This is a genomic window from Pseudomonas sp. CCC4.1 (assembly GCF_035019225.1).
In the GTDB taxonomy this organism is placed as follows: Bacteria; Pseudomonadota; Gammaproteobacteria; order Pseudomonadales; family Pseudomonadaceae; genus Aquipseudomonas; species Aquipseudomonas bubulae.
Genome location: NZ_JASJWL010000003.1, coordinates 1 through 112951, shown reverse-complemented (window position 1 = coordinate 112951; position 112951 = coordinate 1). Strand labels below are relative to the sequence as shown.

Annotated in this window: 107 protein-coding genes and 4 pseudogenes (1 of these 111 cut by a window edge); 54 read left to right on the top strand and 57 right to left on the bottom strand. The window is 59.2% G+C overall.

Annotation, left to right across the window (positions count from 1 at the left end; genetic code table 11):
* Window positions 1–776, top strand: the 3' portion of a protein-coding gene (locus tag QN377_RS02465; protein WP_095017872.1) for an NAD-dependent epimerase/dehydratase family protein. Its footprint begins 82 nt before the window's first position; 776 of the gene's 858 nt are visible here — the last part of the coding sequence; its start codon lies beyond the left edge, outside the window; its stop codon occupies window positions 774–776.
* A 33-nt stretch (window positions 777–809) separates the two neighbouring features.
* Here the strand turns inward: QN377_RS02465 and QN377_RS02460 are convergent, their stop codons facing one another.
* From QN377_RS02460 to QN377_RS02435, 6 genes are all read right to left on the bottom strand, one after another.
* Window positions 810–1574 carry a hypothetical protein gene (locus tag QN377_RS02460; RefSeq protein WP_095017871.1) on the bottom strand — a complete coding sequence of 255 codons (765 nt, stop codon included), beginning with the start codon at window positions 1572–1574 and terminating at the stop codon, window positions 810–812.
* 67 nt (window positions 1575–1641) lie between these two features.
* Window positions 1642–2022, bottom strand: coding sequence for a RidA family protein (locus QN377_RS02455; protein WP_016782709.1), 381 nt, complete (start codon window positions 2020–2022; stop codon window positions 1642–1644).
* 24 nt (window positions 2023–2046) lie between these two features.
* Window positions 2047–4152, bottom strand: a complete 2106-nt coding sequence (spoT, locus tag QN377_RS02450) for a bifunctional GTP diphosphokinase/guanosine-3',5'-bis pyrophosphate 3'-pyrophosphohydrolase (protein WP_016782708.1) — start codon at window positions 4150–4152, stop codon at window positions 2047–2049.
* Between the two features lie 60 nt (window positions 4153–4212).
* Window positions 4213–4476 carry a DNA-directed RNA polymerase subunit omega gene (rpoZ, locus tag QN377_RS02445; RefSeq protein ID WP_016782707.1) on the bottom strand — a complete coding sequence of 88 codons (264 nt, stop codon included), beginning with the start codon at window positions 4474–4476 and terminating at the stop codon, window positions 4213–4215.
* Window positions 4477–4643: 167 nt separating this feature from the next.
* Window positions 4644–5264: a guanylate kinase gene (gene gmk, locus QN377_RS02440; RefSeq protein WP_016782706.1), complete on the bottom strand. Its 621-nt coding sequence runs from the start codon at window positions 5262–5264 to the stop codon at window positions 4644–4646.
* Window positions 5265–5277: 13 nt separating this feature from the next.
* The gene (locus tag QN377_RS02435) at window positions 5278–6141 is read right to left on the bottom strand and encodes a YicC/YloC family endoribonuclease (RefSeq protein WP_095017870.1); all 864 of its coding nucleotides are present in this window, start codon (window positions 6139–6141) and stop codon (window positions 5278–5280) included.
* A 206-nt stretch (window positions 6142–6347) separates the two neighbouring features.
* On the opposite strand from QN377_RS02435, the gene rph reads away from it, so the two are divergent.
* From rph to QN377_RS02420, 3 genes are all read left to right on the top strand, one after another.
* Window positions 6348–7070, top strand: coding sequence for a ribonuclease PH (gene rph / locus QN377_RS02430; RefSeq protein ID WP_016782701.1), 723 nt, complete (start codon window positions 6348–6350; stop codon window positions 7068–7070).
* A 49-nt stretch (window positions 7071–7119) separates the two neighbouring features.
* The gene (locus tag QN377_RS02425) at window positions 7120–7488 is read left to right on the top strand and encodes a DUF4870 domain-containing protein (RefSeq protein ID WP_094999718.1); all 369 of its coding nucleotides are present in this window, start codon (window positions 7120–7122) and stop codon (window positions 7486–7488) included.
* Between the two features lie 638 nt (window positions 7489–8126).
* Window positions 8127–9401 carry a hypothetical protein gene (locus QN377_RS02420; protein WP_141232503.1) on the top strand — a complete coding sequence of 425 codons (1275 nt, stop codon included), beginning with the start codon at window positions 8127–8129 and terminating at the stop codon, window positions 9399–9401.
* A gap of 76 nt (window positions 9402–9477) precedes the next feature.
* On the opposite strand, the gene QN377_RS02415 is transcribed toward QN377_RS02420, so the two are convergent.
* Window positions 9478–10257: an exodeoxyribonuclease III gene (locus tag QN377_RS02415; RefSeq protein WP_016782698.1), complete on the bottom strand. Its 780-nt coding sequence runs from the start codon at window positions 10255–10257 to the stop codon at window positions 9478–9480.
* Between the two features lie 83 nt (window positions 10258–10340).
* Here QN377_RS02415 and pyrE point away from each other — a divergent pair, with 83 nt between their 5' ends.
* Window positions 10341–10982 carry an orotate phosphoribosyltransferase gene (gene pyrE / locus QN377_RS02410; protein WP_094999720.1) on the top strand — a complete coding sequence of 214 codons (642 nt, stop codon included), beginning with the start codon at window positions 10341–10343 and terminating at the stop codon, window positions 10980–10982.
* Between the two features lie 62 nt (window positions 10983–11044).
* Here pyrE and argB read toward each other — a convergent pair whose 3' ends face one another.
* The 4 genes and pseudogenes from argB to coaBC all read right to left on the bottom strand — a co-directional run bounded on the left by argB (window position 11045) and on the right by coaBC (window position 15122).
* Window positions 11045–11950 carry an acetylglutamate kinase gene (argB, locus tag QN377_RS02405; protein ID WP_016782696.1) on the bottom strand — a complete coding sequence of 302 codons (906 nt, stop codon included), beginning with the start codon at window positions 11948–11950 and terminating at the stop codon, window positions 11045–11047.
* A gap of 25 nt (window positions 11951–11975) precedes the next feature.
* Window positions 11976–13397 (bottom strand): annotated as a pseudogene (locus QN377_RS02400) (phosphomannomutase/phosphoglucomutase); the annotation flags it as partial.
* Window positions 13398–13452: 55 nt separating this feature from the next.
* Window positions 13453–13908, bottom strand: a complete 456-nt coding sequence (gene dut, locus QN377_RS02395; protein ID WP_016782694.1) for a dUTP diphosphatase — start codon at window positions 13906–13908, stop codon at window positions 13453–13455.
* A 5-nt stretch (window positions 13909–13913) separates the two neighbouring features.
* The gene (gene coaBC / locus QN377_RS02390; RefSeq protein ID WP_094999723.1) at window positions 13914–15122 is read right to left on the bottom strand and encodes a bifunctional phosphopantothenoylcysteine decarboxylase/phosphopantothenate--cysteine ligase CoaBC; all 1209 of its coding nucleotides are present in this window, start codon (window positions 15120–15122) and stop codon (window positions 13914–13916) included.
* 122 nt (window positions 15123–15244) lie between these two features.
* Between coaBC and radC the strand changes: the two genes are divergently transcribed.
* Window positions 15245–15919, top strand: a complete 675-nt coding sequence (gene radC, locus QN377_RS02385; protein WP_322213849.1) for a RadC family protein — start codon at window positions 15245–15247, stop codon at window positions 15917–15919.
* Window positions 15920–15922: 3 nt separating this feature from the next.
* Here the strand turns inward: radC and QN377_RS02380 are convergent, their stop codons facing one another.
* The gene (locus QN377_RS02380) at window positions 15923–17509 is read right to left on the bottom strand and encodes an ABC transporter substrate-binding protein (protein ID WP_094999725.1); all 1587 of its coding nucleotides are present in this window, start codon (window positions 17507–17509) and stop codon (window positions 15923–15925) included.
* Window positions 17510–18021: 512 nt separating this feature from the next.
* Here QN377_RS02380 and rpmB point away from each other — a divergent pair.
* Both rpmB and rpmG read left to right on the top strand, forming a co-directional pair.
* On the top strand, window positions 18022–18255 hold the full coding sequence (gene rpmB / locus QN377_RS02375; RefSeq protein ID WP_019410280.1) for a 50S ribosomal protein L28: 234 nt from the start codon (window positions 18022–18024) through the stop codon (window positions 18253–18255).
* Window positions 18256–18266: 11 nt separating this feature from the next.
* The gene (gene rpmG / locus QN377_RS02370; RefSeq protein ID WP_003437824.1) at window positions 18267–18422 is read left to right on the top strand and encodes a 50S ribosomal protein L33; all 156 of its coding nucleotides are present in this window, start codon (window positions 18267–18269) and stop codon (window positions 18420–18422) included.
* Between the two features lie 70 nt (window positions 18423–18492).
* On the opposite strand, the gene QN377_RS02365 is transcribed toward rpmG, so the two are convergent.
* Both QN377_RS02365 and QN377_RS02360 read right to left on the bottom strand, forming a co-directional pair.
* Window positions 18493–18786 carry an I78 family peptidase inhibitor gene (locus QN377_RS02365; protein ID WP_094999726.1) on the bottom strand — a complete coding sequence of 98 codons (294 nt, stop codon included), beginning with the start codon at window positions 18784–18786 and terminating at the stop codon, window positions 18493–18495.
* Window positions 18787–18997: 211 nt separating this feature from the next.
* A complete protein-coding gene (locus QN377_RS02360; protein ID WP_094999727.1) occupies window positions 18998–19360 on the bottom strand; it encodes a cupin domain-containing protein in 363 nt (120 codons plus the stop codon).
* Between the two features lie 169 nt (window positions 19361–19529).
* Here QN377_RS02360 and QN377_RS02355 point away from each other — a divergent pair, with 169 nt between their 5' ends.
* Window positions 19530–21023: an aldehyde dehydrogenase gene (locus QN377_RS02355; RefSeq protein WP_094999728.1), complete on the top strand. Its 1494-nt coding sequence runs from the start codon at window positions 19530–19532 to the stop codon at window positions 21021–21023.
* Between the two features lie 246 nt (window positions 21024–21269).
* Here QN377_RS02355 and QN377_RS02350 read toward each other — a convergent pair whose 3' ends face one another.
* Together QN377_RS02350 and QN377_RS02345 are read right to left on the bottom strand one after the other, a co-directional pair.
* On the bottom strand, window positions 21270–22820 hold the full coding sequence (locus tag QN377_RS02350; protein ID WP_095017866.1) for a phospholipase D family protein: 1551 nt from the start codon (window positions 22818–22820) through the stop codon (window positions 21270–21272).
* A 32-nt stretch (window positions 22821–22852) separates the two neighbouring features.
* A complete protein-coding gene (locus QN377_RS02345) occupies window positions 22853–24274 on the bottom strand; it encodes a PLP-dependent aminotransferase family protein (RefSeq protein WP_094999730.1) in 1422 nt (473 codons plus the stop codon).
* A 169-nt stretch (window positions 24275–24443) separates the two neighbouring features.
* Between QN377_RS02345 and QN377_RS02340 the strand changes: the two genes are divergently transcribed.
* A complete protein-coding gene (locus tag QN377_RS02340; RefSeq protein WP_094999731.1) occupies window positions 24444–24677 on the top strand; it encodes a DUF1127 domain-containing protein in 234 nt (77 codons plus the stop codon).
* A gap of 31 nt (window positions 24678–24708) precedes the next feature.
* Here the strand turns inward: QN377_RS02340 and QN377_RS02335 are convergent, their stop codons facing one another.
* Window positions 24709–26010, bottom strand: a complete 1302-nt coding sequence (locus QN377_RS02335; RefSeq protein ID WP_095017864.1) for an NAD(P)/FAD-dependent oxidoreductase — start codon at window positions 26008–26010, stop codon at window positions 24709–24711.
* A 147-nt stretch (window positions 26011–26157) separates the two neighbouring features.
* On the opposite strand from QN377_RS02335, the gene QN377_RS02330 reads away from it, so the two are divergent.
* Complete coding sequence (locus QN377_RS02330; protein ID WP_003437837.1) at window positions 26158–26511, top strand: YkgJ family cysteine cluster protein; 354 nt, start codon at window positions 26158–26160, stop codon at window positions 26509–26511.
* A gap of 90 nt (window positions 26512–26601) precedes the next feature.
* Here the strand turns inward: QN377_RS02330 and QN377_RS02325 are convergent, their stop codons facing one another.
* A complete protein-coding gene (locus tag QN377_RS02325; protein WP_016782681.1) occupies window positions 26602–27090 on the bottom strand; it encodes an Lrp/AsnC ligand binding domain-containing protein in 489 nt (162 codons plus the stop codon).
* Window positions 27091–27245: 155 nt separating this feature from the next.
* Here QN377_RS02325 and dadA point away from each other — a divergent pair, with 155 nt between their 5' ends.
* The 6 genes from dadA (at window position 27246) to QN377_RS02295 (ending at window position 33360) form a co-directional block, all read left to right on the top strand.
* Complete coding sequence (gene dadA, locus QN377_RS02320) at window positions 27246–28547, top strand: D-amino acid dehydrogenase (protein ID WP_095017863.1); 1302 nt, start codon at window positions 27246–27248, stop codon at window positions 28545–28547.
* Window positions 28519–28872, top strand: coding sequence for a RidA family protein (locus QN377_RS02315; protein ID WP_094999733.1), 354 nt, complete (start codon window positions 28519–28521; stop codon window positions 28870–28872). Before dadA ends, QN377_RS02315 begins: the two co-directional genes overlap by 29 nt.
* Window positions 28873–28972: 100 nt before the next feature.
* The gene (alr, locus tag QN377_RS02310; RefSeq protein WP_094999734.1) at window positions 28973–30046 is read left to right on the top strand and encodes an alanine racemase; all 1074 of its coding nucleotides are present in this window, start codon (window positions 28973–28975) and stop codon (window positions 30044–30046) included.
* Between the two features lie 127 nt (window positions 30047–30173).
* Complete coding sequence (locus QN377_RS02305) at window positions 30174–30722, top strand: cupin domain-containing protein (RefSeq protein WP_016782677.1); 549 nt, start codon at window positions 30174–30176, stop codon at window positions 30720–30722.
* Between the two features lie 180 nt (window positions 30723–30902).
* The gene (locus tag QN377_RS02300) at window positions 30903–31316 is read left to right on the top strand and encodes a c-type cytochrome (protein WP_094999735.1); all 414 of its coding nucleotides are present in this window, start codon (window positions 30903–30905) and stop codon (window positions 31314–31316) included.
* 115 nt (window positions 31317–31431) lie between these two features.
* Window positions 31432–33360, top strand: a complete 1929-nt coding sequence (locus QN377_RS02295; RefSeq protein WP_094999736.1) for an acetyl-CoA hydrolase/transferase C-terminal domain-containing protein — start codon at window positions 31432–31434, stop codon at window positions 33358–33360.
* Between the two features lie 82 nt (window positions 33361–33442).
* Here the strand turns inward: QN377_RS02295 and QN377_RS02290 are convergent, their stop codons facing one another.
* Both QN377_RS02290 and rep read right to left on the bottom strand, forming a co-directional pair.
* The gene (locus tag QN377_RS02290; protein ID WP_016782674.1) at window positions 33443–34015 is read right to left on the bottom strand and encodes a xanthine phosphoribosyltransferase; all 573 of its coding nucleotides are present in this window, start codon (window positions 34013–34015) and stop codon (window positions 33443–33445) included.
* A gap of 56 nt (window positions 34016–34071) precedes the next feature.
* Window positions 34072–36081, bottom strand: a complete 2010-nt coding sequence (gene rep / locus QN377_RS02285) for a DNA helicase Rep (RefSeq protein ID WP_016782673.1) — start codon at window positions 36079–36081, stop codon at window positions 34072–34074.
* 261 nt (window positions 36082–36342) lie between these two features.
* Between rep and QN377_RS02280 the strand changes: the two genes are divergently transcribed.
* Entirely contained in the window at window positions 36343–38010 is a 1668-nt protein-coding gene (locus tag QN377_RS02280) for a bifunctional diguanylate cyclase/phosphodiesterase (RefSeq protein ID WP_322213848.1), read from the top strand.
* A 45-nt stretch (window positions 38011–38055) separates the two neighbouring features.
* Here QN377_RS02280 and QN377_RS02275 read toward each other — a convergent pair whose 3' ends face one another.
* On the bottom strand, window positions 38056–39453 hold the full coding sequence (locus QN377_RS02275) for a NorM family multidrug efflux MATE transporter (protein WP_095017862.1): 1398 nt from the start codon (window positions 39451–39453) through the stop codon (window positions 38056–38058).
* Between the two features lie 153 nt (window positions 39454–39606).
* Here QN377_RS02275 and QN377_RS02270 point away from each other — a divergent pair, with 153 nt between their 5' ends.
* Window positions 39607–40527 (top strand): LysR substrate-binding domain-containing protein, encoded by a 921-nt coding sequence (locus QN377_RS02270; protein ID WP_094999739.1) that lies wholly within the window; start codon window positions 39607–39609, stop codon window positions 40525–40527.
* 9 nt (window positions 40528–40536) lie between these two features.
* On the opposite strand, the pseudogene QN377_RS02265 reads toward QN377_RS02270, so the two are convergent.
* Window positions 40537–42030: pseudogene (locus QN377_RS02265) on the bottom strand (YifB family Mg chelatase-like AAA ATPase).
* 175 nt (window positions 42031–42205) lie between these two features.
* Between QN377_RS02265 and QN377_RS02260 the strand changes: the two are divergent.
* The gene (locus QN377_RS02260; RefSeq protein ID WP_095017857.1) at window positions 42206–42484 is read left to right on the top strand and encodes a type II toxin-antitoxin system RelE/ParE family toxin; all 279 of its coding nucleotides are present in this window, start codon (window positions 42206–42208) and stop codon (window positions 42482–42484) included.
* A 7-nt stretch (window positions 42485–42491) separates the two neighbouring features.
* Complete coding sequence (locus QN377_RS02255; protein ID WP_094999741.1) at window positions 42492–42797, top strand: HigA family addiction module antitoxin; 306 nt, start codon at window positions 42492–42494, stop codon at window positions 42795–42797.
* Window position 42798: 1 nt separating this feature from the next.
* Here the strand turns inward: QN377_RS02255 and QN377_RS02250 are convergent, their stop codons facing one another.
* Both QN377_RS02250 and QN377_RS02245 read right to left on the bottom strand, forming a co-directional pair.
* Window positions 42799–43227, bottom strand: a complete 429-nt coding sequence (locus QN377_RS02250) for a bleomycin resistance protein (protein ID WP_095017856.1) — start codon at window positions 43225–43227, stop codon at window positions 42799–42801.
* Window positions 43228–43273: 46 nt separating this feature from the next.
* Window positions 43274–43534 (bottom strand): accessory factor UbiK family protein, encoded by a 261-nt coding sequence (locus tag QN377_RS02245; protein ID WP_094999743.1) that lies wholly within the window; start codon window positions 43532–43534, stop codon window positions 43274–43276.
* 416 nt (window positions 43535–43950) lie between these two features.
* Between QN377_RS02245 and glnK the strand changes: the two genes are divergently transcribed.
* The 3 genes from glnK (at window position 43951) to sutA (ending at window position 46469) form a co-directional block, all read left to right on the top strand.
* Window positions 43951–44289, top strand: a complete 339-nt coding sequence (gene glnK / locus QN377_RS02240; RefSeq protein WP_002555808.1) for a P-II family nitrogen regulator — start codon at window positions 43951–43953, stop codon at window positions 44287–44289.
* Window positions 44290–44322: 33 nt separating this feature from the next.
* The gene (locus tag QN377_RS02235; RefSeq protein WP_322213847.1) at window positions 44323–45660 is read left to right on the top strand and encodes an ammonium transporter; all 1338 of its coding nucleotides are present in this window, start codon (window positions 44323–44325) and stop codon (window positions 45658–45660) included.
* A 482-nt stretch (window positions 45661–46142) separates the two neighbouring features.
* Window positions 46143–46469 (top strand): transcriptional regulator SutA, encoded by a 327-nt coding sequence (gene sutA, locus QN377_RS02230; RefSeq protein ID WP_094999745.1) that lies wholly within the window; start codon window positions 46143–46145, stop codon window positions 46467–46469.
* Window positions 46470–46637: 168 nt separating this feature from the next.
* Here sutA and QN377_RS02225 read toward each other — a convergent pair whose 3' ends face one another.
* Genes QN377_RS02225 through lptM form a run of 6 tightly spaced genes read right to left on the bottom strand, consistent with a single transcriptional unit; the run spans window position 46638 to window position 51195 of the window.
* On the bottom strand, window positions 46638–47324 hold the full coding sequence (locus QN377_RS02225) for an HAD family hydrolase (RefSeq protein ID WP_094999746.1): 687 nt from the start codon (window positions 47322–47324) through the stop codon (window positions 46638–46640).
* Window positions 47321–48217, bottom strand: coding sequence for a tyrosine recombinase XerC (gene xerC, locus QN377_RS02220; RefSeq protein ID WP_094999747.1), 897 nt, complete (start codon window positions 48215–48217; stop codon window positions 47321–47323). The genes QN377_RS02225 and xerC overlap by 4 nt, the downstream gene beginning before the upstream one ends.
* On the bottom strand, window positions 48218–48934 hold the full coding sequence (locus QN377_RS02215) for a DUF484 family protein (RefSeq protein WP_095017855.1): 717 nt from the start codon (window positions 48932–48934) through the stop codon (window positions 48218–48220).
* 13 nt (window positions 48935–48947) lie between these two features.
* Window positions 48948–49778: a diaminopimelate epimerase gene (dapF, locus tag QN377_RS02210; RefSeq protein ID WP_094999749.1), complete on the bottom strand. Its 831-nt coding sequence runs from the start codon at window positions 49776–49778 to the stop codon at window positions 48948–48950.
* A gap of 4 nt (window positions 49779–49782) precedes the next feature.
* Window positions 49783–51030, bottom strand: coding sequence for a diaminopimelate decarboxylase (gene lysA, locus QN377_RS02205; protein WP_095017854.1), 1248 nt, complete (start codon window positions 51028–51030; stop codon window positions 49783–49785).
* A 9-nt stretch (window positions 51031–51039) separates the two neighbouring features.
* Window positions 51040–51195: an LPS translocon maturation chaperone LptM gene (lptM, locus tag QN377_RS02200; RefSeq protein WP_019828266.1), complete on the bottom strand. Its 156-nt coding sequence runs from the start codon at window positions 51193–51195 to the stop codon at window positions 51040–51042.
* Between the two features lie 203 nt (window positions 51196–51398).
* Between lptM and cyaY the strand changes: the two genes are divergently transcribed.
* From cyaY to rnk, 3 genes are all read left to right on the top strand, one after another.
* Window positions 51399–51731 (top strand): iron donor protein CyaY, encoded by a 333-nt coding sequence (cyaY, locus tag QN377_RS02195; protein WP_094999751.1) that lies wholly within the window; start codon window positions 51399–51401, stop codon window positions 51729–51731.
* On the top strand, window positions 51728–51946 hold the full coding sequence (locus tag QN377_RS02190; RefSeq protein WP_153326713.1) for a DUF1289 domain-containing protein: 219 nt from the start codon (window positions 51728–51730) through the stop codon (window positions 51944–51946). Before cyaY ends, QN377_RS02190 begins: the two co-directional genes overlap by 4 nt.
* A 292-nt stretch (window positions 51947–52238) precedes the next feature.
* The gene (gene rnk, locus QN377_RS02185; protein ID WP_019828269.1) at window positions 52239–52652 is read left to right on the top strand and encodes a nucleoside diphosphate kinase regulator; all 414 of its coding nucleotides are present in this window, start codon (window positions 52239–52241) and stop codon (window positions 52650–52652) included.
* Between the two features lie 23 nt (window positions 52653–52675).
* Here rnk and QN377_RS02180 read toward each other — a convergent pair.
* Window positions 52676–53917 (bottom strand): annotated as a pseudogene (locus tag QN377_RS02180) (class I adenylate cyclase); the annotation flags it as partial.
* A 36-nt stretch (window positions 53918–53953) separates the two neighbouring features.
* Complete coding sequence (locus QN377_RS02175; protein ID WP_094999754.1) at window positions 53954–54202, bottom strand: TIGR02647 family protein; 249 nt, start codon at window positions 54200–54202, stop codon at window positions 53954–53956.
* Between the two features lie 431 nt (window positions 54203–54633).
* Here QN377_RS02175 and oscA point away from each other — a divergent pair, with 431 nt between their 5' ends.
* From oscA to QN377_RS02150, 5 genes are all read left to right on the top strand, one after another.
* Window positions 54634–54816 carry a sulfur starvation response protein OscA gene (oscA, locus tag QN377_RS02170; protein WP_016782652.1) on the top strand — a complete coding sequence of 61 codons (183 nt, stop codon included), beginning with the start codon at window positions 54634–54636 and terminating at the stop codon, window positions 54814–54816.
* A gap of 65 nt (window positions 54817–54881) precedes the next feature.
* Complete coding sequence (locus tag QN377_RS02165; RefSeq protein ID WP_095017852.1) at window positions 54882–55895, top strand: sulfate ABC transporter substrate-binding protein; 1014 nt, start codon at window positions 54882–54884, stop codon at window positions 55893–55895.
* A gap of 90 nt (window positions 55896–55985) precedes the next feature.
* Window positions 55986–56804, top strand: a complete 819-nt coding sequence (gene cysT / locus QN377_RS02160; RefSeq protein WP_095017851.1) for a sulfate ABC transporter permease subunit CysT — start codon at window positions 55986–55988, stop codon at window positions 56802–56804.
* A gap of 13 nt (window positions 56805–56817) precedes the next feature.
* The gene (cysW, locus tag QN377_RS02155) at window positions 56818–57690 is read left to right on the top strand and encodes a sulfate ABC transporter permease subunit CysW (protein ID WP_094999757.1); all 873 of its coding nucleotides are present in this window, start codon (window positions 56818–56820) and stop codon (window positions 57688–57690) included.
* A gap of 3 nt (window positions 57691–57693) precedes the next feature.
* Window positions 57694–58674, top strand: coding sequence for a sulfate/molybdate ABC transporter ATP-binding protein (locus tag QN377_RS02150; RefSeq protein WP_094999758.1), 981 nt, complete (start codon window positions 57694–57696; stop codon window positions 58672–58674).
* A 126-nt stretch (window positions 58675–58800) separates the two neighbouring features.
* Here the strand turns inward: QN377_RS02150 and QN377_RS02145 are convergent, their stop codons facing one another.
* Both QN377_RS02145 and prlC read right to left on the bottom strand, forming a co-directional pair.
* Complete coding sequence (locus QN377_RS02145) at window positions 58801–59079, bottom strand: YheV family putative zinc ribbon protein (protein ID WP_094999759.1); 279 nt, start codon at window positions 59077–59079, stop codon at window positions 58801–58803.
* Window positions 59076–61154, bottom strand: a complete 2079-nt coding sequence (gene prlC, locus QN377_RS02140) for an oligopeptidase A (RefSeq protein WP_153326711.1) — start codon at window positions 61152–61154, stop codon at window positions 59076–59078. The genes QN377_RS02145 and prlC overlap by 4 nt, the downstream gene beginning before the upstream one ends.
* Before the next feature lie 75 nt (window positions 61155–61229).
* Here prlC and QN377_RS02135 point away from each other — a divergent pair, with 75 nt between their 5' ends.
* Both QN377_RS02135 and QN377_RS02130 read left to right on the top strand, forming a co-directional pair.
* Window positions 61230–61778, top strand: a complete 549-nt coding sequence (locus tag QN377_RS02135) for a gamma carbonic anhydrase family protein (RefSeq protein WP_095017850.1) — start codon at window positions 61230–61232, stop codon at window positions 61776–61778.
* Between the two features lie 22 nt (window positions 61779–61800).
* Window positions 61801–62448 (top strand): HAD family hydrolase, encoded by a 648-nt coding sequence (locus tag QN377_RS02130; RefSeq protein WP_094999761.1) that lies wholly within the window; start codon window positions 61801–61803, stop codon window positions 62446–62448.
* 100 nt (window positions 62449–62548) lie between these two features.
* Here QN377_RS02130 and QN377_RS02125 read toward each other — a convergent pair whose 3' ends face one another.
* Window positions 62549–63028, bottom strand: a complete 480-nt coding sequence (locus QN377_RS02125; protein ID WP_094999762.1) for a DUF962 domain-containing protein — start codon at window positions 63026–63028, stop codon at window positions 62549–62551.
* 121 nt (window positions 63029–63149) lie between these two features.
* Between QN377_RS02125 and QN377_RS02120 the strand changes: the two genes are divergently transcribed.
* The 3 genes from QN377_RS02120 (at window position 63150) to QN377_RS02110 (ending at window position 65684) form a co-directional block, all read left to right on the top strand.
* On the top strand, window positions 63150–63731 hold the full coding sequence (locus QN377_RS02120; protein ID WP_094999763.1) for an alpha/beta hydrolase: 582 nt from the start codon (window positions 63150–63152) through the stop codon (window positions 63729–63731).
* Between the two features lie 49 nt (window positions 63732–63780).
* The gene (locus QN377_RS02115; RefSeq protein WP_094999764.1) at window positions 63781–64677 is read left to right on the top strand and encodes a sigma 54-interacting transcriptional regulator; all 897 of its coding nucleotides are present in this window, start codon (window positions 63781–63783) and stop codon (window positions 64675–64677) included.
* 224 nt (window positions 64678–64901) lie between these two features.
* Window positions 64902–65684, top strand: coding sequence for a MetQ/NlpA family ABC transporter substrate-binding protein (locus QN377_RS02110; protein WP_095017848.1), 783 nt, complete (start codon window positions 64902–64904; stop codon window positions 65682–65684).
* Window positions 65685–65735: 51 nt separating this feature from the next.
* On the opposite strand, the gene QN377_RS02105 is transcribed toward QN377_RS02110, so the two are convergent.
* Window positions 65736–66899, bottom strand: a complete 1164-nt coding sequence (locus QN377_RS02105; protein WP_095017847.1) for an AAA family ATPase — start codon at window positions 66897–66899, stop codon at window positions 65736–65738.
* A gap of 117 nt (window positions 66900–67016) precedes the next feature.
* Between QN377_RS02105 and QN377_RS02100 the strand changes: the two genes are divergently transcribed.
* The 3 genes from QN377_RS02100 to QN377_RS02090 are packed head-to-tail and all read left to right on the top strand — an operon-like array spanning window position 67017 to window position 72231.
* Entirely contained in the window at window positions 67017–68108 is a 1092-nt protein-coding gene (locus QN377_RS02100; RefSeq protein WP_095017846.1) for an efflux RND transporter periplasmic adaptor subunit, read from the top strand.
* Window positions 68105–69172: an efflux RND transporter periplasmic adaptor subunit gene (locus QN377_RS02095; protein WP_095017845.1), complete on the top strand. Its 1068-nt coding sequence runs from the start codon at window positions 68105–68107 to the stop codon at window positions 69170–69172. Before QN377_RS02100 ends, QN377_RS02095 begins: the two co-directional genes overlap by 4 nt.
* Window positions 69169–72231: an efflux RND transporter permease subunit gene (locus tag QN377_RS02090; RefSeq protein WP_094999769.1), complete on the top strand. Its 3063-nt coding sequence runs from the start codon at window positions 69169–69171 to the stop codon at window positions 72229–72231. The genes QN377_RS02095 and QN377_RS02090 overlap by 4 nt, the downstream gene beginning before the upstream one ends.
* Window positions 72232–72460: 229 nt before the next feature.
* Here the strand turns inward: QN377_RS02090 and QN377_RS02085 are convergent, their stop codons facing one another.
* From QN377_RS02085 to cadR, 6 genes are all read right to left on the bottom strand, one after another.
* The gene (locus QN377_RS02085; protein ID WP_094999770.1) at window positions 72461–73087 is read right to left on the bottom strand and encodes an ABC-type transport auxiliary lipoprotein family protein; all 627 of its coding nucleotides are present in this window, start codon (window positions 73085–73087) and stop codon (window positions 72461–72463) included.
* Entirely contained in the window at window positions 73084–74022 is a 939-nt protein-coding gene (locus QN377_RS02080) for an MlaD family protein (RefSeq protein ID WP_094999771.1), read from the bottom strand. The genes QN377_RS02085 and QN377_RS02080 overlap by 4 nt, the downstream gene beginning before the upstream one ends.
* A 1-nt stretch (window position 74023) precedes the next feature.
* Window positions 74024–74815 carry an ABC transporter ATP-binding protein gene (locus QN377_RS02075; RefSeq protein ID WP_153326752.1) on the bottom strand — a complete coding sequence of 264 codons (792 nt, stop codon included), beginning with the start codon at window positions 74813–74815 and terminating at the stop codon, window positions 74024–74026.
* An 8-nt stretch (window positions 74816–74823) separates the two neighbouring features.
* Window positions 74824–75954 (bottom strand): ABC transporter permease, encoded by a 1131-nt coding sequence (locus QN377_RS02070; protein WP_094999773.1) that lies wholly within the window; start codon window positions 75952–75954, stop codon window positions 74824–74826.
* Between the two features lie 79 nt (window positions 75955–76033).
* Complete coding sequence (locus QN377_RS02065; protein ID WP_094999774.1) at window positions 76034–77074, bottom strand: DUF5924 family protein; 1041 nt, start codon at window positions 77072–77074, stop codon at window positions 76034–76036.
* Between the two features lie 105 nt (window positions 77075–77179).
* Complete coding sequence (gene cadR / locus QN377_RS02060) at window positions 77180–77629, bottom strand: Cd(II)/Pb(II)-responsive transcriptional regulator (RefSeq protein WP_094999775.1); 450 nt, start codon at window positions 77627–77629, stop codon at window positions 77180–77182.
* Window positions 77630–77715: 86 nt separating this feature from the next.
* Between cadR and QN377_RS02055 the strand changes: the two genes are divergently transcribed.
* The 7 genes from QN377_RS02055 to QN377_RS02025 all read left to right on the top strand — a co-directional run bounded on the left by QN377_RS02055 (window position 77716) and on the right by QN377_RS02025 (window position 86780).
* Window positions 77716–79989 carry a heavy metal translocating P-type ATPase gene (locus QN377_RS02055; protein WP_322213846.1) on the top strand — a complete coding sequence of 758 codons (2274 nt, stop codon included), beginning with the start codon at window positions 77716–77718 and terminating at the stop codon, window positions 79987–79989.
* A gap of 16 nt (window positions 79990–80005) precedes the next feature.
* On the top strand, window positions 80006–80869 hold the full coding sequence (locus QN377_RS02050; RefSeq protein ID WP_095017842.1) for a LysR family transcriptional regulator: 864 nt from the start codon (window positions 80006–80008) through the stop codon (window positions 80867–80869).
* Window positions 80870–81092: 223 nt separating this feature from the next.
* Window positions 81093–82169, top strand: coding sequence for a putative 2-aminoethylphosphonate ABC transporter ATP-binding protein (locus tag QN377_RS02045; RefSeq protein WP_095026828.1), 1077 nt, complete (start codon window positions 81093–81095; stop codon window positions 82167–82169).
* Window position 82170: 1 nt separating this feature from the next.
* A complete protein-coding gene (locus QN377_RS02040) occupies window positions 82171–83895 on the top strand; it encodes a putative 2-aminoethylphosphonate ABC transporter permease subunit (protein ID WP_095017840.1) in 1725 nt (574 codons plus the stop codon).
* A gap of 38 nt (window positions 83896–83933) precedes the next feature.
* Entirely contained in the window at window positions 83934–84956 is a 1023-nt protein-coding gene (locus tag QN377_RS02035) for a putative 2-aminoethylphosphonate ABC transporter substrate-binding protein (protein ID WP_094999977.1), read from the top strand.
* Window positions 84957–85095: 139 nt separating this feature from the next.
* Window positions 85096–86223: a TIGR03364 family FAD-dependent oxidoreductase gene (locus tag QN377_RS02030; RefSeq protein ID WP_322213845.1), complete on the top strand. Its 1128-nt coding sequence runs from the start codon at window positions 85096–85098 to the stop codon at window positions 86221–86223.
* Window positions 86223–86780, top strand: coding sequence for a phosphonate degradation HD-domain oxygenase (locus QN377_RS02025; protein ID WP_322213844.1), 558 nt, complete (start codon window positions 86223–86225; stop codon window positions 86778–86780). Before QN377_RS02030 ends, QN377_RS02025 begins: the two co-directional genes overlap by 1 nt.
* Window positions 86781–86884: 104 nt before the next feature.
* Here the strand turns inward: QN377_RS02025 and QN377_RS02020 are convergent, their stop codons facing one another.
* Both QN377_RS02020 and QN377_RS02015 read right to left on the bottom strand, forming a co-directional pair.
* Window positions 86885–88249, bottom strand: coding sequence for a GTPase/DUF3482 domain-containing protein (locus QN377_RS02020; RefSeq protein ID WP_094999781.1), 1365 nt, complete (start codon window positions 88247–88249; stop codon window positions 86885–86887).
* Window positions 88242–89624, bottom strand: coding sequence for a DUF2868 domain-containing protein (locus QN377_RS02015; RefSeq protein ID WP_133144082.1), 1383 nt, complete (start codon window positions 89622–89624; stop codon window positions 88242–88244). Before QN377_RS02015 ends, QN377_RS02020 begins: the two co-directional genes overlap by 8 nt.
* Before the next feature lie 90 nt (window positions 89625–89714).
* On the opposite strand from QN377_RS02015, the gene QN377_RS02010 reads away from it, so the two are divergent.
* Window positions 89715–90227 (top strand): dihydrofolate reductase, encoded by a 513-nt coding sequence (locus QN377_RS02010; RefSeq protein WP_094999782.1) that lies wholly within the window; start codon window positions 89715–89717, stop codon window positions 90225–90227.
* A gap of 121 nt (window positions 90228–90348) precedes the next feature.
* Here QN377_RS02010 and QN377_RS02005 read toward each other — a convergent pair whose 3' ends face one another.
* Window positions 90349–91740 (bottom strand): L-cystine transporter, encoded by a 1392-nt coding sequence (locus tag QN377_RS02005; RefSeq protein ID WP_083369724.1) that lies wholly within the window; start codon window positions 91738–91740, stop codon window positions 90349–90351.
* Window positions 91741–91959: 219 nt separating this feature from the next.
* Between QN377_RS02005 and QN377_RS02000 the strand changes: the two genes are divergently transcribed.
* Window positions 91960–93015 (top strand): phosphorylcholine phosphatase, encoded by a 1056-nt coding sequence (locus QN377_RS02000; protein ID WP_095017836.1) that lies wholly within the window; start codon window positions 91960–91962, stop codon window positions 93013–93015.
* Between the two features lie 210 nt (window positions 93016–93225).
* On the opposite strand, the gene ilvD is transcribed toward QN377_RS02000, so the two are convergent.
* A complete protein-coding gene (gene ilvD, locus QN377_RS01995) occupies window positions 93226–95073 on the bottom strand; it encodes a dihydroxy-acid dehydratase (RefSeq protein WP_094999784.1) in 1848 nt (615 codons plus the stop codon).
* Between the two features lie 381 nt (window positions 95074–95454).
* On the opposite strand from ilvD, the gene QN377_RS01990 reads away from it, so the two are divergent.
* Entirely contained in the window at window positions 95455–97146 is a 1692-nt protein-coding gene (locus tag QN377_RS01990; protein ID WP_095017835.1) for a DUF4153 domain-containing protein, read from the top strand.
* Window positions 97147–97313: 167 nt separating this feature from the next.
* On the opposite strand, the gene QN377_RS01985 is transcribed toward QN377_RS01990, so the two are convergent.
* A complete protein-coding gene (locus QN377_RS01985) occupies window positions 97314–98510 on the bottom strand; it encodes a class I SAM-dependent rRNA methyltransferase (RefSeq protein ID WP_094999786.1) in 1197 nt (398 codons plus the stop codon).
* A 150-nt stretch (window positions 98511–98660) separates the two neighbouring features.
* On the opposite strand from QN377_RS01985, the gene mutM reads away from it, so the two are divergent.
* Window positions 98661–99473, top strand: coding sequence for a bifunctional DNA-formamidopyrimidine glycosylase/DNA-(apurinic or apyrimidinic site) lyase (gene mutM, locus QN377_RS01980; RefSeq protein ID WP_095017834.1), 813 nt, complete (start codon window positions 98661–98663; stop codon window positions 99471–99473).
* Window positions 99474–99603: 130 nt separating this feature from the next.
* Here the strand turns inward: mutM and QN377_RS01975 are convergent, their stop codons facing one another.
* The 3 genes from QN377_RS01975 to QN377_RS01965 form a co-directional block, all read right to left on the bottom strand.
* Entirely contained in the window at window positions 99604–99855 is a 252-nt protein-coding gene (locus QN377_RS01975) for a YfhL family 4Fe-4S dicluster ferredoxin (protein WP_016782613.1), read from the bottom strand.
* 99 nt (window positions 99856–99954) lie between these two features.
* Window positions 99955–100437 carry a pantetheine-phosphate adenylyltransferase gene (gene coaD / locus QN377_RS01970; RefSeq protein ID WP_004419754.1) on the bottom strand — a complete coding sequence of 161 codons (483 nt, stop codon included), beginning with the start codon at window positions 100435–100437 and terminating at the stop codon, window positions 99955–99957.
* Between the two features lie 171 nt (window positions 100438–100608).
* Window positions 100609–102039 (bottom strand): coniferyl aldehyde dehydrogenase, encoded by a 1431-nt coding sequence (locus QN377_RS01965; protein WP_094999787.1) that lies wholly within the window; start codon window positions 102037–102039, stop codon window positions 100609–100611.
* 158 nt (window positions 102040–102197) lie between these two features.
* Between QN377_RS01965 and QN377_RS01960 the strand changes: the two genes are divergently transcribed.
* Window positions 102198–102866 (top strand): TetR/AcrR family transcriptional regulator, encoded by a 669-nt coding sequence (locus QN377_RS01960; protein ID WP_094999788.1) that lies wholly within the window; start codon window positions 102198–102200, stop codon window positions 102864–102866.
* Between the two features lie 30 nt (window positions 102867–102896).
* Window positions 102897–103751 (top strand): sulfurtransferase, encoded by an 855-nt coding sequence (locus QN377_RS01955; protein WP_095017833.1) that lies wholly within the window; start codon window positions 102897–102899, stop codon window positions 103749–103751.
* Between the two features lie 10 nt (window positions 103752–103761).
* Here QN377_RS01955 and QN377_RS01950 read toward each other — a convergent pair whose 3' ends face one another.
* The 7 genes from QN377_RS01950 to QN377_RS01920 form a co-directional block, all read right to left on the bottom strand.
* The gene (locus QN377_RS01950) at window positions 103762–104598 is read right to left on the bottom strand and encodes an AraC family transcriptional regulator (RefSeq protein WP_095017832.1); all 837 of its coding nucleotides are present in this window, start codon (window positions 104596–104598) and stop codon (window positions 103762–103764) included.
* Window positions 104598–105641: a hydrolase gene (locus tag QN377_RS01945; protein ID WP_095017831.1), complete on the bottom strand. Its 1044-nt coding sequence runs from the start codon at window positions 105639–105641 to the stop codon at window positions 104598–104600. Before QN377_RS01945 ends, QN377_RS01950 begins: the two co-directional genes overlap by 1 nt.
* A 76-nt stretch (window positions 105642–105717) precedes the next feature.
* Window positions 105718–107172, bottom strand: a complete 1455-nt coding sequence (locus QN377_RS01940; RefSeq protein ID WP_170943682.1) for a M16 family metallopeptidase — start codon at window positions 107170–107172, stop codon at window positions 105718–105720.
* Entirely contained in the window at window positions 107165–108511 is a 1347-nt protein-coding gene (locus QN377_RS01935) for a M16 family metallopeptidase (protein WP_094999793.1), read from the bottom strand. The genes QN377_RS01940 and QN377_RS01935 overlap by 8 nt, the downstream gene beginning before the upstream one ends.
* Window positions 108512–108705: 194 nt before the next feature.
* Entirely contained in the window at window positions 108706–109302 is a 597-nt protein-coding gene (gene rsmD / locus QN377_RS01930; protein WP_094999794.1) for a 16S rRNA (guanine(966)-N(2))-methyltransferase RsmD, read from the bottom strand.
* Window positions 109302–110792, bottom strand: coding sequence for a M16 family metallopeptidase (locus tag QN377_RS01925; protein WP_095020482.1), 1491 nt, complete (start codon window positions 110790–110792; stop codon window positions 109302–109304). Before QN377_RS01925 ends, rsmD begins: the two co-directional genes overlap by 1 nt.
* The gene (locus tag QN377_RS01920) at window positions 110785–112137 is read right to left on the bottom strand and encodes a M16 family metallopeptidase (protein WP_094999796.1); all 1353 of its coding nucleotides are present in this window, start codon (window positions 112135–112137) and stop codon (window positions 110785–110787) included. Before QN377_RS01920 ends, QN377_RS01925 begins: the two co-directional genes overlap by 8 nt.
* A gap of 356 nt (window positions 112138–112493) precedes the next feature.
* Between QN377_RS01920 and QN377_RS01915 the strand changes: the two are divergent.
* Window positions 112494–112951, top strand: a pseudogene (locus QN377_RS01915) (signal recognition particle-docking protein FtsY); the annotation flags it as partial.

Below are 112951 nucleotides of genomic sequence, written 5' to 3'. Positions count from 1 at the left end.
AGGTCTACGGCCTGCGCCGCTCCATTGACCGTTTACCCACGGGCGTTATCGGTGTGGAGGGCGATTTGTTCAGCGAGCAATGCCCGACGCAATGGCCAACCGGGCAAATTGACTACGTGGTGTACAGCGCGGCGGCGACCGAACATGACGAAGCGGGCTATCAGGCGGCATATGTAGACGGCCTGAAAAACACCCTGAGTTGGCTGGAGCAGCATGGTCAGCGACCCAAGCGTCTGCTGTTTGTATCCAGCAGTGGCGTTTACGCCCAGAAAGACGGGGAATGGATCGACGAAACATCGCCCGCCCTGAGCACCAACTACTCTGGCCGGATCATCCTGGATGCCGAGCGGGTGGCGCTGGAGAGTGGCATCGCTGCCAGCGCGGTACGCCTGACCGGGATCTACGGGCCGGGTCGTGAATGGCTGCTGGGGCAAGTGCGCAAAGGCTATCGCGTGGCGGTTGAGCCACCGCTGTATGGCAACCGTATCCATGCCGATGATGCTGCGGGGCTGCTGGCCTTTCTGCTGGAGGCTGATCGTCAGGGCAAGGCGCTGGATGACTGCTATATAGGTGTGGATAACGCACCGGCGCCACTGGCAGAAGTGGTGGGCTGGTTGCGCGAGCGTTTGGGCATTACCGAATGGGCCGCCGAAGCGAGCGTGCGCCGCGCAGGCAGCAAGCGCTGCAGCAATGCCCGCGCCAAGGCGCTTGGCTGGGAGCCGCGCTATTCGAATTATCGCGAGGGCTATGCTGCGATTTTGGGGGAGCAGGCCTGAGAGTTGTCTTGTGGGAGCGGGCGTTTGGTTGGCTTACAGCTTCTCCAGCGCCCACTCACGCTTGCCCGGGTAGAACTGGGGCATTTCGTCGGGCGCTGAGACGTCCACCGCCTCGAAGATTTCAAGTGTGCGGCCTTTGCGCACAAAAATATGCGCTGCGCCCATTTCCCCCTGCTGAAGCCAGAGGCTGTCCAAACCGCCGCTCATAGTGGCGCAGTCACCTCCCAGGCACAGCTCATAGCCATTGATGCCAGGCAATCCACTGACTTGCCCCTTGGGCGAGAATGTCACCTTGGCACCCTGACCTGCACCACTCAGTACGCGCCATTCGCCCCCAAGATAGGCTGACTTGAGTGCCTGCTCAAAATGCACCGATTTGAACAAATCTGCATTTGTGCCCCGGGAAACTTCACCGACATCACTTTGAGCTGGACGTACGAACGCCTGCCGCGGAAAGAATTCAGTCGCTGACTGTATTAATTCAGAGCCTTCGAGCTTCAGGTCAGTATTCTCACCGCCATAGAAATTGACCTTCCACGACGCGCTGCCATCAGGCACCAGCGTACCCTCGTCCCGCTCAAAGCTGCTTCGCCAGGTGGCCTTGGCGTTTTTGGCGTCGATGCTCCATTCCAGGGTTGGCCCTGACGACGACAAGGCGTCAAGCAGGCCGCCACCCTTGGCCGCTTCATCTATTGCTGCCTGATTTATCCAGATGCCACTGATATCACGGGGGGCGGGTTCGCTGGCACAACCACCCAAAACAATGGAGAGCAGTGACAACACTAGCGCTTTGCGCATGGTGGAATCCTTTTGAAGCCGGGAAGAGCGGGGGGTGGCGCAGCATGAAGACGCTGCGCCGAGGGCGTTACTCAATAACCAGAATAGCGTCCATTTCTACCTGCGAGCCCTTTGGCAGTGCAGCAACGCCAATGGCGGCGCGAGCCGGATAGGGTTGTTCGAAGTAGGTGCCCATGATCTCGTTGACCTTGGCGAAGTGGCTCAGGTCAGTCAGGAAGATGTTCAGCTTGACGATGTCCTTGAACGAACCGCCTGCGGCTTCAGCGACCGACTTCAGGTTTTCGAAAACCTGGATGGTCTGGGCTTCAAAGCCTTCAACCAGTTCCATGGTTTTTGGGTCCAGCGGGATTTGACCGGACATGTAGACAGTATTGCCAGCTTTGATCGCCTGAGAATAAGTACCGATTGCAGCAGGTGCCTTGTCGCTGGTGATAACAGTCTTGGACATGGGTGACTCCTTGTAATTAGATGGCTACGCACGCATGCGAGTGATGCGGATAACCCCGGTAAGGGCGCGCAGTTTTTTGATCACGCGGGCCAGGTGTACACGGTCGTGTACGCTGACCACCAGTTGGACCACGCTGATGCGACCATCGCGTTCGTCCATGCTGATCTTTTCGATATTGCCGTCGGCAGCGTTGACGCTGCTGGCCAGCAGCGCAATCAGGCCGCGCTGGTGTTCCAGTTCGACGCGCAATTCAACGTTGAACTCGCCGGTAACGTCCTTGGCCCACGACAGCTGAATGCACTTTTCGGGGTTGTGGCGGATTTCACTGATATTGCGGCAGTTGTCCAGGTGCACGACCATGCCTTTGCCTGCGGACAAATGGCCAACGATCGGATCCCCCGGGATCGGCGTACAGCATTTGGCGTAGCTGAGCACCAGGCCTTCGGTGCCGCGAATCGCCAGCGGGCCTTCCGGGCTCGGCAATGCTTCGCCTTCGCCCAGCAGGCGTCGGGCCACCACGTAGGCCATGCGATTGCCGAGGCCGATATCTTCGAGCAGGTCTTCGATCTGCTCCAGGCGGTACTCCTGGAGCATGGCCTGAACGCGTTCGGCCGGGATCTTGTCCAGCGCGCTGTTGAAGCCGTTAAGCACCTTGTTGAGCAGGCGTTCGCCCAGGTTGACCGACTCGGAACGGCGTTGCAGCTTGAGCGCATGGCGAATATGGGTACGCGCCTTGCCGGTGACCACAAAGTTAAGCCAGGCCGGGTTGGGGCGGGCGCCGGGAGCGCTGACGATCTCGACCGTGGAGCCGCTTTGCAGCGGCTCGGACAGCGGTGCGAGACGCCGGTTGATGCGACAGGCGATGCAGCTGTTGCCCACGTCGGTGTGCACCGCGTAGGCAAAGTCGACGGCCGTGGAGCCTTTGGGCAGCTCCATGATCCGTCCTTTGGGCGTAAACACGTAGACCTCGTCCGGGAACAGGTCGATCTTCACGCTTTCGATAAATTCGAGGGAGTTGCCGGCGCGTTGCTGCATTTCCAGCACGCCCTTGACCCATTGCCGCGCCCGGGCGTGGGTGCCCGTGTGCTGCTCGTCGCCACTGGACTTGTAAAGCCAGTGGGCGGCGATGCCGTTGTTGGCCATTTCTTCCATTTCACGGGTACGGATCTGGATCTCGATCGGTACGCCATGCATGCCAAACAGCGTGGTATGCAACGACTGGTAGCCGTTGGCCTTGGGAATGGCGATGTAGTCCTTGAACCGGCCCGGCAGGGGCTTGTACAAATTATGTACAGCGCCCAGCACGCGGTAGCAGGTGTCGACCTTGTCGACGATGATCCGGAATGCGTAAACATCCATGATCTCGTTAAAAGCCCGGCGTTTGCCGCGCATCTTCTTGTAGATGCCGTAGATATGCTTTTGACGACCGCTGACTTCGCCCTGAATGCCATCGATGGCCAGGCAGTGGCTGAGCGATTCTTCAATTTTGTTGACGATTTCCTTGCGATTGCCCCGGGCGCGTTTGACCGCCTGATAAATGCGCGCGGAGCGCATCGGGTACATCGCCTTGAAACCGAGGTCTTCGAATTCGATACGAATGCTGTGCATGCCCAGCCGATTGGCGATGGGTGCGTAGATTTCCAGGGTTTCCTTGGCAATCCGTCGGCGTTTTTCGCCGGACAGCACTTCGAGGGTGCGCATGTTGTGCAGACGGTCAGCCAGCTTCACCAGGATCACGCGGATATCGCGTGCCATGGCCATGGCCATCTTCTGGAAGTTTTCAGCCTGGGCTTCGGCCTTGGTTTCGAAGTTCATCTGAGTCAGCTTGCTGACTCCATCGACCAGGTCGGCCACGGTTTCGCCGAACTGCGCTACCAGCGCTTCCTTGGCAATACCGGTGTCTTCAATCACGTCATGCAGCATGGCCGCCATCAGGCTCTGATGGTCCATATGCATGTCGGCAAGGATATTTGCCACTGCCAGCGGGTGCGTGACATAAGGCTCGCCGCTGCGTCGGCGTTGGCCGTCGTGGGCTTGTTCTGCGTAGAAGTACGCCCGGCGGACCAGATTGACCTGGTCCGGGCCGAGGTACGCCGACAAGCGATCGGCGAGGGCGTCTATGCTCGGCATGAGGAAACCTCCTGCCAAAACTTTTTACCCTTCGCCGTGCTACGTCGACCGGGCATAGGCTTAGTTCGCCTCGTTGGACTCGTCCTCGAACGCTGCGAACAGCGGTTCGTCTTCGACGATTTCAGCGTTGGCGATAAACTCGTAGCTCATCAGGCCTTCTGCGATTTCGCGCAGGGCAACAACGGTAGGCTTGTCGTTTTCCCACTGCACCAGAGGCTCTTTACCGCCGGTGGCCAGTTGACGGGCACGCTTGGTAGAGAGCATGACCAGCTCAAAGCGGTTATCCACGTGTTCTAGACAGTCTTCAACGGTTACGCGGGCCATGGTCTTCCTCGTAGCAAATGCAATATGCGCGCTGCCCGGATGGGCGAGCGGACTGAACAGTTTAAAAAATCACCAGCCATTAGGGAAGCGCTGATTTTTCCGTCACTGCTCCTAAACCTCTGTAAGCGCCAATGTAAAGCCCTTACAGGGGTTTTGGGAAGTGTTCATTAACCGAGCAGTTCGGCCAGTAATTTGCCAAAACGCTGTTGCTGGCGTTTTTGCTGAAGGCGATTGGCACGGAAAATGGCCTTCAAGTCTTCAAGTGCCAGGGCAAAATCGTCGTTGATGATCAGGTAGTCATAGTCCACATAGTGGCTCATTTCACTCACGGCTTCGCGCATGCGTGCGTCAATGATTTCGTCGCTGTCCTGGCCGCGGTTGTCCAGACGCTGACGCAAGGCTTCCTGGCTTGGCGGCAGGATAAAGATCGAGCGCGCCTGCGGCATCAGCTTGCGCACTTGCTCTGCACCTTGCCAGTCGATTTCCAGAATCAGGTCGTGGCCTTCATCCAGGGTCTGCTGCAGGTGGCTTTGCGAAGTGCCGTAAAGGTTGCCGAACACTTCGGCACGTTCCAGGAAGTCACCGTGCTCGATCATTTTCACGAACTCTTCGCGCTCGACAAAATGATAGTTCACGCCATTCACTTCACCTGGGCGCATGGCACGGGTGGTGTGCGAGACCGATACCCGGATCTGCGGCTCAACGTCGATCAATGCCTTGACCAGGCTGGTCTTGCCTGCGCCCGAAGGAGCAGAAACGATATAAAGGGTGCCAGTGCTGTGGGTCATGTCAGGGTGTGCCTTACTCAATATTCTGTACTTGTTCACGCATCTGCTCGATCAACACCTTGAGGTTGACCGCCGCTTGGGTGCTGCGTGGATCGAATGCCTTGGAGCCCAGGGTATTGGCCTCGCGATTCAGTTCTTGCATCAGGAAGTCCAGGCGTCGCCCGGCAGCACCCCCCGACTTGAGTACGCGGCGTACTTCAAGAATATGGGTGCTCAGGCGGTCCAGCTCTTCGGCCACGTCGCTTTTTTGCGCGAGCAGAACCATTTCCTGTTCAAGGCGCTGGGGGTCAAGCTCGGCCTTCATGTCGGCAAAGCGATCGAGGACCTTTTGACGCTGGGTGGCGAGCATTTGCGGTACCAGCTCGCGCAGGGTTTCGACATCGCTTTCGATGGCGGTCAAGCGATCGCTGATCAGGCGGGCCAGTTCCGCGCCTTCGCGCTCACGGCCGTTTTTCAGTTCTTGCAGGCCTTGCTTGAACAGCGCCAGGGCCTGGGTGTTCAAGGCTTGCGGGTCGCTGGCATCGGCTACCAGAACACCGGGCCAGGCCAGGACTTCCAGCGGGTTAAGCGCGGCAGGCTGCTTGATCAGGCTGGCGATGGTCTCGGCGGCGGCCACCAGCTGGGCGGCACGCTCGCGGTCAACCTGCAGCGGCTTGCCGGTGGTTTCTTCAGTGAAACGCAAAGTGCATTCCAGCTTGCCCCGGGAGATGCCCTGGCGCAGCGCTTCACGCACCGCGCCCTCGAGGTCACGGAAAGATTCAGGCAGACGCAGGTGCGGCTCCAGGTAGCGGCTGTTGACCGAACGCAGCTCCCAACTCAGGGTGCCCTGAGTGCCGGCGCTTTCGACGCGGGCAAAGGCGGTCATGCTGTGCACCATGGACGGTACCTCGCGATTGGATGAGTTAAGCCTGGCGGCAGGTTAGACGACAGATTGTAACGCAGTGCGGGCAACTGCCCCAAATGGCGTCGGTCGTAAATACATCCAATCTTCGTTCCCCGCCAGGGTTCACAGACGCGCCCTGCGCAGCCATGGCCTTTCCTTTATAATGCTCGGCAGTTTTCCGTCCCGTACAGGTATCCCACATGAAACGTCCAAGTGGTCGCGTTGCCGATCAGCTCCGCCCGATCCGCATCACCCGCAACTACACCAAACACGCAGAGGGTTCTGTACTGGTCGAGTTCGGTGACACCAAAGTCATCTGCACCGTCAGCGTCGAGAATGGCGTACCGCGGTTCCTCAAAGGCCAGGGCCAGGGCTGGCTGACTGCCGAATACGGCATGCTGCCACGCGCCACCGGCGACCGTAACCAGCGCGAAGCCAGCCGCGGCAAGCAAGGCGGGCGCACCCTGGAAATCCAGCGCCTGATCGGCCGCTCCCTGCGTGCTGCACTGGATATGTCCAAACTGGGCGATATCACTTTGTACGTCGACTGCGACGTAATCCAGGCTGACGGCGGCACCCGCACTGCCTCGATCACCGGCGCCATGGTTGCTCTGGTCGACGCCCTGAAGATCATCAAGAAGCGTGGCGGCCTCAAAGGCGGCGACCCGATCAAGCAGATGATCGCGGCGGTATCGGTGGGCATGTACCAGGGCGTACCGGTACTTGACCTGGACTATCCTGAAGATTCGGCAGCCGAAACCGACCTCAACGTGGTGATGACCAGCAGCGGCGGTTTCATCGAAGTTCAGGGCACCGCCGAAGGCGCACCGTTCCAGCCTGAAGAGCTGAACGCCATGCTGGCACTGGCACAAAAAGGCATGAACGAAATTTTTGCCCTGCAACAAGCGGCATTGGCCGACTAAATTGCCGGATTGACTGTCAAAGCCTTCAAACGACCAACCGGAGAACGTGATGAGTGAGCTGGATCTTTCAACACCCAAACCGGGCCGCGACGCCCGGAAATGGGCGATGTTCTGTCATTTTTCGGCGTTCCTCGGGATGTGGTTTCCGTTTGGCAGCCTGATCGGCCCGCTGATCCTCTGGCAGGTAAAGCGCGAGAGCGACCCGTTTATTGACGACCAGGGCAAGGAAGCACTGAACTTCCAGATCACCGTGGCGATTGCTTCGGCCATTTGCTATGTGCTGATGTTCGTGCTGATCGGCTTTGCGCTGCTGGGCCTGGTACTGATTGGCGCGGTAGTGCTGGTGGTGATTGCAGGGGTCAAGGCCAATGACGGGGTGGTGTACCGTTATCCCTTCACCTGGCGGCCGATCAAGTAAGGTTTCAGTCAGCAACTCAGGCACCTTGTAGAAAAGCCCACCTCGGTGGGCTTTTCTACGCTTGCTGATTGCGGGAGCCAAAACAACAGGTGAGTGGACGTCAGTACGATGCTTTGTTTATCCAGGCATTCGTTTAACGACAACTACTTACTTATGCGCGCTAAATAAACCATGCCTTTAAGAGAGCCTCATTTTAAAGCGCACCGTTATTTATCGCGCCATGTTAGTGCAATGGCCATCTGTGAATACCGAATTTAAAAAAAGACCAAGTGGCACTTGAAAATATTCTATTGACTATTTGTTTTTGCTCGTCTAGTTTTTATGTCGACTGCTTGATCAGTCTTCGCCACTATCTTTAAGGATAAAGATATTATGAAAACTGCCGTGATGAACTCTCAAAAAGGTGCTGCACCCCATTGCTCTGGCGGCAGTGGACACCGATAGAAGCAGAGATAGCGATCCAGTATTATAAAAACTTTTGTTTCTCAATAAAAATACCAAACAATGTATCCCGTCCTGCCACCCGCGCTGGAAGTGGATGAAATCTGGCATCATCTTATCTTGGATATGCGAACTTATAGGGATGCCTGTTAGCCTATATTTGGGCATTACATGATAACCCTATGGGAACGTCGAACGTGAAGTTGACCTATGAGCAAAATCTAAAGGAAAACTTATGGAATTTTATTGTCAGTCGACTCTTTCCATTTTTTGGCATTTCCATCGCTGCGGCGCTGCTCGCGCACAAGAATATTGCCGATCTTCCTGTGTTCGCCTATGTCCTGGCGATCTTTTCAGTTATATCTACCCTTTTCTACATGCCGCTGGCGGCCATTGGCAATATCGTTCATCATCAAAAAAATGCGCTCACTCCCCAGGCAATCTTTGAGAGCGGACTGTCGATAGCGGTTTTATTCGCTGCCATTGCGTTTGCCGCAGCCCTTGCCGTATTCGCTTACCTCCCCTCCATCCGTTTTTTGGACAGCCTTGACAGGGATAAACTTTTTTACCTGTCTCTTATTTATATTCCGGCCATCCCTTTGCTGGTAATCAATACCTTCACCCATCTTTTCCACGAAGCCTCTGGACACTCCTTGCCGTGTGCAACCGTAAAGAAGTGGTGCACGTGTGCAGGCTGCGCATTCCTGATGTTTTGTTTTGTTTTTTGCAGCAAGCACGACTTTGTTTTCTTGGCTGTTGGCTACTTCTTGATTGTCGAAACAGCCCTCTTCATCTCCCTGGCCTGCCTCTCTATGCGGCTCGGATACCGGCACATCCTCGTCAAGCCAAAAATACTGGCAGACGTCGTTTCAATGGGCTTTCCTATTGCCGCCGGGGTAGCGGGGCAAAAATTGTACTTTTACCTGCTTAACGGAAAACTGCTGTCGCTGAATGAAAGCCTGGTTGCCGATCTTTCGATCTGTATGTCTATTATCGGATTTCTCAGCATTCCGGTCATAGCGTTCGCTCAGCTTCATAGCGTCTATACCAGCCAGCATATCGTGGATGCGGACAAGATCTACCCGCGCGGACAACTAGCCGCCGCCGTGCTCATGGCCGTGATTGCAGGGGGTTTTTATGCGCTGGGAAGCGGTTTGTTTTTTATCTTTGGCGACCGCTCGCTGACGTTTACCAGTGAAGGATTTGTGGCGATATGCATGTCGGTATTGAGCTCGCTTTACTTCTCGCTCACGGCAAGCCACTTGCGGGCAATGCGAGACACCCTGATCCCTCAAGTACTGATCAATACCTTTATGCTTGCAGGGTTTATCCCGGTCATTTACCTGTATGACTTTAATAGCCCTTCAATCTATCTATTCGTCGTACTGCAGGCTGTTGTCACTTTTATTGCCGCTGTGCTTTTACAGTACCGGATACGCACCTTGCATAAACGAACGCCCAGTTTCGCCTGAAAGTGCCTCGGATACAAAAAAGGCCCCCGCCCTTGATAACAGAGCGGGAGCCTTTTTCTGGATCTGCGATCAACACTTAGATAGTCAGTGTCCAGTCGTAGTCCACGATCAATGGCGCGTGCTGCGAGAAGCGTGGCTGACGCGGCATGCGAGCGCTTCGTACAAAGCGGCGCAAGCCCGGTGTCAGCAGCTGGTAGTCAAAACGCCAGCCCAGATTCAGCATCTCGGCCTGTTCGTTATCCGGCCACCAGCTGTACTGGTCACCTTCACGACTGACTTCACGCAGGGCATCGACATATCCCATGTTGCCGACAATCTCATCCATCCAGGCCCGTTCAGGCGCCAGGAAGCCGGGCGATTGCTGGCTGTCGCGCCAGTTTTTAATGTCGAGTTTCTGCTGCGCCACATACAGCGAGCCGCAGTAGATGTACTCACGACGCTTGCGACGCTGCTTATCCAGGTAGCGGGCAAAGTCGTCCATTAGCTTGAATTTTTGATTCAAGTCTTCATCGCCGTTCTGCCCCGAAGGGAGCAGCAAGGTCGCGATGCTGACCTTATCGAAATCGGCTTGCAGGTAGCGCCCGTAGCGATCGGCCGTCTCGAAGCCAAGCCCGGTGATGACTGCTTTCGGCTGTAGCCGCGAGTACAAAGCCACGCCACCTTGGGCGGGGACTTCGGCGTCACAGGCATAAAGAAAGTAGCCATCGAGCTGGTAGGCTGGATCGTCCAGTTCAAAGGCGGAGGCACGGGTGTCCTGCAGGCAGATAACGTCGGCATTCTGAGCTTGCAGCCAACTGAGCAAACCGCGCTCGACTGCCGTCTGAATACCATTGACGTTCACACTGATGATCCGCATAAATGGCCCCAAAAATCACGTGCGTGTATGATACACGCCGTCTTACTAATTAGCTAAATCCGTGGTATCTGGGGACTTTTTTCATGCAAGCGTATCAGCGCGATTTCATCCGCTTTGCCATCGATCGTGGCGTTTTGCGCTTCGGTGAGTTCACCCTGAAGTCGGGCCGTACCAGCCCTTACTTCTTCAATGCCGGGCTGTTCAACACCGGCTCTGCACTGGCCCAGCTGGGGCGCTTCTATGCTGCCGCCATCGTTGACAGCGGTATTTCCTTCGACGTGCTGTTTGGTCCGGCCTATAAGGGCATCCCCCTGGCGGCGACCACTGCCGTAGCGCTTGCCGAGCACCACGACCGTGATCTGCCGTGGTGCTTCAACCGCAAGGAAGCCAAGGCTCATGGCGAAGGCGGTAGCCTGGTTGGCTCGCCGCTTGAAGGCGATATCCTGATCATCGACGACGTGATCACGGCCGGTACCGCTATCCGTGAAGTGATGCAAATCATCCAGGCCCAGGGCGCCAAGGCGGCCGGCGTGATGATTGCCCTCAACCGTCAGGAGCGCGGCAATGGCGAGCTGTCGGCGATCCAGGAAGTCGAGCGCGACTTCGGTATTCCGGTGATCAGCATCGTTTCGTTGAACCAGGTTTTGCAGTTCCTGGCCGAAGACGAAACCCTCAAGCAATACCTGCCAGCCGTTGAAGCGTACCGGGCGCAGTACGGGATTTAATCCCCTCGCCCATCAAAAAGCCCCGCCCGGATCACTCCGGGCGGGGCTTTTTTTGGTTCTGCTTAAGCCGGTTTGCTGTTGGTAATCAGCGTACCCACACCGGTATCGGTGAAGATTTCCAGCAGTACGGCATTCGGCACGCGACCGTCGACGATATGCGCCGTGGTCACGCCACCTTGCACGGCTTCCAGCGCGCAGCGGATTTTTGGCAGCATGCCACCATAAATGGTGCCGTCGGCGATCAGGTCATCCACCTGAGCGGTAGTCAGGCCGGTCAGCACCTTGCCTTCCTTGTCCATCAAGCCGGCGATGTTGGTCAGCAGCATCAGTTTCTCGGCCTTGAGGGCTTCGGCAACCTTGCCCGCCACCAGGTCGGCGTTGATGTTGTAGGATTCGCCATTGGCGCCCACACCGATTGGCGCGATAACCGGGATGAAATCACCCTTGGTCAGCATATGCAGCAGGTCGGTATTGATGTCGATGACCTCGCCCACATGACCGAAGTCGATGATTTCCGGCTTGGTCATTTCCGGCGTCTGACGGGTCACGACCATCTTTTTGGCGCGAATCAGCGTCGCGTCCTTACCGGTCAGACCGATGGCACTGCCGCCGTGGCGGTTGATCAGGTTGACGATTTCCTTGTTCACATGGCCGCCCAGCACCATTTCCACCACATCCATGGTTTGCGAGTCGGTCACGCGCATGCCGTCGATAAAATGGCTCTCGATGGATAAACGCTTGAGCAGATCACCGATTTGCGGGCCGCCACCGTGGACCACGACCGGGTTGATACCCACGGCCTTCATCAGCACGATGTCACGGGCAAAGCCGGTTTTCAGGTCATCGTTCTCCATAGCGTTGCCGCCGTACTTGATCACCAGCGTCTTGCCGACGTAACGGCGAATGTAGGGCAGCGCTTCGGACAAAACCTTGGCGACGTTGGAGGCGGCATCACGTTCGAGGGTCATTCAGGGCTCCGGTAGAACAAGTCGATCAAAACGGTAGTTGGAGATCAGGTGCCACACGCTTCAATTGAGCGTGAAAGACATCCTTGATGCGTTGCAGTTCGGCCTCTGTTTCGGCCTCGAATCGCAGCACCAGCACCGGCGTGGTGTTGGAGGCGCGAACCAGGCCCCAGCCATGAGGGTAGTCAACCCGCACACCATCAATGGACGTCAACTCGGCGGCCTCGCCCCATTGAGCATCGTGCAGAGCCTCAATGATGCTGAATTTGCTCTCGTCCGTCACATCGATATTGATTTCAGGCGTAGAAATATCGTTCGGGAAGGTCTCAAACAGCTCTTCAGCGGTTGCCTGACGCTTGCTGAGGATCTCCAGCAGGCGCGCAGCGCTGTAGATACCGTCGTCAAAACCGAACCAGCGCTCTTTGAAAAAGATATGCCCGCTCATTTCGCCAGCCAGCAGGGCGCCGGTTTCTTTCATTTTCTTTTTGATCAGGGAGTGACCGGTTTTCCACATCAGCGGGCGGCCGCCACAGGCTTCAATCCAGGGTGCCAGTCGACGTGTGCACTTCACGTCGAAAATGACCTCGGCTGCCGGGTTACGCTCCAGGACATCCTGGGCAAACAACATCAGCAAACGGTCCGGGAACACCATGGTGCCGGTGTTGGTCACCACGCCCACGCGATCGCCATCACCATCGAAGGCCAGGCCTACATCGGCATTGCTTTCCTTGACCTTGGCAATCAGGTCCACGAGGTTTTCCGGCTTGCCCGGGTCAGGGTGATGGTTGGGGAAGTTGCCATCCACCTCACAGAACAACGGGATTACTTCACAACCCAACGCTTCAATCAGTTGCGGTGCAATCACGCCAGCAGCGCCGTTGCCGCAATCGACCACTACCTTCAAGGGCTTGGCCAGCTTGATGTCACGGGTAATCACTTCGGCGTAGCGCGACAAGATGTCAACGCGTTCAATGCTGCCTTCGCCCCAGGTCAAATCGTTGGTTTTCAGGCGTGTATGCAATGCCTGAATTTGTTCGTTGGCCAGCGTATCGCCCGCGATCACGATTTTAAAACCGTTGTAGTTGGACGGGTTGTGGCTGCCTGTGAGCATGACCCCCGACTTGCCTGCCAATACGTTAGCCGCGTAATACAGGGCGGGTGTCGGCACCAGCCCCACATCACTGACCTGGCAGCCACTGTCCGCCACACCCTGGATCAGGCGTTCGACCAGCTCAGGGCCCGACAAGCGCCCATCCCGACCTACCGACACATGGGGCTCACCCTTGGCCAGGCTCTCGGCGCCAATGGCGCGGCCTATCCAGTACGCGGTTTCAGCCGTCAAGGTTTCCGGCACCACGCCACGAATATCGTAGGCGCGAAAAATGCTGTCAGGGAATTTCGGTGCGACCGAAGCTGAGCTACTCATTGTAGGGGGAGACTCCATGTTCAGAGGGGTTCGGGAATGCGTGAAAGGCCAGGCAGGACGCCTGGCCTTGAAATACAAATCAGAGCTTGCCGGAGTGGCCAAAACCGCCAGCGCCACGCTGGCTTTCGTCGAACTCTTCGACCAGCTCAAAGTGCGCCTGCACTACCGGCACCAGCACCAGTTGAGCGATACGCTCGCCGATGGTGATGTTGAAGGCGGTCTGGCCACGGTTCCAGCACGACACCATCAGTTCGCCTTGATAGTCAGAGTCGATAAGGCCGACCAGGTTCCCCAGTACGATACCGTGCTTATGGCCCAGGCCCGAGCGCGGCAGGATCAGGGCGGCAAGGCCCGGGTCGCCGATGTACACCGACAGGCCGGTGGGGATCAGCAGGGTCTGGCCCGGCTCCAGAACGGTGTCTTCTTTAAGCATGGCGCGCAGGTCCAGGCCGGCAGAGCCAGGAGTGGCGTACTGCGGCAGCGGGAATTCGTTACCAATGCGAGGGTCGAGGATTTTGGCTTGCAAAGCGTGCATACGAGTTAAACCTGGTTCAGACGTTCGGCGATAAAAGTGACCAGCTGGCGGGCAATCTTGCCCTTGCTGGTCTGGGCAAATACGGTGGCGTGCAGTTCGCGATCAATCACGCTGCAGGCGTTCTCTTCGCTGTTGAAGCCGATGCTGGGGTTAGCCACATCATTGGCGACAATCAGGTCGAGGTTTTTGTCTTTGAGCTTGCGCGCAGCGTAATCGAGCAAGTTCTCGGTTTCTGCGGCAAAGCCGACACTGAAAGGGCGATCAGGGCGTGAAGCGATAGTGGCCAGAATGTCTGGATTGCGCACCATTTGCAGCAACAGGCCGTCACCCTTGGTAGGGTCTTTCTTTAGTTTTTGCGGGGCAATGACTTCTGGGCGGTAGTCTGCAACAGCAGCAGACGCTATAAACACGTCACAGGGGATCGCCGCCTCACAGGCTGCGAGCATGTCACGGGCACTGACCACGTCGATACGGGTCACGCGATCCGGGGTCGGCAGGTGTACCGGGCCGGTAATCAGGGTCACACGGGCGCCGGCTTCCACTGCTGCTTCAGCTAGGGCGAAGCCCATTTTTCCGGAGCTGTGGTTGGTGATGTAGCGCACCGGGTCGATGTTTTCCTGGGTAGGGCCTGCGGTGATCAGCACGTGCTTGCCGGTTAGCACCTGACGCTGAAAACACTCGGCGGCGCAGCTCACCAGATCATCCGCTTCGAGCATGCGGCCAAAGCCCACGTCGCCACAGGCCTGGCTTCCGGAGGCCGGGCCAAACACGCGCAGGCCGCGGCTTTCGAGCAACCGGGTATTGGCCTGGGTGGCCGGGTCGCGCCACATGGCCTGGTTCATCGCCGGAGCGATGGCAACCGTGGCATCCGTGGCGAGCACCAGGGTGGTCAGCAGGTCATTGGCCAGGCCTTGGGCAAGGCGGGCAATCAGGTCAGCGGTTGCAGGTGCAATCAGTACCAGGTCGGCCCACTTGGCCAGCTCGATATGCCCCATGGCTGCTTCAGCCGCAGGGTCGAGCAAATCCAGATGAACGGGGTGCCCGGACAACGCCTGCATGGTCAGAGGCGTGATGAATTCGCTGCCGCCACGGGTCATGACAACCCTTACTTCCGCGCCTTGGTCCAGTAGACGGCGAACCAGCTCTGCACTCTTGTAAGCCGCGATGCCGCCGCCGACGCCCAAAACAATGCGTTTTCGATACAGCCGCTGCATAGGCCTGCCTTTTAGTTCGATGATGACTGCGCAGAAAATGGCCAAATGCCGCGCAAAAATGATGGGCTAAGATAACACAGCGCCTGCCAGGGAACAGCGGCGCCCATTTACAAGGAGGTGTTATGAGCATTCGAGATTGGCCTGCGGCGGAGCGCCCGCGGGAGAAGCTTTTGCAACACGGATCAGGCAGTCTTTCAGACGCCGAACTGCTGGCAATCTTCTTGCGCACCGGGGTTTCGGGCAAAAGTGCAGTCGATCTGGCGCGCCATCTGCTCAGCGAGTTTGGCAGCCTGCGGGCCTTGCTCGAAGCCGATCTGCGCGCATTCTGTCTCCCGCTCGGGCTGGGCCCGGCCAAGTTCAGCCAGTTGCAGGCCGTACTCGAAATGAGCCGCCGCCACCTGGCCGAACGCTTGCGCCGCGACAGCGCGCTGGAGAGCCCGCAAGTCGTTCGGGATTATCTCAAGTCATTGCTGCGCCATGAGCCACACGAAGTCTTCGGCTGCCTGTTTCTGGACTCCAGGCACCGCATGCTGGCCTTCGAGGTGCTGTTCAGGGGCTCGATAGACAGCGCCAGTGTCTACCCGCGCCAGGTGGTCAAGCGTGCCCTGGCGCACAATGCGGCAGCGGTGATTTTCTGCCACAACCATCCCTCGGGCATCAGCGACCCCAGCCAGGCTGACCGCACGTTGACCAAGCGCCTGATCCAGGCGCTGGATCTGATCGAAGTGCGGGTGCTGGATCATTTTATAGTCGGTGACGGCCAGCCGCTTTCAATGGTCGAGCGCGGCTGGATGTAAGGCTCAGGGCTTAACGCTGACTGTTGAAAAGTCTTGGCGCCCAAACGGACTCACCTGATATCCCTGTACGTCTTTACGGGTCAGTGCGTAGGCCGTTGGATGGGCCAGCGGTAGCCACAGCGCCTGTTGCTGGATCTGCGCTTGCGCCTTTTGATACAAAGCACTGCGTTTGTCCTGATCGGTCAGGGTCTTGCCCTGGCTGATCAAACCGTCCAGCGCCTTGTCGCAATAACGCGCAAAGTTGGTTCCGGATTTCACTGCAGCACAGGAAAACTGCGGCGTGAGGAAGTTGTCCGGGTCACCGTTATCGCCTGCCCAGCCCATAAACAGCAGGTCATGCTCGCCAGCCTTGGCGCGACGGATCAACTCGCCCCATTCGATCACGCGGATATCGGCCTGCACACCCACCTTGGCCAGGTCGGCTTGCAGCAACTGCGCGCCAAGGCTCGGGTTGGGATTGAGCACGCTGCCTGTCGGGCGCGTCCAGATCGTGGTTTTGAAGCCGTCTTTCAGACCCGCCCTGGCCAGTAATTCACGGGCTTTTTGCGGATTGTGGGCATAGCCCGGCAAGTCTTTGGCATAACTCCAGGTGGTCGCCGGGTAAATACCGTTGGCCGCTTGGGCGCTGTTTTCAAACACGGCCTTGAGATAAGTGTCCTTGTCGAAAGCCAGATTGATGGCCTGACGTACCTCGGGTTTATCCAGCGGTGGATGCTGGCTATTGATGGCCACAAACGCGGTCATGAAGGCCGGGGTCTGCGCTACAGCCAGCGCTGGATCCTTGGCGGCAGCTGCGACGTCCAGCGGCTTGGGCGAGAGAGCAATCTGGCATTCATTGCGACGCAATTTTTGCAGCCGCACGTTGGCGTCCGGGGTGATGGCAAAAATCAGCCCGTCAACGGCTGGCTTGCCGGCAAAGTAGTCCGGGTTGGCCTTGTAGCGCACCACCGCGTCTTTCTGGAAACGGTTGAATACAAAAGGCCCGGTACCTATCGGCTGGCTGTTCATCAGCTCCGGTGTGCCTGCTTTCATCAGCTTGTCGGCATATTCGGCCGAGTAGATCGAGGCAAAGCCCATGCTCAGCGCTGGCAAAAAGGTCGAATCAGGGCGACTCAGGGTGAAGCGCACGGTCAGCGGATCCGGAGTTTCAATTTTTTTGATCAGCTCAGGCAACTGCAAGGATTGCGCGTGGGGAAAACCGCTTTGCGCCACCTTGTGCCATGGGTTGGCAGGGTCAAGCATGCGTTCGAAGCTGAAACGCACGTCATCGGCATTCAACTCACGGCTGGGGGAAAAATAAGGCGTGCTGTGGAACTTGATCCCGGGGCGCAGCTTGAAATCGTACACAAGACCATCAGGGGACACTGACCAGCTTTGCGCCAGCGAAGGCACCAGCTTCGCGGCTTTAGCGTCAAAGTCCAGCAGGCGGTTCATCAGCACGTCTGCCGAGGCATTGGTGGTACTGAGCGAGTTGTACTGCACAACGTCGAACCCTTCAGGGCTGGCCTCGGTGCAAACGCTCAAGGTGGCCGCGTGTACGAGCGGGCTCAGGCAAAAGGTGAGCAAAAAGGGGACGGCAGCGAGGCGCATGATCTGTTTCCTGTACAAGTCGATAAGGCCCATCTGCAAGTGCAGTCTGGAAAAGTCTTACCCTAGTGTTCTGGTACTCAAATGACCACTTTTTAATGGCATTCGACATCCTGTAGTCGCTGTCGCAGGCCGGGAAAGGGCTTCCAGGGCCTTGAGCAAGCGTGAAAAGGCGACCACTACGTGCTCGATCGCAGCCTTCGGCAGCGGCTACGAGCGGGCACCAGCCCCCGAAACCTTTCACCCAGCGACGAGCGGTAAAACGCCACAAGGCATAGACGCCGCGCGGATTGGCGTTAAAATGGCGGCTTCATTAATTACACCAAATCACACTGCTTGTTGTTGCTCTTTAGTCTTTCTGGTATAAAGCAGCGCTCTTTTCTAGGGGCCCGGTTCCTGCGTTTGTAGGTGTAGCCGGTAAGACCCTTAAAGAAACGCGGCGCCTGGCGCCATGACTGAGAGATTAAGCGGCCAACCCATGCCGGGTTGGGCATGTGGTTTTAGAGGGCTGAGGCATGTCGAGAGTCTGTCAAGTTACCGGTAAGGGTCCGGTGACTGGGAATAACATTTCCCACGCAAATAACAAAACCCGTCGTCGTTTCCTGCCGAACCTGCAGCATCACCGCTTCTGGGTTGAAGAAGAGAAACGTTTCGTACGTCTGCGCGTATCTGCTAAAGGCATGCGTATCATCGACAAGCGTGGCATCACTGTCGTGCTGGCCGAAATCCGCCGTGCTGGCAAGATCTAAGGGAGCTAATCATGCGTGAATTGATCCGTTTGGTGTCGAGCGCTGGTACAGGCCATTTCTACACCACTGATAAGAACAAGCGCACCACTCCGGACAAAATCGAAATCAAAAAATTCGATCCGCGGGTTCGCAAGCACGTGATCTACAAAGAAGCCAAAATCAAGTAATTGGTTTTTCTTCTTACGAAAAAGGCCCATATCTCACGATACGGGCCTTTTTTGTGCGCGTTTGTCAGCCCTAGCCGCACATATAGCTCTGCATAAGGTTGTTTTCGTCGACGACCACGCGAAGGCGGTCTGCGTTGTGCTCTCGGGTGTAGCCTATGCCCGGCCTCTCGACACGCAACTCGGTTGCCCCGGACTCCCGGCGCAGCATCTCCAGCAAAGCAGGCGTCGCCTCAGGCGCAACCAGAAAATTGATCGCAACCGTTTTGCACTTGCCGTCCTCCTCAGCCATCGCGGGCATGGAGCAAAACCCCAGCAGGACGCTGGTGGTCAACAACAGGCGTTTCAAAGTATTCAGACTGGACATGGGTCTTCCCTGTTTTCAGATAAATGAAATAACGCTGCGGGCCTGCTCATTCCTTAAGTGCCCGGCGTTCTCTCAAGACTGGCTCACATTGACGCGAAGGGCGCTGGCGACGTATTTCTGAATTTGTAGCCTGTAGCCCTGGAGGGCAGGCATAAAAAAGCCCCGCCATCAAAGCGTGGCAGGGCTTGTTGAAGGCTCTGGATCAGCTGTCTCAGGCCTTGCTCTCAAAGACTACGTAAATTTTCCGACAGGGCTCCAGCACTTCCCATGTCCCTTTGAATCCCGCGGGGATGACAAAGCGATCGCCGGCGCGCAGGGTCTTGGCGTTACCTTCATGGTCACGCAAAACGGAAACGCCCTGCACGATCTCGCAGTATTCGTGCTCGGTGTAATTGACGGTCCACTGGCCCACAGCTCCTTCCCACACCCCGGCGTTCATTTGCCCACAGGGGCTGTCGTAGTGGTTGTGGATAACTTGCTCAGGGTTGCCTTTAAGCACCTTTTCCGGGGCCGGGCTAAAACGTTCAGCCTGGGTATTGGCAGTGCTGAAGTCGACTACGCTTGCGATGCTCATCTTTGTTATCCCCCCGAAATTGCGGCATGTGTGGTCAGCAAAATTAAAGTCTATGTTTATTAAAACGAACAAGCCATGGTGTTTACGCCACCTGTGTCAAATATATTGAAAGTTCCAGGGCCACTGGTTTAGGGTGGCGCTTCCATTTCAACAAGAGGAGGACACTCGAATGACCACCCTGACGCGTGCTGACTGGGAACAACGGGCTCAACAGCTGAAAATCGAAGGTCGCGCCTTCATCAACGGTGAATACACCGATGCGGTCTCCAATGAAACGTTCGAGTGTCTGAGCCCGGTCGATGGCCGTTTGCTGGGTAAGGTTGCCAGCTGCGACAGCGCTGACGCCCAGCGCGCCGTGGAAGTGGCCCGCAAGACGTTCGAGTCCGGCGTCTGGTCCCGCCTGGCTCCGGCCAAGCGCAAAGCCGCAATGATCCGCTTTGCCGGCCTGCTCAAGCAAAACGCTGAAGAACTGGCCCTGCTTGAAACCCTGGACATGGGCAAGCCGATCAGTGACTCCCTGCACATCGATGTGCCCGGTGCTGCCGGCGCGCTGAGCTGGAGCGGCGAGGCCATCGACAAGATCTACGACGAAGTCGCCGCCACCCCGCACGACCAACTGGGCTTGGTAACCCGTGAGCCGGTGGGCGTTGTCGCTGCCATTGTGCCGTGGAACTTCCCGCTGATGATGGCCTGCTGGAAACTGGGCCCGGCCCTGTCGACCGGTAACTCGGTCATCCTCAAGCCGTCCGAAAAGTCCCCTCTGACGGCTATCCGTATCGCTGCGCTGGCCGTTGAAGCCGGCATTCCAGCGGGCGTCTTCAACGTGCTGCCAGGCTACGGCCACACGGTCGGCAAGGCGCTGGCCCTGCATATGGACGTCGATACGCTGGTGTTTACCGGTTCGACCAAAATCGCCAAGCAGCTGATGATCTACGCTGGCGAGTCCAACATGAAGCGCATCTGGCTTGAGGCCGGTGGCAAGAGCCCGAACATCGTTTTCGCTGATGCGCCGGATCTGCAAGCGGCTGCCGAAGCCGCTGCCAGCGCCATTGCCTTTAACCAGGGTGAAGTTTGCACCGCGGGTTCGCGCCTGCTGGTGGAGCGCTCGATCAAGGACAAGTTCCTGCCGCTGGTGATCGACGCCCTCAAGGGCTGGAAGCCCGGCAACCCGCTGGACCCGGAAACCACCGTGGGCGCGCTGGTGGATACCCAGCAAATGAACACCGTGCTGTCGTACATCAAGTCCGGCCATAGCGAAGGCGCAAAACTGGTAGCAGGCGGTAATCAAATTCTGCAAGAAACCGGCGGCACCTACGTTGAACCGACCATTTTCGACGGCGTCAGCAATGCGATGAAAATCGCCCAGGAAGAAATCTTCGGCCCGGTATTGTCGGTTATCACCTTCGACAGTGCCGAAGAGGCCATCAAGATTGCCAACGACACGCCATACGGCCTGGCGGCAGCCGTCTGGACGGCCGATATCTCCAAGGCTCACCTGACCGCCAAGGCCCTGCGCGCCGGTAGCGTATGGGTCAACCAATACGATGGCGGCGACATGACCGCGCCGTTTGGTGGCTTCAAACAGTCGGGCAACGGCCGTGACAAGTCTCTGCACGCGTTTGATAAATACACCGAGCTGAAGTCCACCTGGATCAAGCTGTAATCCTCTAAACGCAACACCCTGTGGGAGCGGGCTTGCCCGCGATGACAGCACCGGGTCTGATTGACAGACCGCGGTGCCTTCATCGCGAGCAAGCCCGCTCCCACAATGGTTTTTACACCACATAATTGGAGCACAGACATGCGTTGGGCGACTTGTTTCGCCGTGCTGGTCGCATACGTCTATAGAATCGCCGTCGATCAGCTCCCTCTCCCTCCGGGAGAGGGTTGGGGAGAGGGCAGCCGCCAATCAGAGCATTTTTTCCAGCCCCACACTTTTGCTGAACCAGGCATTGAGCCGGCGCCACCAGTTGCCCGGTTCATGATGCAAAGTGTGCAACTGGCCATTGTCTTCGGTCACCCAGACCATCTTGCCCTGCTCCAGTTTCGGCTCATAACTCAAGGCCGGGGCCATGCCCTGCAACGCCAGTTTGCGGGCCTCGGCGGCCAGCTCGGGGCTGTCCACCAGCACGCCGACTTCGGTGTTCCACAAGCCTGAACGCGGATCGAAATTGAATGAACCGATAAAGGATTTTTGCCGATCAAAGATCATCGCCTTGCTGTGCAGGCTCGAATCCGAACTCATCCCGGGCTTGAACCAGTGCGGGCCACTGCCACCGCTGCTGCCCGGCTGGCGGCGCAATTCGAAGAGTTTGACCCCATGCTCCAGCAGCGCCTTGCGATAGGGTGCATAACCGCCATGCACCACGGGCACGTCTGTAGCCTCCAGGGAGTTGGTCAATAAACGTACATCGACCCCGGCATCGGCGCGGCCCGTCAGGTACACCAGCCCGGTTTCACCCGGCACAAAGTAGGCTGAAACCAGAATCAGCTCCTGATTAACGCCTACCAGCTCCGGCGCCAGTTGTGTGGTCAGCAGTAGATGCGGGTCAGGCTCATCCCGGGCCAGCACCTTGCTCGGAGCATCCCACAGCGCCTGATTCCAGGCCCAGATCAGCTCCTTGCGCCACACGTCGAGCTGCGGGCGGGTTTCGTATGAGGCCAGCTCCTGATAGAGCGCCGGGTTGCGTTGCTGCGCACGCTTGAGCGAGGTCTCCAGTTGTTTGCGTGCCTTGCCCAGCTCCTGCTCAGAGAGTTGCGAGGAGACAAAATCACCAATCGGCTGGCTCAGGGCACTGTTCCAGTACTGATCGAAGCTGTGCCCCAACTGCTCGGCCACCGGGCCGACGCCAAGCAGGTCGATATCGGTAAAATTCAGCTCCGGCTTGGCATCGAAGTACTCATCGCCCAGATTGCGCCCGCCCACGATCGCCGCACTGTTATCGGCCAGCCAGAGTTTGTTGTGCATGCGCCGGTGCTGGCGCGAGAGGTTGAACAGCCGTCCCATCGCTCGGGTTACACCCGTTCCACGGCCCAGTTGCAGGGGGTTGAACAGGCGAATCTGGATATTGGGATGAGCGGCGAGGGTGGCCAGGATATCGTCCAGGCCATCACTGGCGGTGTCATCGAGCAGGATGCGCACACGCACGCCGCGATCTGCGGCCTTGAGCAATTCGTCAATCAGCATGCGCGTACTCAAGCCGTCGTGGACGATGTAGTACTGCAGGTCGAGGCTGGTTTGCGCGTTGCGAATCAACTCGGCCCGGGCCCTGAAGGCTTCGCCGCTGTTGGGCAGCAGCCTGAACCCCGAGCGACCTTGATACGGCGCGGCCTGGGCCTGGATCGAGCGGCCAAAGGCCGAGTCTGCGGCGGGTAACGCCTGGGTGGGTTCACGGGGTACGTCCAACGTGGCACAGCCTCCCAGCAAGACGACTAAAAACAATGCGCAAAGTGATTTCAACGGGTAAAGCCTCGGGCCAGACGTCACTGGAGTTAAACGGTATCTGCCAGCAGTTTACTGGCTGCCATACCCACTTTGCGCACCGCTTCTTCGATCTGCGGCGTAGGCTTTGCAGCGTAGTTCATGCGCAAGCAATTACGGTACTTGCCCGAAGCCGAAAAAATACTGCCCACCGCGATCTGCACGCCCTGGTCCAGCAACATGCGGTTGAGGCGCAGGCTGTCGAAGCCGTCAGGCAGCTCAAGCCACAGCATAAAGCTGCCCTGGGGCCTGCTGGCACGGGTGCCGGGCGGAAAGTAGCGGCTGATCCAGCCCAGCATCAGGTCGCGATTGCGCTGGTATTGGCTGCGCATTTTGCGCAGGTGCGGCTCGAAATGACCGTTTTTCAGGAAGTCGGCAACCGCCAGTTGCGGCTGCGGTGCGCAAGAGCCGGTGCTGATGTATTTCATGTGCAGCACCCGCTCCAGATAACGCCCCGGCGCCACCCAGCCAACGCGCAAGCCGGGGGCCAGGGTTTTGGAGAATGAACTGCACAGCAGGACACGACCGTCATCGTCGAAGGACTTGATGGTTCGCGGGCGAGGGTAGGTGTAGGCCAGTTCGCCGTACACATCGTCTTCTATGATCGCCACATCAAAACGCTGGGCCAGGGTCACCAGCGCCCGCTTGCGGGCTTCGGGCATGATGTAGCCCAGTGGGTTGTTGCAACTGGGGGTGAGCTGGATAGCCTTGATCGGCCACTGCTCCAGGGCCAGTTCCAGGGCTTCGAGGCTGATGCCGGTCAGCGGATCGGTAGGGATCTCCAGGGCCTTCATCCCCAGGCCCTTGAGGGTTTGCATGGCGCCATGAAAGCTTGGCGAGTCGACCGCGACGATATCCCCCGGTTCGCACACGGCTCGAATACTGCACGACAAGGCCTCATGGCAGCCGGTGGTGATTACCAGATCTTCTGCGCCCAACTGGCAGCCTGAATCGAGCAACAACCGCGCCACCTGCTCGCGCAGGCCGAGTACCCCGTAGACGTTGTCGTAATACAGACCGGGCAAGTCCAGGCGCCGGCTGATCTGCGCCAGGCTGCGCAACAGCGGCTTGATGGTTGGCGTGGTGACGTCCGGCATGCCGCGCCCCAACTGGATCACGTCCTTTTGCGGCACTGAGCGAACCAGTTCCAGCACTTGCTCCCACTGTGAAATTTCCACGGGTCGCTGGGCAGGTTTACCCATGCCCGGCAGGGCGGGCAGCTCACGCTCCATCGGCACGAAGTACCCGGACTTGGGCCGCGGCGACGCCAGGCCATTGTCCTCCAGCAAGCGATACGCCTGCTGCACCGTACTCAGGCTCACACCATGCTCGGCGCTTAGCGCCCGCACCGACGGCAAACGGTCGCCAGGGCGATAAAAGCCCTGCTCGATGCGCGTACCGAGCAGGTCGGCGAGGTTGACATAAAGGGTCATGGCAGAACTCCCGAAGGGTGGGCCAGTACAGATGGGGCGTAAACCAAGGATTCAGCGCCTGAAATGGCAGATCTGTATGTATTTAAAAAGACTTTGCTGAATCTGTCATGGTTTCCAGCGCACGGCCATCATGCTGACTCATGGCAATCGAGTCAAAAGGAGCTGTCTGATGAATGGTTTGAGCGATGTGCGCCTGACGCTGCACAGCCAACAATTACTGGCTGAGCATGAAGCCCGTCAAGTCACCAGCACCCCGGCCGGTCTTGGGGTGTGGGGGCTGTTCTGCCACCGTGCTCGCAGTCGCCGGATGCTGCTGAACCTGGACGAACAGCAGCTGCGCGATGTGGGGTTGACCCGCGAAATGGCCCGGCAGGAAGGCTGCAAGCCATTTTGGCGTTCGTAACCAAACCTGCGGCAGCGGCTACAGGTTTGAATCAGCGCAGCTCTTTTAACCGGTGCCACAGCATCCCCAGCGCCAGCAATGGCGAACGCAGGTATTTGCCACCCGGGAAGGTGATATGCGGGACCTTGGCAAACAGATCAAAACCGTCACTGTGCTGGCCACTGATAGCTTCGGCCAGCAACTTGCCCGCCAGGTGGGTTGCGTTAACCCCGTGCCCTGAATACGCCTGGGCGTAATACACATTGGGATGCTCTTGCAGGCGGCCGATCTGCGGCAGGCGGTTGGCACCAATGCCGATCATGCCGCCCCACTGGTAGTCGATTTTCACGTCTTTAAGATGCGGGAACACCTCGAGCATTTTAGGACGCATGTACGCGGCAATATCCTGCGGATCCCGCCCAGAATAATGACAGGCCCCACCGAATAACAGACGCCGATCTGCCGAAAGACGGTAGTAGTCCAGCGCCACGCGCTGGTCGCACACGGCCATGTTCTGTGGCAGCAAGGCGTGAGCCCGGGCCTCGCTCAACGGCTCGGTGGCAATGATGTAGCTGCCCGCAGGCAGCACTTTGCCGCTTAGTTGCGGGTTGAGGTCCTTGAGATAGGCGTTGCAGCCCAGTACCAGACTTTGGGCCCGCACTGAGCCCTGGGCCGTGTGCACCCGTACTTCAGGGCCATAATCGATGCGGGTTACTGCGGAGTTTTCAAACAGCTTTACACCCAGTTGCGCAGCGGCCGCTGCTTCGCCCAGCGCCAGATTCAGCGGGTGCAAATGACCCGAGCCCATATCGACAAAGCCGCCGACATACCGGTCCGAACCCACCACGCTGTGCACTTCGTTGGCCTGCAACAGACGGGTTTCATGGCGATAACCCAGATCGCGCAGCTCCTGGGCCTCTTCAGCAAAACCTTCAAGGTCACGGGGTTTGTTGGCCAGGTCGCAATAGCCCCAGGTCAGGTCACAGGCAATATTGAAACGCTCGACGCGCTGGCGCACGATTTCCACCGCCTCCAGCCCCATCAGCTTCATTTGCCGCACACCGTCCTTGCCGATGACGCCTTCAAACTGCTCAACACCATGGCCGACCCCGCGAATCAGTTGCCCGCCATTGCGCCCGCTGGCGCCCCAACCGATCTTGTGCGCTTCCAGCAAGACCACGCTCATGCCGCGCTCGGCCAGCTCCAGCGCCGTATTCAGGCCGGAAAAGCCACCGCCCACCACACACACATCCGCCACCAGCTCGCCCTGCAACACCGGATGATCGGGTTGTGGCAGGCTGCTGGCGGCGTAATAAGAAGCGGTGTGCTGGCTGCGCTGAACAGGGGCGTTCATGTGCGTAATCCTGATTATTGATGTTTGGAAAATTTGACGGAGCATAAGCCGTGCCATTCCCGTGGGGCAAGAACAGCCGAATGGCCCTGTCTAGGGCAGGGGTTTTCAGGCAGACTCTGCGGCCTTTTCTCAATCGGTACGTTCTGGATGAGCTGTAACAGTCACAAGATCCGCTTTCTCAGGCAGCAAATCCCCTCGTTCGAATGCGTGCCGGGTTGCCATGACTGCTGCGGGCCTGTGACCACTTCATCCGAAGAAATGGCCCGCTTGCCGCGCAAGACGGCTGCCGAACAAGAAGCAGCAATGGATGAGCTGAACTGTGTGCATCTGGGGCCCAATGGCTGCACGGTGTATGAAGAGCGGCCATTGATCTGTCGGTTGTTTGGCACTACCCCCACCTTGCCGTGCCCCAACGGTCGACGCCCGGTAGAGATGATTCACCCCAGCGCAGAGAAGCTGGTGCATGAGTACATCGCCAGTACGCGGCAGGTGCTGGTCTAGATCAAGAGCCCCCTCACCCTGACCCTCTCCCGGAGGGAGAGGGGACTAAAGGCAAAAGCCGGTCTGCGCAGCCCCTCTAAGGGAAAGCCGTCAATCTGCAATCGGCAGATTCAGGCTCTCTTTGACTTCTTCCATCACGATATAGCTTTTGGACTCACGCACGTGGGGCAGCTTGAGCAAGATGTCACCCAGCAGCTTGCGGTAAGAAGCCATCTCGCTGATCCGCGCCTTCACCAGATAGTCGAAGTCCCCCGACACCAGATGACACTCCAGCACATGGGGCAACTTCAACACGGCGCGTCGGAATTCATCAAAGGTATCGCCTGATTTGTAGTCCAGGCTGATTTCCACAAATACCAGCAGGCTGCCCTGTAGATGTTGCGGGTTCAGCCGGGCGTTGTAGCCCATGATGATCCCTTCACGTTCCAGCCTGCGCACTCGTTCGGTACAGGGAGTGGTCGACAACCCAACCTTCTCTCCCAGCTCGGTAAACGAGATGCGGCCATCGACCTGGAGGATGCGCAAAATGTTGCGATCTATCTTGTCCAATTCACGCTTTGTTTGATGATTTGTACGCATAGGAGATTCTCCTCCGTGAAAAGGGTTATGCCCGAGAATTGTCGCCAAATATAGCTTCTTATACAGTGAATACCACTGCTCAATGCTTCATATACTGCGCTCATCTTTGCATCGAACAATAAACGTCTGCGGCTGGCCGCGATGAGGGAATGAATATGCGAGTTATGGTATTGGGTGGCGGCGTTATTGGTACTGCCAGCGCCTATTATCTGGCCCGAGCCGGTTTTGATGTGGTTGTCGTGGACCGTCAGCCAGCCGTTGCAATGGAAACCAGCTTTGCCAACGCGGGCCAGGTGTCCCCGGGCTACGCTTCGCCGTGGGCCGCACCGGGCGTGCCGCTCAAGGCGATCAAGTGGTTGCTCGAACGCCACGCACCTCTGGCAATCAAGGCCACGACCAGCGTTGATCAGTACCTGTGGATGGCACAGATGCTGCGCAACTGCACCGCCAGCCGCTATGCCGTGAACAAGGAGCGCATGGTTCGCCTGTCCGAGTACAGCCGTGACTGCCTCGACGAACTGCGCGCCGAAACGGGTATTGCCTACGAAGCCCGTAACCTCGGCACCACACAACTGTTCCGCACTCAGGCCCAGCTCGATGGCGCCGCCAAGGACATCGCGGTCCTGAAAGAATCCGGTGTACCGTTCGAACTGCTCGACCGTGCCGGTATTGCCCGGGTTGAGCCCGCACTGGCCAGCGTGACCGACATTTTGGCCGGCGCCCTGCGCCTGCCCAATGACCAGACTGGCGACTGTCAGATGTTTACCACCCGCTTGGCTGAAATGGCCAAAAACCTGGGTGTTGAGTTCCGCTTCGGCCAGGATATCCAGCGTCTGGACTACGCAGGTGATCGCATCAATGGCGTGATGATCGACGGCAAACTCGAAACCGCCGACCGTTACGTTCTGGCACTGGGCAGCTACTCGCCGCAAATGCTCAAGCCACTGGGCATCAAGGCGCCGGTTTACCCGCTCAAGGGCTACTCGCTGACCATTCCGATTACCAATTCGGACATGGCACCGACCTCGACCATTCTCGATGAGACCTACAAGGTCGCGATCACCCGTTTCGACAACCGCATTCGCGTTGGCGGCATGGCTGAAATCGCCGGTTTTGACCTGTCGCTGAACCCGCGCCGACGCGAAACCCTGGAGATGATCGTCAACGACCTTTATCCTCAGGGCGGTGATCTGAGCCAGGCCAGTTTCTGGACCGGCCTGCGCCCGACCACCCCGGACGGCACGCCGATTGTGGGCGCAACCCCGTTCAAAAACCTGTTCCTGAACACCGGGCATGGCACACTGGGTTGGACCATGGCCTGCGGTTCCGGTCGTTTCCTCGCGGACGTAATGGCCAAAAAGACCCCGCAAATCAGCGCCGAAGGCCTTGATATTTCCCGCTACGGCAACCACCAGGAGACTGCAAAACATGGCAATCCAGCGCCAGCTCACCAATGAACGCATGAGCCAGATCGTTACCCATAACGGCACTGTCTACCTGTCCGGGCAAGTCGGCGACGACATGAACGCCGGGGTCGAGCAACAGACCCGTGAAACACTGGCCAATATCGAGCATTTGCTGGACCTGGCGGGCTCCGATAAAAGCCGTATCCTGTCGGTCACTATTTACCTCAAAGACATCGATGCCGACTTTGCCGGCATGAACAGCGTCTGGGACCAATGGCTGCCCAAGGGTGTAGCGCCGGCCCGCGCAACTGTCGAGGCCAAGCTGTGCGAGCCCGAAATCCTGGTTGAACTGTCTGTTGTGGCAGCATTGCCGTAAGTTTTTTGATCACGTAACAGTCCCTCTTGCGGTGCAGCACGCAGTTCACGCTGCGGGTGTGCACCGTTTTTTATTCTTTTGCCGTTAGAAGCCCGCCGCCATGCGCCCAGCCCGTGCCCTGATCGACCTCCAAGCCCTGCGTCACAATTACCAACTGGCCCGTGAAGTCACGGGGGCCAAGGCCCTTGCTGTGATCAAGGCCGATGCCTACGGCCACGGTGCCGTGCGCTGCGCCCAGGCTCTTGAGGCCGAGGCTGACGGTTTTGCCGTGGCCTGTATTGAAGAAGCACTGGAACTGCGCGCCGCCGGTATTCGCGCGCCAATCCTGCTGCTGGAAGGTTTTTTTGAAGCGGATGAACTGCCACTGATCGTCGAACATGACTTTTGGTGTGTGGTGCATTCGCTGTGGCAGCTTGATGCCATCGAGCAGGCCCGACTCGCCAAACCCATCCATGTGTGGCTGAAACTGGACAGTGGCATGCACCGCGTTGGCTTGCACCCCAACGATTACAAGGCCGCTTACCAGCGTCTGCAGGCCAGTGCCAATGTGGCGAAAATCGTGCTGATGAGCCATTTTGCCCGCGCCGATGAGCTCGATTGCACCCGAAGCGTAGAGCAGGTTGCTGTGTTCCTCGGCGCTCGCGCCGATTTGACGGCAGAAATCAGTTTGCGCAACTCGCCGGCCGTACTCGGCTGGCCACGCGTGCCAAGTGACTGGGTACGCCCGGGCTTGATGTTGTATGGCAGCTCGCCATTTGACGAGCCACAGGCCACTGCCTCTCGCTTGCAACCGGTGATGACCCTGGAGTCCAAAGTGATCTGCGTGCGCGAACTGCCCGCCGGTGAGCCAGTGGGCTATGGTGCCAGGTTCATCACCCCAAAACCCATGCGAATCGGCGTGGTGGCCATGGGTTATGCCGACGGCTACCCGCGCCAGGCACCCACCGGTACCCCCGTATTTGTGGACGGTGTGCGCAGCCAGTTGCTGGGTCGTGTGTCGATGGACATGCTGTGCATCGACCTCACCGATGTGCCGCAAGCGGGCCTGGGTTCGACGGTCGAGTTGTGGGGTAAAAACATTCTCGCCAGCGAAGTGGCCACTGCAGCAGATACCATTCCTTACCAGATTTTCTGCAACCTCAAACGCGTTCCACGGCTCTATTCCGGTAACTGATGGGTTGTATCCAATATGCGGGGGCGAATGGGCGTCCGGGTTTGAAGTCGAAGTGTTGTAAATACTGAACGCTATCGCCATGATGGCGGCTTCTCGACCCGAATCTGACCCCCAGGAGGCTCCCGCATTGGACGTCGGTGAACGACTGCAATCCATCCGCAAACTCAAAGGCCTGTCGCAGCGTGAACTCGCCAAGCGCGCGGGCGTCACCAACAGCACCATTTCGATGATCGAAAAGAACAGCGTGAGCCCGTCCATAAGCTCCCTGCGAAAAGTGCTGAGTGGCATCCCCATGTCCATGGTCGAGTTTTTTTCCGAAGAAATCCTTCAAGAAAACCCAACTCAAATTGTCTACAAAGCCAATGAGCTGATCGACATTTCCGACGGTGCGGTGACCATGAAACTGGTGGGCAAGGCACATCCGAGCCGGGCCATTGCCTTTCTCAACGAGATTTATCCACCGGGTGCCGATACCGGGGACGAAATGCTGACTCATGAAGGCGAAGAAACCGGGATTTTGGTGGAAGGTCGCCTAGAGTTAACCGTGGGTCTTGAGACCTTCGTGCTGGAAGCCGGTGACAGCTATTATTTCGAAAGCTCCAAACCACACCGCTTTCGTAATCCGTTCGACGTCGCGGCGCGACTAATCAGCGCAGCCACCCCGGCGAATTTCTAAGAACAGAGGCGCCCTGTCTGCTTGCAGAGGCACCCGTAGATGCATTTCGCCAGCTCTATTCCCCCTTTGTCTTTAGGGTTGTTTCAGAGAGGCGGGCTAACCGTTATACTTTCGCCGCCCGCGAAACCGTGGTTGTGGGCGTGAATAGCCACCATTGAGGGTGAACGCGTGAACCTAATTATGAAAATGCTGGCCGTACCAGCAGCAGTAGTGGCCCTATGGGCAGTCAACGCTCAGGCAGCAACGAACGATGACATCGCAAAACGTCTTGAGCCAGTGGGTAAGGTCTGTGTTCAAGGGCAAGAATGCAAAGGGATGGACGTAGCAGCCTCGGTGGGCGGCGGCGGTGGCATGACCCCCGACGACATCATTGCCAAGCACTGCAGTGCTTGCCACGGCACCGGCTTGTTGGGCGCACCGAAAATCGGTGACACCGCGGCCTGGAAAGAGCGCGCCGATCATCAGGGCGGCCTTGATGGCATCCTGGCCAAAGCCATCACCGGTATCAACGCCATGCCGCCAAAAGGCACTTGCATGACCTGTACCGATGAAGAGCTAAAAGGCGCCATCGAGAAAATGTCCGGTTTGAAATAACCCGACCTTCTCTGAAAAAGCCGCTGATGGGCGGCTTTTTTGTGCCCGAAATTTGAGCTCGTCCGCGTCCTCTGCGCTATCACGTCTATATTCAAGACTGGATAAGGAGGATCAGATGGTGCAGTCCTGTTCGATCGAGCGCGCAGTCGATGATGTGCTGGCGCGATTACCGATGCATATTCACCTTGGCCTGCCGCTGGGCCTGGGCAAGGCCAACCGCTTCGTCAATGCGCTGTATCAGCGGATCAGGCAGCTGCCCGAACGCCAACTGACGATCTATACCGCTTTGAGTCTGGGCCGCCCCCCACTTGGGGACGGACTGCAACGGTTGTTTCTGGAGCCTTTTGTCGAGCGGGTATTTGGCGATTACATTGAGCTGGATTACCTGGCCGACCTGCTTCACAACAGCATGCCCACCAACATCCACGTCGAGCAGTTCTTTTTGCAGCCGGGCAGTTTGCTCAACAGCCCGCCTGCCCAGCAGGATTACGTCAGCAGCAATTACAGTCACGCGGCCCGCGACATCAATGCCAGCGGCCTGAACCTGGTGGCCCAACTGGTTGCTCGACACCCCGAGGATGCAGCGCGTCTGAGCTTGAGCTGCAACCCGGATATCACCCTCGATTTGTTGCCCATGATTGCCAAGCGGCGTGCGGCGGGGGAGACCATTCTGATACTGGGCCAGGTACATGGTGACCTGCCTTATATGCCCGGCGACTCGGAGCTGAGTATCGACGATTTTGATCTGTTGATTGACGAAGATGAGCACACTACGTTGTTTTCAACGCCCAGCATGCCGGTCAATCTGCAAGACCATATGATCGGCCTGCATGCCAGCACCCTGATACGCGACGGCGGCACCCTGCAGATCGGCATTGGCTCGATGGGTGATGCCCTGAGTGCAGCCCTGCTCGCACGCCAGGGTGATAACGAGGGCTACCGCGACCTGCTCGACGCTATCGATATCACCCAGTGGCGCACGCTGATCGAGCAACAAGGTGGCGTCGAGCCATTTGCCCGGGGCCTGTATGGTTGCAGCGAGATGTTTGTCCACGGCCTGATGGTGCTGGCCGATGCCGGGATTGTGCGACGCAAGGTCTACCCCGATGCCGACAGGCAAGCCCAGGCCAATGCGGGCACCCTGGATGAAAGCTTGCAGGGTGACGGGGTCAGCATCCACGGCGGTTTTATCCTCGGCCCCCGCGATTTTTACCAGCGGCTAAGGGAGTTGCCCCACAGCAAGCGCCTTGAATTCAATATGACCGCCATCAGCTATATCAACGAATTATACGGCCAGGAAGAGTTGAAACGCCTGCAACGGCGTGATGCGCGCTTCGTCAACAGCGCATTCACCGTGACCTTGCTCGGTGCCGCCGTGGCTGATCAGCTCGAAGACGGCCGGGTGCTGAGCGGGGTCGGCGGGCAATACAACTTTGTTGCCCAGGGCCATGCCCTGCATGACGCACGCTCGGTGATCATGTTGCGCAGCTGGCGAGAGTCGGGCGGTGACGTAAGTTCCAATATTGTCTGGGAATACGGTCACTGCACCATCCCGCGGCATTTGCGCGACATTGTGGTCACCGAATACGGGATTGCTGATTTGCGCGGCAAAACCGACAGCAAAGTCATCGAGGCGCTGCTCAACATCACCGACTCGCGCTTCCAGACCGAACTGACCACCCAGGCACAACTGATGGGCAAGCTGCCCAAGGACTTTCGCCTTGATCCACGTTTTGCCGACAACAGCCCGCAGCGTTTGCAGGAGATCGCCGATCGGCACCCGCATTTGTTCCCGGAATACCCGCTGGGCAGTGATTTCAGCGCGCAGGAGCAAGACCTGCTGCGAGCGTTGAACTGGCTTAAAAGCAAATTCAAGCTCACGCAGATGTACCAACTGGGCAAGGCTACGCTGGACGCGCCTTCGCCCCAGGCATTCCCCGAACACCTGGAGCGCATGCAGCTCGCACAACCCGACGGGTTGCGCGATGAGCTGTACCAGCGTTTGCTGCTGGCAGGGCTGCAGGCAACCGCGAAAAGCAATTGACGCGCCTTTCGTAGCAGCTGCCGCCAGGCTGCGTTCGGCGGCGCAGCCTTCGTGCCTCGGCAGCTGCTACGGACTGAAAGGGTTACTCGATAAAGGTCACTTTACCGCCCGCCAGGGATTTGACCCGGGCCAGGGATTCAACGCGGTAGCCCTGTGCATCCAGCTCGGCACGGCCGCCCTGGAACGACTTCTCGATCACGATGCCCAGACCGGCCACGGTGGCGCCAGCTTGCTTGATGATCGAAATCAGCGCTTGCGAGGCCTTGCCATTGGCCAGGAAGTCGTCGATCACCAGCACGCGGTCGCTGCTTTGCAGGTGGCGCGGGGAAATCGCAACGGTGCTTTCAGTCTGCTTGGTGAACGAATACACCGTGGCCGACAGCAGGTTTTCAGTCAGGGTCAGGGACTGGTGCTTACGCGCAAAAATCACAGGTACACCCAAGTTCAAGCCAGTCATCACAGCAGGGGCGATACCCGATGCTTCGATAGTGACGATCTTGGTGATGCCCGAATCCTTGAACAAACGCGCGAACTCGTCGCCGATTTCCTTCATCAGCTGAGGATCGATCTGATGGTTCAAAAAGGCGTCGACTTTCAAAACCTGATCGGAAAGCACGATGCCTTCTTCGCGAATTTTCTTGTGCAGTGCTTCCAACGTAACGTCCTCAAATAGCGCTTTTGCGCTGAAGGTAGAGTAAAAAATAGTCGATTTTAGCGTTTTAGCATCGCGCGTATATCAGCCAGTGCTGTATTGCCGCGAACCGCTTTAACTTCGGTGGGGGTGTCATCGTTGCCTTCCCAGGCCAGATCGTCCGGGGGTAACTCATCGAGGAAACGGCTCGGCGCACAGTCAATGATCTCGCCGTACTGTTTACGCTTGGCGGCAAAGGTGAATGCCAGCGTCTCACGGGCACGGGTAATGCCCACATAGGCCAGGCGCCGTTCTTCTTCAATGGTGTCTGCTTCAATGCTGGAGCGGTGCGGGAGGATTTCTTCTTCCATGCCCATGATGAACACGTAGGGAAATTCCAGACCCTTGGAGGCGTGCAAGGTCATCATCTGCACGCCTTCGGCACCGTCTTCCTCTTCCTGCTGGCGCTCGAGCATGTCGCGCAGCACCAGTTTGCCGATGGCTTCCTCGATGGTCATGGCGCCGTCTTCGTCTTTTTCGAGGGTGTTTTTCAACGCCTCGACCAAAAACCAGACATTGGACATGCGGTAGTCCGCCGCCTTGTCGCTGGAGCTGTTGGTGCGCAGCCAGTTTTCGTAGTCGATGTCCATGATCATGCTGCGCAGCGCTGCAATCGGGTCTTCGCCCGAGCAATGCTCACGTACACGGTCCATAAAGCGCTTGAAACGTACCAGGCGGTCAGTGAAGCGTGCGTCCAGATGTTCGCCCAGGCCGATTTCATCGGTGGCGGCATACATCGAGATTTTTCTCTCGGTCGCGTAGTTACCCAGCTTTTCCAGGGTAGTCGAACCGATCTCGCGACGCGGGACGTTGATTACGCGCAGGAAGGCGTTATCGTCATCCGGGTTTACGATCAGGCGGAAGTAAGCCATCAGGTCTTTAACTTCCTGACGTCCGAAGAAGCTGTTGCCGCCCGACAAACGGTACGGGATCTGATGGTGCTGCAGCTTCAATTCGATCAGTTTGGCTTGATAGTTCCCGCGGTACAGGATCGCGAAGTCGCTGTACGGTCGATCGGTGCGCAGGTGCAGGGTGAGGATTTCGACGGCCACTCGCTCGGCTTCGGCGTCTTCGTTGCGGCAGCGGATCACCCGCACTTCGTCGCCGTGGCCCATCTCGCTCCACAACTGCTTTTCAAACTCGTGCGGGTTGTTGGCAATCAGGATATTGGCGCAGCGCAGAATACGGCTGGTGGAGCGGTAGTTTTGCTCCAGCATCACCACTTTCAAGGACGGGTAATCATCCTTGAGCAGCATCAGGTTTTCCGGGCGAGCGCCGCGCCAGGCGTAGATCGACTGGTCGTCGTCACCTACCACGGTGAACTGGTTGCGCTTGCCGATCAGGTATTTAACCAGCAGATACTGACTGGCGTTGGTGTCCTGATATTCGTCCACCAGCAGGTAACGCACCTTGTTCTGCCACTTTTCCAGAATGTCGGCATGTTCTTCGAACAGCTTGACCGGCAGCAGGATCAGGTCGTCAAAGTCCACCGCGTTGTAGGCCTTGAGCGTGCGCTGGTAGTGGGTGTAGACGATGGCTGCGGTCTGCTCCTTGGGGTTGCGCGCGTTTTCCAGAGCCTGGGGCGGCAGGATCAGGTCGTTTTTCCACGAGCCGATCATGTTCTTGATTTCGTCGACCCCGTCGTCGCCCGAATATTCCTTTTGCATGATGTCGGCCATCAGCGCCTTGACGTCAGCCTCGTCAAAGATCGAGAAGCCGGGCTTATAGCCCAGCCGCGCGTGCTCCTTGCGGATGATGTTGAGGCCCAGGTTGTGGAACGTGCACACCGTCAAGCCGCGGCCTTCACCCTTTTTAAGCAGGGTGCCGACACGCTCTTTCATCTCGCGGGCGGCTTTGTTGGTAAAGGTCATGGCGACGATGTATTGGGCACGGATGCCACAGTTCTGGATCAGGTGCGCGATTTTGCGGGTAATCACGCTGGTTTTGCCGGAGCCTGCGCCGGCGAGCACCAATAGAGGGCCGCCGACGTAGCTCACGGCTTCTTGCTGCCGGGGATTGAGTCGGGACATGACGAGATCAGGGGTCGTTTGTAAAAAGGGCGGGCATTTTAACAGGCTGAGCAAATATTGCTGCCTCTGTGCGACGGTGTGACATGCCACATCCTTTAAATTTACTGCTTTTGTTACTTTCGCACAGGATGTAAAGAGTATTTCCAGCTACCGTAGGGTTAATGCAGCAAATAAGTATTTGATAACCAGTGTCATTGCCATTGGTTGCCGGCACGTCATAATGCCCACTGCCCGAATTTTTGCAGAGTCTAGGGAGCTAGCTTGTCTACGCCTGTCGAACCCTTGCGTTTGCTGCTATTGGCCGAAGAGCCATCTTGGGCAGCGTTGTTGCGCGAGTGTCTGGCGCCAATGGGAAGTGCGGCCGTCCTGATATGCGCGCCGAGCTGGGAGTCTGTCAGCCATCTGTTCGAAAACGATCGCAATGCGCTGCTCCTGACGACCCCGGCCCTGCAGCCCCCAGCGGGCCGCTGCCGCCTGCCCACGGTTTTGCTGCTCGACAGCGAGCCTGATAGCGCTCCAGCGGGCGTCAGCGACTGGCTGGTCGGCGCCAGCCTGACGGGCGATGTACTGCGCCGCTGTCTGCGCCATGTGCGTGAACGCGGCCTGCTGGAACACACCTTGCAGCGCCTCGCCGAAGAGGATCCACTGACCGGCATTGCCAACAGGCAAGGCTTCCAGACCCTGCTGGCCGTGCGTCTGGCCGAAAGTGACGGCCGTGGCATTGCCTTGGGCCATCTGGACCTGGACAACTTTCGTCACGCCAACGATGCATTGGACCATCAGGCTGGCGACCGCCTGATCCTGCAAGTAGTGGCGCGCCTCAAAAGCCAGCTTGAAGCGGGTGACCAACTGGCCCGTCTTGGCAGTGATGAATTCGCCCTGTTGATCAATACCCATCGCGCGCCCGAGCGTGCCGAATGGATGGCCGAGCGCATTACCGAGGTGATGGCCGAGCCCTACTGGGTCGACGGCGAAAGCCTGTTGATCGGCTGCAGCCTGGGTATTGCCCATGCCCGCGCCAACGCCGGGGCCGACCCGTTGATGTGGCACGCGCACATTGCCATGCAACAGGCCAAAAGCACCCAGGGCTGTACCTTCCACGTATTCAACGAGCGTATCAATCGCAATGCCCGCAGCCTGGCCGACCTCGAAAGCGAGTTGCGCCGGGCGTTGCGCCGTGACGAACTGGAACTGCATTACCAGCCGCGCCTGGATCTTGGCACGGGGCAGATCGTCGGGCTGGAAGCGCTGGTGCGCTGGCGCCATGCCGAGCGTGGCCTGTTGGCTCCGAGTGAGTTCGTGCCTTTGGCCGAGCAAAGCGGGCTGATTGTGCCGCTGGGGTACTGGGTTATCTCCCGTGCCCTGCGGGATATGCAGGCGTTGCGCGAACGCGGGCTTGAGCCGCTGCACATGGCGGTCAACCTGTCGTTTCGCCAGTTTCAGGACAGCCAGTTGCTTTCGACCCTCAGCCGCCTGATCAGCGAACGCGGCGTAGAAGCACAGTGGCTGGAGTTCGAGCTGACCGAAACGGCCGTGATGCGGCGCAGTGATCTGGTCAAACAGACCATGGATGCCCTGGGCCGACTGGGTGTGCGTTTTTCGCTGGATGATTTCGGTACGGGTTTTTCATCGTTTGTGCACCTCAATAGCCTGCCGATTACGCTGCTCAAGATCGACAAAAGCTTTGTGGGCGGCATGGAAAGCCGCGAAGAGAACCGCAAACTGGTCCACGCCATGATCAACCTGGCCCACAACCTGAAACTGGAAGTGGTTGCCGAAGGCGTCGAAACTCCCGAACAGCTTGCTCTTTTGCGTGATTTTGGCTGCGATCAGGTGCAGGGCTACTTCATCAGCAAGCCGCTGCCGCTGGCCGAACTGGTGGAGTATTTGACGTTTGGGGCCGGGCAGCAGGTGCCAATTGCGCTCTAGGGCTTAAGAAAAACTTCCGTAGCAGCCTCGTTCCTTCGGCAGCTGCTACACAGCTACGCCCGCCATTTTCGCCGCCTTGCGCTCCAGCTTGAGCATGCGCCGTACCTTCCACTCGAACGCCAGGGTCAAGCTGATCGCTGCACAGGCCAGGCCCGTCGCCAGCCCCCACCAGACACCTGCCGGGCCCCAACCGAAGGTAAAGGCCAGCATCCAGGCCATTGGCGCGCCAATCACCCAATAGCAGAACAGCCCCACCAGAAAGGTGGTCTTGGCATCCTTGAGCCCGCGAATCGCGCCCATGGCGATGGTTTGTGCGCCATCAAACAGCTCAAACCATGCCGCTACCGCCAGCAGGCTGACGGCCAGCTCAAATACCGGACGGAATGCAGGGTCGTTGTAATCGAGGAACAACCCCACCAGATCCCTTGGCCAAAACCAGAACACCACGGAAAACCCGAGCATCACACATGCACCAAAACCGATACCGACCCGTCCTGCCAGCCGCGCCCGCTGCAAGTCACCACCACCATAGTGCTGGCCAATACGCATGGTGATCGCATACGACATGCCTGCAGGTACCATAAATGCCACCGATACGATTTGCAGTGCGATCTGGTGCGCTGCCAGCTGTGTGCTGCCCATGGTGCCCATGCACAGTGCTGCGAAGGCAAACAAACCGACTTCCACGGCATAGGTCCCGCCAATCGGCAGGCCGAGCCGCCACAGTTCCCGCAGATAAGTCAGATTGATCCGCGACAGACCCTTGCTGATTGGGTACGCGTTGTAGGCCGGATGCCGATGGATATGCCAGGCCAACCCCAGCGCCATGCAGGTCGCCACAATCGCCGTGACCAGGCCGATACCCATCAAGCCCAGTTTTGGCAGGCCGAACATGCCGGTAATCAGCGCGTAATTGAGCACAAAGTTGGCCACGGTACCGATCAGGCTGATCACCATCACCGGTGTGGCCCGGCCCATTGCACTGGTAAAGCCGCGCAGGGCCATAAAAGTCATATAGCCGGGCAGGGCAAACGGTAGCAGCAGCAGAAACTGGCCAGCCGCCTCAACGTTGGTGGGCGTCTGGCCAAACAGCAACAACAGCGGTTTGATATTCCACAGCATTACCGCGCCGCCCAACGCCAGTGCCCAGGCGAGCCACAACCCGGCCTGAGTCAGGCGGGTCGCCCCTTCGATATCCCCTGCACCTTGGCGAATCGACACCAGCGTGCCCACGGCAGCGATGACGCCAATGCAGAAAATCGACACGAATGAGTAGCTGGCCGCTCCCAGGCTCCCGCCAGCCAGAGCCTCCGGGCTCAAGCGCGCCATCATCAGGGTATCGGTGAGTACCATCAGCATGTGAGCCAGCTGCGAAGCGATCAGCGGCCCGGCCAACCTCATAATGGCCGAGAGTTCGATACGTGCAGGATGCTGTTTGGTCATTGTAGAAATTTCTATAGGTGCGTTGAAAGGCTTGATTCTCGGCGCGTTGAGTGTTTTAAGCAAAGGGATAAAAACGATCATTGGCATGACTTAAACTCATGGTTGAACTTGCCTTCTGTGCCATCACCTTTTTGAACTATAGGAATATGAGTAATGGCTCGTAGCCTTCCTCCGCTTTACGCCTTGCGCGCCTTTGAGGCTGCAGCTCGCCATAGTTCATTCACCCGGGCGGGCGAAGAGTTGTCCATTACCCAGAGCGCTGTCAGTCGCCATATCAAAACCCTGGAAGCGCATTTCGCCTGCCGGTTATTTCAGCGCAGCGGGCGCAGCCTGCAACTCACCGAAGCCGCGCGTTTGCTGCTGCCGGGAGTGCGCGAAGGCTTTGCCGCCCTGGAGCGCGCCTGTACGACCTTGCGCGCCGAAGATGACATCTTGCGCATGAAAGCCCCCTCGACCCTGACCATGCGCTGGTTATTGGCCCGCCTGAGCCGCTTTCGCCACTTGCAGAGCGGCAATGAGGTGCAACTGACCAGTGCCTGGATGGACATTGACCACGTGGATTTCAATCACGAGCCATTCGACTGTGCTGTGCTGTTGAGCAACGGCCACTTTCCGCCTGACTGGGAGGCCACGCTGCTGTTCCCGGAGATGCTGATCCCGGTCGGTGCGCCCGCCATTCAGGGCGACGCGCCATGGGACGTCACACGCCTGGCGAGCACTGAGCTGCTGCACCCTACGCCTGACCGCCGCGACTGGCGGCGTTGGCTCGACTGCATGGGCCTGGGCGGGCAAGTGTCACTCAAGGGCGGGCAAGTTTTCGACACCCTGGAGCTGGGCATGATTGCCGCCGCCCGGGGCTACGGCATTTCCATGGGGGATTTGTTGATGGTGGCCGAAGACGTTGCCCAGGGGCGCCTGAGCCTGCCGTTCCCTGCTGCCGTGGCCAGCGGCGATAATTACTATCTGGTTTGGCCCAAGACCCGTCCCGGGGGCGAGCGTTTGCGTCGGCTCAGCGACTTTTTGCAGCAGGAAGTCGCCGCCATGGTGTTGCCAACCGTTGAGCAGTTGCACTGACCGCCATAATCAGCCACTGAATGGCCGATATTGCAACGCCTCTGCGAGATGCTTGCGCTCTATATTGTGTACCTGCTCCAGGTCCGCCAGGGTCCTTGCCACTTTCAGCAGTCGGTGCGCCGCTCGCAGTGACAAGGTCATGCGCTCGCAAGCCGCCTCCAGCCAGCTGTTATCCATATCGCTCAAGCGGCATTGGGTTCGCACGCCCGGCAGATCGAGAAAGGCATTGGCGCAGCCCTGACGTTGCAGTTGGCGCTCACGCGCCGCAGCCACAAGCCCGGCGGCGTTGGCCGTGGTGTCACCTGAGGCAAGCGGCGGGTTGAGAGTGGTGGTCTCGCGGGCTACGGTCAGGTGCAGGTCGATGCGATCGAGCAACGGGCCGGAAAGTTTGTTGCGATAGCGCTGGATTTGCTCCGGTGTACAGCGGCAGCGGCCAGTGGGTTCGCCAAGATATCCACAGGGGCAGGGATTCATCGCCGCAACCAGTTGGAAGCGCGCCGGAAAACGCATGCGATCTTTCGCCCGTGCAATCACGATAAAGCCGCTTTCCATGGGCTCTCGCAAGACTTCCAGAACCTTGCGATCAAACTCGGGAAGCTCATCCAGAAACAATACGCCGTGATGGGCCAGGGTTATTTCCCCGGGCCGCGGTTTGGAGCCGCCGCCCACCAGCGCCGGCCCCGAGGCCGAATGATGAGGTTGGCGAAACGGTCGCTGTGGCCAGCAGTTCAATGGCACTTGGCTGGCCACTGACTGAATGGCGGCCACTTCCAGCGCCTCTTGTTCATTGAGCGGTGGCAACAAGCCGGGCAGGCGGCTAGCCAGCAAGGTTTTACCCGTGCCCGGCGGCCCGGTAAACAGCAGGTTGTGACTGCCAGCAGCAGCGACCAGCAATGCCCGTTTGGCCGAAAGCTGCCCTTGGACATCGCTCAGGTCGGGATAGGGTTTGCTGATATGCAGCAAGCCGCTGGGGATATAGGGCTATATCACCTCCCGACCTGCGAAATGGGCCACCAACTGCAACAAGTGCTCGGCCGCAATTACTGTCAGCCCGCAGGCCAGGCAGGCTTCTTCGGCATTGGCCTGCGGTACCACCAGCGCCCGGCCTGCGGCCCTTGCTGCCAGGGCGGCAGGCAATATGCCCTGCACTGGCCTGATTGCGCCCGATAGCGCCAGTTCGCCCAAACACTCCACCTGCTCCAGCGCCACAGCCGGCAGTTGCCCGCTGGCCGCCAAAATGCCCAGGGCAATGGCCACATCAAAACGCCCGCCGTCCTTGGGCAGGTCGGCGGGCGCGAGGTTGAGGGTGATACGCCGGGCCGGGAAATCCAGGGTGGAGTTGATGATTGCGCTGCGTACCCGGTCTTTACTTTCCTTGACCGCTGTTTCGGGCAAACCAACCAGCGTCAACGCAGGCAACCCATTGGCCAGATGCGCCTCGACCGTAACGGCAGGCGCCTCGACGCCCACCTGGGCGCGGCTGTAAACAATCGCCAGAGCCATGACTCATTCCTTGAGTTCGCAAAAAAACCATGGTGCGCGAATCTCAAGCCAGGGGCAGGCATGGAATGGATACGGGATGTTAACGGGTATGGGAGCACGGCCAATGAACTGCCAAAGTGCGGTGGCGAAAAAATTAAAAGACCCTAATATTAATCAATAACGTTATTCATTAATAATGCTTGTAAGTTTTAAATGCAACAGAACTGAAAGTCTGTATCGAAATGGCAAGACGCGCTTATGGTCAGACATTCTCAATGTCATTGAACGAAAATTAACCATGCTGGACGCTGCAAGCGTGCTGACAGATCTAGCGTCACCACCTGGCAACCGGCTCGAGGCTCTCAGCGGTACACGCAAGGGCCAGCACAGCATCCGCATCAACGCACAATGGCGAATCTGCTTCGTCTGGGGCGCCAATGGCCCTGAAGCAGTAGAAATAGCTGATTACCAATGAGGTCATCATGATCAAAAATGGCATGCGCCCGGTTCACCCGGGTGAAGTTCTCAAGGAAGAATACCTTGAGCCCCTGAGCCTCTCGTCTGCTGCTTTGGCCAGGGCGCTGGGGGTGTCCGCGCCGACGGTCAACGATATCGTGCTGCAGCGCCGTGGCGTCAGTGCCGATATGGCACTGCGCCTGTCAATTTGCCTGGCAACCACCCCGGAGTTCTGGCTTAACCTGCAAACCACTTACGACCTGCGCACGGCAGAAATCGACCGCGGTGCAGCGATTCGCGAACAGGTGCAACCCATTCACCACTGCGCCTGACTCACTGCTCCAGCGCTCGGGTCCCCAGATCCTCGGCAAAGCGCAACAAATAGCCATCGGGGTCGAGCACCAAAAAGTTGCACTCGCCAAACAGCACTTCATTGCTGCGGTACCAGCGTTCTTCCAGGGGTTTGCGCAGGGTGTGGCCAGCGGCTTGCAGGCGCTCGATCAGGCAATCGGCATCCGGGCATTTGATCGACAGGTTCATGCCCCGGCCGAACGGCTGCTCCAGCGGGCCGACCCGCCAGGAAGACTCTTCGAGGTCGTCCTGTTCCAGCATCAACTGGCTGCCATGGAATGACAGAAACGCAAAAAGATGCTCGGGCCGTTGGTACTCGATCTTGAAACCGAGCACTTCACAGTAAAAATGCAGACTGCGCGAAAGGTCCGAGACGATCATCTCGGGCACTAGCGGGTTCATCACCAGCATATAAAAACATCCTTGTTAATACAGGCGAATGCACCGCCTTTGAGCATTATTCGCTCGGCGGCAACAGCCTTGCTTCCATTTCGGCCACTTTGGCCTCCAGGCTTTCGAGGCGAGCACGGGTGCGCGCCAAAACCACCATCTGGCTGTCGAACTCTTCGCGGCTCACCAGATCAAGCTTGCTGAAACCGCTTTGCAGCAAGGCTTTGAACTGGCTTTCGATTTCATTGCGCGGCAGCGCGGTTTCGCCACTGAACAAGCGGGAGGCGTGGCCGCCAAGGGCGTCGAGAAAATCTTTGGGCGCGAGCATGGATAAGGTCCTTAAAACTGATGGTGACGAGTGTATCACGGGGTGTAGGCCCCCATTGGCGGGGGCTTTCTGCACATTTTTCGCGCACCACCCCCGCAAGCTTCGCACCATCTTCGAGCACAAATACCCCGAGAAATCAGGCCAAAAGCCATCAACTTCCTCTAAATCGCTGTAATTATTGATTTTTCCAGACATGGCAAGGTTTCTGCTAAGACCAACATGACTCATGCACTGATGCAGTAGCTGTGACGAAGGCAGTGCGGCAGGTGGTTCAAGGAGTGTTTTCGTCACCAGCGATTTACACACGTTGTACAGCCTGAAGAAGGCTGACGATGCGTTACAAAGCCAGACACTGCGCTTAGACTTGAGCCGGGTTTGTTTTCCTGGGGCAAGTCCACCAATTCGGGAGAAGTTTCATGAAGCTAGTCACCGCCATTATCAAGCCGTTCAAGTTGGATGACGTGCGCGAGTCGCTGTCTGAGATCGGCGTACAAGGCATTACCGTTACTGAGGTCAAAGGCTTCGGCCGTCAGAAGGGCCATACCGAGCTGTATCGCGGTGCGGAATATGTGGTCGATTTTCTGCCAAAGGTGAAGATTGATGTCGCCATTGACGACAAGGATCTTGATCGGGTTATCGAGGCGATCACCAAGGCTGCCAACACCGGCAAGATTGGTGACGGCAAGATTTTCGTAGTCAATCTGGAACAGGCTATTCGCATCCGTACCGGCGAAACCGATACCGACGCAATCTAAGCCGCCAAACCCAACGCCCCAGGAGAAAACACTATGACTCTGCGTAAAATCGCAGGGCTCGGAGCCCTGTTGTCCGTCGTAATGCCTGGCCTGGCCATGGCGGAAGACGGAGTGGCTGCTCCAGTCCTCAACTCCGGCGACACCGCCTGGATGCTGACTGCTACAGCCTTGGTGCTGTTTATGACCATTCCCGGCCTGGCGCTGTTCTACGGCGGCATGGTGCGCTCCAAAAACATTCTTTCCGTGATGATGCAGTGCTTCGCCATTACCGGTCTGATCAGCATTCTGTGGGTCATTTACGGCTACAGCATCACGTTCGACACCACGGGCATGGAGCAGGGCGTCACCAACTTCAATTCCTTTATCGGCGGGTTTGGCAAAGCATTCCTGGCGGGTGTAACGCCTGAAAGCCTGACCTCATCCACCGCGCTGTTCCCGGAAGCCGTGTTCATCACCTTCCAGATGACCTTCGCCATCATCACCCCGGCGCTGATCGTCGGTGCCTTTGCAGAGCGCATGAAATTCTCCGCCATGCTGATCTTCATGGGCGTGTGGTTCACCCTGGTGTATGCACCGATTGCGCACATGGTGTGGAGCGGCAACGGCGGCCTGCTGTGGGACTGGGGCGTACTCGACTTTGCGGGCGGTACCGTGGTGCATATCAACGCCGGTATCGCCGGCCTGGTAGCGTGCATCGTGCTCGGCAAGCGCAAAGGCTACCCAAGCACCCCGATGGCGCCACACAACCTGGGTTACACCCTGGTGGGCGCTGCCATGCTGTGGATCGGCTGGTTCGGCTTCAACGCAGGCTCTGCAGCGGCCGCCAACGGTACTGCCGGCATGGCCATGCTGGTGACCCAGATCGCCACCGCAGCCGCAGCCCTGGGCTGGATGTTTGCCGAGTGGATTACCCATGGCAAACCTAGCGCACTGGGCATCGCCTCGGGCGTGGTAGCAGGCCTGGTGGCAATCACCCCGGCTGCCGGCACCGTAGGCCCGATGGGCTCGGTGGTGATCGGCTTGTCGGCTGGCGTGATCTGCTTCTTCTGCGCCACCAGCCTCAAGCGCAAGCTGGGCTACGATGACTCGCTGGATGCGTTCGGTGTGCACGGTATCGGCGGTATCGTCGGTGCAATCCTCACTGGCGTGTTTGCAGCCCCGGCACTGGGCGGCTTCGGCACCGTGACCGACATCGCAGCGCAAGTCTGGATCCAGTTCAAGGGCGTAGCCTTCACTGTGGTCTACACCGCGATCGTCACCTTCATCATCCTCAAGGTACTGGATGCCGTGATGGGGCTGCGCGTGACAGAAGAGGAAGAGGCTGTGGGCCTCGACCTGGCTCAGCACAACGAGCGTGGTTACAACCTGTAAGGTTCCCTCTATAAAAAAACCCGGCGTGCCGGGTTTTTTTTTGCCGGTAATAAGGCGATATTCGGTGCTATGAAATGATTTCCCCTACAGGTTATTGGGGTTGCGAAGTTCTACGCTTGTTTATGCGACCCGTGCTTGCGACACAACTCGACTATTAGCCGCTTTGCTTTTTTCTTCAGCACGCTAGAATGCGCGCCGAGGGCAGAAAACAATGCTCGAGTACGACGAAGGCGAGGATGATCTCCCGACGCTTTCAAGGCCCGTGATCCGTGTGCTGGAGCATTCGGCACAGGGCGCCTGGCGAGGTGTTAATTCAGGCGGATGCCGTAATGATGGTGGTATTCGCCAAACCCTCTTCACCTTACAACGATGAAGAGGCGTAAGCCGCGGTTTGCCCAAGGCTACTTTTTCACCAGCGGTGGTCGACAGTCGCCACAGCTGGTCTATAACTAATCTGCTATACGTATGTCATGGGGTAGAACATGAGCGACGACGATCTGGAAAACGATGACCTCGAAGTAGGCGAAGACGACGATACCGAAGAGGGCCTGGAAACGGCCGCCGAGGATGTTGCAGACGACGATGGTGGCGATGATGCGCCGGCCCCTGCGGCCAAAGGCAAGTCAAAGGCCGCTGTGTCGGTTGATGACCTGCCGAGCGTAGAAGCCAAAAACAAGGAGCGTGATGCTCTGGCCCGCGCCATGGAAGAGTTTTTGTCCAAGGGCGGCAAGGTGCAGGAAGTTGAGGCCAATGTGGTGGCTGACCCGCCCAAAAAGCCTGACAACAAGTACGGCAGCCGTCCTATCTAAGGATAAGGACCGCTTGCATGCTTGAAGAAAAAACCCGCCGTCGCTGCGGGTTTTTTTGTGGGTGTTGGAAAACTTCACATCCCTGTGGCGCGGGCTTATCGTGATTGCAACATTCCGGTTTGTCTGGCGACCGCGGTGCCTGCATCGCGAGCAAGCCCGCTCCCACAGTTACAAGTGTTTCAACACCAGCGGCAACTCGCTCAAACAGCCAATTTCCGCATCGGGAGCCTTGTCCCCGTCCCAGTGCTTGCCGCCGGGGTTGAACCACACTGCACGCAGGCCTGCCAATTGCGCTCCGGCAATATCGTCACCGGGGTGATCGCCCACATGCACCGCCGCCCCTGCTGCCACGCCACCGCGCGCCAGCGCTTCGTGAAACAGGCGCGCGTCCGGTTTGGCAATGCCAATGTCTTCAGCGCACAACACAAACTTGAAGTGATGGCCCAAACCTATTCTTCGCACATCGGCGTTACCGTTGGTCACCACACCCAGGGCGTAATCCCGTGCCAGCACCATCAGGGTCGGCTCGGCCTGGGGGAATACGTCCAGGGCGTGACGCGCCTCAATAAACACCTCAAAGGCATCATCGGCCAAAGACGCAGCGTTGGCGTAACCCGCACCGTGCAGCGCATGAAACAGAATGCGCCGACGCAGGGCACTGATCCGGTGCTTGAGCTGCGGCTCCTCGCTCAATACCCGCTCGCGAATCGCCTGGAAATGCCCGGCCTCAACAGCGCCCAATTTTGGTGCGTTATCCGTCAGCCAGTTACGCAACACGGCTTCAGCGCTGACGATCACCGGGGCGGTGTCCCACAGAGTGTCGTCGAGGTCGAAGGTAATCAGCTCAATCGTCATTCACTGTCCTTACTGCGTTTGGCCCTTGGATGGGCGCTGTCGTAGACCGATGCCAGATGCTGGAAATCCAGATGAGTATAAATTTGCGTGGTTTTGATGTCCGCATGCCCGAGCAACTCTTGCACGGCACGCAAGTCCTGGGAGGACTCCAGCAGATGGCTGGCAAATGAATGGCGCAGCATGTGCGGGTGCAGATTCTGTCCCAGCTCACGCTCACCGGCAGCCTTGACCCGCATTTGAATTGCCCTTGGCCCAAGGCGCGTACCACGCTGGCTGACGAATACGGCGTCGTCCTTGGGGTTGGCCAGCAACCGCACTGCCAGCCAGGCCTGAAGCGCCTCCCGGGCCTTCTTGCCGACGGGCAGCACGCGGGTCTTGCTGCCTTTGCCGAGCACTTCGACCAGCCCGTCAGCCAGATCCAGCTGTTCCAGATTTAGCCCGGTCAGCTCCGACAAGCGCAGGCCCGACGAGTAAAACAGCTCCAGAATGGCCTGATCGCGTTGGGCCAGAAAATCGTCCTCGACACCACCCTCCAGCAATTGCAGGGCGCGATCGGTATCCAGGGTCTTGGGCAGGCGACGTTCGCCTTTTGGCGGGGCCAGGCCGTTTGCCGGATCGTGGTCGCACAGGCCTTCTCGATTGAGGTAGTGATAAAGCCCGCGTACCGCCGACAGCAGACGGGCAATACTGCGCGAGGACTGCCCTTGCTGATGCAGACGCGACACCAGTTGGCGCATGCGCTGGATATCCAGTGCCGCCCAGCTGGGGATTGATTCCTTGGCGCAAAACGCCAGCACCTTGTTCAGGTCGCGGCGGTAGGCCTCAAGCGTATGGGGGGACACCTGGCGCTCACTGCGCAGGTGAATGCAGTAAGCGTCCAGTTGCCGTTCCATCTAGCGCACCGAGCGCAGCGCGTTGGTAAAGCGCGGCAGCACCCGGCCCAGCACTTCGGCGATATAGCCGAGGAACAGCGTGCCCACCGAGCTTTTATAGTGCTGCGGATCGCGACTGGCAATCGCCAGTACACCGTGCAACCCCAGATGATTAAGGGCTACCACGGCCGTGGAACCGATTTGCTTGCGCTGCTCTTCGCCAAACAGGAAGTCCAGCTCGTGCTCGCGCAAGCTGCCGCTGACGGTCTTGCCTTCAGTCAACAAGCCACCCAGCGCCCGTTGCGCATCGGCGCTGCTGACCCAACGGCCGACCGGCATCGGGTTGTCACCAAACAGCACCAGGCTGACAAAGGGCACCTGGAAGTCCTGGCGCAGGCTGTCTTCGACGGCAATCACCAGCTCTTCGAGGCTGGTGGCGTCCATCAGGGCCAGGTTCAGGCGACGGGTTTTTTCGAACAGACGGTCGTTGTCACGGGCCACGTCCATCAGTTGCGACAAGCGATGACGCATCTCGATATTGCGACTGCGCAGCAGCTCCAGTTGACGTTCCACCAGCGAAATGGTGTCGCCACGCTGATGCGGAATGCGCAGCGACAGCAACAGCTCTTCGCGCTGGCTGAAGAAATCCGGATGCTCCTGCAGATACGCTACAACCGTTGCGGCTTGCGAGTTATCCACAGGGACGTCGAGTGCTGCTGGCTGCGTCTTGTCGGTCATCGGTTGCGCTCGCTCATAAACGGACTTGTCCTTCGTAAACACGCATGGCCGGGCCGGTCATGATCACAGAGTGGCCAGGGCCTGCCCATTCGATGGACAACCGGCCACCAGGCAGATCGAGGATCAGCGGTGAGTCCATCCAGCCCTGGCTGATGGCTGCCACGGCCGCTGCACAGGCGCCGGTGCCGCAGGCCTGGGTTTCCCCGGCGCCGCGTTCCCAGACGCGCAGTTGCCCGCGCTGACGATCTATCACGTGCAGAAAACCGACATTGACCCGTGCGGGAAAGCGCGGATGGTGTTCAATTTTGGGGCCCAGTTCATGCACCGGTGCAGCGTTGATATCGTCTACGCGCAGCACCGCATGGGGGTTGCCCATCGAAACGGCAGCCAACTCGACGGTCTGGCCATCGACATCCAGCTCATAGCTCAACGCCTGGGCGTCGGCCACAAACGGGATATCTGCCGGAACCAGGCGCGGCGGCCCCATGTCGACGCTGATTTGCCCATCGCTGCGCACGTTCAGTTCGATAATGCCGCTCTTGGTTTCGACCTTGATCTGGCGCTTGGTGGTCAGGCGCTTGTCGAGCACGAAGCGCGCAAAGCAGCGCGCCCCGTTGCCGCATTGCTCCACTTCGGAACCGTCGGAGTTGAAGATCCGGTAACGGAAGTCCACCTCCGGGTTACTCGGTGCTTCAACGATCAATAGCTGATCAAAGCCGACACCCGTGTGCCTGTCACCCCATTGCTTGGCATGCTTGGGCAGGATGTGCGCGTGCTGGCTGACCAGGTCGAGAACCATGAAATCATTGCCCAGGCCGTGCATTTTGGTAAAACGCAGCAACATGGGTTTACTCCGGCAGCAGGCTTTCGCCAGCAAACAACTCGGCAACAGTCTCGCGACGACGCACTTCAAACGCCTGATCGCCATCCACCAGTACTTCGGCGGCGCGGCCACGGGTGTTGTAGTTCGAGCTCATGACAAAACCATAGGCACCGGCCGAATGCACGGCCAGCAAATCACCTTCGGCCAGCGCCAGCTGGCGGTCCTTGGCCAGGAAGTCACCGGTTTCGCAGATCGGGCCGACGATGTCGTAGGCGCGGGCTTCGCTGTCACGCGGGCGAACTGCAGTCACGTCCATCCAGGCCTGGTACAGGGCCGGGCGGATCAGATCGTTCATCGCCGCATCGACGATGGCGAAATCCTTGTGCTCGGTGTGCTTGAGGTACTCGACCTGAGTCAGCAGCACGCCAGCATTGGCCACGATGTAACGACCCGGCTCGAACACCAGCGCCAGGTCACGCCCGTCGAGGCGCTCACGCACGGCCTTGATGTAATCACCGGCCAGTGGCGGCTCTTCATCGCGGTAACGCACGCCCAGGCCGCCACCGAGGTCGATATGGCGCAGGTAGATGCCGCAATCGCCCAGTCGGTCGATCAGTGCCAGCAGGCGGTCGAGAGCGTCGATGAACGGTTCGAGGGTGGTCAGTTGGGAGCCGATATGGCAATCGACACCGACCACTTCCAGGTTCGACAATTGAGCGGCACGGATGTAGACATCTTCGGCGTCAGCGATGGCGATGCCGAACTTGTTTTCTTTCAGACCGGTGGAGATGTACGGGTGGGTTCCCGCATCGACGTCCGGGTTGACCCGCAGCGAAATCGGGGCGCGAACGCCCATTTCGGCGGCCACCACCTGCAAGCGCTCAAGCTCTTCGGTGGACTCGACGTTGAAGCAGTGCACGCCCACTTCCAGAGCGCGACGCATGTCATCGCGGGTTTTGCCGACACCGGAAAACACGATCTTGTCAGCCGTGCCGCCAGCGGCCAGAACACGCTCCAGCTCGCCACGGGACACGATGTCAAAACCGGCGCCCAGACGCGCCAGGACATTGAGCACGCCCAGGTTGGAGTTGGCCTTGACCGCGAAGCACACCAGGTGCGGCATGCCGTTCAGGGCATCGGCGAAAGCGTTGTACTGCGCCTCGATGTGTGCCCGGGAATAAACATACGTCGGCGTGCCAAAACGCTCGGCAATGGCCGTCAGCGCAACACCTTCGGCGAACAGCTCGCCGTCCCGGTAATTAAAAGCGTCCATGGTGTTCCCTTATTGGTGCTTGTGCGATTGCGATTGCGACGACTTCGCTTGGTCTTCAGGGGATTTGCTGTCATCGGGAAGATACAGCGGTCCTTTTTGACCACAGGCAGAAACAAGGCAGGCGACCGCGACGAGCGCAGCAATAGAAGAGATCAGGCGCTTCATGGCGAAATCCTTTGAAAAGCATTAATTGCGCCCGAGTATACCGAGCACCCACCAGCTTGCCTATGCAGCAGAGCGGCCGAGCGTTACGTCCTGTGTGGATGATCAGTGGTCGCGGGCAGATGGCTGTTATGGGGTTTGCAATCGGCCTGGAGCGCCCGTATCTTGCGAGCTCCGAGCATGACTAGATATTACGAGGTTCCACCATGAGTTTGACTGAAGCCCGTTTTCACGATCTGGTCGATGCCACCCAGGAAAATCTGGAAGACATCTTTGATGACTCTGATCTGGATGTAGATGTAGAGAATTCCGCCGGCATCCTGACAATCAAGTTCGAGAATGGCAAAGCCCTGATCTTCAGCCGTCAGGCGCCGCTGCTGCAGCTCTGGCTGGCGGCCCCCAGCGGCGGTTTTCACTTCGACTACGATGAAAAACGCAGTTCGTGGAAGTGCGATAAAAGCGACGAGCTGCTCAGCGAAATGGTTCAGCGCCTGACACTTGAACACGCAGGCGCCGAGCTGGAATTTGAAGAGATCTGACAGTGACCGCTTCTGCTAAACCTGCAAAACCGCTCTACAGTAACGTCAGTCCGGCAGTGCCGTCCCCCTGCATCAGCACCTGCCGGCTGGATGAGCACAAAGTCTGCCTGGGCTGTTTTCGCCACGTTGAAGATATTCGCGAGTGGCGCTCGGCAGACGACCAGCGGCGCCGGGTGATTTGTGAACAGGCCCAATTGCGGCAGCGGCTCCCGTAGCAGCTGCCGCAGGCTGCGTTCGATTGCGTAGCAATCGCAAAACCTGAGCCCTTTGTTCAACTGATACACCGCAGAGCCTGACTTTACGACGACTGTGTCGCCGAACGCAGCCTTCGGCAGCTGCTACGGATAATCGTCGTACGCAATCAGGGGGCAGTGTCCCCCCTGCTTGTGTATTTATTTTGCTGTGGTAGTGTCCGGGTTCGCCTCGCACTAACGAGGTTCGTCAAAACCCCGCCATATTCCGGCGGGGTTTTGCTTTTTCGTGCAGAAAAAAGGAGTCTGCCAGGTCATGAGCACACCAACCCCACTCATCCTCACCCGCCTGGACGTACAGCGTCTGGAGCAATTGATCGACAGCTTGCCAGAAACGACTCCTGGCATTGAGGCACTGCAAGCCGAGCTCGATCGCGCCGAAACCATCGTTGGCCACGAAGAAGTGCCTGCCGGCGTCGTGACCATGAATTCCCGTGTGCATTGTCGCGAAGAAAGCAGTGGCAAGGACTACCGCCTGACGCTGGTATACCCAAAAGACGCCAACGCCGACGAAGGCAAGATTTCGATTCTGGCCCCTGTGGGCAGCGCGTTGCTGGGGCTGCAAGTTGGCCAGCACATCAACTGGCCTGCTCCCGGTGGCAAGACCCTCAAGCTGGAACTGCTTGAAGTGGAATACCAGCCAAAAGCAGCAAGCGATTTCAGCGCTTAAGACCTTCCGGATCAGTCATGTCACAGCGCAGGCGTCTGCTCGTCACGGGCAAACTGACGCAAAGACCGGTAGCTGACGCTCAGCTCCCGGGCCAGGGCCCGACGCTCATGACTGACCTGCTGCGCCTGCCATTGCGAGCGATTGTCGAGCATTGCCAGGTGCTGCTCATCCCAGCCCCATTCGCGGGTCAGGCGCTTGAGTAACCGCCGCTGCCACAACATGCCTGCCTCGCCATTGCTCAACTCGTGGCCGACCTTCAGGTAGAGGCTGCGGCGAACCAGTTCCAGTCGCTGCAACTCGCCCCGGCCCTCGAGGTAACGCTCAATACGTCGGTAAACCACCACGTAGGGGTCCATCTCATCCAGGTCCAGTTGATTGGCGTACACCCTCTGTTTGAACCCCAGGCTCAGGCAGCTCACCTGCGGGTGCTCGCTGGCGTACACCTCAATCAGCAGCAGCTTGAGCAGCGACTTGTAGGGCGCCTCAATGCCCTTGAGCAATTGCCACAGCCCGGCGCCCAGAAACTCGCCGGGGGCAATATGGGCCAGGTGGCCAAGATCAATGGTTTCGTCACGGTCGATTACCCCTGTTTCCAGTAGCCCACAGGCGAATTCAGCGTACCGCGCTTCCTCATGCACCGGCACCCACCACCACATCGGTGTGCGCCCGGCGAGCCAGATGGCGGTGCGATAAAACTCATCGAGCAACAACCTCTGTCGTGGCTCGTCGCCCTCGTCGTTGCGCAATTGTGCATCGATCAAAAAGAAGTGTGCTTCACAGCCCTGGCTCGTCGCCCAAGCTTCCAGGCGTCGGCATTTTTTGCGCAAGGCCGACACGGCGGCATCATTCAAGTCCGGAGCGAGGCAAACCCACACGTCCATATCGCTTTGCGCGGTCTGGGCCAATGTGCCGAGGCTGCCCATCAAAAAAAGCCCATGGATCGGTTGTGACTGGCAAGCGTTGCCCATGCTGCAAGAAAAGTCGTGAATCAGATGTCGGGCAGAGGCGAGGGCGAGTGCGTCAGGTTTATAACCCGACACCCCGGCGGGAGTGCAGTCAGACACATAACCGGGCAAGAGCGGGTGATTGATATGAAAGAGCAGCGCCAACAGGTTCAGTAGCGCTTGTTGGCGAGGGGCCAGCCCCTCTACCGCTCGGGCCAGGCGACCCTGATTGACGCGCAAAAAGCGCCCACGCAACTGCTGGAGAACCTGTCGCTCAGTTCTCTGGTTCAGTGCGGGCGGAGATAAGTGTGCCCGCGGAATCATTAATCGTTCAGATCCCGAGGGCGGGGCGTGGCGTCAGGCAACTTCTTTGGATTCAACAAGAATCGACAGCAGTACTTGGACACTTTCGGCAGCATCACGTCCCAGGCTTGTCAGATAGCCACCATCGGGTTGATCGATCAGTTTTTTCTCGAACAGGCGCTGCGCCGCGGCGACTTTTTCTGGCGCGGCATGTTGATGAATCTTCAGGCCCTCAAGGGTACTTTCCAAGTCAAACAGTGCAAGGACTTCCAGTTCGGCAACCAACTCAGGGGTAAACGACATAAAGACTCCAGACTATGCAGGAAAAGACGACAGCCGCTCTAAGGTGATCCCACTTGTGCTGACTGTCCAGCAACAGTTCCCACCTTTGCAAAACATCCTGTCGTTATAAGGCAGTTGGAGTGTAGTCGCGTCCCACTTTGCCGCTGGGAAATTCGTAGCAGCTGCCGAAGGAACGAGGCTGCGTCCGGCCGCGCCGCGGTCGTAAAACCGAACCCTGGGCTGTGTCAGAAAAACATCGCGCGCAGTATTTACGGTCGCTTCGCAACCGGACGCAGCCCTCGGCAGCTGCTACACATGGTGCTCAAGCGCCTATTTTGAGCTTTCAGTTATATAAACATTCTTAAATAGTATTTTTAAGAATATCTACACCTCACTACTATTGCCCCTACGCCAGCAACCCTGTCGGCACCCCATTTTTCAGGAGCAGCACCATGAGCGCATCTCTGCGTAGCGTTGACGGCCAGGACGAAGCAACCATCCTGCGGGAAATCCAGAGCGCGCTGCGAGACCTGCGCTTTGGTGCTGTGGAAATCACTGTGCATAACGCGCAAGTGGTGCAGATCGAACGCAAAGAGAAATTCCGCCTGCAAAACCCGAGTCAGAAAAACGCCTGAATCGTTCAAGCGCATTCACCTGAGTGCGCTCAATAAAAATTAAAAAATGCTTTGGAGCCTCACCTATGTCCCTACGCCGTTACGCTTTGGCCGCGCTGGCCAGTGCCATTTTTGCTGGCTCCGCTGTAGCCAAAGATTACGAGTTGTTGAACGTTTCCTACGATCCAACCCGCGAGCTGTACCAGGATTACAACACTGAGTTCACCCAGTTCTGGAAAGCCAGCCACCCGGGTGACAACGTCAAAATCCAGCAATCCCACGGCGGCTCGGGCAAACAGGCCCGCGGCGTGGTCGACGGCCTGCGCGCTGACGTGGTAACCCTGGCCCTGGCCGGTGACATCGACGAAATCGCCAGGCTGAACAAGGGCTCGCTGCCGGAAAACTGGCAAACCCGCCTGCCGGACGCCAGCACCCCGTACACCTCGACCATCGTGTTCCTGGTGCGCAAGGGCAACCCTAAAGGCATCAAGGACTGGGGCGACCTGACCAAGGATGGCGTATCGGTCATTACCCCGAACCCTAAAACCAGCGGCGGCGCGCGCTGGAACTTCCTTGCAGCCTACGCTTACGGCCTGAAAGCCAACGGCGGCAACGAAGAAAAAGCCAAAGAATATGTAAAAACCCTGTTCAAACACGTGCCAGTGCTGGACACCGGTGCACGCGGTTCGACCATCACCTTCGTCAACAACGGTCAGGGTGATGTGTTGCTGGCCTGGGAAAACGAAGCATTCCTGGCACTCAAGGAGGATGGCGGTACCGATAAATTCGACATCGTCGTACCTTCCCTGTCGATCCTGGCTGAGCCGCCAGTGGCTGTAGTCGACAAAAACGCCGATAAAAAGGGCAATGCCGAAATCGCCAAAGCCTACCTCGAACACCTGTACAGCCCGGCCGGCCAGGAAATTGCTGCAAAAAATTTCTACCGCCCGCGTGACGCAGCAATCGCTGCCAAGTACGCACAGCAGTTTCCGAAACTGGAACTTGTGACTATCGACAAAGACTTCGGTGGCTGGAAAACTGCGCAGCCGAAATTTTTCAATGACGGTGGTGTGTTCGACCAGATCTACCAGGCGCAGTAACCTGTGGGGTGGGGCCTTTGGCCTCGCTGAAAGCTAGAACATAGAGCCCGCGACCGAGTTGCGGGCTTCGTGCGTTAACCAAGGACTCTTATGTCTCGTCGTATCTCCCCCGTCATACCCGGCTTCGGGCTGACACTGGGCTACACCTTGGTGTACCTCAGTCTGATTGTGCTGATCCCGCTGGCTGCGATGTTCGTGCATGCCGCCCAACTGACCTGGGACCAGTTCTGGGCCATTATCACTGCCCCCCGGGTGCTGGCCGCCCTGCAACTGAGCTTTGGCACCGCCTTTGTCGCCGCCATTATCAACGGCGTGATCGGCACCGTGCTGGCCTGGGTGCTGGTGCGCTATACCTTCCCCGGACGCAAGGTCATCGATGCCATGATCGACCTGCCGTTTGCCCTGCCGACTGCCGTGGCCGGTATCGCCCTGACAGCCCTGTACGCCCCCAACGGCTGGATCGGCCAGTTCGCCAACGACCTGGGTTTCAAGATTGCCTACACCCCGATGGGCATCACCCTGGCACTGACGTTCGTCACGCTGCCGTTTGTGGTGCGCACCGTGCAGCCAGTGCTGGCCGATATCCCCCGTGAAATCGAAGAAGCCGCTGCCTGCCTGGGCGCCAAGCCCCTGCAAGTGTTCCGCTACATCCTGGTGCCAGCCTTGCTGCCCGCCTGGTTGACCGGTTTTGCCCTGGCCTTTGCCCGCGGTGTGGGCGAGTACGGCTCGGTGATTTTTATCGCGGGTAACATGCCGTTCAAAACCGAAATCCTGCCGCTGCTGATCATGGTCAAGCTGGACCAGTACGACTACACCGGCGCCACGGCCATTGGCGTGATGATGCTGGTGGTTTCCTTCATTTTGCTGCTGATCATCAATTTGATTCAGCGTCGCATCGAAAAACCGTGAAGGAGGCCTGACCATGTCCAGCTCAACACAGAGCGCTTCATCCGTGGCCAATGCCGCCCGCCGTGGCAGCCCGCTGTCGCGGCGCCTGCTGATCGGCTTCGGCTGGTTGTTTTTTACCCTGTTCCTGCTGCTGCCGCTGCTGATCGTGGTGTCCCAGGGTTTGAAAATGGGGGTAGGTACTTTTTTCGACGCCATCCTCGAACCCGACGCCCTGTCGGCCCTCAAGCTGACCATTATCGCCGTGGTGATTTCGGTGCCACTGAACGTGGTCTTCGGCGTCAGCGCGGCCTGGTGCGTGAGCAAGTACAGCTTTCGCGGCAAGAGCATCCTGGTCACCCTGATCGACCTGCCGTTTTCGGTCTCACCGGTGATCGCCGGTCTGGTCTACGTGCTGATGTTTGGCGCGCAGGGCTTTCTCGGTCCGTGGTTGCAGGACCACGACATCCAGATCGTATTCGCCTTGCCGGGTATCGTGCTGGCCACCATCTTCGTGACCGTGCCCTTTGTGGCCCGGGAACTGATCCCGCTGATGCAGGAGCAGGGCACTCAGGAAGAGGAGGCCGCACGCCTGCTGGGCGCCAATGGCTGGCAAATGTTCTGGCACGTGACCGTACCCAATATCAAATGGGGCCTGATCTACGGCGTGGTGCTGTGTACTGCGCGGGCGATGGGTGAGTTCGGTGCGGTGTCGGTGGTTTCCGGGCACATTCGCGGGGTGACCAACACCCTGCCGCTGCACGTCGAGATTCTCTACAACGAATACAACCACGTTGCCGCCTTCGCCGTGGCCACCCTGTTGCTGATCCTGGCGCTCTTCATCCTGCTGCTCAAGCAGTGGAGCGAATCCCGTATTAACCGCCTGCGCGCCAGCGCCGCGGAGGAATAAACCATGTCGATCGAAGTCCGTAACGTCAGCAAGAACTTCAATGCCTTCAAGGCCCTGAACAGCATCAATCTGGACATTCATAGCGGTGAGCTGGTGGCCCTGCTCGGCCCGTCGGGCTGCGGCAAGACCACTTTGCTGCGCATTATCGCCGGCCTCGAAACCCCGGACGAAGGCAACATCGTGTTCCACGGTGAAGACGTCTCTGGGCACGATGTGCGTGATCGCAACGTCGGTTTTGTGTTCCAGCATTACGCCCTGTTCCGCCATATGACGGTGTTCGATAACGTGGCTTTCGGCCTGCGCATGAAGCCGAAAAAGGAACGCCCGAGCGAAACCCGCATCGCTGAAAAAGTCCACGAGTTGCTGAACATGGTGCAGCTGGACTGGCTGTCGGATCGCTACCCTGAGCAGCTGTCAGGCGGTCAGCGTCAGCGTATCGCCCTGGCCCGAGCATTGGCCGTCGAACCCAAGGTACTGCTGCTGGACGAGCCGTTTGGTGCGTTGGACGCCAAGGTGCGTAAAGAACTGCGCCGCTGGCTGGCGCGCCTGCACGAAGATATCAACCTGACCTCCGTGTTCGTGACCCATGACCAGGAAGAAGCGATGGAAGTCGCCGACCGTATCGTGGTGATGAACAAGGGTGTAATCGAGCAGATCGGCTCACCGGGCGAAGTTTATGAAAACCCGGCCAGCGACTTTGTGTATCACTTCCTGGGTGACTCCAACCGCCTGCATATCGGTGAGGACCAGCATGTGCTGTTCCGTCCGCATGAAGTGTCACTGTCGCGTCACGAGATCGAAGACCATCATGCTGCAGAGGTGCGTGACATTCGCCCATTGGGTGCAACCACCCGGGTGACATTGAAGGTTGAAGGGCAGAGCGAGTTGATCGAAGTGGAAGTGGTCAAGGACCATGACAGCCTGACCGATCTGGCGCGCGGCGAGACGTTGTTCTTCAAGCCCAAGGTGTGGCAGAAGGCTTAAAAGCACGAGCGCCCTCACCCCAACCCTCTCCCGGAGGGAGAGGGGGCTTGATCTATGGCGTTGCGTGAATCTGCTTTTGACTTCAGTCCCCTCTCCCTCCGGGAGAGGGTGAGGGGCTGTTGATCTTCAGGGCTTTTTCAGTTTCGGATTAGGAAAAAACTGCACCGCCTGCACCTTGGGATCCGGTGCTTTTTTCAGCGCTGACGTATTGACCCGCGTACCCAACTCCTTGGGCACCGACAAACCCTGTTCATTCAACGTATCCGAATAACCGCAGGCCACGCATTCGCGGTGCGGCACTTCGTCTTCGTTCCACATCATCAACTTGTCAGGTTCGCTGCACGCCGGGCAGACAGCCCCGGCGATAAAGCGTTTTTTGCTCACGTTCACCGGTGCATCACTCATGCTGCCGAGTCCTCGGTCAGGCCGCTGTGACGCAACAGGGCGTCAATCGACGGCTCACGGCCACGGAAGTCCTTGAACAGCTCCATCGGGGCCTTCGAGCCGCCACGGGCCAGGATCGCCTGGCGGAACGCTTTGCCGGTGTGCGGGTTGAACACGCCTTCTTCTTCAAAACGCGAGAACGCATCGGCCGACAGCACTTCTGCCCACTTGTAGCTGTAGTAACCCGCGGCGTAACCGCCGGCGAAAATATGCGCAAAGCTGTTCGGGAAGCGATTGTAGGCAGGCGGACGCATCACCGAAACTTCGTCACGGATGCCGTCAAGCACCTGCGCAACGCTGCGACCGTCACCGTGGGTGGCGTGCAGTTCGAAGTCAAACAACGAGAACTCCAGCTGACGAATCATCATCAGCCCGGACTGGAAGTTCTTGGCTGCGAGCATTTTATCCAGCAGGTCTTTTGGCAGTGCTTCGCCGGTTTCGTAGTGGCTGGAAATCAGCGCCAGGCCTTCAGGTTCCCAGCACCAGTTCTCCATGAACTGGCTCGGCAGTTCGACCGCATCCCAGGCTACGCCGTTGATGCCCGACACACCCGCGTGTTCGATCTCGGTCAGCATATGGTGCAAGCCGTGGCCGAATTCGTGGAACAGGGTGGTCACTTCGTCGTGGGTCAGCAGTGCAGGCTTGCCCGCAACGGCTGGAGTGAAGTTGCACACCAGGTTGGCCACCGGGCTTTGCAGCTTGCCGGCTGCGGTGCGGCGACGGTCGCGAGCACCGTCCATCCAGGCACCGCCACGCTTGTTGGCGCGGGCATAGAGGTCGAAGAAGAAGCGCCCGACGTGCTGGCCGTTTTCCTTGATTTCGAACAGGCGAACATCCGGGTGCCAGGTATCGAAACCTTTGATTTCGGCAATTTCGATGCCGTACAGGCGCTGGACAATGGCGAACAGCCCGCCCAGTACCTTGTCGATCGGGAAGTAGGCGCGCAGGGCTTCTTGCGACACGCTGTAGCGCTGCTCACGCAGTTTTTCGCCAAAGAAGCCGGTGTCCCAGCTTTTCAGCTCAGGGGTACCTTGCTCGCTGGCGTAGGCTTGCAGTTGCTCAAGGTCGCGGGCAGCGAACGGCTTGCTGCGCTTGGCCAGGTCACGCAGGAAGGTCAGCACCTGATCCGGTGTCTCGGCCATTTTGGTGGCCAGGCTCAGCTCGGCGAAGCTGGCAAAACCCAGCAGCTTGGCCAGCTCCTGACGCAGGTCGAGAATTTCTTCCATTACCGGGCCGTTGTCGAACTTGCCGGCATTCGGGCCCTGGTCCGAGGCGCGGGTGCAGTAAGCCGCGTAGACTTCTTCGCGCAGGGCGCGGTCTTCGGCGTAGGTCATCACCGGGAAGTAGCTGGGGAACTCGAGGCTGATCAGCCAGCCGTCCAGGCCCTTGGCCTGTGCGGCAGCCGCCATTTGCGCCTTGGCCGAGTCGGTCAGGCCCGCCAGTGCTGTTTCGTCGGTGATGTGCTTGGTCCAGGCCTGGGTGGCGTCCAGCAACTGGTTGGAGAACTTGCTGCCCAACTCGGAAAGCTTGCTTTGTACCTCGGCGTAACGCTTTTGCTCGGCCTCCGGCAGGTCGATACCCGACAGGCGGAAGTCGCGCAGCGAATGCTCAAGAATGGTTTTCTGGGCCTGGTCGAAGTCGCCGACTTGCGGGCTGTGGGCCAGGGCTTCAAAGGCCTGGAACAGTTCGCGGTTCTGGCCCATCTCGGTGGAGTAAGCGCTCAATGCCGGCAGGCAGGCCTCATAGGCTTCACGCAGCTCTGCGCTGTTGCACACCGCGTTAAGGTGGCTGACCGGGCTCCAGGCCGCACCCAGCCGGTCGTTCAACTCATCCATCGCCAATACCAGGCCTGCCCATGTCGGGTTCTGGCCCTGATCCTTGAGGATGGCTTGAATGCCGGCACGGTTGTCGGCGAGGATCTGCTCGATGGCCGGCTGTACGTGCTCAGGACGGATCGCCGAGAACGGCGGCAGGTCATAGGGCTGCAATAGAGGGTTGTTCTCGCTCACGTTTGGCACCTTGGCTGGAAGAAACATTGGCTCATCTTAATTACAATCGACGCTGACCGCAGCATTGCAACGCCCTATTACGGCTAAAGAAGGAAGCTATTTGTGTCCATTCGTCCATTCCAGCAGCACACACCGACCTTGGGCGAGCGTGCCTTTGTCGATCGCTCGGCGGTGGTGATCGGTGACGTCGAAATCGGCGCCGACAGTTCCATCTGGCCACTGACCGTGATTCGCGGCGATATGCACCGCATCCGCATCGGTGCGCGCACCAGCGTGCAGGACGGTTGCGTACTCCACATCACCCACGCCGGGCCCTTCAACCCTGAAGGCTTCCCGCTGCTGATCGGTGATGACGTGACCATCGCCCACAAAGTCATGTTGCACGGCTGTAACGTGGGCAGCCGCATCCTGATCGGCATGGGTAGCATCGTGATGGACGGCGCCGTGATTGAAGACGACGTGATCGTCGGCGCGGGCAGTCTGGTGCCACCGGGCAAACGCCTGGCCAGCGGCTTTCTGTATGTGGGCAGCCCGGTGAAGCAAGTGCGCGAATTGACCGAAAAAGAAAAGGCCTTCTTTACCTACAGTGCCGGCAATTACGTCAAGCTCAAGGACCAGCACTTGGCCGAAGGCTACGCCCAGCCCGTTTAAGCCCCCCTTTTTGGAGCCCTGCATGCATTACCAGAACGTATTGTTCGACCTCGATGGCACCCTGACCGACCCACGGGAAGGGATCACCCGCTCGATCCAGTTCGGTTTGAGCAAACTGGGCATTGATGAGCCAGACCTGAGCAAACTCGAGCACTTTATCGGCCCGCCGCTGCTGCAACAGTTCATGGCCAGTTATGGCTTCGACGAGGCGAAGGCGTGGGAGGCGATGGGCTTTTACCGCGAGCGTTTTGCCGTGACCGGGCTGTACGAAAATGAAGTGTTCGAGGGTGTCACTCCCTTGCTGGAAGAGCTGGTTGCACAGGGCCGCCAACTGTTTATCGCTACCTCAAAGCCGCATATCTATGCCCGCGAAATTGCCCGCCACTTTGATTTCGCCAGGCACTTCAAGGTGATCTACGGTAGCGAGCTGGACGGTACCCGCACCAACAAGGTTGAGCTGATTGCCCATCTGGTCAACGAACAAGGACTGGACCCGGCGCAAACTCTGATGATCGGTGATCGCAAGCACGACCTGATCGGTGCCCGCGACAACGGCATGGACGCAGCGGCGGTGGGCTATGGCTTTGGCAGCTTTGAAGAGCTGAACTCGTTTGCACCCAAGTACCACTTCGAAACCCTGGCGCAGTTGCATCAGGCGTTCAAGCGCTGACCTGCCCTTGTGGGAGCGGGCTTGCCCGCGATGGCCACGACGCGGTGACTCTTTCACCCTGCGGTGGCCCAATCGCGAGCAAGCCCGCTCCCACAATGCGCTAACCGGCGCGCAGCGCCATCTCTCGACGCAAATCCTCGCGCCAGCCCAGCAAAAACCCCAGTTCCACCACCACGAACAGCGGTCCCACGATCAGCCCGGTGACGTCATCGATAAACGCCGGCTTGCGCCCCTCGTAATAGTGCCCGACAAACTGGAACACCCAGCCCACCACAAACAGTCCAATGCCCCAGCCCAGCCAGGCAGCGGTGCCCAACCCCGCCAGCGCGTGCCCCAGCCACACCGTCAAAGCCAGCAGCAGCGTCATCAACAACCCCAGGCGCAACTCAAGGCGCAGGTAAAACACGGCACTGGCCAGCATCACCAGCACTGCCGGTGAAATACCCATCCATTGCGGGCGCGACAGCAGCGTTGCAACGGCAATCACGATCAGCGGGATGCCCACGAAATGCGTGGCGATATTGTGCGGGTCGCGGTGATAGGCAGCATATTGGCTCAAATGGTCGACCAGGCTTTTCATGGTGCACAACCCTCAAGTTTTTATTTTTAGTTATAAACAAATAGCTTCTTATTCCTTAGCGAATCTAAAAACCGTCCCTATACTGACTCGGTAAGACACATACCGCTGGAGGCGCACACCCATGGGCAACGATTCGATTCGCTATTTGATAGTGCCGGGCTGGCAAGGTTCGTCCGACGATCATTGGCAAACCCACTGGCAAAACAGCTTGCCGAACAGTGCCCGGGTGGAGCAGGCCGACTGGCTGACGCCCCGCCGCGAAGACTGGATCGCCGCCCTGGCCGAAGCCATTGCTGCCGACAGCACCCCCGTGATCCTGATCGCCCACAGCCTGGGTTGCATTACCGTAGCCCATTGGGCCGAGCGTGCGCCAGAAAGCCTGTTAAACCAAGTGCGCGGCGCGTTGCTGGTGGCCCCGGCAGACGTCGAGCGCCCGGCCTGTGCGCCGGCCTTGCGCAACTTTGCCCCGATCCCGACCCGGTCGTTGCCTTTTCCAAGCCACATCGTCAGCTCGGATAACGATGGTGCTGTCAGCGCGCCACGGGCTATGGAATTTGCCCGTCAATGGGGCGCCGAGATCGGCATCATCAGCGGCGCCGGGCATATCAACGTTAAATCCGGACACCAGCGCTGGGAGCAAGGCTTCGCCTTTTTATACCGCCTGCAAACCCGTATCGAGCACGGCGCCCTGCGTCGCGCGTGAATTCCTGTAACGCCCGCGCCCACCCTCCGGCGGCGGGCGGGAGCCTGCCATGAGCCTGCATGAAACCTTCGGTCAGCCGCTGCTGACCTTTCCTGACGCGGAAAAAAGCCCGCTGAGCATTCGCGCCAAAGCGCTGGTGTTTGTCGACCCCCGCTCGCGCCAATTACGCAACGATCTGGAGCTGCTCGCGCCGCGCGCCTTGCCCGTGCTGATTCGTGGTGAAACCGGCAGCGGCAAAGAGCTGCTCGCTCGACATATCCACCGCGCCAGTGACCGCACCGGCCTGTTTGTGTCAGTCAATTGCGGTGCCATCAGCCCCACTTACGCTGACGCCGAGCTGTTTGGCTATGCCGCCGGAACACACAGCAGTTCGGCCAGCAGCCGCGCCGGGTGGTTTGGTTCGGCCAATGGCGGGACTCTTTATCTGGACGAAATCGGCGACTTGCCGTGGGCAATCCAGACCAAGCTGCTGGCGGCCCTGGAAACCCACGAAGTCACCCGTGTGGGCGCCCATCAACCGAGCCCGGTGGACGTGCGCCTGGTGGCGGCCACCAGTATCGATCTGGCGCAGGCGGTGGCTGCCGGAAAATTCCACGAGCGGCTGTATCACTACCTCAGCGAAGGGCGGCTGGACTTGCCCGCGTTGCGCGAGCGGCCGGGGGACATCCTTTCGCTGGCCGAATATTTCCTAGGCATTTACAGCCAGCGCCTGAACCTGCCCGTGCCGTTTATCAGCGACAGAGCCCAGCGGGTACTTGAGCGCCACAGCTGGCCGGGCAATACCCGTGAGCTGGAAAACGTGATTCATTTTGCTTTGCTGGTGAGCACGGGCGAGGAGATCCAGCCCGAGCACTTGAACCTGCCTGACGCCCTGAGCCAGATCGAGCTGTTTATAAAAGGCGCCACGGCGCAGGAGTTGGCGGCGATCAGGCAGTTGTTGCCTTGACCCTGTGGGAGCGGGCTTGCCCGCGATGGCAGCGACGCGGTGTATCTGTCACACCACGGCGTTCCTGTCGCGGGCAAGCCCGCTCCCCAAAAAAAACTCAAGTGAACAAAATGGCATAAGAAGCTGAATAAATATTATTGTTCTGGAATAAAGAAACTCGGTATTGTCCGCTTCGTCTTCCAGGAAAACCGTCATACGAACGGTCACACACATAAGGGTATCGCATGAAAAAGGTTCTGTTGTTTACCGCATTGGCGGCTGCTTTGACTGCAGGCCTGGCACAGGCTGGCGAAAAACTGGTGGTTGCCGCAACGCCGGTGCCTCACGCCGAAATCCTTGAGCTGATCAAACCAACCCTCGCCAAAGAAGGCGTGGATCTGGAAATCAAAGTGTTCACCGACTACGTGCAACCTAACGTGCAAGTGGCCGAAAAACACCTGGACGCCAACTACTTCCAGACCCTTCCATACCTGGAAAGCTTCAATAAAGGCAAAGGCACCAACCTGACCACCGTGATCGGTGTTCACGTTGAACCCTTCGGTGGCTACTCGAAGAAAGTCAAAAACCTGTCCGAGCTTAAAGACGGCGCAACCATCGCTATCCCTAACGAAGGCAGCAACAGCGGCCGTGCCCTGATCCTGCTGCAAAAGGCCGGTCTGATCGAACTCAAAGACCCGACCAACGCTGTGTCGACCCCGAAGGACATCGCCAAGAACCCGCACAACTTCAAGTTCAAAGAGCTTGAGTCCGCACTGCTGCCACGGGTGCTGGACCAGGTTGACCTGGACATGATCAACACCAACTACGCGCTGGAAGCAGGCCTGAACCCGGCCACTGACGCGCTGATCATCGAAGGTGCTGATTCGCCATACGTGAACTTCCTGGTTGCCCGCCCTGACAACAAGGACAGCGTCGCAATCCAGAAGCTGGCCAAGGCCCTGACCAGCCCTGAAGTAAAAGCCTTTATTGCTGAAAAATACAAAGGTGCGGTACTGCCAGCGTTCTGATTACACGCCAGGCTACTGAAAACGCCGACGGCTTTTATAGCGTCGGCGTTTTTATTTGTCGGGCCAATACCAGGCGGGCTGGTCCAGCATGCGTTGGCCGACCACTTCTGTCTGGCCAAGGTTTTTTTCCAGCACGATGCAGTTGCACTCAGGGTCTTGTTGCAGGGCGGCGATCAGACGCCGGGCATGGGATACCACCCACACCTGCGAGTGCTGCGAAGCACTGATGATCAGCCGCGCCAGCGCGGGCAACAAGTCGGGGTGCAGGCTGGTTTCCGGTTCGTTGAGCACCATCATGCTCGGCGGACGCGGGGTCAGCAAAGCCGCAACCAGCAGCAGATAGCGCAAGGTACCGTCCGAGAGCTCGGCGGCAGACAACGGGCGCAGCAGCCCCTCTTGATAAAACTCGATATAAAAATGCCCGCCGGGCACACATTCGATTTCCAGCCGTGCGCCAGGGAATGCATCGCTGATCGCGGCATGCAAGGCTTCAGGGTTGCCGACCTCAAGGATTGTTTGCAACGCAGCGGCCAGATCATGGCCATCGTGATGCAGCACCGGCGTGCGCGTGCCCAGTTGTGGTTGGCGCACAGGCGCGTCGGGGTCAGTGCGAAAGTGATCGTAAAAACGCCAGCCGCGGATGGACTCGCGCAACTGCAACACTTCAGGGGATGCCTGCAAGCTGCCGACCTGATCGAACAGGCTGTCGAAAAGCGGCGTGTGCTGTGCCAACACCTGCCAGTTGCGGCCGTCACGGGCGCGGATCATGGGGCCTTTACGTTCAACCAGCTCGCTGGCCGGGCGGTAAAAAGGCCCTGCCCAGAGGCTCTCATGCTTGATCTGCGGGTCGAGGTTGAACTGCGTGCGTCCAGGTATCGGCAAGCCCAGGGCGATGGCGTAGCTGAAGTCTTCTCCGGCAAAACCAAGGCGCAGGCGCTTGGTTTCCTGGCGCACGCTGGCGTTGACATCAACCTCGCCCAGCTTCATGCGGCGGGAGATCACCTCAGGCCCGGCCCAGAACGTCGAGCTCAGGCCGCCTTCACGGGCCAGAGCATTGACCACACCCCCCTGGGCGGTTTCGGCCAACAAGCGCAAGGCGCGATAAAGGTTGGATTTGCCACTGCCATTGGGGCCGGTGATCAGATTCAGCCGGGCCAGGGGCACCACCAACTGATTGATGGAACGGTAGTTGGCCACGGCCAGGGTGGTGAGCATGGGGTGACCTCATTTCGTGAAACTGATAGGCGGTAATAGAGTCCCACAGACGCTGAACACTGTTCTACGCTATCAACCGTATCCGCATGTTAAACGGCATCACGCAAAGGAGCTTGCATGGCTGGTCCACTGAACACGGGCATTTTGGGCTTGAGCCTGTTGGCGCTTCTCACCGCGTGCGGCAAGGAGGGCCCCAAAGAGCCTCTGTCCCCCCGGGTGTATGTGCAACAGGTGAGTACCCGTGAGTTCGCCCCGCCGATCCAGCTTAGTGGCGATATTCAGGCCCGGATCGAAACCCAGCTGTCATTCCGGGTGGGTGGCAAGATTATCGAGCGCAAGGTGGATGTAGGTGACCATATCCAGGCCCATCAGGTGCTGGCCCGTCTCGACCCCAAAGACCTGAAGATCCAGGTCGAGACCGCCCAGGCCAGCGTTAACGCGCAACAGGCGCAAGTGGTGCAAACCCGCGCGGCGTTTGTGCGTCAGCAAAAGCTGCTGCCAAAGGGCTACACCAGCCAAAGCGAATACGATGCTGCCAATGCCGCCCAACTGAGCGCCAAAAGTGCCCTCGCAGCGGCCCAGGCGCAATTGGCCAACGCCCGCGAACAACTGAGTTACAGCAACCTGGAGGCCGAGGCACCGGGCATCATCACCGCGCGCCAGGCCGAAGTCGGGCAGGTGGTACAGGCCACCATGCCGATTTTTACCCTGGCCCGCGATGGCGCACGGGATGCCGTATTCAACGTGTATGAATCGCTGTTTATCGAACCGCCCAAAGACCCCACGGTACAGGTCACGCTGCTGAGCGATCCGACAATCAAGGTCAACGGCCAGATCCGTGAAATCACTCCCACGGTTGCGGCACAAAGCGGTACGTTGCAGATCAAGGTGCAGCTCGACGCCTTGCCCAAGGGCATGGACCTGGGCTCGATTGTCAGTGTCAACCTGACCCCGCCGCCCAGCGCCAGCATTGAACTGCCATGGTCGGCCCTGACCAAGGACATCAGCGAGCCCGCCGTATGGATCGCCGACGAGCAAAGCAATGTACGCCTGCAACGGGTCAAGGTCGGGCGCTACCTGACCGGCAGCGTGATTGTCAGCGAAGGCCTCAAGGATGGAGAAAAAGTCGTGGTTGCAGGGGGGCAGTTGTTACACCCGGGCATGAAAGTTGAAATCGTCCCCGCACCGGCCGAAGGGGTGCAGCTATGAGGCGTTTATGGATGATGCCGCTCGCTGCTGCAATGCTGATAGGCTGCTCGGAGAAACAGCCGCCGGAACCCGTTCGCCCGGCGCTGTATGTGATTGCCCGGCCCGAGCTGGTTCAGGATCTGGGCCGCTTTGCTGGGAGTATCGAAGCTCGTTATGAAAGCACCCTGGGCTTTCGTGTTCCGGGGCGCATCGTGCGCCGTTATTACGATGTGGGTGCGGTGGTGAAACAGGGTGACATTCTGGCCAACCTCGACCCCACCGATCAGCAAAATCAGCTGCGTGCGGCCCAGGGTGATCTGGCCAAGGTACAGGCACAATTGATCAACGCCAGGGCCAATGCCCGTCGTCAGCAAGAGCTGTTCGACCGTGGTGTGGGCGCCCAGGCCCAACTGGACACCGCGCAAGCCGACCTCAAGACCACACAGGCTTCGATGCAGCAGGCGCAGGCTGCGGTCAATCAGGCTCAGGACCAGCTCAGCTACTGCAACCTGCGCGCCGACCATGATGCCGTGATTACCCAATGGCATGCCGAGGCCGGGCAAGTGGTGAGCATTGGCCAGGAAGTGGTCACACTGGCCCGCCCTGAAATCAAGGAGGCGGTCATCGACCTCCCGGGTCCGTTGGCCGAAGCACTGCCCAAAGGTATCGAATTCCTCGTCGCCGGCCAGCTCGACCCGACTATCAACACCCGCGCCCATGTCCGCGAAATCGCCCCGCAAGCCGACAGCGCCACCCGCACCCGGCGCACCCGCCTGACACTGGACCAGACGCCGGCGGCATTCCGTCTTGGCAGCTCGGTGAGCGTGACCGTCAGCAGCCCGACAGCCGAGCACTTCCAGCTGCCGCTCACTGCCCTGCAGGAAGTCGACGGCCACAGCCGCGTATGGATCATTGACAGCGCCACTCAAACCGTCAGCCCGCGTGACGTCAGCGTACTGCGTCGCGACGCCCGCAACGTGCTGTTGTCGGGTGGTATCAAAACCGGCGACAGGGTGGTCAGTGCAGGTGTGTACAGCCTCACCCCCGGGCAGAAAGTCAGACTCGATAAGGAAAGCTCGCAATGAATGGGAAGTTCAACCTGTCCGAGTGGGCTCTGAAGCATCAGTCATTTGTCTGGTATTTGATGTTTGTCGCGGTGGTCGCCGGGATTTTTTCATACATCAATCTGGGGCGCGCTGAAGACCCGTCCTTCGCCATCAAAACCATGGTCATCCAGTCCAAATGGCCCGGTGCTACGGTCGACGAAACCCGCCTGCAAATCACCGACCGCATCGAGAAAAAGCTTGAGGAGCTGGATTCTCTCGACTACGTGCAAAGTTACACCCGGCCCGGTGAGTCGACGGTGTTTGTGTTCCTCAAGGACACCACCAAAGCCGATGCCATCCCGCATATCTGGTATGAGGTGCGCAAAAAGATCGGCGACATTCGCGGCGACTTTCCCCAGGGCATTCAAGGCCCGGGGTTCGACGATGAGTTCGGTGATGTCTATGGCACCATTTTCGCCTTCACCGGCGACGGCTTCACCATGCGTCAGCTGCGCGACTATGTAGAGCAAGTGCGCACCGGCATTCGCGATGTACCCAATCGCGGCAAGGTGATGACCATCGGTGAACAGGACGAAACTTTCTACCTGGATTTCTCGACCCGCAAACTGGCAGCTTTGGGCCTCGACCAACAGCACATTCTGGAAAGCCTGCAAGAACAGAACGCCGTCACTCCCGCCGGGGTAATCGAGGCCGGGCCGGAGCGCATGTCGGTACGCACCTCGGGGCAGTTCCACAGCGTTGAGGATCTGGCTGCCGTGAATCTGCGGGTCAACGACCGTTTTTACCGCCTGGCCGACATTGCCGAAATCACCCGTGGCTACGTCGACCCCGCGGCCCCCATGTTCCATTACAACGGCAAGCCGGCCATTGGTCTGGCAATCGCCATGATTGATGGTGGCAACATTCAGGAGTTCGGCAAGCAACTACAGCAGCGCATCGACGACCTGACCGCGCAGTTACCGGTGGGTGTGGGCGTGCATATGGTGTCCGATCAGGCGCAAGTGGTCGAGGAAGCTGTCAGCGGCTTCACCAGCGCCCTGTTTGAGGCGGTGGTGATTGTACTGGCGGTGAGTTTCATCAGCCTGGGCCTGCGCGCCGGTCTGGTGGTGGCGATCTCGATCCCGTTGGTGCTGGCGCTGGTGTTCGTGTTTATGGAATTTACCGGCATCGCCATGCAGCGCGTGTCGCTGGGTGCGCTGATCATCGCCCTGGGCCTGCTGGTGGACGATGCGATGATCACGGTGGAGATGATGATCACCCGGCTGGAACTTGGGGAAACCAAGGAGCAGGCGGCGACCTTTGCCTATCATTCCACGGCGTTCCCGATGCTCACCGGGACACTGGTGACCGTGGCAGGCTTTGTGCCCATCGGCCTTAACAACAGCTCGGCGGGGGAGTACACCTTCACCCTGTTCGCGGTGATTGCCGTGGCAATGCTGGTGTCGTGGGTGGTGGCCGTGCTGTTCGCGCCGGTGCTGGGCGTGCATATCCTCAGCGCCAAGGTCAAACCCAAGCCCGAGAAACCCGGGCGCCTGGCCCAGGCCTTCGACACCGCGCTGCTGTGGTGCATGCGTTATCGCTGGACGACCATTGGTGCGACAGTGCTGATGTTTGTACTGGCGGTGTTCGGCATGGGCCTGGTGCAGAACCAGTTTTTCCCGGCCTCTGACCGCCCCGAGATTCTGGTGGACCTGAACCTGCCGCAAAACGCCTCGATCCAGGAGACGCTCAAGGTCACCCAGCGTTTTGAAGAGTCGCTCAAGGGTGATGACGATATCGTGCGCTGGAGCTCGTACATCGGTGAGGGCGCGATCCGTTTCTACCTGCCGCTCGATCAGCAACTGCAAAACCCTTTCTATGCCCAGTTGGTGATTGTCAGCAAAGGCCTGGAAAGCCGTGATGCCCTGATCGAACGGCTCAACAAACGCTTGCGCGAGGACTTTGTGGGGGTGGGCAGCTTCGTGCACACCCTGGAACTGGGCCCGCCGGTGGGCCAGCCGCTGCAATATCGGGTCAGCGGGCCGAATATCGACCTGGTGCGCAAGTACTCGATCGACCTGGCCTCGGTGCTCGACGCCAACCCCAATGTCGGTGAAACCATCTTCAACTGGAACGAGCCCGGCAAGGTGCTGCGTATCGACATTGCCCAGGACAAGGCCCGCCAGTTCGGGCTGTCATCCGAAGACGTGGCCCATGTGATGAACAGCATCGTCAGCGGTGCCGCCGTCAGCCAGGTCAAGGACAACATTTACCTGATCAATATCGTCGGTCGGGCCAACAGCAACGAGCGCGGTACCCCGGAAACCCTGCTCAACCTGCAGATCACCACCCCCAGCGGCACCTCGATCCCGCTATTGGCCTTTGCCACGGTGCGCTACGAGCTGGAGCAGCCGCTGATCTGGAGCCGTGACCGGATCCCCACCCTGACCCTCAAGGCCTCGGTGCGCGGCTCGATGCAACCGACCGATCTGGTCAAGGTGCTCAAGCCCGAGGTCGACAAGTTCGCCGCCAATCTGCCTGAAGGCTACAACGTGCAAACCGGCGGTACGGTAGAGCAGAGCGCCAAGGCCCAGGGCCCGATCGCCAAAGTCGTGCCGTTGATGCTGTTCTTGATGGCAACCTTCCTGATGATCCAGCTGCAAAGCGTGCACAAGATGTTCCTGGTGGTCAGTGTCGCGCCGCTGGGGCTGATCGGTGTGGTGCTGGCGCTGGTGCCCACCGGCACGCCGATGGGCTTTGTAGCGATCCTGGGGATTCTGGCGCTGGTGGGCATCATCGTGCGTAACTCGGTGATCCTGGTGACCCAGATCGACCAGTACGAACGCGACGGCTTCGATCCGTGGCACGCGGTGATGCAAGCCACCCAGCATCGTCGTCGGCCGATTCTGCTGACCGCGGCAGCGGCCAGCCTGGGCATGATTCCGATTGCCCGGGACGTGTTCTGGGGGCCGATGGCCTACGCCATGATCGGCGGCATTCTATCGGCCACCTTGCTCACGCTGTTGTTTTTGCCAGCGCTGTATGTGGCTTCGTACAAGATCAAGGAGAACAAGAACCCGCCGCCAGAACATGCGTAACCCCGTGGGAGCGGGCTTGCTCGCGATTCGGACGACGTGGTCTGACAGACACACCGCGTCGATCCCATCGCGAGCAAGCCCGCTCCTACAGCAGGGTGATTAGTGAGAATTTACGAATGCCGGTATCAAGACAGCGGTCTTTAATTGAAGGGAGGTGTGAACCTAGTTTCAACCCTCTCCGCAGGGAGAGGGTTAGGGGGAGGGGCTTTTGGCTCTTGCTTCGGGCTTTTTAACGCTGCGCCTGCCCCTGCTGCATCACCCACTGCACCACTTGTGGCATCAGCACATCACTGGCCTGGCCAAAACCTGCGACCACGCCTGGTACCATCGGGTTGCTCAGCGGCTGGCGCGTCTCAAAGCGTTTGGAAGCAATGACCCGCTGATCACTGCTGCGTACCAGGCGGGCGTTGTACTGGATCAGCACTTCCGGGCTTTTGCCGTTGTAGTGGGTCTGAAACGCCAACAATTCGCCCCCCAGTTCGTAATCGGACTGCAAGTTGCTGTCATCGGTGCTCAAGCCCTGGATCCTGCCATCCTGCAAGAAGGCCTCAAGCAGACGGTTGCGCAACAGCACCGGGGCCGTATCGCTCCAGCGGGCACCTTTGTAGTTACTGATCAGGTTGCCCTCAGGCACCACCACGATGTTCTGGCTGTTCAACGCGCCAGTGGTCATCGGCTTTTCCAGACGCAATGACCACTTCACTGGCGTACTCTGGCTGACGGCCATAGGTGCTTGCGCCGCCGGCAGCCGATACACGTCGACTATCTCGGGTTTGGGCAAAATCGAGCAGGCGCTGAGCAGGCTCAGACCAGTAGCAAGGGCGATGGAACCTGCCAGGCGATAGGTGCGCTTCATGGGGTGAATTCCTTGTTCTGCTCGCGGCCCAGCAAGTAACCGCTTGGATTGGATTCCAGGCGCCGCGAGATCGAGCGCAATGTGCCAAGGGTTTCGCGCAGTTCATTGACTGCAGGGCCGAGCTGATTCAGCCCCTGCAGGCCGCTGTTGAGCGAGTCCTCATTGTTGTTGATCAGTTTGTTGATCGTCGCGGTGCTCTGCTGCAGCGAGTTCATGGCCTGCTCGGCGCTGTTGAACATCTGTTTGCCTTCGGTGCTCAACAGGCCGTTGGCGTTGCGCATCAGCACGTTGGTTTGCTCAAGCGTGACGCTGGCCTGTTTGCCGACCTGGGCCAGCTGTTTCAATGTCTGGCTGATATCGCCGCGCTGACCGGCAATGGCCGTAGTGGTTTGCTCAAGGTTGTCCAGGGTCTTGCTGACACGGTTGACGTTGTCTTCGGAGAACAACGCATTGGCGTTATGCAGCAGCATATTGACGTTGGCCATCACGTCAGAGCCGTCGGTGAGCAGGCGGGCAATGGGCGAGGGCGAAGCCACGATTTCCGGCAGCTTGCCGTCCTTGCCCTTGAGGGGCGGGCTGTTGGGGTCACCGCCACTGAGCTGGATGATCGAAGTCCCGGTCACGCCGGTCAGCGCCAGCTTGGCCTTGGTGTCGACCTTGACCGGGGTGTTGGCCGCCAGACGAATGCGCGCCAGTACCCGGCGCGGGTCCTTGTCGTCCAGGCGCAATTCGATCACGTCGCCGACCTTGATGCCGTTGTATTGCACCGAGCTGCCTTTGGACAGGCCGCTGACGGCTTCGTTGAACACCACTTCGTAATCCTTGAACGTGCTGTCCATGCTCGCCTTGGCCAGCCACAGGCCAAACAGCATGGCCCCGACGACAATCAGGACGCTGAACAGGCCGATCAATACATGATGGGCACGGGTTTCCATGTCATTGCTCCTTGAGGTGGGTTGCCGCTTCGTACGCGGCGCGGCCACGGGGGCCATGGAAATAGTCATGAATCCACGGGTCGTCGTAGTCTTCGACCTCAGTGATGGGTGCCGCCACCAGCACCCGTTTTTGCGACAGCACCGCCACCCGGTCAGTGATGGTGTACAGCGTGTCGAGATCGTGGGTGACCAGGAACACGCTTAACCCCAGCGCATCGCGCAGTGTCAGGATAAGTTGGTCAAAGGCCGCCGCGCCGATCGGATCCAGCCCAGCGGTGGGTTCGTCCAGAAACAGGATGTCCGGGTCCAGCGCCAGCGCCCGGGCCAGCGCTGCGCGCTTGACCATGCCACCGGACAGTGAAGACGGGTACTTGTCTGCTGCCGACAGGGGCAACCCCGACAGCGCCAGCTTGACGCACGCCAGGTGCTCGGCATCAGGCCGGCTCAGGCCGGCGTGCTCGATCAGGGGCAGGGCGATGTTCTCTTTTACCGTCAGTGAAGAAAACAGCGCGCCCATCTGAAACAGCACACCAAAGCGCCGCTCGATCATTGAGCGCGCCTGTTCATCAAGGCTCATCAAGTCCTGGCCAAACACCCGGACCTGCCCTTCAGTGGGCCGACGCAAACCGACAATACTGCGCAGCAGCACGGATTTGCCGGTGCCGGAGCCGCCGACCACGCCGAGAATCTCACCTTTGTACACATCAAGGTCGAGGTGTTCATGCACGGTCTGGCTACCAAAGCGGTTGCACAGGTCACGCACCTCGATCACGGTCTCGCCGGGTTTGCGCAGGGACGTACTCACCAGCCCATCTCCATAAAGAACAACGCGGCCACGGCGTCGAGGACGATCACGATAAAGATCGACTGGACCACGCTGGACGTGGTGTGGGCGCCCACCGACTCGGCGCTGCCGCTGACTTTAAAGCCTTCAAGGCAGCCCACCGCGGCAATCAGGAAGGCAAAGAACGGCGCTTTGACCATGCCCACCAAAAAGTGCTGCACGCCGATATCCGAGTGCAGCAGCGAAATAAACATGTCCGGCGAGATACCCAGGGACACCACGCAGACCACGGCACCGCCGAGGATGCCCGCCATCATGGCCATGAATGTCAGCAGCGGCAGGGAAATCAACAGCGCCAGCACCCGTGGCAACACCAGCAAGTCCATCGGATCGAGGCCCAGGGTGCGGATCGCGTCAATTTCTTCGTTGGCCTTCATCGAGCCGATTTGTGCGGTAAAGGCACTGGCCGTGCGCCCGGCCAGAAGGATGGCGGTGAGCAACACGCCGAATTCACGCAGGAAGGAAAACGCCACCAGGTCAACGGTAAAAATCCCCGCACCAAAGTTGGCCAGTACCGTGGCCCCGAGAAACGCCACTACGGCGCCCACCATAAAGGTCAGCAACACCACGATCGGCGCGGCGTTAAGACCGATCTGCTCGATATGCGCCACCACCGGGGTGATGCGCCATTGTTTGGGTCGAAACAGGTTGCGCGCCAGGGTCTGCAGGATCAGGCCGATAAACCCCAGCAGTTGCAGGGAGTCTTGCCACAGCTTGTAGACCGCGCTGCCGATGCGGCTGAGCAAGAGGATGCCGACGTTCTGTTCCTGGGCTGCGACCGGCACGCAAAAATCGCGCATCGAGGAATAGACCGTTTGCAGCAAGGCGCGGTCGGCGGCGGGGAGTTTTTGTGCGGTGTCGGTCAACTGGCTGACGCGCTCTGCCCCCAGCAGCTCCACCAGCAGCGAAGCCCCGGCCGTATCGATGCTGGACACGTCGTCCAGGTTGATGGCGGTCTGGGCATCGTACTTGCCGACCAGTTGTTCGGTCTGCTGCTTGAGGCGTGTGTAATGGGCAAGCGTCCAGTCGCCGCTGATCAGCAGTCGCGCCGGATTACCGGAAGTGTCTAGTTGGGCATTGCCCGCCATGGCCGTAATAGTCTTAAGCTCCCAGCTCGGTACGTTTGAACGCAGACCTTATGTAATAGCACAATCCGGCAAAAGTGCTTCAGTTTGCCTTAACAACCGCAGGCGCAGATTGATCCAGGTTAACCCTGAAGCGCAAAACGCCGATCAGTTGCCCATCCTCGGTCAACACCCGGACTTGCCAGCGACCCACCGGGTCCGGCGGGAAATTCTGCTTGTGGGTCCAGGCGCGATAACCTTCTTTGCGCCCGCCATGAATATCCAGGGCGATGCGATCGACCTCCTGGCCGTTGAGTTGCCACACATGGTAAATCCGCTCATTCAAACCCCGGGGCGCATTGATCGAGGTATAGGCGTACAGGCCACGACTGCGCAGCTCGCTGACGCTGATGTGCTTGATGCTCTCGCCCGGCGTGCGGTCCTGCAACTGGGTGGTGACGGCCACTTCGGTCATCCACAGCGTAGCTGGTGGCACCCAGGATCGCAGCAGCCAGCCGGTGCCGCCCAGGGCCAGGACTATCAAGGGCAATACCAGCCAGCCACGCCAGGTTTTCAGCGGCAGGCTCACGGCCAGGCTGGGAATGGACAGTAGCACGGCGGTGCCCAGCGCCAGCTTGTAGCTCTCGGAGGTGGTGAGGTTGAGGATGATCGGCAACGCCGTCAGCATGGCCGCGAACAGGGCCAGGGTGTGCAGGGCCAGAAACAGCCAGCGCCGGGGGGCCAGCCATTTGTAATACAGCGGGTCAGTGATGGCGATCAGTGCGCACACGCCCAGAAGTCCGGTAAAGACCAGTTGGCCACTGTTCCAGGTGGTGGTGATAAAGAAAAATGGCAGGACGAAAAAAAAACTTTCCTGGTGGATCATCTGGGTGGCATAGCGCAGCAGCGGTTCAGGTATTTCGCGCTTGAACACCCGGCTGAACAGCCGGGTGAAGGTGTTTTCCAGCATCAACCAGACCCAGCTCACCAGCAGGATCACCGCAATCCAGCGGGCCATGCCTTGCTGGCGGTCCACCAGAATGAAACTGCCCACCCCCGAGCAAAAGCCAAACGCCGCGATCAGCCCTGGATAGCGCTTCATCAACTCAAGGATGCGCTGTAGGTAGTGGTTCCAGTCTGGCATTTGGCAGTTCACATTCTGTAAGGGGAAAACCTGGACAGAATAGCGTTTTAGGCGCTCCGCGTCCGGCACGATTGAAGGGCCAAGGCCTGCATCGGCGCCCTGCAATCAATGCCCGTGGCTTCTGCCCACATGGCTGGGCTCGCCTTCCGGCGGGCTGACCGAGCCGCTGACTTCCAGCTGCTGCAAAATCCCGCAATGCTCCCCGTCAGGCCCCTCGCCACACTTTTGCCGCAGGTCGAGCAATTGCGCCTGCAGGGCCAGCAAACTGTCGACCCGCGCCTTGACGTGATGAATATGTTCGTCGATCAGCGCATTCACGCTTTCGCACTGGTCCTGGGGGCTGTCACGCAGGTTGAGCAGGCTGCGGATTTCTTCCAGGGTCATGTCCAGGCTGCGGCAATTGCGGATAAACGTCAGCCGCTCAACATGGGCCTGGGTGTACAAACGGTAGTTGCCTTCACTGCGCGCAGGCTCTGGCAGCAGCCCTTCGCGTTCGTAATAACGGATGGTTTCGACCTGACAGTCGGTCAATTTCGCCAGTTCGCCAATTTTCATCAAGCAGATCTCCAAAAGGATGCTTGACCCTATAGTGGCTACAGGGTCTTTACTTGGCAACAGGCACCTTTCCCGGACGCAATCTGATGAGCGATTCCATTCACGCACCGAACAAGCATGATCACGATCACGATCACGATCACGATCACGATCACGATCACGAACATGGGCATGGCGACACGCACGCTCACGCCCATAGCTGCTGCCCCGGCGCAGCGGGACCGAGCGTCGTCAAGCTGGCCGCCGCGGCCACTGCGGGCGCGCGCCTGAGCAGCTTTCGCATTGAAGCGATGGACTGCCCCACCGAGCAGACCCTGATCCAGAACAAGCTGGGCAAGCTGGCGGGTGTGCAGCAACTGGAATTCAACCTCATCAACCGGGTATTGGGCGTGACCCACGACCTGCCGTCCGTCGGGCCGATTGTCGACGCAATCAAATCCCTCGGCATGCACGCCGAGCCCATCAATTCCGGTGCGGATGCGGCCCCGCCTGCACTGCCTGCGAAAAAACACTGGTGGCCTCTGGCCGTGGCCGGTGCGGGCGCGTTGGCGGCTGAAGTGCTGCACTTTACCGATGCTGCACCCACCTGGGTGATTGCGCTGGTGGCGCTGGTGTCGATCCTCAGCGGCGGCCTGACCACCTATAAAAAGGGCTGGATCGCCCTGAAAAACCTCAACCTGAACATCAATGCACTGATGAGCATCGCCGTGACGGGGGCCGTGTTGATCGGCCAATGGCCGGAAGCGGCGATGGTGATGTTCCTGTTTACCGTGGCCGAACTGATCGAAGCCAAATCCCTCGATCGTGCGCGCAATGCCATCAGTGGCCTGATGCAAATGGCGCCGGACAAGGCCACCGTGCAGCAGGCGGATGGCAGCTGGATTGAGCTTGAGGTCAAAGACATCGCCCTGGGCAGCCTGGTCAGGGTACGGCCGGGCGAGCGTATCGGCCTGGACGGTGAAGTGGTAGCGGGCAACTCCACAGTCGATCAGGCGCCGATCACCGGTGAAAGCCTGCCCATCGAGAAAGCGCTGGGCGACAAAGTCTTCGCGGGCACCATCAACCAGTCCGGCGCCCTGGAATACCGGGTGACGGCAGCGGCCAACAACTCGACCCTGGCGCGGATCATTCACGCTGTAGAGCAGGCCCAGGGCGCCCGGGCACCGACCCAGCGTTTCGTCGACAGCTTCGCGAAAATCTATACCCCGCTGGTGTTTGCCTTTGCCCTGGCAGTGGCGGTGATCCCGCCGTTGTTTATGGGCGGCGTATGGTTTGACTGGATCTACCGTGCGCTGGTGTTACTGGTGGTGGCGTGCCCTTGTGCGCTGGTGATTTCGACGCCGGTAACCATCGTCAGCGGCCTGGCGGCTGCGGCCCGCAAGGGGATTTTGGTCAAGGGCGGGGTGTACCTGGAAGGCGGCCACAAGCTCGACTTCCTGGCTCTGGACAAGACCGGCACCATCACCCACGGCAAACCGGTGCAAACCGATTACCTGCCCCTTGATCCGCTGGTCACTGACAGCGCGGTGCTGTTGGCCGCCAGCCTTGCAAGCCGTTCCGATCATCCGGTGTCGCTGGCTGTGGCTAATGCTGCTGTGGATAAGAATCTGCCTTTGAGTGCTGTGGATAACTTCACCGCGCTGGCGGGGCGCGGAGTGCGTGGCGAAATCGACGGCAAGCTCTACCACCTGGGCAATCACCGCCTGGTTGAAGAATTGGGCCTGTGCTCTCCTGAACTCGAGACCGAGCTGTTTGCGCTGGAAGAACAGGGCAAAACCGTGATCTTGCTGTGCGACAGCGCAGGCCCGCTGGCGCTGTTCGCCGTGGCAGACACGGTCAAGCAAACCAGCCGTGAAGCGATCCGCGAGTTGCATGAGTTGGGCATCAAGACCCTGATGCTGACCGGCGATAATCCTCACACGGCCAACGCCATTGCCGCCCAGGTCGGTATCGACGAAGCCCAGGGCAACCTGCTCCCGGAAGACAAGCTCAAGGCGATCGAAGCGCTGTATGCCAAGGGCCATCATGTAGGCATGGTGGGCGACGGCATTAATGACGCTCCGGCCCTGGCCCGTGCCGAGATCGGTTTTGCCATGGCCGCGGCAGGTACGGATACCGCGATCGAGACCGCCGATGTTGCCCTGATGGACGACGATCTGCGCAAGATACCGGCTTTTATTCGCCTGTCACGGCAGACCTCCAGCATCCTGAAACAGAACATTGCCTTGGCATTGGTCATCAAGGCGATCTTTCTTGCGGTAACCTTCCTCGGTTTGGCCACCATGTGGATGGCCGTGTTTGCCGACATGGGCGTCAGCCTGTTGGTGGTGTTCAACGGTTTGCGCCTGTTGCGCAAATAGATCAAGAGGGGCTGTTGTGCTGAGTGCCGAGCTGAAAGCGTTTTACCGGGTGGCCCAACTGGGCAGCATTACTCAGGCCGCCAAAAAGCTCGGGCTGAGCCAGCCGACTGTGACCACGCAAATCCGCAACCTCGAAAGCCAGTACGGTGTAGAGCTGTTTTACCGTGGCGGCCGGCGCCTGACCCTCAGCGATGACGGCGTACGCCTGCTGCCGATGGTCAAGGCGTTGCTGCAGCAAGAAGCCGATATCGAATTCTTTTTGCGCAACAGCGGCCAGGGCACCGGCATGCTGCGTATTGCCGCAACCGCGCCGTATTACATCCTGGATCTGGTCAAAGCCTTTCGCGAACGCTTGCCGCAGATCGAGGTGGCGGTGGATATCGGCAACTCCCAGCAGGTGCTGGAGGCACTGGACGAATACCGGGTCGATATCGCGGCTTCCTCACAACTGGTGGAAGACCCGCGCCTGATCCGCCGCGTCCTGGGTGCCGATCCGCTGGTGCTGGCGGTGCATCGCAATCACCCACTGGCCAAGCTAGAGCATGTACCGCTCAGTGCGCTGGCCGGGCATTGCTTGTTGATGCGTGAGCAAGGTTCGACCACGCGCCAGTTGACCGAAGACCTGCTGGCCAATGCCGGGGTGAGTTTTGGTCCGCTGCTGGAAATTGGCAGCCGGGAGTCGATCCGCGAAGCGGTGCTGCGCAATATCGGCATCAGCATCATCGCTCGCCAGGAAGTACCTCATGACCCGCAGTTACGGGTACTGACCCTTGAGAATGCGCCAGTGATCCATGAGTACCTGTACTGCCTCAAAGAGCGAAAAGCCGCGCGTTTGCCGGCGGCGTTTCTGGGGCTGGCGCAGGAAATGGCCCCGGCCTGACCACAACCACTGTGGGAGCGGGCTTGCTCATGATGCAGACGATGCGGTTTGTCAGGCAAAACGCGGTAAGGCCATCGCGAGCAAGCCCGCTCCCACAATGACCCTGCACCCATACCCATACCCAAATCCACCAATACCACTATCGGCTGCTTTGGCCTTGCTGCCACATCTTGTACGCATTGCATCTCTAGGATGGCCCTTATCTGCTTGATGAGGTGCATCCATGAACAGCTCGAACACAACCGCTTTTACCCAGCCCGGCGTGCCGATGAAGGTGCGCAATGTGAGCAAGCGCTTTGGCGCCTTTACCGCGCTGGATAACGTCTCGCTGGAGGTGGCTGCAGGCGAGCTGGTGTGTCTGCTCGGCCCGTCCGGTTGCGGCAAGACCACGCTGTTGCGTTGTATCGCAGGCCTGGAGCATCAGGACAACGGCGCACTGTACCTGGGTGATCGCGATGTCTCCGAGCTGGCGCCGCAGGCCCGTGATTACGGGATTCTGTTTCAATCCTATGCTTTGTTCCCAAATCTGACTGTTGAGGCCAACATTGCCTACGGCCTGGCTGGCAGCAATCGTGAGGTGGTGCGCAAGCGCGTCGGCGACATGCTGGAGTTGGTGGGCCTGACCGGCAGCGAAAAGAAATTCCCGGGTCAGCTTTCCGGTGGCCAGCAGCAGCGGGTCGCCCTGGCCCGTGCCCTGGCGCCATCGCCGTCTCTGCTATTACTCGACGAGCCAATGTCGGCCCTGGATGCCCGCGTCCGTGAGCATTTATGTACCGAACTGCGCCAATTGCAGCGCAGCCTGGGCATCACCACGCTGATGGTCACCCACAATCAGGACGAAGCCATGCTGATGGCCGACCGTATTGCTGTGATGAACAACGGCAAGGTCGAGCAGTACGCCACCCCGCAAGAAATCTACGACAAGCCGGCCACGCCGTTTGTCGCCGAATTTGTGGGGCAGGGCAACTGGCTACCGTTTTTGCGCAACAGTGCCACCCACGCTCAGGTCGGCGGCATGAACATGCGCCTGGCAGATGACGCTGGCCGCGCCGCCTCGGGGCGTTTGTTCTGCCGTCCCGAAGCCATCAGCGTCAATCCGGTACTGCATCAGGAAAACCTGTTCCCGGCCCGGGTTCGGGAAATTACCTTTCTTGGCAATCGCTGCCGCATGAGCTTCGAACTCAACCACCTGCCGGGTCATGCCCTGACGGCCGAAGTCGGCAGTCAGGACCTGCCGCGCCTCGGCACACCGGATATTTTTGTCGCCCTGCCACCCGGCAGCCTGCAGGTGTTTGCCTGACATGGCCGCTGAAATGGCCCTGCCATTGCCCGGCAAAATGTCCCGCCAAGCCAGCAGAGCGGAACTCGGTGACCGTATCTTCGTGGTCGGCGGCAAGCTGCTGTTACTGCTGTTGTTGAGCGTGGCGGTGCTGATGCCGTTGCTGGCTATCTTCTGGCGCGGCTTCAGTGCCGAAGACGGCCAGGGCGGCGGCTGGGTCGCAGCGCGAGAACTGGTCACCAGCGCCAACTTTCACTGGCTGCTGGGTAATAGCCTTAAGGTTTCCCTCAGCGTGGCGGCCATCGTCGTACCGCTGGCGTATCTGTTTGCCTACGCCCTGCAAAGGACCATGATCCCCGGCAAACGCATCTGGCGCGGGTTGTCGTTGCTGCCACTGATGGCACCTTCAATGCTGCCGGGCATCGCGCTGGTGTATCTGTTTGGTAACCAGGGCATGTTACGTGGGCTGGTTAGCGACAATATCTACGGCTTCTGGGGCATCGTTCTCGGTGAGGCCATCTACACCTTCCCGCACGCCTTGATGATTTTGCTGTCGGCTTTGTCTCTGGCCGATGCACGTTTGTTTGACGCTGCATCGAGTATGGGGGCCGGGCCTTTCAAGGCCTTTCGCAGCATTACCTGGCCGGGCACCAAACAGGCCGTGTTTGCCGCGTTCTGCCTGGTCTTCACCCTGACCATCACCGACTTCGGTGTGCCCGTGGTGGTGGGTGGCGACTATCAGGTGCTGGCGCTTGAAGCCTACAAGGCCGTGGTCGGCCAGCAGCAATTCGGTCGCGGCGCCTTGATCGGCATGGTCCTGCTGTTGCCTGCGCTGTTCAGTTTCGGCGTTGATGCCTGGCTGCGCCGCCAGCATGGCGATTCGATGAGTGGCCGCGCCCAGGTGTTCAAACCCGTGCCGTCGAAGGGCCGTGACCGCTGTTATCTGGCCATTGTGCTGCTGATTTGCGCCACCCTGCTGCTGGTCTTCGGGATGGCGGTGTACTCGTCGCTGGTCAAGTTCTGGCCATATAACCTGTCGCTATCGCTCAACCACTACCAGTTCAACGACACCGCAGGCGGCGGCTGGCTGGCCTATCGCAACAGTGTAACGATGGCGCTGTGTACGGCGGTGATTGGCAGTCTGGTGATCTTCACCGGCGCCTATCTGATGGAGAAAACCAGAAGCCAGAAAGGCCTCAACCTGGCCCTGCGCATGCTCAGCTTTGTACCGATGGCCGTGCCGGGGCTGGTGCTGGGACTGGGCTACGTGTTCTTTTTCAACCTGCCGGGCAACCCGCTGCATGTGCTCTACGGCACCATGACCCTGCTGGTGGCCTGCACCATTGCGCATTATTTGACCACTGCACAAATGACTGCGACCACGGCCCTGCGCCAGCTCGACGGCGAATTCGAAGCCGCCGCACTGTCGCTCAAGGCGCCGCTCTATCGCCATTACTGGCGCGTCACCGTGCCGATCTGCCTGCCCGCACTGCTGGACATCATGCGCTACCTGTTTGTCTCGGCGATGACCACCGTGTCGGCGGCGATCTTCCTTTACAGCCCCGACACCATCCTCGCGGCGGTGGCGGTGCTGAACATGGACGACGCCGGCAACGTTGGCGGCGCGGCGGCGATGTCGACCCTGATCCTGTTCACTTCGGCGGGTATGTCCTTGCTGCTGGCATGGGCTTCGCGCGGTTTGCTGCGCCGCTCCCAGGCCTGGCGCCAGGGTGCGCCCGCGCAATAACAACAACCCTGCCCCTACACCCCAAAAGGAACCGCACCATGTTCAAGCCTCTTGCTCTTGCCGCTGCTGTCCTCACTGCTTTTAGCTTCAATGCGTTCGCTGCCAAAACTGAACTGACCGTGTACACGGCCCTGGAAGCCGAACAGCTCAAGACCTACAAGCAGGCCTTTGAAAAGGCCAACCCGGACATCGAGATCAAGTGGGTTCGCGATTCCACGGGCATCATCACCGCCAAGCTGCTGGCGGAAAAAGCCCGTCCGCAAGCAGATGCGGTGTGGGGCCTGGCGGCATCCAGCCTGGCGATCCTCGACCAGCAGGGCATGCTGCAAAGCTACGCCCCCAGGGACCTGGCCAAGATCGGCGGCAACTACCGCGATGCAGCCAACCCGCCGGCCTGGGTGGGCATGGACGTGTGGGCCGCGACCATTTGCTTCAACACCATCGAGGCGGAAAAACAGGGCCTGAGCAAGCCGGTGAGCTGGCAGGACCTGACCAAGCCTGAATACAAGGGCAAAATCGTGATGCCCAACCCGGCCTCGTCCGGCACCGGCTTTCTGGATGTGAGCGCCTGGCTGCAGACCTTCGGCGAGAAACAGGGCTGGCAATTTATGGACGACCTGCACCAGAACATCGGCCAGTACGTTCATTCAGGTTCCAAGCCTTGCAAGCTGGCAGCTGCGGGGGAATTCCCGATCGGTATCTCCTTTGAATACCCGGCCGTACAGCTCAAGCGTCAGGGGGCACCGCTGGATATCGTGTTGCCTAAAGAAGGCCTGGGTTGGGAAATCGAAGCGACGGCTGTAATCAAGGGGACGCCGCACGAAGAGGCAGCAAAAAAGCTGGCTGACTTCTCCGCAAGCCCCGCGGCGATGGAGCTTTATAAAGAGAACTTCGCGGTACTCGCCCAGCCCGGCATCGCCAAGCCACAGACCGAGCTGCCAGCCGACTACGAGCAGCGCCTGATCAAGAACGACTTCGCCTGGGCCTCGCAGAATCGCGACAGCATCCTGGCCGAGTGGCGCAAACGCTATGACGGCAAGTCCGAGAAAGCGGCGCAGTAGTTTTGTAGCCACAAAAGACCTGTGGGAGCGGGCTTGCCCGCGATTGGATCGCTGCGGTTGGACAGCCGCACCGCGGCGCTTGTATCGCGAGCAAGCCCGCTCCCACAAGGGAAGTGAAGTTGCCCTTCAGGACATCGTGATGACTCAACCAATCCTTATCGTCGGCGCCGGCATTCTGGGCTTGTCCCACGCCTACGCCGCTGCAAGACGCGGTCTCAAGGTACGCGTCTTCGAACGCACCGCCACGCCACTGGGCGCCTCGGTGCGCAATTTCGGCCAGGCGCTGGTCACCGGCCAACCACCGGGCGTGATGCTCGATCTGGCCCGTGCCAGCCGCGACATTTGGGCAGTCTGGGCGCAGCGCGCAGGCTTTGATCTCAAGCGCAACGGCTCGTACCTGTTCGCCCGCACCGAAGCCGAAGAGCACTTGCTTGAGGCGTTCTGCCAAGGTCGTGCACGCGAGTTCGGCTACCGCGCCGAATTATTGCGCGGTGCAGAAATGGATGCGCTGTACGGTGGCCAGTTCAGCCATCATCGCGCCGCTTTGCATGGCCTTGACGACCAGCAGGTGTATTCGCGCGAAGCCATCCCGGCCCTTATCAACTATTTGCAGTGTGAGCTGGGCGTCGAATTTCATTTTTCGACCCTGGTGCGCGAAGTCGAACCCGGTCAGGTCCATACCACGGCGGGGAGTTTCAAGGGTTCGCAGGTGATTGTGTGCTCGGGGCACGATTACCTGACCCTGCTGGCCGAGCCACTGGCCCGGCTCAACCCGAAGATCTGTCGCCTGCAAATGCTGCGCGTGCGGCCCAAGGTCAACTTGAGGCTGCAACACGCCCTGCTGACCGGCCTGAGCTGTGTGCATTACGGCGCTTTTGCCGACTTGCCCGAAGCGGCGCCAGTGCAGGCCGAAATCCAGCGTGACAGCCCGCATCTGGAGCAGCACGGCATTCACCTGCTGATCAGCCCGACACCTTATGGTGATTTGATCGTCGGCGATTCTCATGATTACAGTGAGGATCCCTCACCCTTCAACGGCGAACAGGTGGATAACTGGATGCTGCAATTGTGCGAAGAAACCCTGGGCTGTGAAGTGCAGGTGGTCGAGCGCTGGCAGGGCGTCTATGGTGCCAAAGGGGCCAGGCCTTTTACCTGGCTGCAGGTGGCGCCCGGTCTGAATGCGGCGCTGATGCACACGGGCGTGGGCATGAGCGTGGGCCCGGCAATGGCCGAGGGCAATATCGCCCGGATGCTGGAGGAGATGTGATGACACACGCACAGCAAGTGGTTGAAGAAGTATTTGGCTTGTACCGGCAATACGGTACCGATGATTACATCGGCGAGCCGGTGTCACAGATCGAGCATATGTCCCAGGCCGCACAGCTTGCGCTGGATGAAGGTTATGACGATGAAGTGGTGTTGGCCGCGTTCTTTCACGATATCGGGCACTTTTGCGTCAATGATGCGAAGAACATGGATGGATACGGTGTAGTCAGCCATGAGCGGGTGGGCGCCGATTATCTGCGCCGTGCCGGGTTTAGCGAGCGGCTGGCCAAACTGGTGGAATACCACGTACAGGCCAAGCGTTACCTGACTTTGCGTCAGCCGGGGTATTTCGATTTGTTGAGTGAGGCGAGCATTCGCACCCTGGGTTATCAGGGCGGGGTGATGAGCGAGGCCGAGGCGGATGCCTTCGAGCAGGACCCGTTGTGCGGGTTGAGCCTGCGCATGCGGGTGTGGGATGAACAGGCCAAAGAGAGGCATGTGCCGCTGATCGACCTGCAAATCCTCAAGGCCAAAGCCGTCCGCCTGTTAGAGGGTTAAGTACCCATTCTTGTGGGAGCGAGCCTGCTCGCGAAACAAACGACGCGGTGTATCAGTGATGATCCAATCGCGAGCAGGCTCGCTCACGGGGGGTAAGCCGGTACTTAGATCTGCCCGGCCAACAACTCAATCTGCTCCTGACGCTCAGCCTGGCTCAACTTCGGATGCGGGTTGAGCGACGACCATTGCGGGTGCGCCCGCGCCTTGTTCAGGGCTTCGGGCAGTTTGCCTTCGCGCCAGGTCTTGTCCTGCGGGGTGGCGACCTTGATGCTGTCCACCGCCGCATGCCCGCGAGCATTGAGAGCGTGCAGCAATTGCCGTTGGCGCAACGCCAGCAGGCGTAACACGCTGTCGTCCACGGTCAACTCGCGCTGGCCCTTGAACTTGCCCAGCAGGCGGCTGCCGTAGCTGCGCGCGGTTTGCAGCGCACCGCCGGCAATGGCCCCGGCCAGCGCCGCCGCGCCCAGCGTCAGGCCGCCCACCATCAAGTCCACGCCTGCCCCGGCCGCAGCCCCTGCGGCAATCCCGCTACCGACCCGCACGCCCAGATGCTTGAGCGTCTCGGGGTTGAACAAGTCATCGCCCCAGCGCCCGTCGAGCAGCGGCAAGTCGCTGGCCGCCGCATCGCTGGTGCGAAAACCGTACAGCTTGAGCATGGCTTCTACGCAGCGTTGCTCGCGTTGGCGAATCGTTTCGCGCAACTGCTGGGTAGCTTGTTGTTCGGCGGTTTTTTCGCTGGCCACGCTGCGTCGGCAAGCGGCGCAGTCGATCAGCAGTTCGGCAATCAGGCGCAGGGCGCTGTGCTTGCGGGCTTCACGCTGGGCCTCCTGGTCGGTAATCAGTCGTTGCAGCGCGCCCCGCGAATGCTCCAGCAGCAGCGCCAGGCTTTCATATAAACGGCGTTCGCCATCTTCGGGCGGGGCCACGCTGTCGAAGCGTACCAGTGCATGCAGGCCCAGACGGGCCAGGGCTTCGCGCCACTCGGGTTCGCGGTGCTGCGGGCTGCTGACAAAGTTGAGCACCGGCAGCAGCGGTTTGCCACAACTGGCCAGTACGCTGAGTTCGTCGCGGTACTTGGCCAGCACCGGCTCGCGGGCGTCGATCACATACAGCCCGGCGTCCGAGGCCAGCAGTTGGCGCAACACCTTGGCTTCCTGCTCAAAGCGCTGGCGCGCCTCGCTGCCTTCGAGAAAGCGCGCCACCCGCGCCGGCCCATCCAGGCGTTCGCCGGGGTGGTCGAGGCGCTCAAGGTAGTCGAGCAGGGCGATGGCATCTTCCAGCCCCGGCGTGTCGTACAGCTCCAGCAACGGCTCGCCGTCGACCGACAGCCGTGCGCCTTCGACATGGCGCGTGGTGCTGGGACGATGGGACACTTCACCAAAACCGACATCTCGGGTCAGGGTCCGCAGCAACGAGGTTTTGCCGACATTGGTATGGCCCACCACGGCCAGCGTCAGTGGCTTAGTCATGGCCTGTCTCCAGCCAGTTCAGGGGGGCGCTGGCGGCGAACGGTAAACCCAGTTTCTCCAGCGCCGTGTGCCAGTCGCCCAGGCGATCAGCGTCCAGTGCCTGGCCGGGGGGGGCTTGCAGTAGCCATATGCGGGTTTCGCGGGCACTGCGGGCCAGTTCGCCGATCAGCGCCAGGCTGCCACGGTCCGGCGAGCGTCGCGGGTCGCAGGCAATGGCCAGGCGCGCCGGGGGGAAACGGGTCATTTGTTCGAGCAGTTTTTGCCTGGATTCGCGGCTGTCGAGAATGCCCGCATCCTTGACCGTAGCCGGCAACGTGGGTGGCCAAGGGTGTTGATCGTCCAGCTCGATGGCCACGATCAAGGCGCCATCGGTGTGCAGGTCGCTGTGCCCGGCCTGCACGTTATGCAACTGCTCGGGGGCTATGTCATTTACGCCCAGGCGCTCGCTGCTGGGCATCAGACGCTCGCGCAGCTGGCTGTAACCGGGCAGATTAAGGTCAAGTTGCAGTGCGTTGCGCCCGGCATTCCAGCGCCACAGGCAGAATGCCGCCAGTAGCAGACGCGGAATCACCCCGTAAATAAGGACCACGCCCACCAGCCAGACTGCCCATGCCTGACGCACCAGTTCATTGTCATAGAGGTTGGTGTCGTTGCTGATGCGGATCATCTCCACGGTGGGTACGCTCATGCCCAGCCAGTTGGGCAGGGCGCCAAGGGCGCGGGTGGCGGCGACAAACACATCGGCACCAAGAATCGTGGTTTCCCAGATAAACCCGTAACGGCGGGTGGCCATTAGCAGCAGCATCATCACCAACGCGCTGAGCATCGCCAGCAACCACAGGCCGTTGACCAGCGTGCCGAGTGCCCAGCGATTGAGCTTGCGCCGTTGCAGCAACAGCAATAAGGCGGGGGCCAGTTGTGCGGCCTTGGCGTCGCGGGCGAGTTTTTCGCTGAGCCACAGCCACAGGCGGCCGAGGCTGGCGCCGTGTTCACCGGCAAACAGCAGGCCCAGCGCCCAGCTCAACAGCAGGATCAGATTGAGGCCAAGCAGGCTGCCCAGCGCCCAGAACACATTGACCGGGGTTTGCCCGTTGCCCAGGGCGGCAAAGGCCAGCCCGGCGCCGCTGAGTACCGCCAGTACGGCCAATACCAGCAGCGCCAGCCGCGCACCTTGCAGCCAGTGCTGCATGGCGGCGAGCAAGCCATCCCGTTCCGCCAGCCACAGGGCACGGTTTTGCAGGCGTGTGGGCAGGTCGCCGGCGCTGGTGCGGGCGCGCCGATTGGCTTCAAGATCGTCCAGCGGGCCGGCGTGTTCTTCGCGCAGACGCACGGTCTCGGTCAGCCAGAGGCGTTGTAATGGGGAAAGTTGATTCACAGGCCAGTCCATTCAAGTGAGCCATGAGCATAACCGCTGTTAGTCAGGCGGGGTACTGTCGGCGCGGGTGGCTCTGGTATCCTCGGCGCCATGAAAAAAACACTCCCCCTTAGCCTGATCGCGGCACTCGCTGAAAACCGCGTGATTGGCGTCGACAACAGCATGCCGTGGCATTTGCCAGCGGATTTCAAATATTTCAAGGCCACCACCCTGGGCAAGCCGATCATCATGGGTCGCAAGACTTGGGATTCGCTCGGTCGCCCGTTGCCGGGCCGGCTTAATCTGGTGGTCAGTCGTCAGACCGGCTTGCAGCTTGAAGGTGCCGAGGTATTTGCATCCCTTGAGGCGGCTGTGGAGCGTGCCGAGGCGTGGGCAATCGAGCAAGGCGTCAGTGAAGTGATGCTGATTGGCGGCGCGCAGTTGTACACCCAGGGATTGGTGGATGCCGACCGGTTGTACCTGACGCGAGTGGGCCTGAGCCCGGAAGGCGATGCGTGGTTCCCTGAGTTCGATCAGGCGCAGTGGAAACGGGTATCAGAGGAATTGCACGAGGCTGCAGAGGGCAAGCCGGCGTTCAGTTTTGAGGTGTGGGAAAGGGCTTAGTTACAAAAAGCCCCTCACCCCAACCCTCTCCCGGAGGGAGAGGGGGCTGATCTGTGGTGTTACGCAAATCTGCTTTTGTCTTTAGTCCCCTCTCCCTCCGGGAGAGGGTTAGGGCAAGCTTTTAGGCGTGCGCCAGATCACCATGATCGTCTTCAGCCAGGATGGCCTTGTCGGTCTGGTGCAGGATCTGGCTGGTGACGGTGCCTGCCACCATCGAACCGCTGACGTTCAGTGCCGTACGGCCCATGTCGATCAACGGCTCGACCGAAATCAGCAGCGCCACCAGCGACACCGGCAAGCCCATGGCCGGCAACACGATCAGTGCAGCGAAGGTTGCACCACCGCCCACACCGGCCACGCCTACCGAACTCAAGGTCACGATGGCCACCAGCGATGCGATCCACACAGGGTCCAGCGGGTTGATGCCCACGGTCGGGGCAACCATCACCGCCAGCATGGCCGGGTACAGACCGGCACAGCCGTTCTGGCCAATGGTCGCGCCAAACGAAGCGGCAAAGCTGGCGATCGAAGACGGAATGCCCAGGCGTCGGGTTTGCGCTTCGATGCTCAACGGGATGCTGGCCGCGCTCGAACGGCTGGTGAAAGCAAAGGTCAGAACCGGCCATACCTTGCGGAAGAAGCGCAGCGGGTTAACCCCGGAAAACGACACGATCACGCCGTGAATCACAAACATCAGCGCCAGGGCGATGTAGGACACCACCACAAAGCTGCCGAGTTTGATGATGTCCTGCACGTTGGACATGGCGACCACTTTGGTCATCAAGGCCAGTACGCCGTAGGGGGTCAGTTTCATCACCAGGCGCACCAGGCGCATCACCCAGGCTTGCAGGGTGTCGATGGCGCTGAGGATCTTGCCGCCTTTTTCCGGCTCGTCCTTGAACAGCTGCAACGCGGCGATGCCCAGGAATGCCGCGAAAATCACCACGCTGATGATCGAGGTCGGCTTGGCACGGGCCAGGTCGGCAAACGGGTTTTGCGGGATAAACGACAGCAGCAGTTGTGGCACGTTCAGGTCCGACACCTTGCCCGCGTAGTCGCTCTGGATCACTTGCAGGCGGCTCATTTCTGCAGCACCGGCCACCAGGCCATCGGCGGTGAGGCCGAACAGGTTGGTCAGGCCGATACCGATCAGTGCCGCGATCATGGTGGTAAACAGCAATGTGCCGATGGTCAGGAAGCTGATCTTGCCGAGGGACGAAGCGTTATGCAGACGGGCTACGGCGCTGAGGATCGAGGCGAATACCAGCGGTATCACGATCATTTGCAGCAATTGCACGTAGCCACTGCCGACCAGGTCGAACCAGCCAATGGAGGCTTTCAGTGTCGGGCTGTCTGTACCGTAGGTCAGGTGCAGGCACAGGCCGAAGACCACGCCTATAACCAGTGCCAGCAAGACTTTTTTCGCCAGGCTCCACGCAGTGTGGCGGGTCAGCGACAAGCCGAACAGCAACGCGAGGAACACCAGCAGATTGAGGATCAGCGGGAAATTCATGAAAGCTCCGAGGGGACGACTTGTACCAGTCTTGGATGTAACTATTGCGAACCGGAAATCGTAACAGGTTGATATATCTACAAATATACCGATGTGGAATGACAACCAAGGTTTTTGGAATAAGCAGGTGACGCAGACAGGACGATGACAGTCGTGCCCAAGCCAAAAACTGTCATACAGGTTTGTTAGCGTCTGTGCTTTTGACTAGGAGCATAGCTGATGAACCTGACTGCCAAGCTGACAGCGTTAACTCTGTGTATGGGGCTTGCGGGCCAGGTGTTGGCCACAGAACTCAAACACTGGCCCGCCGATCAGGCCAGGCAACTGGACGCCATGATTGCGGCCAACGCGAACAAGGGTAATTTCGCGGTCTTTGACATGGATAACACCAGCTACCGCAACGATCTGGAAGAAGCGCTGCTGCCGTTTATGGAAAACAAGGGCCTGATCACCCGTGACAGTCTCGACCCGTCGCTCAAACTGATCCCGTTCAAAGACACTGCCGAACATAAAGAAAGCCTGTTCAGTTACTACTATCGCTTGTGCGAAGTGGACGACATGGTGTGTTACCCGTGGGTGGCCCAGGTGTTTTCCGGCTTTACCCTGCAACAGCTCAAGGGTTACGTGGATGAGCTGATGGCCTCGGGCAAACCGGTGCCAGTGACTTACTTCGAGGGGGATGTGGTCAAGACCTCCGAGGTTCAGCCGCCCAAGGTGTTTACCGGACAGGTCGAACTGTTCAACAAACTGATGGAAAACGGCATTGAGGTCTATGTCATGACCGCGGCTTCGGAAGAGCTGGTGCGCATGGTCGCGGCCGATCCCAAGTACGGTTACAACGTCAAACCGCAAAACGTGATTGGCGTGAGTACGCTGCTCAAGGACCGCAAAACTGGTGAGCTGACCACTGCCCGCAAACAGATCAGCGCCGGTACATACAACGAGAAAGCCAACCTGGGGCTGGAGTTGACCCCTTATCTGTGGACTCCGGCGACATGGATGGCGGGCAAGCAGGCGGCGATCCTGACCTATATCGACCAGTGGAAAAAGCCGGTGCTGGTGGGCGGCGATACGCCGTCCAGTGATGGCTATATGCTATTTCACGGCGTGGACGTGGCCAAGGGCGGGGTGCACTTGTGGATCAACCGCAAAGACAAATACATGGCGCAACTGGAAGGCATGATGGCCAAGAATGCGGCGGCGCAAGCCAAAGAGGGGTTGCCGGTAACGGCGGATAAAAACTGGGTAATCGTCAAGCCGGATCAGATCCAGTAGTGACGTAGCAGCTGCCGAGGGACGAAGGCTGCGTTCGGCGACGTAGTCGTCGTAAACCTGAGTCTTCAATATTTCTGATGTACCGAAGTGTCTGATTTCACGACGGCTTTGCCGCCGAACGCAGCCTCGTTCCTACGGCAACTGCTACAGAGTTGGTGTATGAACCAAAAATCCCGGCACATGGCCGGGATTTTTGTTCAACGTATTGGCTTATGGCACCAATTTGTCCAACAGCGCTTTATCACGCACCGCGCCCTTGTCGGCGCTGGTGGCCAGCAACGCATAGGCCTTGAGGGCCGTGGTGACTTTGCGCGGACGCACTTCCACCGGCTTCCAGCCTTTCTTGTCTTGCTCGGCACGACGGGCTGCCATCTCTTCGTCGCTGATCAACAGGTTGATCGAACGGTTCGGGATGTCGATCAGCACTTTGTCGCCGTCCTGCACCAGGCCAATCGCGCCACCAGCGGCTGCTTCCGGTGAAGCATGACCGATGGACAGGCCCGAAGTACCGCCCGAGAAACGACCGTCGGTGAGCAGCGCACAGGCTTTGCCCAGGCCTTTGGATTTCAGGTACGACGTCGGGTAGAGCATCTCTTGCATGCCCGGGCCGCCTTTAGGGCCTTCGTAACGGATGATCACGATGTCGCCGGCCTGTACTTCGTCCGCCAGAATGCCGCGCACGGCGCTGTCCTGGCTTTCGAAGATCTTGGCGTTGCCTTCGAACACATGGATCGACTCGTCGACGCCCGCGGTTTTAACCACGCAACCATCCAGAGCGATGTTGCCGTACAGCACGGCCAGGCCGCCTTCTTGCGAGTAGGCGTGCTCGACACTGCGGATGCAGCCGTTTTCACGGTCGTCGTCGAGGGTGTCCCAGCGGGTCGACTGGCTGAACGCGGTTTGCGTCGGGATACCGGCCGGGCCTGCACGGAAGAACGTGTGCACGGCTTCGTCGTCAGTCTGGGTGATGTCCCATTTGGCGATGCCTTCGGCCATGGTCTTGCTGTGTACGGTCGGCAAATCGGTGTGCAGTAGGCCGCCGCGGGCCAGCGAACCCAGAATAGAGAAGATGCCGCCTGCACGGTGCACGTCTTCCATGTGGTACTTCTGGATGTTCGGCGCCACTTTGCACAGCTGCGGCACATGACGTGACAGGCGGTCGATGTCTTTAAGGTCGAAGTCGATTTCGGCTTCTTGGGCCGCAGCCAGCAAGTGCAGGATGGTGTTGGTCGAACCGCCCATGGCGATGTCCAGCGTCATGGCGTTTTCGAACGCCTTGAAGTTGGCGATATTGCGCGGCAATACCGACTCGTCGTTCTCGACGTAGTACTGGCGGCACAGATCAACGATGGTGCGTCCGGCTTGCAGGAACAATTGTTCGCGGTCGCTGTGGGTGGCCAGTGCCGAGCCGTTGCCCGGCAAGGCCAGACCCAGGGCTTCGGTCAGGCAGTTCATAGAGTTGGCAGTGAACATGCCGGAGCACGAACCGCACGTCGGGCAAGCGCTGCGCTCGTACTCGGCAACTTTCTCGTCAGAAGCGCTGGAGTCGGCGGCGATCACCATGGCGTCTACCAGATCCAGACCGTGGCTGGCGAGCTTGGTCTTGCCTGCTTCCATCGGCCCGCCGGAAACGAAAATCACCGGGATGTTGAGGCGCAAGGAGGCCATCAGCATGCCAGGGGTGATCTTGTCGCAGTTGGAGATGCACACAATGGCGTCGGCGCAGTGGGCGTTGACCATGTATTCCACGGAGTCGGCGATGATCTCGCGGCTAGGCAGCGAGTACAGCATGCCGTCATGGCCCATGGCGATGCCGTCGTCGACGGCAATGGTGTTGAATTCTTTGGCAACGCCGCCTGCGCGCTCGATCTCGCGGGCTACCAGCTGGCCCATGTCCTTGAGGTGGACGTGGCCGGGTACGAACTGGGTGAAGGAGTTGGCAATGGCGATGATCGGCTTTTTAAAGTCGGCATCTTTCATCCCCGTGGCGCGCCACAAAGCGCGGGCACCGGCCATGTTGCGGCCATGGGTGGAGGTTTTCGAACGATAGTCAGGCATGGAGCAACTCCGGGCGGCTAATCAGGTAACAAACAGGGAAGTGAGCTTCTAATGACAGGCGGATCACACAGAAAATGACCACGTATCCGCGAGTTGCCGTAAACGCTGCGGGATCGCCGCGCGTCTGGGCTTGAGCTCATAAACCCGCCGGGGATGATTGGCGATGAATGCGTCGATTCTACACGGCTGGCGGCGGGAGGGAATGGGCCCGAGGGTTGCGCCAGGGTACAAATGAGCGACTTGGGATACTGCATGAGGCAATCAGCTCTAGTAAGGCCGGGCCTGCTTTTGTGTGGGAAAGAACTATTTTTAATAAGTGGCACGACCATTTAACGGCAATCAAGTAATAGTGTGCGATTGGTTTTGTAGTGAGGGTTCCAAATGCTGACGCTTGAGCGATCTGTCAAAACGTATCTGGTCATCGGCCTGGTGCAAGGGCTGTTGCTGTGGCTGAGCACCGCCATAGGCGAGCCGGGAGTCCGTTATGGCCTGATGACGGCAGTGCTGGTGGGTGGCATCAACCTGTTGCTGCTGGATGAGAATATCCGCCAGCGTGGCACGGTATGGCGGGTGCTCGGACTCACGGCAGTCATGACGTCAATCAGTGCCTGGGTATTTTGGGACGGCGATGAGTATTGGCGCTCAGGCAGCTGGCTGGTGGGCAGCTGGACCTTCTTTGCCGTAGTCGTTACCTATGTGTGTACGGTTTTTATTCTGAGCTGGCCGACCCGTGAAGAGCGCTACCCACGCTACCAGGACCTGTTTCGCCATGCTTGGGACACGGTGTTTATCGTGCTTCTGGGGTTGCTGTTGAATGGCGTGTTCTGGGCATTGCTGCTGTTGTGGGGCGGGCTGTTCAAGATGCTCGGCATCGTGGCGCTCAACAAGCTGTTCTCAACTGACGGGTTTATGTATGTCAGTTCGGCGATGGTGTTTGCCCTGGGCGTTCATATGGGGCGTGAAAAGGACCGGGTGATCGGGCTGCTGCGCGGGATTCTGCTGGCGCTATGCCGCTTTTTGCTGCCGTTGAGTGCGTTGATTGTCATTGTGTTCACCTTCGCTTTGCCCTTTACCGGGCTGGAGCCGATCTGGGATACCGGTTATTCGACGCCGATCATGCTGTGGCTGGTGGCGGTCAGTTTGTTTTTGCTCAATGGCGTGTTTCAGGATGGCACCCAGGGCAGCGGGTACCCGGTCTGGCTGGTGCGGGTGATCGACCTGTGCCTGCTGTGTTTACCGGTGCTGGTGGTGTTGGCAGGGTATTCGACCTGGCTGCGTATCGAGCAGTACGGCCTGACCCCGTCACGGATCCTCGCCATCGTGCTGGTGCTGGTTATTTTTGTTCACAGCCTGGCGGCGGTTTGGGCCGTGTTTGCTTCAAGGGCCGTCTGGCTGGGCAGCTTGCGCGCCAGCAATCCGCTAATTGCGCTGCTGTGCGTGGTGGTGCTGCTGGGGTTGCATACGCCGTGGTTCAGCCCGCTCAAGTTGAGTGCGAACAATCAGGTGCAGCGCTTGCTCAGCGGCAAGACTGCGGTGGATACCTTTGATGCAGATACCTTGCGCAATCGTCTGGGGCCTCAGGGCAAGCAGGCGTATGACGCGTTGTTGGTGCAAGTCGAGCAAGGGCTGGTACTGACCGGGCCGCAGCGGCAAGTCTTGCTGAAACGCCTCAAGGAAGCAGGTTCGGGCAATGGCCCCAGAGGGTCGGAGCGGTTGCTGGAATGGATCGGGCCCAAGGTCGAGGGCAGTGAGCAGTTTGAAGACAAGGGGTTTGACGGGCAGTTGTGCCTGGCGCCAGGTTGCGCCCTGTGGGCCGTGGATCTGGATCAGGACGGGCAGCCGGAGGTCCTGCAATTACCCAAGAACAAGTGGTCCGAACCGTTGCACTTCTTCAAGCGTGATGCTCAGGGCAAATGGCGGCGAGCCGGGACTTACCTGGGGGATGAGAGTGCGCTGGAGCTGATCGAGAAGATCCGCGAGGGCAATGTGAAGGTGGTGAAGCCGACTTATCAATCGTTGCAGATTGGCGAGGTTGAGCTGACGCCGAAGCTGGAGAAGCCTCGCAAGCCTTGAGCCCCCCGTAGCAGCTGCCGAGGAACGAAGGCTGCGTTCGGCGGCGCAGCCGTCGTAAAACCTGAGCCAGCGGTTTAACTAACAGACCGGGAGTTCAGGTTTTACGATTGCTTCGCAATCGAACGCAGCCTCGTTCCTTCGGCAGCTGCTACGAGGTGATGTGCGTCTTAGCTATTAGGTAGCAAACGGCAGGTGATGCTCTTGATGTAGCGTGTTTCCGGGATGGCCGGGTGCACCGGGTGGTCCGGGCCCTGGCCGCCGCGCTCCAGCAGCTGCATGTTGCGGTCCAGATGGCGGGCGCTGGTCAGCAGGATGTTTTGCAGGTCGTCTTCGGGCAGGTGCATCGAGCACGATGCGCTGACCAGAATGCCGTCCTTGTTGAGCAGGCGCATGGCTTGCTCGTTCAGGCGGCGGTAAGCGCCTTCGCCATTTTTCAGGTCTTTTTTGCGTTTGATGAACGCCGGCGGGTCGGCCACGATCACGTCGAAACGCTCTTCGTTGGCTTTAAGCTCCTTGAGAGCTTCAAACACGTCGCCTTCCATGCAGGTGACTTTCTCGGCAAAGCCGTTCAGCGCAGCGTTGCGCTCAACACCGTCAAGGGCGAAGGACGAGGCATCAACGCAGAACACTTCGCTGGCGCCAAACGCACCGGCTTGAATACCCCAGCCGCCGATGTAGCTGTACAGATCCAGTACGCGTTTACCTTTGACGTACGGGGCCAGACGCGCACGGTTCATGCGGTGGTCATAGAACCAGCCGGTTTTTTGCCCGGCGATCACCGGTGCTTCGAACTTCACGCCGTTTTCTTCCAGGGCAACCCACTCCGGTACCAGGCCGAAGACGGTTTCAACGTAGCGTTCAAGGCCTTCGGCATCACGGGCAGCCGAGTCGTTCTTGAACAGGATGCCGCTTGGCTTGATGACTTGCACCAGGGCTGCGATCACGTCTTCTTTGTGGTGTTCCATTGTGGCCGAGGCCAGTTGAACCACCAGAATGTCGCCGAAACGGTCAACCACCAGGCCCGGCAACAAATCGGAGTCGCCGTAGACCAGGCGGTAGTAAGGCTTGTCGAACAGACGCTCACGCAGTGACAGGGCCACGTTCAGGCGGTGTACCAGCAGCGACTTGTCCAGTGGCAGCTTGATGTCGCGCGACAGCAGGCGTGCACAGATCAGGTTGTTGGGGCTCATGGCAACGATGCCCAGCGGCTTGCCGCCGGCGGTTTCGAGTACCGCTTGGTCGCCGGCCTTAAAACCGTTCAGTGGTGTGGCAGCTACATCGATTTCGTTGCTGTAGACCCACAGGTGGCCGGCGCGCAGGCGTCGATCGGCATTGGCTTTAAGGCGCAGGCTTGGCAGGGACATGACGTCGCTCCGGGTATTGAAAAGGGCGCGATTATAGCCTTAGACGCAACCCTGAGGCTTGGCTGATTCACCGCATTGCGTCGGATCACGGGCTCAGTGGCGCTGAAATTTCCGCTAGAATCGCCAGCTATTCCAGAGTGCGGAGCCCCCATGCCTGAATTACCTGAAGTCGAAACCACCCGCCGCGGCATCGCCCCGCACCTTGAAGGGCAGCGGGTCAGTCGGGTGATTGTGCGCGAGCGTCGTTTGCGCTGGCCGATCCCTGAGGATCTCGATGTGCGGTTGTCGGGGCAGCGTATTGTGCTGGTCGAGCGCCGGGCCAAGTATTTGCTGATCAATGCCGAGGTTGGGACATTGATCAGCCACTTGGGCATGTCGGGCAACCTGCGGCTGGTGGAGGCCGGGTTACCTGCGGCCAAGCATGAGCATGTGGATATCGAGCTGGAATCCGGGCTGGCCCTGCGTTATACCGACCCGCGCCGGTTCGGGGCGATGCTCTGGAGCCTTGACCCGCTGAACCATGAGCTGCTGGTGCGCCTGGGGCCGGAGCCGCTGACCGACCTGTTTGATGGTGAGCGGCTGTTTCAGCTGTCGCGCAAGCGTTCGATGGCGGTCAAACCCTTCATCATGGACAACGCGGTGGTGGTGGGGGTCGGCAATATTTATGCGACCGAAGCGCTGTTTGCCGCAGGTATTGACCCGCGTCGCGCTGCCGGGAGTATTTCCCGGGCACGCTATTTGAAGCTGGCGATTGAGATCAAGCGGATTCTGGCGGCCGCTATCGAGCGGGGCGGCACCACATTGCGCGACTTTATTGGTGGCGATGGCCAGCCCGGTTATTTTCAGCAGGAGCTGTTTGTATACGGGCGTGGTTATGAACCGTGCAAGATTTGCGGCACGGAACTGCGTGACGTCAAACTGGGCCAGCGTGCGAGCGTGTTTTGCCCGCGTTGCCAGACGTAGCCACCAGTCCTGCGCTGAACTCTTGTGGGAGCGGGCTTGCTCGCGATGCAACCACCTCGGTCGAACGGGTCGATCGCAGTGAATCTATCGCGAGCAAGCCCGCTCCCACACACATCGCATAGACAATGAATCAGGCCTTCCCGGTAATTGCCCGGTACTTTTCCATCAGCTGTTCTTCGGTTTCCGGGTGGGCTTCATCCAGCGGGATGCAGTCAACCGGGCACACCTGCTGGCATTGCGGCTCATCGTAATGGCCAACGCACTGGGTGCACAGGTTGGGGTCGATCACGTAGATCTCTTCACCCTGGGAAATGGCGGCGTTCGGACACTCGGGTTCGCAGACGTCGCAGTTAATGCAATCGTCGGTGATGATCAGGGACATGGGTACTCCGGCCGGGGCGCTCGGCCCGGGCAACTGAAATCGAATGCGGCAATTGTGCCGCATTGGCGCCCGCAGTGCACGCGGACGCCACTTCAGTGGTTATTTCTTGCGAAAACGCTCGGTCAGGGCATCAGCCACGGCCGGGTGTACGAATTTGTTGATATCACCGCCTAATGCTGCGATTTCGCGCACCAACGTCGAGGATATAAACGAATAACGTTCTGACGGCGTGAGGAACAGGCTCTCGACATCGGGGGCCAGTTGGCGATTCATGTTCGCCAGCTGGAACTCGTATTCGAAGTCCGACACGGCACGCAGGCCACGCAGGAACACATTGGCATTCTGTTCTTTGGCAAAGTGCGCGAGCAGCGTCGAGAAACCGACCACCTCAACATTGGGCAGGTGTTTGGTGACTTCACGAGCCAGCTCCACCCGCTGTTCCAGAGGGAATAGCGGGTTTTTCTTGGTGCTGGCAGCGACAGCAATGATCACGTGGTCAAACAGGCGCGAAGCGCGTTCGACCAGATCGCCATGGCCCTTGGTAATAGGGTCGAATGTACCTGGGTACAACACTCGGTTCATCGCGTCGTCCTGGCGGGAATCCGTTGGGGAGTCGGATGGTATCGCAGCATTCCCGGTCGGCCAAGTCGCCATTCGCAGAAGAAAGCACTATAGACGCGACGAATTTACTGCTTTTTCATGATTTTTTCAGGCGTTGGCCCAGTAGGCTCGCCAGTTTTTCGATAAAGCCCGTTAGCGGATAAACAGCTTCTGGATCATGCGTACCAGTTGCCGGTCATAAGGCGGATAGATCATCGGCGAGCTGTTCAGGCGCTGTTTGCACAGCACGCCCTTGGCTTTGCTGAAGGTCAGGAAACCTTCGTGGCCGTGGTAATGCCCCATGCCTGAATGCCCGACGCCGCCAAAAGGCAGGTCGTCGATAGCCACATGCAACAACGTTTCGTTGATGCTGACCCCGCCCGAGTGAGTGGTGTGGATAACCCTCTGTTGCTCGGCTTTGTTGTAGCCGAAGTAATACAGTGCCAGAGGGCGGGGTCTACGGTTGATGTAGGCCATTGCCTGATCCAGATTGGAGTAGGGCACAACGGGTAGTAGAGGGCCGAAGATTTCGTCCTGCATGACGTGCATCTCGTCGTTTACATCCAGCACCAGCGTATGGGGCATGCGCCGCCCCTGGCCCTGTTCATACAGCGGGATCAACCGTGCGCCCTTGAGGGTGGCGTCGGTTTGCAGCCGTTCAAGGCGCGCCAGCTGCCGGTCATTGATAATTGCGGTGTAGTCCGGGTTGTCGATGAGGGTCGGATAAAAGCTGTGAACGGCCTGGCGGTAGGCATCGACGAAGCCGTCTACCCGATCCTGGGGTACCAGCACATAATCCGGAGCGATACAGGTTTGCCCGGCGTTGAGTGTTTTGCCCCAGGCGATGCGCTGGGCAGCGTCTTTGAGCGGTACATCGGCCGACACGATAGCGGGAGATTTACCACCCAGCTCAAGTGTTACGGGGGTCAGGTTTTCAGAAGCGGCACGCATCACCCGTTTGCCCACATGGGTGGAACCGGTGAACAGCAAGTGATCGAACGCCAGCCCGGAGAACGCCACCGCCACATCTGCCTCGCCCAGTACCACCGCAACCATGTCTTCGGGGAAGATCCGCCCCAGCAAATCCTTGAGCCAGTGCCCGGTGACCGGGGTGAACTCGCTGAGCTTGAGCATGACCCGGTTGCCGGCAGCCAATGCGCCAACCAACGGGCCGATGGCCAGATACAGCGGGTAGTTCCACGGCACAATAATTCCCACAACCCCCAGCGGCTGATACATCACTTTGGCACTGGCGGGCGCGAACATCATGCCTACGCTGCGTGAGGAAGGTTTCATCCAGCGCTTAAGGTGTTTGAGGGCATAATCAATGCTGTGCAAGCACGGCATCAATTCGGCAAACAGGGTCTCGTCCGGGCTGCGATGGCTGAAATCCTGGCTGATGGCATCGATCAGCACCTCGCGCTCGCGGCTCAACAGCTGGCGCAGGCTTTTGAGCCATTGCTGGCGCTGCGCAAGTGGCGGGAATGGATGAGCGGCATAGGCCTGGCGCTGCTTGTCGAGCAGGGACTGGAGAGCGTCCGGTTGAACCGGGGCGTCGTGAGTGTGAGTGCTGTCGACAGGCATGATGGCTCCAGGCGGTTTTTATCGGTATTTATCGTAGAAGAGCACTATGTTTTTAGAGCTTGTGCTCTAACCTGTCAATTGAAGGCCTGCCCCGTGTTGTTTATCGATTCAAGGTTAGGCCGTAAGATGCCTTTCGTTTTTAATTTAAGCGCAAGCCCATGGCCATACGACTAAAAACCAGTCAGCGCATCGCCAACAGCAGCCTGGAGCTTTTCAACCAGTTAGGCGAACGCAGTGTGAGCACTAATCACATTGCGGCCCATATGGAAATTTCGCCCGGTAATCTGTACTACCACTTCCCCAACAAGCAGGCGATTATCGCGGTCTTGTTCAGCGAGTACGAAGCGCTGGTATTGAGCTTTTTGCACCCACCCCAAGGGCGTTTGCCAACCGTTGCCGACAAGCACCACTACCTGCAGCAACTGCTGGATGCCATGTGGCGCTACCGTTTTTTGTATCGAGATATCGAGCATTTATTGCACAGCGACACGGAACTGGCCATCCGCTATCGACGTTTTTCCCAGCACTGCCTCACACAGGCCCAGGCCATATACGCTGGCTTTGTCGAGGCCGAAATCTTGTGCATGAGCCCCCGGCAAATTGAATCCCTGAGCCTGAATGCATGGATTATTCTCACCTCCTGGGTAGGTTTTTTATGCGCCACCCGTGAAAACAGTGACCAGCTCAGCGAGCAGGCCATCAAGCGCGGTGTGTACCAACTGCTGGTGCTGGAATCAGGTTTTGTTACCGACCAGGCACGTGAAGCCATCGATGAGTTGATCAAGGAATACTACGTCCCTCTGGAACACGCGTTGTACGTTCAATAACTGCATTTCACCCCCTCACAGGAGTTCACTATGCCCGTTGCGCAACTGATCAGCCCTCATGCCCTGAATGAACGTCAGGCGCAGCCCGGCCTGGTTATCCTGGATTGCCGCTTTGCCCTCGAAGACCCGGACTACGGCCGTTGCAGTTATGCCGAGGGGCATATTGCCGGCGCGCAATTTGCCGATCTCGAACGCGACCTGAGCGGGCCTGTAATCAAAGGTGTGACCGGTCGTCATCCATTGCCCGATCCACGTACTCTGGTTGAACGTCTGCAGGCCTGGGGCATCAATGCCGACAGCGATGTGGTGTTGTATGACGACGGCCCGGGTGCTTTTGCGGCCCGGGCATGGTGGTTGCTGACCTGGCTGGGCAAGCGCGAGGGTGTATTTATCCTTGATGGTGGTCTCAAGGCCTGGCATGCCGCGGGCTTCCCGCTGAGCCTGGATGCGTCACCGACCTTGCGTGGCACTTTCGAAGGCAAACCCGACAGCCATATGCTGCTGAGCGCCGAACAATTGCAAAAGCGCCTGACCAAGCCGGGGCTGACCCTGATCGATGCCCGTGCCCAGCCGCGCTTTCGAGGTGAGGTCGAGCCGATTGACCCGATCGCCGGGCATATTCCGGGCGCGCAATGTGCCGCCTTCAGCGAAAACCTGGATCCTACGGGGCGCTTTTTGCCTGCGGCGCAGCTCAAGCAGCGCTTTGCCGAAAAACTTGCCGGCCGCTCTCCCGAGGAGCTGGTTGCCTATTGCGGCTCCGGGGTGACGGCGTGTCACAACCTTTTTGCATTGGGCTTGGCGGGTTATCCGCTAGGCAAGCTTTATGCGGGGTCGTGGAGCGAGTGGATCAATGATCCTGCGCGGGGCATTGCTACTGGCGATTGAGCCAGTTGGCTTAAGGGGTGCCGACACTGGCCAACCGGTATGCACCGGGGCCAACACCATAGACTTTCTTGAATTGCCGGTTCAAGTGGCTCTGGTCGGCAAAGCCCAGTTGCGTCGCCACCTGGAGTGGCAAACAGCCTTGTTGCAGCAAGGCTCTGGCATGGGCGATACGCTGTTGCATCAACCAGGTGTGCGGTGGCATGCCGGTGGCGCGCTGAAATACGCGGGCAAAGTGGAATGGCGACAGATTGACTGCGGCGGCGAGTTCTTCCAGTGAGGGTGGCTCTGCCAGTCGGGCTTGCAGTATTTCCTTGGCACGGCTTACAGCGCGGTGTTCGACCCCGGGCTTGGCTGGTAGTGGCAGGCGGGCATGGCGGTTGAGCAGGGCAAGCATCATCTGGCGCCATGCGGTTTGCTGTTGCAGCGCAGTCTCTGGCCCTTCGAGCAATTGATGTAGCTGGAACAACCCGCGAAACAGGTCGCAGTCGTACAGCAATGTGTCATTGAAGGTCGGCAAGTGGGTGGCGGGCAGTTCCAGTTCTTCCAGCAACTGCTGAATTTGCACGTTGTCCGGGTAAAAAGCCCGGTAACGCCAGCCCGCATCATGACCCTTGTGACCGTTATGGACTTCGTCCGGGTTGATCAGCACCAGCGTACCGGTGGCAGCCAGATGCTCGGCGCCGCGATAGCGATAGCGCTGGGCGCCTTCGAGGATCATGCCGATCACAAAACCATCATGCACATGGGGCACAAAGCGATGTTCGATATAACGTGCCGTCAGCAGTTCGACACCCGTCAGGGGGGGTGTTTGCCAGAAACGGATCGACTCGCCCTGTTCTACGTCCATTACGCAGATTCAAGCCGCAGTGCGGCCAGCCATTGCGGAATTCTTCGTTCAAGGTAATAGCCCGGTTTTCTTGGGGAACCCTCCAGAAATCCGACATGCCCGCCCCTGGTGTGCAATTCCAGTTGCGTGCAGGCTGACAGCTCGCTGGTGTCGGGGATGCTGTGCTTGAACACGAACGGATCGTCCATGGCCTGGATAATCAGCGTCGGCGTGTGGATGGCGCCGAGGAAGTAGCGGCTGGAGGCGCGACGGTAGTAGTCATCGACATTCAGATAGCCGTTAAGAGGTGCCGTTACGCGGTCATCGAACTCCCAGAAGGTGCGCATTTTGCTCAGGGCTTCGACCGAGCCAAGCCTGGTCAGGCTGGCCAGACCTTCGTGTTGGGCATCGAGCTGGAATCGATGTTTTTTGTCTTTGACGTAAGCCAGCATCTCGCGCATGAAGTGAGCTTGATAGACCCTGGAAAATCCCATACCGATCCGGTCGGCACACTGGTCAAGCCGGAACGGCACCGATACCGCGACAGCGCCTTGCAACCCGCTGTCGCTGCCGCTTTCGCCCAGATACTTGAGCAGCACATTGCCCCCCAGCGAATAGCCTACGGCATACAAGGGGGTCAGCGGATGTGCGGCACGTAAATGGGCCACTGCCTCGGCCAGGTCTTCGCTGGCCCCTGAGTGATAACTGCGGGCCAGTAAATTGGGTTCGCCGGAGCACCCTCGCCAGTTCAGTGCGGCGCTGGTCCAGCCGCGTGCGGCGAGGGCGGTTTGCAGCCCCAGTACATAGTGAGAGCCCGACGAGCCGGTCAGGCCGTGCAGCACCAGTACCACCGGCGCATGGTCTGAGGGTGTGCCGTGCCAGTCCAGATCGAGAAAATCGCCATCCTTTAGCCAGATACGTTCACGTCGATGTTCAATGACCGGCTTGGTACGCCACAACGGCCCCCATAGCGTCTGGACATGGGGGTTGCCCAGACCCGTAGCCGGAGTAAAAGGCTTGAGGGGTGAAGCATGACTGGCTGGAAAAGGCACGGAGGTTCTCATCGAGTAACAGGTACGGCGGATGTCTAAATTGCCACATCAGGGCCCGACACCCAAGTGTTGCGTGCGGGTGCCGGGGTTATCTGATGGCAGGCATACAACTTTGTGCCATCGTCGTTTCTGGCACCATCACCTTGGGCAGGGGCAGTTGAGCAACACTGGGGCCGACGGTTACGCCGACCCAGCCGTCAGCCGTGAAGTGACGGTTCATCGCCGCTTTGATCTGCTCACTGGTCAAGGCTTGAATCTGTTGGATCTTGTAGTTGAAGGCCAGGGGCTGGTTAAAGCGGTTGATGATGGACAGTTCGTTGCGCATATCCAGGTTGCTGGCCGTGAGCTGTGGCAGCGCCCGCAGCAGGAACTGCTTGATGTCGTCCAGTTCGGTTTCGCTGGGTCCGTCCTGCAGGTACTGGGCAAACAGGGCTTTGATATGAACCAGGGCGCTTTGGCTGTAGCGCGAGGGGGTATTGAGGCTGATGATCCAGGGGGTTGGTCCCTGCGCATGGGGAATTTGCGATAGCACGCCATAGGTGATGCTGCGCTCCTCCCTTAACTGCCTGTTGAGGATATGGCTGAAAATAATATGCCCGGCCCGGATCGCTACCCCGTCAGGGTGCTGATTGGGCAAGGCATTCTGTGCCAGCATCAGTACGGTATGGGTTGCTTCATCTTCGATATGCAGGGTTTTGCCATGGGGCAGCGGGGCAGGCACCGAGTGTCTTTCAGCGAGTGCTGGTCCGGCGGGCAAGGCATTGGCCAGTGAGCGGCTGAGGCTCTGCGCCTGTTGCAGGGTCAGGTCGCCGACGATCACGATCTGTGCGTTGGCAGCAGTGTAGGCGCGACGGTAAAAGGCCCTTAGGTGTGATTCATCTATGCGCTCCAGGCTCTCGACCGAGCCGAAGTCGGAGCGGGTGTAAGGTTGCCCCGGATAGAGTTCGTTGTAGATCTGCATCCGTGCAAGAGCGTGTGGGTCTTCGTGGTTTATTTTGAGTTTGGTGAACAGTTCGTTTTTGACCCGTCGCTGGCCTTCGACGGTAAAGCCCGGTTGGGCGAGCATCTCGGTGAACAACTGCATGGCGGGTTCGCGGATGTGCGGGGCGCTCAAGCTGCGCAGGGTGAAGAAACTCCGCTCTTTATCGATACCGTTACCCAGATCCACGCCCAGGCTATCAAACCCTTTGGCCAGTGCGTTGGCGTCCTTGAGCGTCGAGCCTTCGTTAAACAGGCTCAGTACAGTCGCTGCCAGGCCGGGTGTATCGCCATCCTGATTGCTGCCCGCGGCAAAGGTGATTTGCACATCGATCATGGGCAAGGTGTGGCTTTCGACAAACAGGACTTTGGTGTTTTGGCTCAGTTTCCAGGCCTTGATTGTCGGCAGGCGGGTGGCAGGCACGGCAGTGCTCAACTCAAGCAGCGATTGCAGTCGTGCTTGTGGTTCTTGTGCTCGGGCTTGCACGCAGACACAGGCAAGGGTGAACAGCAGCGTAGCGACGCGCAAGGCGCGGCTGGCTGCGATTGCGTGAGGCTTATTCATGGCGCGCCTCCTTGGGCAGTACATAGCTGAGGGTCAAGCGGTCGTGGGTCAGGAAAGTTTGAGCGGCGAGCTGGATATCTTCAGGGGTGATTTTCGCCAATATCTGCATGCGCTTTTCGTCGTCCTCTGGCGACAAGCCCGCAATGTCCAGTTCACCGAGATACAGAGCCAGGCTTTGCAGGTCATCACGGCTGAAAACATGCCGTGCAATGATCCGCGTACGGGCGCGTTCAAGGTCACTGCCGGAGGGGGGTGTTTTTTTCACTGAGTCGATCACGGCCCAAATCCGTTCTTGAACCTCGCTCAGCGGTTTCATCTTTTTAAGGTTGAGGGTGGCGTCGATGCTGAACAGCTCATCACCGCGGCTGATGCTGCTGTAATGTGAGCCGACGCTGATCAGCAATTCCTCGCCGCGCCACAATCTGCTTTTGAGTTCTGAACTGTCGCCGCCACCGAGCAACTCGCTGAGCAGCTCCAGTGCTGGAGCTGAACGCGGGTCGGTCTGGGTGTGCAGGCTTGGCACGTTGAACGTCATGCTCAGGTTCGGGATTTGATGATCGATGTACTGAGTCATGGTGCGCTCACCGGGAGCTGCCAGTTCGAGCGGGGCCTTGATCACAGGTAGCTTGCGTGAGGCAATCGGGCCGAAGTAGCGTGTGGCCAGGGCCTTGACCTGCTCGGTGTCGATATCGCCGACGATGATCAGGGTGGCGTTATTGGGCGCATACCAGCTTCTATACCAGTGCTTGAGTTCATCGATGTGCATGCGTTCGAGGTCGTGCATCCAGCCGATGACCGGGCTGCCGGAAGCGCTGGTCAGGAATGCCAGGCGGCGTGGCAGTTCAAGTGCGCGCTGATGGGGGTCGTTGTCGACGCTTTCGCTGCGTTCGCTTTTGATGACTTCGCGCTCACCGGCCCAATGAGCAGCGGACAGGTGTGCAGTGCTCATCTGGTCTGCCATCACTTCAAGTGCGACTGCCAGGGCATGGGGGGGCAGGGTTTGAAAGAAAATGGTGGCGTCATTTTGCGTCGCCGCATTGTCCGTTGCGCCCAGGCTTTGAAAGATGTGGTCTGACTCGGCCGGACAAAGTTTGCTGCTGCCTTTGAAAATCATGTGTTCAAGGGCGTGGGACAACCCGGATTGGCCTGGGGGCTCATAGCTTGAGCCGACCCGATACCAGAGCTGTGAGTGAACCACGGCTGCACGGTGGTCTTCGTGAACGATAACCTTGAGGCCGTTATCCAGGGTGAAATGTTGAGTGGAGGGTTGGCTGCTGGCCAGGGCCATCAGCGGTTGCAACATAAAGCCGAGAGCCAGCCCGGCAAGGGGGTGTTTCATGGTGGGTGTCCTGACTGTTTATCGTCAGAACAGATTGGGCTTGGCAGGGGGGAGGCGGGCGGTACATAGATACCTTGTACCGCAAAAATCTGTAGCCGCTGGCGCAGGCTGCGATAAGGACCGAAGGGCCTTCGCTTTTGAAAAAGCGACCCCTCCGGGCTTGATCGCAGCCTGCGGCAGCGACTACAGGTTCGTCAGGCTTGAGTGGCTTCGCGTTGCCACAGGGCGTAGTTCACGCCGCCGGCTTTTTGCTCGCGGTGCAGGCGCCAGTTGGCAGGCAAGCCCAGCTCTGACGGGCGCAACTCGCTTTCGGTGTAAACCCAGGCGTCTTCAGCCAGCCAGCCGCGTTGCTCGAGCAGATCACAAGCAGGTTTGAGCAGGTCCTTGTTGAACGGCGGGTCGAGGAATACCACGTCAAAGGTTGTGCTTGGCGTGGTGTCCAGATAACGCAGGGCGTCAGTCTGCTGAACTTCGCCGACAGTGCAGCGCAGAATGCCCATGTTCTCGCGGATGTTGGAGATCGCATCGCGGTTGCTGTCCAGTGCCACGCCCTTGGCTGCGCCGCGGGACATGGCTTCAAGGAACAGTGCGCCGCTGCCGGCGAAAACGTCCAGTACCCTGGCGCCGCCGATATAGGGGGCCAACCAGTTGAACAGGGTTTCACGCACGCGATCTGGCGTCGGGCGCAGGCCCTCTACATGGGGGAAGTCCAGCTTGCGGCTGCGCCATTCCCCGCCAATGATGCGTAACTGACCAGCACCTGAGTGCGATGTGTTTTTTGGCTTTGCCATTAATGCTCCGGAACCCCAAGAGGTTGCTCTGAAGGTTTGTCGGTAGGAGGTGGCAGTGGTTTTTGCGGCACGGTCGGGCCGGCGGTCACTACGACCATTTTGTCGGCGCTCAGGTGCTTGTTCATGGCGTCCTTGACCTGTTCGGTGGTCAGGTCCTGGGACTTCTGCATGAAGGTTTCCAGGTAATCCAGGGGCAAATCATAAAAGCCCATTGCGCCAAGTTGGCCGACGATGGCGGCGTTGCTGGCCGTGGACAGCGGGAAGCTGCCAGCCAGTTCACGCTTGGCATCGTCGAGTTCTTTTTGCGTCGGACCATTTTTCAGGTAGTCGGCCAAAATGTCTTGCACCAGTTTGAGCGTACCTTCGCTCAGTTCGGCGCGGGTTTGCAGGTTGATCATGAACGGGCCGCGAGCCTGCATCGGGCTGAAGCCGGAGTACACGCCGTAGGTCAGGCCGCGCTTTTCACGCACTTCGGTCATCAGGCGCGTACCGAAACCGCCACCGCCCAGAATGCTGTTGCCCAATGCCAGTGCGGCATAGTCGGGATCGTCACGGTCAATGCCCAGCTGCGACAGCAGCAGGTGGGTTTGTTTGGACGGGAACTCGATATGGGTTTGGCCAGCCTTGGGCTCGCTTGGTTGCACGGTCTTGGCCACTGCAGGGCCTTTGGGCAGTGCGGCAGATACCTGGGCTGCAATGGCTTCGGCTTCGGCACGCGACAGGTCGCCAACAATCGCAATCACGGCGTTGCCTGCGGTGTAGGCCTTGTTGTGAAAGGCCTTGAGCTGGTCAATGGTGATCGCGGCGATGCTTTGGGCATTGCCATCACTGGCGTGGGCATACGGGTGGTTACCGTACAGGCGCTTGAACAGTTCGTCGCTGGCCAGTTTGCCGGGGTTTTGTTTCTGAAACTCGAAGCTGGCGAGCAACTGGTTCTTGATCCGCGCCAGGGAGTCGGCCGGGAAGGTGGGTTTGCCCACCACCTCGGCGAACAGGTTGAGCGCAGGTGTGCGTTTATCTACATCGCTCAGGCTGCGCAGCGAGGCCACGGCCATGTCGCGATATGCGCCATTGCCGAAGTCCGCGCCCAGGCCTTCAAAGCCCTGGGCGATGGCGCCCACATCTTTACCCGCTACACCTTCGTTGAGCATGGCGTTGGTCAGCAGGGCCAGGCCCGGGGTGTTTTCGTCCTGGCTGCTGCCAGCGGCGAAGGTCAGGCGCAGGTCGAACATCGGCAATTGCCGTGCTTCGACGAACAGCACTTTGGAGCCTTCGGCGGTTTTCCAGGTTTGCACGTTCAGCGCACGGTGGCTGGGCGCCTTGCCGTCCAGCTCGGCCAGGGATTCGAGCTTGTGCTCGCTCTTGGCCTGGTCCAGTGCCTGGCTGGCGACCGATTGCTGCGGGTTGGTAAAAAAGTAGCCGAGTGCACCCACCAGTATGGCGGCGCTCAGACCAAGCAGGGCGTAGCGGGGGCCTTTACGCTCACTCATGGGTTTTCTCCTCGGGCAGTACATGGGCAACGCTGAGACGGTCGCGAGTGAAATAGGTGCGGGCAGCCTGCTGGATATCGGCCGGGGTGACCTTCTGCAGGTCGGCTAGTTCTGAGTCCATCAGCTTCCACGACAGGCCGACGGTTTCCAGCTGGCCGATCGAAGTGGCCTGGCTGGTGATCGAGTCGCGCTCGTAGACCAGTCCGGCAATTACCTGGGCACGCACACGTTCAAGCTCTTCAGTGGTCGGCGGGGTCTTTTTCAGGTCATCGAGCAAGCGCCACAAGCCTGCCTCGGCCTGGGCCATGGTGACTTTCTTCTGGCTGTTGGGCATCGCCGAAAGCATGAACAGGCTGTCACCACGGGTGAAGGCGTTGTAGCTGGACGATGCACCGGAGACCAGTTCTTCGCCCCGCTCCAGCTGCGTCGGCATGCGTGCGCTGTAGCCGCCGTCCAGCAGCGCGGAAATCAGGCGCAGGGCATTGGCGGTGATCGGGTCCTTGGCCGTGGCAACGCTGGGCACGTTAAAGCCCAGCATCAAGCTTGGCAGTTGGGTCTGGACGTGGATCTTGAGCAGGCGTTCGCCAGGGGTCGGCAGTTCCAGCGGGATTTTGGCGACAGGTATCTCGCGTTTTTGCACCTTGCCAAAGTAACGCTGGGCCAGGGCTTTGACTTCATCCGGGGTGACGTCACCGACCACCACCAAAGTGGCGTTGTTGGGGGCATACCACTCTTCATACCATGCGCGCAGTTCGCCAACGCTCATGCGCTCCAGGTCGACCATCCAGCCGATGGTCGGGGTGTGGTAGCCGCTGGAAGGGAAGGCCATGGCGCTGAACAGCTCGTAGGCTTTGCTCATGGGCTGGTCGTCGGTGCGCAGGCGGCGCTCTTCCTTGATGACTTCGATCTCGCGCTTGAATTCTTCGGGCGGCAAGCGAAGGCTGGCCATGCGGTCGGCCTCAAGCTCAAAGGCCACGCCCAGGCGGTCACGGGCCAGTACCTGGTAGTAGGCGGTGTAGTCGTCGCTGGTGAAGGCGTTTTCCTGGGCGCCAAGGTCGCGCAGGATCAACGAGGCTTCGCCGGGACCGACCTTGTTGCTGCCCTTGAACATCATGTGCTCAAGCGCGTGGGACAGGCCGGTCTTGCCAGGGGTTTCGTAGCTGGAACCCACTTTGTACCAGACCTGGGAGACCACCACCGGGGCGCGATGGTCTTCGCGCACGATGACCTTGAGGCCGTTGTCCAGGCGGAACTCGTGGGTGGGCTGCGGTTCGGCCGCCAGGGCCGAAAGCGGTAATAAAACTGTGCTGAGCAACAGGCCAGCAGCGCGGCGGGCTAGATTCATTCGTTTTTTAACCTGTTGGGCTACCCGCTCGGCCTTAGCGTCTGCGGGTGAGGAGGTGCTAGGATACTGATCCGTTTTACTGGCGGCCACGCCTATCAGGCCTTTGACGATCAGACGACGTTTGATCGGGCAGTATAGGAGCCCGCTTGGAAGTGTGGATGTATACCGGTAAATTTCGCATTTTTGCCGACTTTCCCGTGACAGACCCGAGTTAAGACGAAGTTTACGAGGTGTGTTTTACCCTCTGAATACAGTTGCGTGCGAACAAGCTGACAAAATTACAGTCTGTTTCACACCGAATATTATTTGCCGGGGCGCCACAGTGGCGCGTCGCTACGATGAGATAGCCGTCCTCCATGTTTGGTTCCAACGACGACAAGAAGACCCCAGCTGCGGCTGGCGAGAAAAAAGGCCTGTTCGGATGGCTGCGCAGAAAGCCGCAGGAAACCGTCGTGGAACAACCCGCGCCTGCGCCCGAAATCATCCCTGAGACGCTGGTTGAGGCCACTCCGGTGGAGGTCGAGGCCGCGCCCGAAGTGGTCGTGGTTGCCGCCGAGCCTGCAGTTGAATTGGCCCCCGAGCCGGCACCGTGGCCGCACTTGCCTGTCGCCGAAGAACCGGTGGCGCTTGTCGAGGATGTGCAGGCACCGCATATCGTGCCGCCGATCCCCGAGCCCGAGCCTGTTGTTGAAGCGCTTGCGGTGGTCGAGACTGTTGTTGAGCCAGAGCCAGAGCCAGAGCCAGAGCCAGAGCCAGTTGCCGTCGTCGCGCCTGTAGTCGCTCCTGCACCTGCACCTGTCTCTTATACACATCT

Bases quoted from the DNA above. Each gene is read 5' to 3' on its own strand.
- QN377_RS02460 (WP_095017871.1), bottom strand. From the start codon at position 1,574: ATGCGCAAAGCGCTAGTGTTGTCACTGCTCTCCATTGTTTTGGGTGGT.
- QN377_RS02455 (WP_016782709.1), bottom strand. From the start codon at position 2,022: ATGTCCAAGACTGTTATCACCAGCGACAAGGCACCTGCTGCAATCGGT.
- spoT (WP_016782708.1), bottom strand. From the start codon at position 4,152: ATGCCGAGCATAGACGCCCTCGCCGATCGCTTGTCGGCGTACCTCGGC.
- rpoZ (WP_016782707.1), bottom strand. From the start codon at position 4,476: ATGGCCCGCGTAACCGTTGAAGACTGTCTAGAACACGTGGATAACCGC.
- gmk (WP_016782706.1), bottom strand. From the start codon at position 5,264: ATGACCCACAGCACTGGCACCCTTTATATCGTTTCTGCTCCTTCGGGC.
- QN377_RS02435 (WP_095017870.1), bottom strand. From the start codon at position 6,141: ATGGTGCACAGCATGACCGCCTTTGCCCGCGTCGAAAGCGCCGGCACT.
- rph (WP_016782701.1), top strand. From the start codon at position 6,348: ATGAAACGTCCAAGTGGTCGCGTTGCCGATCAGCTCCGCCCGATCCGC.
- QN377_RS02425 (WP_094999718.1), top strand. From the start codon at position 7,120: ATGAGTGAGCTGGATCTTTCAACACCCAAACCGGGCCGCGACGCCCGG.
- QN377_RS02415 (WP_016782698.1), bottom strand. From the start codon at position 10,257: ATGCGGATCATCAGTGTGAACGTCAATGGTATTCAGACGGCAGTCGAG.
- pyrE (WP_094999720.1), top strand. From the start codon at position 10,341: ATGCAAGCGTATCAGCGCGATTTCATCCGCTTTGCCATCGATCGTGGC.
- argB (WP_016782696.1), bottom strand. From the start codon at position 11,950: ATGACCCTCGAACGTGATGCCGCCTCCAACGTCGCCAAGGTTTTGTCC.
- dut (WP_016782694.1), bottom strand. From the start codon at position 13,908: ATGCACGCTTTGCAAGCCAAAATCCTCGACCCTCGCATTGGTAACGAA.
- coaBC (WP_094999723.1), bottom strand. From the start codon at position 15,122: ATGCAGCGGCTGTATCGAAAACGCATTGTTTTGGGCGTCGGCGGCGGC.
- radC (WP_322213849.1), top strand. From the start codon at position 15,245: ATGAGCATTCGAGATTGGCCTGCGGCGGAGCGCCCGCGGGAGAAGCTT.
- QN377_RS02380 (WP_094999725.1), bottom strand. From the start codon at position 17,509: ATGCGCCTCGCTGCCGTCCCCTTTTTGCTCACCTTTTGCCTGAGCCCG.
- rpmB (WP_019410280.1), top strand. From the start codon at position 18,022: ATGTCGAGAGTCTGTCAAGTTACCGGTAAGGGTCCGGTGACTGGGAAT.
- rpmG (WP_003437824.1), top strand. From the start codon at position 18,267: ATGCGTGAATTGATCCGTTTGGTGTCGAGCGCTGGTACAGGCCATTTC.
- QN377_RS02365 (WP_094999726.1), bottom strand. From the start codon at position 18,786: ATGTCCAGTCTGAATACTTTGAAACGCCTGTTGTTGACCACCAGCGTC.
- QN377_RS02360 (WP_094999727.1), bottom strand. From the start codon at position 19,360: ATGAGCATCGCAAGCGTAGTCGACTTCAGCACTGCCAATACCCAGGCT.
- QN377_RS02355 (WP_094999728.1), top strand. From the start codon at position 19,530: ATGACCACCCTGACGCGTGCTGACTGGGAACAACGGGCTCAACAGCTG.
- QN377_RS02345 (WP_094999730.1), bottom strand. From the start codon at position 24,274: ATGACCCTTTATGTCAACCTCGCCGACCTGCTCGGTACGCGCATCGAG.
- QN377_RS02340 (WP_094999731.1), top strand. From the start codon at position 24,444: ATGAATGGTTTGAGCGATGTGCGCCTGACGCTGCACAGCCAACAATTA.
- QN377_RS02335 (WP_095017864.1), bottom strand. From the start codon at position 26,010: ATGAACGCCCCTGTTCAGCGCAGCCAGCACACCGCTTCTTATTACGCC.
- QN377_RS02330 (WP_003437837.1), top strand. From the start codon at position 26,158: ATGAGCTGTAACAGTCACAAGATCCGCTTTCTCAGGCAGCAAATCCCC.
- QN377_RS02325 (WP_016782681.1), bottom strand. From the start codon at position 27,090: ATGCGTACAAATCATCAAACAAAGCGTGAATTGGACAAGATAGATCGC.
- dadA (WP_095017863.1), top strand. From the start codon at position 27,246: ATGCGAGTTATGGTATTGGGTGGCGGCGTTATTGGTACTGCCAGCGCC.
- QN377_RS02315 (WP_094999733.1), top strand. From the start codon at position 28,519: ATGGCAATCCAGCGCCAGCTCACCAATGAACGCATGAGCCAGATCGTT.
- alr (WP_094999734.1), top strand. From the start codon at position 28,973: ATGCGCCCAGCCCGTGCCCTGATCGACCTCCAAGCCCTGCGTCACAAT.
- QN377_RS02300 (WP_094999735.1), top strand. From the start codon at position 30,903: ATGAAAATGCTGGCCGTACCAGCAGCAGTAGTGGCCCTATGGGCAGTC.
- QN377_RS02295 (WP_094999736.1), top strand. From the start codon at position 31,432: ATGGTGCAGTCCTGTTCGATCGAGCGCGCAGTCGATGATGTGCTGGCG.
- rep (WP_016782673.1), bottom strand. From the start codon at position 36,081: ATGTCCCGACTCAATCCCCGGCAGCAAGAAGCCGTGAGCTACGTCGGC.
- QN377_RS02275 (WP_095017862.1), bottom strand. From the start codon at position 39,453: ATGACCAAACAGCATCCTGCACGTATCGAACTCTCGGCCATTATGAGG.
- QN377_RS02270 (WP_094999739.1), top strand. From the start codon at position 39,607: ATGGCTCGTAGCCTTCCTCCGCTTTACGCCTTGCGCGCCTTTGAGGCT.
- QN377_RS02260 (WP_095017857.1), top strand. From the start codon at position 42,206: ATGCTTGTAAGTTTTAAATGCAACAGAACTGAAAGTCTGTATCGAAAT.
- QN377_RS02255 (WP_094999741.1), top strand. From the start codon at position 42,492: ATGATCAAAAATGGCATGCGCCCGGTTCACCCGGGTGAAGTTCTCAAG.
- QN377_RS02250 (WP_095017856.1), bottom strand. From the start codon at position 43,227: ATGCTGGTGATGAACCCGCTAGTGCCCGAGATGATCGTCTCGGACCTT.
- QN377_RS02245 (WP_094999743.1), bottom strand. From the start codon at position 43,534: ATGCTCGCGCCCAAAGATTTTCTCGACGCCCTTGGCGGCCACGCCTCC.
- glnK (WP_002555808.1), top strand. From the start codon at position 43,951: ATGAAGCTAGTCACCGCCATTATCAAGCCGTTCAAGTTGGATGACGTG.
- QN377_RS02235 (WP_322213847.1), top strand. From the start codon at position 44,323: ATGACTCTGCGTAAAATCGCAGGGCTCGGAGCCCTGTTGTCCGTCGTA.
- sutA (WP_094999745.1), top strand. From the start codon at position 46,143: ATGAGCGACGACGATCTGGAAAACGATGACCTCGAAGTAGGCGAAGAC.
- QN377_RS02225 (WP_094999746.1), bottom strand. From the start codon at position 47,324: ATGACGATTGAGCTGATTACCTTCGACCTCGACGACACTCTGTGGGAC.
- xerC (WP_094999747.1), bottom strand. From the start codon at position 48,217: ATGGAACGGCAACTGGACGCTTACTGCATTCACCTGCGCAGTGAGCGC.
- QN377_RS02215 (WP_095017855.1), bottom strand. From the start codon at position 48,934: ATGACCGACAAGACGCAGCCAGCAGCACTCGACGTCCCTGTGGATAAC.
- dapF (WP_094999749.1), bottom strand. From the start codon at position 49,778: ATGTTGCTGCGTTTTACCAAAATGCACGGCCTGGGCAATGATTTCATG.
- lysA (WP_095017854.1), bottom strand. From the start codon at position 51,030: ATGGACGCTTTTAATTACCGGGACGGCGAGCTGTTCGCCGAAGGTGTT.
- lptM (WP_019828266.1), bottom strand. From the start codon at position 51,195: ATGAAGCGCCTGATCTCTTCTATTGCTGCGCTCGTCGCGGTCGCCTGC.
- cyaY (WP_094999751.1), top strand. From the start codon at position 51,399: ATGAGTTTGACTGAAGCCCGTTTTCACGATCTGGTCGATGCCACCCAG.
- rnk (WP_019828269.1), top strand. From the start codon at position 52,239: ATGAGCACACCAACCCCACTCATCCTCACCCGCCTGGACGTACAGCGT.
- QN377_RS02175 (WP_094999754.1), bottom strand. From the start codon at position 54,202: ATGTCGTTTACCCCTGAGTTGGTTGCCGAACTGGAAGTCCTTGCACTG.
- oscA (WP_016782652.1), top strand. From the start codon at position 54,634: ATGAGCGCATCTCTGCGTAGCGTTGACGGCCAGGACGAAGCAACCATC.
- QN377_RS02165 (WP_095017852.1), top strand. From the start codon at position 54,882: ATGTCCCTACGCCGTTACGCTTTGGCCGCGCTGGCCAGTGCCATTTTT.
- cysT (WP_095017851.1), top strand. From the start codon at position 55,986: ATGTCTCGTCGTATCTCCCCCGTCATACCCGGCTTCGGGCTGACACTG.
- cysW (WP_094999757.1), top strand. From the start codon at position 56,818: ATGTCCAGCTCAACACAGAGCGCTTCATCCGTGGCCAATGCCGCCCGC.
- QN377_RS02150 (WP_094999758.1), top strand. From the start codon at position 57,694: ATGTCGATCGAAGTCCGTAACGTCAGCAAGAACTTCAATGCCTTCAAG.
- QN377_RS02145 (WP_094999759.1), bottom strand. From the start codon at position 59,079: ATGAGTGATGCACCGGTGAACGTGAGCAAAAAACGCTTTATCGCCGGG.
- prlC (WP_153326711.1), bottom strand. From the start codon at position 61,154: ATGTTTCTTCCAGCCAAGGTGCCAAACGTGAGCGAGAACAACCCTCTA.
- QN377_RS02130 (WP_094999761.1), top strand. From the start codon at position 61,801: ATGCATTACCAGAACGTATTGTTCGACCTCGATGGCACCCTGACCGAC.
- QN377_RS02125 (WP_094999762.1), bottom strand. From the start codon at position 63,028: ATGAAAAGCCTGGTCGACCATTTGAGCCAATATGCTGCCTATCACCGC.
- QN377_RS02120 (WP_094999763.1), top strand. From the start codon at position 63,150: ATGGGCAACGATTCGATTCGCTATTTGATAGTGCCGGGCTGGCAAGGT.
- QN377_RS02115 (WP_094999764.1), top strand. From the start codon at position 63,781: ATGAGCCTGCATGAAACCTTCGGTCAGCCGCTGCTGACCTTTCCTGAC.
- QN377_RS02110 (WP_095017848.1), top strand. From the start codon at position 64,902: ATGAAAAAGGTTCTGTTGTTTACCGCATTGGCGGCTGCTTTGACTGCA.
- QN377_RS02105 (WP_095017847.1), bottom strand. From the start codon at position 66,899: ATGCTCACCACCCTGGCCGTGGCCAACTACCGTTCCATCAATCAGTTG.
- QN377_RS02100 (WP_095017846.1), top strand. From the start codon at position 67,017: ATGGCTGGTCCACTGAACACGGGCATTTTGGGCTTGAGCCTGTTGGCG.
- QN377_RS02095 (WP_095017845.1), top strand. From the start codon at position 68,105: ATGAGGCGTTTATGGATGATGCCGCTCGCTGCTGCAATGCTGATAGGC.
- QN377_RS02090 (WP_094999769.1), top strand. From the start codon at position 69,169: ATGAATGGGAAGTTCAACCTGTCCGAGTGGGCTCTGAAGCATCAGTCA.
- QN377_RS02085 (WP_094999770.1), bottom strand. From the start codon at position 73,087: ATGAAGCGCACCTATCGCCTGGCAGGTTCCATCGCCCTTGCTACTGGT.
- QN377_RS02080 (WP_094999771.1), bottom strand. From the start codon at position 74,022: ATGGAAACCCGTGCCCATCATGTATTGATCGGCCTGTTCAGCGTCCTG.
- QN377_RS02070 (WP_094999773.1), bottom strand. From the start codon at position 75,954: ATGGCGGGCAATGCCCAACTAGACACTTCCGGTAATCCGGCGCGACTG.
- QN377_RS02065 (WP_094999774.1), bottom strand. From the start codon at position 77,074: ATGCCAGACTGGAACCACTACCTACAGCGCATCCTTGAGTTGATGAAG.
- cadR (WP_094999775.1), bottom strand. From the start codon at position 77,629: ATGAAAATTGGCGAACTGGCGAAATTGACCGACTGTCAGGTCGAAACC.
- QN377_RS02055 (WP_322213846.1), top strand. From the start codon at position 77,716: ATGAGCGATTCCATTCACGCACCGAACAAGCATGATCACGATCACGAT.
- QN377_RS02045 (WP_095026828.1), top strand. From the start codon at position 81,093: ATGAACAGCTCGAACACAACCGCTTTTACCCAGCCCGGCGTGCCGATG.
- QN377_RS02040 (WP_095017840.1), top strand. From the start codon at position 82,171: ATGGCCGCTGAAATGGCCCTGCCATTGCCCGGCAAAATGTCCCGCCAA.
- QN377_RS02035 (WP_094999977.1), top strand. From the start codon at position 83,934: ATGTTCAAGCCTCTTGCTCTTGCCGCTGCTGTCCTCACTGCTTTTAGC.
- QN377_RS02030 (WP_322213845.1), top strand. From the start codon at position 85,096: ATGACTCAACCAATCCTTATCGTCGGCGCCGGCATTCTGGGCTTGTCC.
- QN377_RS02025 (WP_322213844.1), top strand. From the start codon at position 86,223: ATGACACACGCACAGCAAGTGGTTGAAGAAGTATTTGGCTTGTACCGG.
- QN377_RS02020 (WP_094999781.1), bottom strand. From the start codon at position 88,249: ATGACTAAGCCACTGACGCTGGCCGTGGTGGGCCATACCAATGTCGGC.
- QN377_RS02010 (WP_094999782.1), top strand. From the start codon at position 89,715: ATGAAAAAAACACTCCCCCTTAGCCTGATCGCGGCACTCGCTGAAAAC.
- QN377_RS02005 (WP_083369724.1), bottom strand. From the start codon at position 91,740: ATGAATTTCCCGCTGATCCTCAATCTGCTGGTGTTCCTCGCGTTGCTG.
- QN377_RS02000 (WP_095017836.1), top strand. From the start codon at position 91,960: ATGAACCTGACTGCCAAGCTGACAGCGTTAACTCTGTGTATGGGGCTT.
- ilvD (WP_094999784.1), bottom strand. From the start codon at position 95,073: ATGCCTGACTATCGTTCGAAAACCTCCACCCATGGCCGCAACATGGCC.
- QN377_RS01990 (WP_095017835.1), top strand. From the start codon at position 95,455: ATGCTGACGCTTGAGCGATCTGTCAAAACGTATCTGGTCATCGGCCTG.
- QN377_RS01985 (WP_094999786.1), bottom strand. From the start codon at position 98,510: ATGTCCCTGCCAAGCCTGCGCCTTAAAGCCAATGCCGATCGACGCCTG.
- mutM (WP_095017834.1), top strand. From the start codon at position 98,661: ATGCCTGAATTACCTGAAGTCGAAACCACCCGCCGCGGCATCGCCCCG.
- QN377_RS01975 (WP_016782613.1), bottom strand. From the start codon at position 99,855: ATGTCCCTGATCATCACCGACGATTGCATTAACTGCGACGTCTGCGAA.
- coaD (WP_004419754.1), bottom strand. From the start codon at position 100,437: ATGAACCGAGTGTTGTACCCAGGTACATTCGACCCTATTACCAAGGGC.
- QN377_RS01965 (WP_094999787.1), bottom strand. From the start codon at position 102,039: ATGCCTGTCGACAGCACTCACACTCACGACGCCCCGGTTCAACCGGAC.
- QN377_RS01960 (WP_094999788.1), top strand. From the start codon at position 102,198: ATGGCCATACGACTAAAAACCAGTCAGCGCATCGCCAACAGCAGCCTG.
- QN377_RS01955 (WP_095017833.1), top strand. From the start codon at position 102,897: ATGCCCGTTGCGCAACTGATCAGCCCTCATGCCCTGAATGAACGTCAG.
- QN377_RS01950 (WP_095017832.1), bottom strand. From the start codon at position 104,598: ATGGACGTAGAACAGGGCGAGTCGATCCGTTTCTGGCAAACACCCCCC.
- QN377_RS01945 (WP_095017831.1), bottom strand. From the start codon at position 105,641: ATGAGAACCTCCGTGCCTTTTCCAGCCAGTCATGCTTCACCCCTCAAG.
- QN377_RS01940 (WP_170943682.1), bottom strand. From the start codon at position 107,172: ATGAATAAGCCTCACGCAATCGCAGCCAGCCGCGCCTTGCGCGTCGCT.
- QN377_RS01935 (WP_094999793.1), bottom strand. From the start codon at position 108,511: ATGAAACACCCCCTTGCCGGGCTGGCTCTCGGCTTTATGTTGCAACCG.
- rsmD (WP_094999794.1), bottom strand. From the start codon at position 109,302: ATGGCAAAGCCAAAAAACACATCGCACTCAGGTGCTGGTCAGTTACGC.
- QN377_RS01925 (WP_095020482.1), bottom strand. From the start codon at position 110,792: ATGAGTGAGCGTAAAGGCCCCCGCTACGCCCTGCTTGGTCTGAGCGCC.
- QN377_RS01920 (WP_094999796.1), bottom strand. From the start codon at position 112,137: ATGAATCTAGCCCGCCGCGCTGCTGGCCTGTTGCTCAGCACAGTTTTA.